Genomic DNA, 115,343 nt, shown 5'->3' with positions numbered 1-115,343 from the left:
ACGTCCAAGCGGAGTCGGCGCTGCTCGATGTTGACGGCGCTGTCGGTGAATGCGTGTTGCCACCCGGGGTCACTCGTTCGGGCCGCCGCGTCCTGCAGAAGCGGTACGGCGTCGAAAGGGAAGCGCGCCTGCACGCTTCGCAGGGTGGAAAAGTGACTGTGACGCGAGTGGATGCCCAAGTCCTCACCCGTCGCAGCATGCTCCATCGCTTCGTTCTCCAAGGCGTTCAACAACTTTTCGGCGACGGCCAGGGGCCATGGGCGGTCGATGCCGTCGAGTAGTGCGCTGCCGTCGACGCCCAGAAGGTACTCGTCCGCGTGGCCGGCAACGATGTACTCGACGCGCTCGCGTGGGTCCGCGATGGCGACGATTCTCCGGTCGGTCGTGCGCCCGTCCCGCTCCAGAAATGCCGACGCCCACGCGGTGTTCTTCTGGAGAACGGTTGCAGCAGTCCATGATTCGATCATCACTGCGCGCCATTGCTTCTCGATGGGGATGGTGAGGGCCTCGCGTGGCGAACCGGCCATAGATTCCCACAGCGTCAGCGGAGTGGCGGTCACGACTTGCCGTAACCACCAGCGCCGGATGCCCTTGTTCTTGTAGTGGACGTCTTCGATGCCGTCACGAAATGCGAGGTCGTCGAGCGAGCCGGGCAATCGGACGGCAAGGCGCGGCCGCAAGGGCTTCGTCTCGAGCCGCACCCAGGACCGAGCCCGAGTGACCATTCGAGAGGCAAACGGAGATCGGGGGAGTTGCCGTAGTAGTTGAATTGCACGCTCACGGACCCGCACGGCTGGATCGTCGAGTGCACACTCGAGGAGCGCGTAGTCGTGTTCACCCAGCCCGACGTCGAGATGGTCGAGGAAGTGCAGCCGGCTTGCCGTGGCCTCGTCGTCCCAAGCGATCTCGAGCTCTTCGCTCGCCAGTTCCGGGTCGACCGTACGTATGTAATCGAACCAGGCCGTACGGTCGTCCGGATCGGGCGAAAGCCACAGCTCGTCCCGGCGTGATCCGATTCGTCGTAGCTGGGCCCAATCCGGGTTCTGCTCCGCCAGGTACTGCCCGCGTCGACCGGCGAGGCGAAGTAGCGCCTCGCGGTGCTCGGGATACTTCAGCGCGGCTTCCATGAAGAGCGGAACGCTGGCAGCGGGCGCGAGGAATCCGCGTTGGTCGGCCATCGCGAACCATTCCGCGAGAGTCCAGGAACGAACCTGCAACAAGGACTGAAGTTGTTCGATCGCGAGGTCGGGAAGCAGCGGTTGAACTGCTGGATCAGTCTTCGATGCGCGCGAGTGACCTGCGTGCGCGTCTGATCGCAGGGAGGTCACCCGCCTACGGTATGGCAGGGGTGCGTCGAGCTGGGTCGCAGGGGTCGGGCGCGTGTCGGCAGATTCTGGAACAGTGGTAACCGGCACCCAGCAGGAGGCGTGAGATGACGGATGGCCGTGAGATGAGAGACGGAACTGACGACGTCTTTGTCGTGGCATCGGTGACCGAACGGCGAACGCTCATCTCCACCCGAGTGAGGGAGTGGTGTGCGGCGGGAACCGTCGAGTCGAACCGGCCGGAGTTGTCCGATGATGTCGCGCTGCTGATTGCCGGGGGGTATGGGGACGAGTCGACGCGATCGATCCTGGCGAACCGGCGCAGTGTCGGACGTTCGTTCCCGGAGATCGGCGGCTTCTCGGAGTTGCGGTATCTCACCGACGAGCTGGCCCGCACCAGACGTCGACTGCTCGCGACTCGCATCGGCCCTGTTCAGGTTGTCCTCGAACGACGGGTGCAGGCGCTCGAGAAGCGCGTTCAGTCGATGCGATCGGCGATCGTGCATTCCAATCGTCACTTCGCGAGCAGTGTCCGTGCCATCCGCAAGGACCGGCGCGACGGCCTGCATCTCGACGTCGAGCAACGCGAGGCTCTCTTTGCCGGGCTCACCCGTACACCGGTTCCAGCCAAGCTGCCGGTGGGGCTCGGTGTCGTGGCCAGCAGTGGAAACGCAGCACTCGACAAACTCGCCGCCCAGTTCGGGAAGGTTCAGGGAACCGGTGTCATCGCCGATGCAGGAAGGCGCATCGCGGAAGTCCTCGACGGACTGGTCGATTCAGAACCCGAGGGACGCGCCGGTGAGTACGACGCCTTGCTTTACCTCGCCGGGAATCTGTTCGACCGGATCGAAAGCTCCAGCGCGTGGCATTCCGACCACTTCGTCATTCAACGCAACCAACTCGACCTGGCCGACGAGATCACCCAGATCGCGGTCGACACCGTCGCGCTGCGTTCGATTCTTGCGGAGTTGGACGACGCGGCTGCACTGGCACGCGACGAGGGAACCCGAGCCGGAATCGCTTCGCGCAGGGAAGCGCTCGGCGCGGTCTGGGACCAGCTGGTCGAGCGCGTGGCGGCCCTCGCGCGGATCGGTGACCTGGTCGCACGGGCCGAGGATCAGTTGAGTTCGCAGCGCGCGGTTGCGCATGCAGCGAGCCTCGACAGCCGGATCGACGACCTACTCGCGCGCTCTGGTTCACGTGAACTTTCGGCTGCAAACACGCACTACGTCGGGGATCAATTCGACGGTGTGGAAGAGCTGATGTTCGCTCACCGGGCGGCGCTTTACGGGGACATTGCACTGCTGACCTCTGGGAACGAGCGTCGGGCGCCGTAGTCAGGCCGTCGCCGGAGCTGTAAGGTCGGGGGTACTGACCGGCCACACGATCGAAGTAAAGGCCGGGATTTCGCTCAATGCTCGACCCCGATGCCGATCCGGTGATGCGGGCGTACCCGCTCGAGACAGGTCGATCATGGAAGACACCGCAAGCCGCGGCATCAATGCGTTCATTTCCGAAGCTACGCAGCGTGGGGGCAAGGCTGTCCGTCTCACGCACTCACGTCGTAATCCCGTCGAGGTGACGGGCGCTGACGGTGTCAGCCGAATCGTCCGCGTGCGGTCCAAGCTCGACGGTGACTGGCAGGCCAGGCGTCAGGACGAGTCGCTCGAGAGTGACGACACCCGCTCCGAGTTCTGGGTGTTCGTCGACCTGGCAGCAGATCCGCACGAGTTCTACATGTTGCCCTCCAACGAGGTCGCCGACGACATCCGCGCCGAGGTCGACCTGTGGATCATGGACAGCCCCGGACGTAATCGCACCGGCCATCACGCGATTCCGCGTGGGCGCGTCGTGCACGGTCACGATCGTTGGGATGCGCTGGGCTTGGCCGCGGTCAAGGATCCGAGCATTTACGTCGAGACCCCGGTTGCGACCAAGCGTAAGACGTCGCCGGTCGCCGCGAAGAAGCGTCGCGCCAGCGGTGTCGAGGAGATCGAAGTCGTCGACAATCGCCTCGAGATGACAGCCGATTGCCACGGATATCGCTGGGTCGGGCGCTTCGACGAAACCACCGAGGTCGTCGAGATCATGCGCGGACCGATGGAAGGCCGCCGATTCCCAGATCCGACCGCGGCCGCAAATGCCGTCACCGGTCACATCTCAGGCGACACCGAGAGCCATGACGGTTGGTCGTTCTGGACGATCAACAACACGGCCCTCGGCGCTCATCTCAAAACTGCCTGATCTCAGGCTCCGACTGCCGCCGACACCCGTTCGAGAGTGTCCAGTTCATTCGACGAGAGCACCAGATTCGGGGCATCCAGTAGCGCCGGGAGCTGCTCGGGGCGGCTGACGCTCGCGATCGGTGCGGTGATGCCCGGTCGAGTCAGCAGCCAGGCCAGCGCGACGGTCGAGATCTCGCTGTCGTGTGCCTGCGCGATTGTCGCCAGTTCCGCGACGACGTCGAGTCCGGCGTCGCTGAAGTATCCGGCGGTCAGTCGTTCGCGGGAGCTGCCTTCGATGTCCGCGCGGGTCTTGTATTTTCCGGTCAGGAAGCCGGAAGCGAGAGCGAAGTACGGGAAGACGCTGATGTTGTTGTCGGTGGCGATCTGGGCAAGTTCGGGTTCGTACGACTTGCGGTGAACCAGGTTGTAGTGCGGTTGCAGGGCGATCGGCGCGGCGTAACCGTTCTCTTCGGTGATTCGCAGCCACTCCCGGACGCGATCGGGGCTGTAATTGGAGATTCCGAGATAGCGAACCTTGCCGGCGACGACCAACGCGTTGAAGGCTTCGAGCGTTTCTTCGAGCGGAGTCTGCGGGTCGTCGAAATGCGCGTAGTACAGATCGATGCAGTCCGTCTGCAGGCGCCGCAGCGACGCCTCTGCTGCGGCCGCGATGTTGTCGGCCTTCAGGCCCTTGAAATCGGGATGGCTACCGACCTTGGTGGCGACGACGATGTCGTTCTGCAGTCCCCGATCGGTGATCCATTTCCCGATGATCGTTTCGGATTCCCCACCGGAATTGCCGGGAGCCGACGCCGTGTACGAGTCGGAGGTGTCGATGAAATTTGCACCGGCTTCGGCGAACGAGTCGAGGATCTCGAAGGACGTCTTCTCGTCCGCGGTCCATCCGAAAGGGTTGCCGCCCAAGCTGATTCGGAAGATGTCGAGATCCGAATTTCCGATGATCGCCACTGTGTGGAACTCCCGTCGATGAAGGTGGTCGCTGCATCCCGCACCGTACCCTCTCACGGCGCTGGCGATGGCGCGCCCTCGCCAGGTTCGCCGAAAAATGTATCGGATCGTGATTGCCGCCGTCAGCGTTGGGTATGGCCTCAAATACTGAATTCTTCGATGGACTGCTGATAGGAGCGTCCGATGATGATTGTGGACGAAGCGACCCGCGTCGTTCGTGGGGTGGCAGACGCAACGACGACGGTGGCCGGAGCCGTCGGTAGTGGAGTGATCGGTGGAGTGACGGGCGGGATACGCGGATCGGCGGAGGGTGTCCGAGACGGAATTCGTGCGGGTAGTTCCTCGACGCCGACGGCGGTTCTCACGATGGCGGCCGTGGGTGCGGCGGGATTGGTGGAATGGCCGGTGATCTTGGCAGTCGGCGGCACGGCCCTGGTACTCCACGAATGGGATCGCAAGAGCGGTCGGACGGATCGCGAGGTCAAGGCGGTTGGCCGCGCGAGCAAGCCGGAACAGGTAAAGCCGGAACAGGTAAAGAAGGAATCGAGCGAAAACTCCCACAAGGCGGCCGGCCGGTCACAGGATCGAACTCACAGTTCTTCGCACACTCGATCCACTCACTGATGTTCTCAGCGATGGCCCGGCGTGCGGTGTCGGTGGCAACTTTGCCGCCGCGCCTGGCGTTGTCGGGACTCGCGTTGGTGGGCGGTTCGACGATTCCGCGAACCGCTGTCAGTGACGTGGCGTTGCGGACCGGCACCCTCGCGTTGGCGGGTATGGGGATGATTCCTGCAGCAGCGGGATCGATATTCGGTGCCCCGCGAATCCCAGGTTCCGCCTATGTCTCGGCGGCCGCGTCGGCGATCAATTATCAACCCCGGGTGCGTCGGCGAATCGAACAGCGCCTTGGCCGTTCGCTCACCGACTTCGCATTGGAGTCGGCGACGTCGTTCGCGGATGTTCTGACCTATGCGCCTGCGTCATTGGGCGTGGATTCCGGGCTGCGGACGATGCTGCTGCGCGAAACTCTGGCGGCGCGAAACTCTCGGCGGGTGTGGTCATTCGAACCTGGCGGTCGCGGTGCTTCCACGAGGCCTGACCCGAGTGGTCCGGGGGAGCGTTATGCCGACAGGATCGCTGGGGTTCAGCTGGCGGCCGGGGCTGCACTGGCTACCGTGTCCGCCGGCGGTGACACCGTCGCGACGAGTATCAAGGTTTCGGCGCCGCGGCCGCTTCGGATGTCGCGCGAATCATTCGCTGCTGGTGTGTCATACGGTCTGTGTCGGACGCACCACACCGCCGTTTCGGACTCTGCGGCTCTACGCATGCTCGATCGTATTGACACCGTCCTCGTCGATCCGAGCGTCCTCTTCGACGACTCGCTCCGGGTTTCCGACATACGAGAGGTGGCCGAGTCGGATCGCGTCGCAGTGTGGGAACAAGCCAGGAAAGCTCTGAACGACGGAACTGTCGGAGTGGGAAGGCACCGCATCGGCGGCGCCGAAGTGGTCGTGCGACCCGTGCGAAAAGGTCTGGCGGAAACACTGATAGGCGAAATACGTGCGGCCGGGGTCGCAGCCGTCACGATCGACGACGACGGGCTCGGATCACTGCGAAGTGGATTCGACGAGCTCTATCCGGCGCAATCGACTGCCGAAGCCGGCCTGCGCGAGGCTCTCTCGGCGTTGGTGGCCGAGGGTCGGACAGTTGCGATCGTGTCGAGTAGGGCGATAGCGGGGCAGGCAGTGCTACGCATCGGGATTTCACCACCGAGTGGCGAGCACGTGAGTGCCGACATCCACACCGACTTGGCCGGGGCGTGGCGGGTTGTCCATGCGCTCCCGGCTGCTCGAACAGCGACGAGGCGCGGTGTCGAACTCTCCTCAGGCTCTTCGGCATTGGGTGCCTTGATCATGCTTCCGGGAGTTCGAGGGGCTGGGCCGGGGCCGATCACAGCTGGTTCGGCCGCGGGACTGTGGACCGGATACACCTTGTCCCGATCTGTGATTCAAGCGCCCGTCCCTGTCGGTACTCCGAGCGATACCTGGCATGAGATGGACGGTGATGCTGTCGTTCGCGAACTATCCGAATCCATCCGACATACACCGCACCGTGCGGAAGCTCGTGTGCGAGCGCCCGCACGGTTCAGGTTGATCCGTGACGGATTGTCGGCGTTGCGAACAGAATTGGCGGATCCACTGACGCCTGTGTTGGCGACCGGCTCCGCTGCCAGTGCAGTCCTCGGTTCACCGGTAGACGCCGTCCTGGTCGGCTCGGTCTTGGTCGGCAATGCCGCGATGTCCGCTGTTCAACGGCTTCATTCGGAGCGGGCGGTGCAGCGGCTCTTGCGGACTCAGGAACCGGTAGCTCGGCGAGTAACCAACGACGGCACGGTCGAGACAGCGGCCGACGCGCTCGAACTCGGTGACGTCGTGGCAATCGAGTCCGGGGACATCGTGCCCGCAGATTGTCGCCTGTTGAGCGTCGAATCACTGGAAGTCGACGAGTCGTCGTTGACGGGAGAGTCCCTGCCCGTCGACAAGCAGACCGACCCGACCCCTGGGATGCCACTGGCCGAGCGACGGTGCATGGCCTACGCAGGGACAACAGTGCTTGCCGGATCCGGTCGTGGCGTGGTCACGGCCATCGGAGCCCGAACGGTGACCAGGCGTGCCGATGTCGGTGTGTCCCGATCCGGACCTGCTGTGGGCCTGACCAACAGACTTCGCGAACTCACCAGGGCGACCCTGCCGGCCAGTATCGGCGGTGGGGCGTTGGTGACAGTCGCGGGTCTGCTTCGTGGTACCGGTCTGCGCCGCGCCGTCACCGGAGGTGTGGCCGTGGCTGTGGCTGCCGTGCCGGAGGGGCTGCCTCTGGTTGCCACTCTGGCTCAGCAGGCCGCAGCGCGAAGGCTCACTGCAGCAGGAGTGTTGGTTCGTGCGCCACGATCGATAGAAGCGCTCGGTCGTGTCGACGTGGTCTGCTTCGACAAGACCGGAACCCTCAGCGAGAACAAGCTACGGGTGGCCGCGGTCGAACGCGTCGACGGCTGGGACGAAAGCGAGATTCTGGAAGTTGCGGCGCGCAGTGCCTTGGGAAGTCGCGACGATCGCGTGTTTCATTCGACGGATGCCGCCGTCGTCGATGCAGCCCAGCAAGCTCTGGACGATGCTTCGGTTTTCGGTGACGTCGAGGCGAACAACCTCGTTCCGTTCAGGTCGGGGCGGCCGTACTCGGCAGCTTTGCTCGGCAGGCGGATCGCACTCAAAGGTTCGCCGGAATTCGTGACCGAAGCAGGACGAGATCCGAATGCTGTGTCGGCGAAGCACGTTCAAAGCATGGCCGGACGCGGACTGCGGGTGGTTGCCGTCGCCCAGCGCGAGTTGTCGGAACACGACGCGCGACGCGCAGGCGAAGACTCGCAATTTCTCGAACAGTGTTGCTCCGAGGGGTTGGAAGCGGTCGGCCTTCTCGGACTCTCGGACACGCTCAGACCCGAAGCAACGCAACTTGTTCGAGAACTTCGAGGCGACGGACGGCAAGTGCGCGTGCTGACCGGGGATCATCCGACAACAGCGGCCGCGGTCGCCACCGAACTGGGGTTGGACGTCGCACGCGAGGATGTTGTCACCGGTCCTGACTGGGAGAACTTCTCTCGCGCCGAAAGACGGGATGCGGTCCGCGGCAGCAGCGTCTTTGCGCGCGTGACACCCGAGCAGAAGGTCGAGATCGTGCAAGCGTTGGAGACCGACGGGCGGGTGTGCGCCATGGTCGGTGACGGCGCGAACGATGCTGCGGCGATCCGAGTTTCCAGCGTGGGAATCGGGGTGTCGTCGACCGACAGTGATCCGGCGCGCGGCGCCGCAGACATCGTGCTCCTCGACGGCCGTGTCGGCGGACTGACCGACGCATTGGACGAGGGCAGTCAATTGTGGCGGCGGGTCAGATCAGCGGTAGGGGTTTTGCTCGGAGGCAACGCGGGTGAAGTCGCATTCGCGCTGATCGGTTCTGCGTTGTCCGGCGAATCACCGCTCAACGCAAGGCAGTTGCTACTGGTCAATCTGATGACGGACGCCTTGCCCGCTGCCGCGCTTGCGGTGAGCACCCCGTCCGAGAACGGATCCGAGAAGTCCGAACAGATGGACGCTCATGCGTTGTGGCAGACGATCGCTGTCCGCGGCGGTGCCACGGCAATCGGTGCGCTGGCAGCGTGGCTTCTGGCCCGGGCGAGCGGTAGGAGGCGGCGAGCGTCGACGGTGGCGTTGGTTGCCCTGGTGGGCACCCAACTGGGGCAGACGCTGCTCGAATCACGCAGTCCGCTGGTGGTCGCAACCGTTGCCGGATCCGCTGCGGCGCTGGCGACGCTCGTCAGCACACCCGTGGTGAGCCAATTTCTCGGTTGCACGCCGCTCGGTCCCATCGCCTGGGGCCAAGCGGTGGGCTGCGCGTCGGCGGCGACGCTGCTCGCGGCGCTGGCCCCGCGGGCGTTGGAGCGGATTGCCGCAACTGAGGAGAACGCGAACGGTCAGTCGACGATTCGCAAGATCCCGACGCGAACGAGCACTGCGTACACCTCCCGAACCGGGGGAGTCAGCGCCCGCGACAGCGTGGAAATCAGCGACGTGGAAATCAAAGAAGCGGAAACCGGTGAATCGGACACGCTTGTGAGCGTCGCTGCTGGAAGTGACACGTCGCCGAACTCCCGGGCGACCCGAGATGAATCCTGAGGAATCGTGACATGTCCCAGAACACCGTCGACCACACGAACCCCGTCGATCACCGCGCGGTAGTCGAATCCGTCCGTTCGGCACGGAGCTTCGAGTTGGAGCTACCGATCGTCGGTGCCATCCCTGTTCCGAGACCCGAGCAGATCGCCTACTTTGCGGTGATGGGACTGATGGTCGCCTTCGAGATCATCGAGTGGCCCGTGGCAGTCACCATTGCAGCGGGGCATCTGCTCGCAACAGAGCAGCACAATCACGTCCTCGAAGAGATCGGAGAGGCGCTCGAGGGCGTCTGACGCAGGCGCTGCCTGGACACAAATCGAGCGGCCCCGCATTTCGCGGGACCGCTCGACGTGCGGAGAAACTTACTGCGCGAGTGCGCGCTTCATGCCGCGTTCGACTGCTGCGATGATCTGCGGACGCAGTTCTGCGGCAGGGACGATCTCATCCACCGAGCCGACCTCTCGGGCCCGCTGGATGTTGTGGATCGCTTCGAATTCGGATGCCACTTCGCCGAGCTTGTCGGAGCGGACGGCGATGCGCTGAGCGTTCAGTTCTACGCGCAGATGTGCTTTCTCCGTGTCATCCTTGGCTGCTGCCAAGTCTGCCTCCAGTTGCTGCACCTTCGGGTCGTTGTTGGTGCGTGTGTTCACCTCACGGGTGAAGACCACTGCGGCGGCGGGGGCGCCGCCGAGTACCGACGCGAACGAGCCTTCGACAGCAAGAACTTCCATGTTGTCGTTGAGCGCACCGGAGAACACGACGAACGCGCCGCCGTGGTAGCGGGAGACGACGCAGAACACGATCGGTCCGTCGAAGTTGACGATGGCGCGGCCGATCTCGGCGCCGTACTCGAGCTGGATGTTGCGCAGCGACTCCGGGGAACCGTCGAAGCCGGACAGGTTGGCCAGCACCACGATCGGACGGTTGCCGCTCGCAGCATTGATCGCGCGAGCAGTCTTCTTCGACGAGTTCGGGAACAGCGTTCCCGACGTCCAAGTGTCGGGACCGTCGGCGGGGAAGTGCCCCTTACGTGGGATCGCGCGGGATTCGATGCCCACCACTGTGACCGGATGTCCGGCGAGGTGCGCGTCCAGGACGACCGAGGTGTCGGCGCCGGCCATGTCGGCCCAACGCTCGAGAACAGAGTGGTCCTGGTCGACCACCGAACGCATCACGGTGCGAATGTCGAAGGGCTTCTTGCGATCCGGGTTCTTCGCCGAGGAGAAGATGTCGCCGACCGTCTCGAAGTCGCTCGACGGGTGGGTGTGCGGGAAGCTACGCACGTCGCGATCGACGGGGTCCGTCGTCGCTGCGCGGCGCGGGAACCGTTCGCCGGGAGCGAGGTACGAGTGTGCGTAGTGACGGAACAGGATCTCGCACGCCGCAGTGAGGTCGGGGGCCCAGTACTGCGCCTGGCCGTTGGGGCCCATGACGCGGTCGTAACCACCGATACCGAAGTTGTCCTCGGCCGACACACCACCGGAGTAGTCGAGAGACTGCTTGCCGGTCAGCACCATCGCGCTGTCCGGGGTCATCACCAGAATGCCCTTGGTGTGCATCAACATGGTGGCTTCGGCGTTCCAGTAGGGCTGAGCGCCGACGTTGATGCCCGTGACGACGATGTTGATCTCGCCGCCGTTCTGGGTGAAGGTGATGATTCGGCGCAGGCCGCGGGAGACCCAGTCCATGTTCTCGGTGCCGCTCTCCATCGAGATGGTGGCACCGGAGGACAGTGCGAACCACTCGACCGGAGCGTTCAACTTCTCGGCCAGGTCGATGGCAGCGACGACGCGTGAGCATTCGGCCTCGGCGACGGTACCGAGCGCCTTGGTGGGGTCACCGAATAGCGCGACACGGGTCATTCCCTCGGGATAGCGCGGCGTCGGCGTGTTCACGAGGCCGACGACGATGCCGGCCTTGTTGAGACCGTACGGACGCTCGACAGGTGACAGGACGCCCGCTTCGTCGAAGTCGTGCTCGACGAAGGTGCCCTTGGTGCCGGTCAGGAGTGGAATCAGCTCGTACGGGTACACAGTTCCGCGTGCCCGCGAACTCTGGACCTTCTGGGCGTACGCGTCGAGGGGGAGCAGCGGTTCGGTGGGAGGTGTGGTCTTGTTGATGACCACACCGGCACCTGCGCGGTAGGAGAATCGCAGCGCAACTTCCTTGGGCGCGCCGCCCTTTCGGTCCTTGAGCCGAGTGATGAGCGTGATCTCTTCGAGCCCGGCGCCGACGGTCAGTCGGGCTGCGTTCTGAGCGATCACCGAGAAGCGCTCGCTGGGAACGTCGGCGACCGGCCACACGTAGAGCACGACGCGGTTGGCTGCGAGTCGACGCTTGTCGCCGCGCTGGGACTGCGCACGACGGATACCGTCGAGGCAGGCAGCGAGCGTGCGCTCGATGGCCGGGAGTGCAACCATCTGACCTTCGTCGTCGAGTTGCGGTGTCACGTCGCGGATTTCGGCCAGAGCGATCAGGCGCTCGTCCTTCGGATTCTCCTTGGCCGAGAGGTGGAACAGGTAGGTGTTCTCCGGAGCCGGGAGGCGCTTTCCGTTGAAGTTCTTCAGGCGCCACATGTCCAGACGCTGACCCGTGAGCGGATGCATGTCGCGGATGATGTGGTCCTCGACCAGTTCGCCGTCGACGGGGCGGAAGGTGACCCACCGGACCGGATCCCCGTTCGGGTTGCAGATGATCACCGTCGCGCGGCGAGACCGTGTGATCGTCTCGTTGCGCGAGAGTTCGGTGCGCAGCGTCTCGACGAGCGCGTCGCCGTCGGCGGGCTGATCAGGCCAGTCGAGGTAGATGTCGACTACGAGCCCGCGACCGGATGGAGCATCCTGCGCGATCGTGGCGACATCGTCGAGAGCCGTACCGAGAGCGTCGAATTCGGCCACCGTCGAGACCAGATGCAGCCCGTCGCCCTTGAGGTCGAAGTTGCCGGTTACGAAACGGCGGTCGACGTGCTCGAAAACTCGGACGTCTTCGAACGAGTGAATCTTGTAGTAGCGACGCGTGATGACCTCGAGCAGAGGGCCGCCATCGCGGTTGCCGAGGCCGATCTTTCGACCCAACAGGTCCAGGAGCGGTTCGGGAGTGGCGACGAGGTTGGCGATTCGCTCGTCGAAATCTGCAGCGTCCGGCTGCTCTTCGAGGTAGGCGAGGTTGCCGCGTACTCCGTCGTAGACGTCTTCGCGAACCTTGCGGATGCGCGGCTCGTCGAAGAACCGGAAGCGAAGGTTGCGGGCGACGTCGCCGATGACGGGGTAGCGGACCTGCGTCGCGACAATGAGTCGATCGAGAACCTCGTTGAGCTCCTGCGCCGAGCAACCGGGAGCCTTGTCGCCGACGAGCCAGCCTTCGAGAAGTGCTGCAATGACCGGGATCTGGGCTTCCATGCGCTGCAGAGCCAGGAAGAGTCGGTACACCGCTTCCTCGACGGCCTGGCGATCTTCCAGATCGGTGACGTCGTAGTGGCGAAGTGCCCGTTCGAGTCTCGTGCGGAACGACGCCGGCAAACCTTCGCGCTCGGAGTCGAGTGAGTGCAGGAAGGTGTGAAAGTGCTCGCGGGGGCTGTGGACGGATTCGTCCTTCGCGGACTCGCCCGAGGTGGGCTTGTTGCGCGAGAGTTCGCAGATGTCGGCGAAGGTGGTCAGCACAGCCAGTTCTGCCTGGACCAGTTCGCGGTCCTCGGATTCGAGTGCGCTGCGAAGTGCGTCGTATTCGGCCAGAACAGCGTTTGCGTGCTTGCCGCTGACGTCGTAGCCACTGATCATCGCGGTCAGTGCTTCCAGCTGTGCCAATGCATCTGCGCGGGTATCGGATCCGGAAGTTGCTGCGGGAAGATCGAATTGGACTCGCGGAGCCTTCTCCGTGACAGCTTCCTCACTGACCTGGTCGACGCGCAGGAGCGGTGCGCCGGCATCGACCTGGGAGTTGACGGTAGCGAGAACCTCACGCACTTTGCCCGCGTACGGAGCGCGAACCGCGGTCTCCATCTTCATGGATTCGAGCACGACCAGAGTGGATCCGGCTTCGACGTCGTCGCCGACCGCGACCGGTACTGCTACCACTACGGCGGGAGCCGGCGCGCGGACTACGCCGGCGTCGTCCTGGCTGATCTGGTGGCTGATGCCGTCGACCTCGACGAGATAGCGAGCCGGGCTCACGACGGAAACGACGTGGAAGCGGCGATCACCGATCACCAGCCGTGACTCGAAGTCACCGAGACGATCGACGTCGACCTCGATGTCTCCGGCGTCTCCGTCGACGCGGTAGCGGTGCGGGCCGATACGCCCGACGGTCAGTTTGTATGCCTGACCTTGGTAGTTGAGCTCGACGGTACGGCCGATCGCGTGATTGGCGCGTGGGCGGCCGCCACGTGCCGAGGCGAGGAAGGCCGCACGCTCGAGGGACTCCTCGGCGTCGTAAGCATCGATGGCGGTGGCGATCAGCGCGACGTCCGCGCGGCGAGTGGTGCCGGTGAGGGCGCCCGTGCGGTCGAGCCAGCCGGTATCCGCGGATGCCGAGATGACCTCGTCGCGATCGAGTAGATCGAGGAGGAACGACTTGGTGGTAGTGCCGCCGTCGAGTACGACAGTGGTTTCACGAAGGGCAGTGCGCAGACGCGCAAGTGCCTCGGAGCGGTTGCGGCCCCACGCGATGACCTTCGCGACCATCGAGTCGTAGTCGGGCGGAATCACGTCCCCGGCAGCGATGCCGGTGTCGACCCGGATGCCGGAGCCGAGCGGGAACTTGAGGAGCTGAACGGTGCCGGGTGCCGGCGCGAAATCGTTGTCGGCGTCTTCGGCGTTGAGGCGGGCTTCGACGGCGTGGCCGAATGCGGGCGGGCAGTCACCGACCAATTCGTCACCACTGGCGACCAGGATCTGCAGTTTGACGAGGTCGATTCCGGTGGTGACCTCGGTGATCGGGTGCTCGACCTGCAGGCGGGTGTTGACCTCGAGGAACGTGAAGAGCTTGTTCTCGGGCTGGTAGAGGTATTCGACCGTGCCTGCGCCCTGGTACCCGGCTGCCTTGACCAGTTCGGCGGAAACCTTCTTGAGGTGGTCCGACTGTTCTTCGGTCAGGACGGGGGAGGCGGATTCTTCGATGACCTTCTGGTTGCGACGCTGAATCGAGCAGTCGCGAACGCCCGGAGCCCAGACATTGCCGTGGTTGTCGGCGATGACCTGTACCTCGACGTGGCGTGCATCGGTGACAAGGCGTTCGAGGAAGACGACGGGGTCGCCGAAGGACCGCTCTGCTTCGCCCTGCGTGCGCTCGAGTGCAACTTCGAGTTCGTCTTCGGCCCAGACCTTGCGGATACCGCGTCCGCCGCCGCCGCTTCGGGCCTTGATGATCAGGGGATATCCGATGGACTGAGCATGACGACGAGCGTCGGCGCGCGTTTCGACCGGTCCGCCGCTCCACGGGGCGACCGGTACGCCGACCTTCTCGGCCAGGATCTTGGCGGCAACCTTGTCGCCGAGCAGGCGCATTGCGTCGGCGCTCGGGCCGATGAACGTGATGCCCAGTTTCGCGACGATCTCCGCGAAGGCGGGATCCTCGGCCACGAAGCCCCAGCCGACCCAGACTGCGTCAGCCTTGGCTGCGAGGAGTGCTCGCTCGAGTTCGGCGTAGTCGAGATACGGGCTACCGGTGCCGGTGCTGCGCAGGGTCACGCCCTCATCGGCCTGGCGGACGAACATGGCGCGGCGCTCGGCCTCGGTGTGCAGTGCAATGACGCGAATGCCGTAGTCGTGTTCGGCGTTCAGTTCGCGTACAGCCCTGATCAGCCGGACCGCGGCCTCACCTCGATTGACCACTGCGATTCGTTTGAACATTGTCACTGCCACCGTCCTTGATGAGATTCTTCGTCACGTACGTTGCGATATGAGCCGACCGTGTCCCACATACCCGGATTCCCCGGTTCGTGAACTACGCCGCGATGCGCTGTGTTTCCCCCGGTTGCGCGTCGGCAAGTGATTGCCCTTCCGGTTCGTCGAGTCCCCTGCGCTGAAGCACTGTGTGCACCGAAGCGCTGTGTGCGCTGAGACACTGTGTGCCTTGTGCGCCACCCTGCAGGCGTGGACTCAGAACCGCTCCAATCACGAATCAGCAACATATTGTGTCTGCTTCCAGGGAATCCCTGGTTTATCTAAGAATGCAGTATGTCGACGCTCATGTCACCTGGGCGAATTGAAGAATATTAGTCAACGTGAACCACGGTTACACATATGGCGTTAAATCATTGCGGTGCAATGGAATTCGGACTTGTGACACGGATCACGATGGTAATGAAATCGGCAAGAAAGTGAATACTCACTGGTAACAAAATCGCATATTCGGAGAATTCTCTGGGTTGCTCGATTATTACTGATCGGTACTACTGGCGAGTATTTTTTATGTCCGGTCGGACCGTATTCGAGAAATCGCCTTCGATGGTTGCGATGTGCTTTGCGATCGCGTCGAGTCCTGAGGGAGGGAGGTGCAATGCGTTGCCGAGAGCAAGTGAAGTCCGCTTGAAGTGCTCCACGAGTGGTTCGTATTTCGTGACCAGTCTCAGTCTGTCGGTCCCGTTCAGGTACTTCACGCTTCCCGCGTTGTCGACGAAGTCGCTGAACTTCACGAGGAACACTGCGGGATCCGCTATCGCGCGGATGACGTGATCCTGATATCCGGCGGTGGTGTTGTCGTGTGGGTAGTCGATTGGATTGGTCACTGCCTCAACAAGTTCGGAGATTCTGTGGCCGAAGCGCGAGGCAATGAGTGTGGACGCACGTTCCTGCGCTTCGGATGCGGACAAGTCGTCTGCAGTCTGGCCACCGAGGAGCGCGATGACGGCGTGTGGTCGGTCCTCGACCGTGTCGTGAAGCGCGGTTGCGCTCAGGATCTCGACATCGGAGCACCCGTACCGAAGCAGCCGCAATACATTTCGTAGGGGATGAACGATGTAGGGATCCTCGTCGGACTTGATCCCGTTCTTTCTGAACTGATCGAGGTGCGCAAGGGTCGCGACCTCCATGGCGAGCCGTAGGGTTTCACCCGAGATCGCCAGCTCGTCGACGGCGCTCTCGATGGCGAAGACCAGCGTTGCAGCGTCCATCTCCTTCAGGGGCAACTGGTCGAATGCAGACCTGATCGGGTCGGAGTTGCTCATGCCAAATAGCCTTCCGGTTGGTGAGGCGTCGCGACGAATGTCCTGGTGCAGATCTGCAATCGAGCCCTGATTGACGCCGGAAATACAGGTCGAGGTCAGAATCATCTTGATTCTATCCGGCGACTACGACAGCAAGTGTTCCTAGCGTTGTCATAGAGGTGGGCGGGGAGGTTCGTTCGCCTCCATCACAGGCAAATAGGGCAGGAAGAGGTTCGATGACCACGGAGGCGACCCTGGCGTCGTTTGTCGAGACAGTTGACACGGATGTCGGCACCCATCCGCTGGACGATCCTGTGCGACAAGGACTTCGCGGACATCATGCGCAATTCGCTCGCTGGGCAGGGAGAGTTGCGCGATACGACCCGACGGTCGCGCCGTTTGTCGGTCATCCGCCCGAGTTGGACGCCGAGGACTGGGAGAACCTACGCACACTCGTAGGTCCTGGCGGCACAGTAGGTTTGCGAGGATTTGATCACCGCCCGCCGGAAGGGTGGCGCGTTGTGGATCAGTTCGGCTCGGTGCAGATGGACGGATCCGCACTCGAAGTCTCCGTTGATCCGTCGGTCGAACTTCTCGGAACGGGCGACGTTCCCGAAATTCTGGCATTGATCGAGCGCACCAAGCCAGGACCGTTTCTTCCTCGTACCGTCGAGATGGGCAGTTACTACGGCATTCGCGTCGACGGAAGACTTGTTGCCATGGCGGGGGAGCGGTTGCACCCTCCGGGATGGACGGAAATCAGTGCGGTGTGCACTGACAGCGACTTTCGGGGTCGAGGCCTGGGTACGACGCTGATCCGTGCCGTCGCTGCCGGGATTCGCGAGCGCGGCGAGCTGCCATTTCTCCATGCAGTGCAATCGAATACGAATGCGATCAGACTCTACGAATCACTGGGGTTCGTTCTCCGGAAGAGATCCAGGTTGACTGCGGTGCAGGCGCCTGCCTGATCGAATTCTCGCCGACGCCTGTGTTTCGGGCGCTCGGCCACTAGTCTGAACAAATGACAGTCGATCAGGCGTTGGACAGTGATTTCCTCACTCTTGCCGATCCGTACCGCCGCGAGTTGCTGGCGCACTGCTATCGCATGATGGGGTCGATTCACGACGCCGAAGACCAGGTCCAGGAGACGTTCATCCGGGCTTGGCGCGGGTTTGACGGTTACAAGGGCCAGTCATCTCTCAGGACCTGGCTCTACCGCATCGCGACGAATACCTGCCTGACCGCGCTGGAGGGGAGATCGAGGCGTCCCCTCCCGACCGGCCTCGGCGCACCTAGTTCGGACCCGGCCGACGATTTGATCGAGCGCAACGAGATTGCCTGGTTGGAACCGATTGCCGATTCTGCGTTGGGCGACGTCAATGATCCGGCCGTCATGGTCGTCAATCGCGATTCGGTCAGGCTCGCCCTTGTCGCCGCTTTGCAGCACTTGTCCGCGCGCCAACGTGCGGTTCTGGTTCTACGTGACGTTCTGCAGTGGAAGGCGTCGGAAGTTGCGGAGGCGCTGGACACCACAACCACTGCGGTAAACAGCCTGCTGCAGCGGGCTCGCGCGCAGATCAATCACATCGGACCCACCGAGGACGATCTCGTGGAACCGACTACCGAGGCTGCCCGGAAGTTGCTTCGCGACTACGTGCACAGCTTCGAGAGCTACGACGTCGAGGCCATCGTCGAACTGTTCACGCGCGAAGCCATCTGGGAGATGCCTCCGTTCGAGGGTTGGTACCAGGGCCCCGAGGCAATCGGGCAACTCATCGGAACCAAATGCCCGGCCGACGGACCAGGAGCGATGCGCCTACTTCCGACCGCTGCGAACGGTCAGCCGGCGTTCGGCCTCTACATGCGCGAGCCCGATGGTGTTCACCGCGCTTTCCAGTTGCACGTTCTCGATGTCACCGAGTCCGGGATCTCGCACGTGACGTGTTTCTTCGATCTGAGTCTGTTCGCACGGTTCGGATTGCCTGCCGAGCTGTAGGGGCCCTGCCGAGTTGTAGGGGCAAGGAGTTGCGCGAGCCCCCCCAGTATGGAGGGACCCGCGCGACTGCTCGTTACTGCTGTTTGCTGTGCGTTACTGCTGGGGAACAGTCGCAGCCGGGTCCATCCACATGACCTCCCAGACGTGATTGTCGAGGTCGCGGAATGCGCGTCCGTACATGAAGCCGTGATCCTGGGGCTCCATCCACTTGCTGCCGCCGGCAGCAATCGCCGCGTCGACGAAGGTGTCGACTTCCTCCCTGCTGTCGGCCGACACACACATCAGTGCTTCACGAGCTTTCGACGTGTCGCAGATGTCGTCGGCGATGAAGTCCCCGAAACGCGGTTCGTTCAGGAACATGACGGTGGCGGAATCGCTGACGATCATCGAGACAGTGTTCTCGTCACTGAACATGTCGTTGAACTCGAAGCCGAGGCCACTGAAGAATGCACGGGTAGCGACGACGTCCTTGACCGGCATGTTGACGAAGAGAAGACGAGACATTGGGTGCTCCTTGAACTCGGTTGACTGATTACTGAACGCTTCGGTTCCTGTTGGTTCCTGCTCATACAGACCGCAGTGGGCGCAGAAAGTCATCGCGAGAAGTAAAAATTCGAGAAAAGTATCGCCTGTTAACCGGCGCCAGTGCTCTGACCTGGCGATTTGGTGTTGTGTTGATCTTCGCGTAACTTTGTCCAGGTCAGAGCGACACGGACACCGACTCCCACCTGCGAGGGTGAGTGACACGAGGTTGTACGAAGTGTCTGGCGAACACAATCCAGTTTTTCTCACGGGGTTTCGGTTTGCGTCGGTGGCCAGGTTGGGATAGGCTGGAAAAGTTGCCCCGGAGCGGCGGCCATAGGGTCGTGGTGATGGTGTGTGCGTGTTCTTTGAGAACTCAACAGTGTGTCGATGAATGTCAGTGCCAAATTTTTTTTGGTACTTCACATCCGCGAATGATCAACCGCCTCTTGGGGTTTGGTTGGTTTGTGTGTGGTGTGAGTATTTTTCGTCGGTGATTGTTCATTCTTCCGTCTGAATGGTTGCCGACACATTTTTTGCTAGTTGAGTTTTTTTGCTAGTGATTTGACTCTTTTTGTCTATGACTGATTAGCCGGCCTTCGGGTTGGTGATATCTAGAGTCTTCAACGGAGAGTTTGATCCTGGCTCAGGACGAACGCTGGCGGCGTGCTTAACACATGCAAGTCGAGCGGTAAGGCCTTTCGGGGTACACGAGCGGCGAACGGGTGAGTAACACGTGGGTGATCTGCCCTGCACTTCGGGATAAGCCTGGGAAACTGGGTCTAATACCGGATATGACCTCCTATCGCATGGTGGGTGGTGGAAAGATTTATCGGTGCAGGATGGGCCCGCGGCCTATCAGCTTGTTGGTGGGGTAATGGCCTACCAAGGCGACGACGGGTAGCCGACCTGAGAGGGTGACCGGCCACACTGGGACTGAGACACGGCCCAGACTCCTACGGGAGGCAGCAGTGGGGAATATTGCACAATGGGCGAAAGCCTGATGCAGCGACGCCGCGTGAGGGATGACGGCCTTCGGGTTGTAAACCTCTTTCAGCAGGGACGAAGCGCAAGTGACGGTACCTGCAGAAGAAGCACCGGCTAACTACGTGCCAGCAGCCGCGGTAATACGTAGGGTGCAAGCGTTGTCCGGAATTACTGGGCGTAAAGAGTTCGTAGGCGGTTTGTCGCGTCGTTTGTGAAAACCAGCAGCTCAACTGCTGGCTTGCAGGCGATACGGGCAGACTTGAGTACTGCAGGGGAGACTGGAATTCCTGGTGTAGCGGTGAAATGCGCAGATATCAGGAGGAACACCGGTGGCGAAGGCGGGTCTCTGGGCAGTAACTGACGCTGAGGAACGAAAGCGTGGGTAGCGAACAGGATTAGATACCCTGGTAGTCCACGCCGTAAACGGTGGGCGCTAGGTGTGGGTTCCTTCCACGGAATCCGTGCCGTAGCTAACGCATTAAGCGCCCCGCCTGGGGAGTACGGCCGCAAGGCTAAAACTCAAAGGAATTGACGGGGGCCCGCACAAGCGGCGGAGCATGTGGATTAATTCGATGCAACGCGAAGAACCTTACCTGGGTTTGACATATACCGGAAAGCTGCAGAGATGTGGCCCCCCTTGTGGTCGGTATACAGGTGGTGCATGGCTGTCGTCAGCTCGTGTCGTGAGATGTTGGGTTAAGTCCCGCAACGAGCGCAACCCCTATCTTATGTTGCCAGCACGTTATGGTGGGGACTCGTAAGAGACTGCCGGGGTCAACTCGGAGGAAGGTGGGGACGACGTCAAGTCATCATGCCCCTTATGTCCAGGGCTTCACACATGCTACAATGGCCAGTACAGAGGGCTGCGAGACCGTGAGGTGGAGCGAATCCCTTAAAGCTGGTCTCAGTTCGGATCGGGGTCTGCAACTCGACCCCGTGAAGTCGGAGTCGCTAGTAATCGCAGATCAGCAACGCTGCGGTGAATACGTTCCCGGGCCTTGTACACACCGCCCGTCACGTCATGAAAGTCGGTAACACCCGAAGCCGGTGGCTTAACCCCTTGTGGGAGGGAGCCGTCGAAGGTGGGATCGGCGATTGGGACGAAGTCGTAACAAGGTAGCCGTACCGGAAGGTGCGGCTGGATCACCTCCTTTCTAAGGAGCTTCTCCAATGTCAGGGTTCACACAGGTGAATTACTGGTTGGCAGAGACCGTTTCGGACACGATGTTGTCCGGCGGTTGCTCATGGGTGGATCGCTGACAAACTTGATTGTCGTACGGTTTCTCCTCTGTGGGAAACCGACGAACAATATATCGACATACTGTTGGGTCCTGAGAGAACACGCGAGTGTTTCCTCGAAGGAAGTAACGACAACACTGGAATGTGGGTCATACCGCGGAGTTGCATTGATTTCGGTCAGTGTTTTCTTCGGCTGGTGCTCACGGGAGTTCTGGGGTTGTGTGTTGTTTGAGAACTGCACAGTGGACGCGAGCATCTTTGTTGTAAGTAATGAAGAGCGTACGGTGGATGCCTTGGCACCAGGAGCCGATGAAGGACGTAGGAGGCTGCGATAAGCCTCGGGGAGCTGTCAACCGAGCTGTGATCCGAGGATGTCCGAATGGGGAAACCCAGCACGAGTGATGTCGTGTTACCCGCGCCTGAATATATAGGGCGTGTGGAGGGAACGTGGGGAAGTGAAACATCTCAGTACCCACAGGAAGAGAAAACAACCGTGATTCCGTGAGTAGTGGCGAGCGAAAGCGGAAGAGGCTAAACCATGGGTGTGTGATAGCCGGCAGGTGTTGCATTCGTGGGGTTGTGGGGTTCATTTTGTCAATACTGCCGTGTTGGCCAACAGTAAGAAATCACAGGGTTAGTGGAAGTGGTCTGGAACGGCCTGTCGTAGAGGGTGAGAATCCCGTACACGAAAACTTTGTGACTGTTGTAATGGAAACCCAAGTAGCACCGGGCCCGTGAAATCTGGTGTGAATCTGTCGGGACCACCCGATAAGCCTGAATACTCCCTGGTGACCGATAGCGGACTAGTACCGTGAGGGAAAGGTGAAAAGTACCCCGGGAGGGGAGTGAAATAGTACCTGAAACCGTGCGCTTACAATCCGTCAGAGCCTTCGAGCAGTTTACTGCTGGGGGTGATGGCGTGCCTTTTGAAGAATGAGCCTGCGAGTTAGTGGCATGTCGCGAGGTTAACCCGTGTGGGGTAGCCGTAGCGAAAGCGAGTCCGAATAGGGCGATCGTAGTGGCATGCTCTAGACCCGAAGCGGAGTGATCTACCCATGGCCAGGTTGAAGCGACGGTAAGACGTCGTGGAGGACCGAACCCACTTAGGTTGAAAACTGAGGGGATGAGTTGTGGGTAGGGGTGAAAGGCCAATCAAACTCCGTGATAGCTGGTTCTCCCCGAAATGCATTTAGGTGCAGCGTCGCGTGTTTCTCACCGGAGGTAGAGCTACTGGATGGTCTAGGGGGCCCACAAGCTTACCGAAATCAGCCAAACTCCGAATGCCGGTGAGTGAGAGCGCGGCAGTGAGACTGCGGGCGATAAGGTTCGTAGTCGAGAGGGAAACAGCCCAGATCGCCAGCTAAGGTCCCTAAGCGTGTACTAAGTGGAAAAGGATGTGGGGTCGCGAAGACAACCAGGAGGTTGGCTTAGAAGCAGCCACCCTTGAAAGAGTGCGTAATAGCTCACTGGTCAAGTGATCCTGCGCCGACAATGTAGCGGGGCTCAAGTACACCACCGAAGCTGCGGCATTCACGCAATAGCCCCCCTTCACTCTGCGGAGTGTTGGGCAGGTGTGTGGATGGGTAGGGGAGCGTCGTGTGGCCATGGAAGCGGCAGGGTGACCTAGCCGTGGAGGCCACACGAGTGAGAATGCAGGCATGAGTAGCGAAAGACGAGTGAGAAACTCGTCCGCCGAATGACCAAGGGTTCCTGGGCCAGGTTAATCCGCCCAGGGTGAGTCGGGACCTAAGACGAGGCCGACAGGCGTAGCCGATGGACAACGGGTTGATATTCCCGTACCCGTGTGAACGCGCCCATGGTGAATCAGTGATACTAACCATCCTGAAGCCACGAGAAGACCTTCGGGTCTCGAGTTGGTGGATGCATGGGACCTGATCTGGTAGTAGCCAAGCGATGGGGTGACGCAGGAAGGTAGCTGAGCCAGTCAGTGGTAATACTGGTGTAAGCGTGTAGGGCGTGACCTAGGCAAATCCGGGTCGCACATAGCCTGAGACGTGATGCGTAGCCGATTGAGGCGAATTCAGTGATCCTATGCTGCCGAGAAAAGCCTCTAGCGAGCTTTCACACGGCCCGTACCCCAAACCGACACAGGTGGTCAGGTAGAGAATACTAAGGCGATCGAGATAACTATGGTTAAGGAACTCGGCAAAATGCCCCCGTAACTTCGGGAGAAGGGGGGCCCTGTCTGGTGACGACATTTACTGTCTGAGCTGGGTGGGGCCGCAGAGACCAGTGAGAAGCGACTGTTTACTAAAAACACAGGTCCGTGCGAAGTCGTAAGACGATGTATACGGACTGACGCCTGCCCGGTGCTGGAAGGTTAAGAGGACCGGTTAGTTCTTCGGAGCGAAGCTGAGAATTTAAGCCCCAGTAAACGGCGGTGGTAACTATAACCATCCTAAGGTAGCGAAATTCCTTGTCGGGTAAGTTCCGACCTGCACGAATGGCGTAACGACTTCTCAGCTGTCTCAACCGTAGACTCGGCGAAATTGCATTACGAGTAAAGATGCTCGTTACGCGCGGCAGGACGAAAAGACCCCGGGACCTTCACTACAGCTTGGTATTGGTGTTCGGTTCGGTTTGTGTAGGATAGGTGGGAGACTGTGAAACGGTGACGCAAGTTATCGTGGAGTCGTTGTTGAAATACCACTCTGATCGAATTGGACCTCTAACCTCGGACCATGATCTGGTTCAGGGACAGTGCCTGGTGGGTAGTTTAACTGGGGCGGTTGCCTCCCAAAATGTAACGGAGGCGCCCAAAGGTTCCCTCAGCCTGGTTGGCAATCAGGTGTCGAGTGCAAGTGCACAAGGGAGCTTGACTGTGAGACTGACAGGTCGAGCAGGGACGAAAGTCGGGACTAGTGATCCGGCACCGGCAAGTGGAAGCGGTGTCGCTCAACGGATAAAAGGTACCCCGGGGATAACAGGCTGATCTTCCCCAAGAGTCCATATCGACGGGATGGTTTGGCACCTCGATGTCGGCTCGTCGCATCCTGGGGCTGGAGTAGGTCCCAAGGGTTGGGCTGTTCGCCCATTAAAGCGGCACGCGAGCTGGGTTTAGAACGTCGTGAGACAGTTCGGTCTCTATCCGCCGCGCGCGTTAGAAACTTGAGGAAGGCTGTCCCTAGTACGAGAGGACCGGGACGGACGAACCTCTGGTGTGCCAGTTGTTCCGCCAGGAGCACCGCTGGTTAGCTACGTTCGGAAGGGATAACCGCTGAAAGCATCTAAGCGGGAAGCCTGTTCCAAGATGAGGTTTCTCACCCCCTCGAGGGGGTAAGGCCCCCGGCAGACCACCGGGTTGATAGGCCAGAACTGGAAGTGCAGTAATGCATGCAGGTGACTGGTACTAATAGGCCGAGGACTTACCACAAAGAAGCTACGCGTCCACTGTGCGGTATCTGAAACAACACACAGATACTGATGAGAAACCCTGTTTTCTCCATCCCCCAACACCAGAAACTGGTGTTGACGGGTGGTGAAACCAGGTGATCAGAAGAAGGTTACTGTGACAGTTTCATAGAGTTACGGCGGTCATAGCGAAGGGGAAACGCCCGGTCCCATTCCGAACCCGGAAGCTAAGCCCTTCAGCGCCGATGGTACTGCACTCGACAGGGTGTGGGAGAGTAGGACACCGCCGAACACAACTTGAGAAGCCCCCCAACCAGTGATGGTTGGGGGGCTTTCTCGTACCCAAAACACCCCGAAACATCCCGTCGCCGGCACCCCCCGACTTCGAGCGAACGGCACTGTCGTCGCCTCAGATCGACCGAACGTACCGTTCGCACCATCAAGGGCGGACACGCCGCCGACTCACCACCCCGTCCGGGATCGAGTGAACGACACGCTCACCCTCTTAGGCGAGGGGAACGGTACGTTCACACCATCAGGGCAGGGATTGGGCGAGGACGATGCCGTCGCCGACGCACATAGCGACTTGTTAGCCAAGGTATAGATTGTGAACCGTCTCATAAGTCCGAAGTACTCTCCGATTTTGTGCCTTCGTCCCTAGCACTTTGGCCTAGGCTGAGTCTCATGGTGGGGTTGAGCAGCTCGAGGGTGTCGCATTTGCGACTCGTTCCGACGGAACCTGAAGAACTGCAAAGGTTTGTACTAGAAGCTGGCGGAGGGCGTGGGGGCATTCAGATTGCGCGATCGTTGCGTTCGAAGAGGCGCGCGGTACCGGCGCAATACGCGATACGTATCAGTGTCGACAATGTTTCCACTCAGATCTGGCGACGAATCCTCGTCGCGTCGGATCTGAATCTGGATGACCTGCATTCGGTGGTTCAACGGGCAATGGGGTGGAGTGACCGTCAATCGCACGCGTGGTCCAAGTCCGGCAGCCGATTTCCCGGCGAGGTCGAAGAGTACGTAGCTTCCGGAAGCAACGCCGAGCAGCGTCGCGCCGGCCGAGCGGCGATCGTAGAGTCCGCGGTACGCCTGGACGAGGTCATGGTCTCGCCTGGCGATGAAATCAGTTATCGCTACGGACGCTTCGGGAACTGGCGCCACACGCTGACACTTGAATCTTCCGAAGTACTGCCCGACGGGTTCCAAGTTGTGTGTGCCGCGGGTCGCGGTGCTTGTCCGCCGGAGGAATGCGTCGGACCTGACGAGTACGAGCAGCTCCTCGGTGTTCTCGCTTCGGAGAAGCTGCGCTCCCATGAATGGACCCTCGAATGGCCACAAACTGATTTCGAGCCGACACGATTCGAGATCGCTGAGGTCAATAATCGACTGCATAGTCCTAGACCGGACGAGATCGCTGCGTCGTACGACATTGCGAAGCTCGTCGAATGCCTGGGACCCTCGCGAGTCCCGGAACTGCACGCGGTCCTCGCCCGAGCAGGCATTGACGATCAGTCGGCAATCGGGGAGTTGGTCCACGTCGAGGCGGGCCAACGCATTCAAGCGGTTCTGGCTCTGATCGGTGTCGAAGGGATCGGTGCCGATGATTTCTTCACGACGGTCGACGCGATGCTCGACGAACCTGAACTGGGACCTGTAAACCTTCCACAAGGGCGATCACTCTTCGCAGTGCTCAAGAAGTTCGGCCTGGTGCGAAAGCACAAAGGGCAGATTGTTCTGACGAAGCGGGGACAGTCGGCAGAGCGGGACGCGTCAATGACGTGGTCGGTGATCGTCGAGGGAGTTCCGGTTGCGCCCGGCGGCTCGCAGAGAGCGGTGGAACTCCTTGTCCTCCTTGCCGTAGCCGCCGGCATGTCGCCGGCGGATCGTCATCGTTTCGTCGCGGGAGCGCTGGAGTCGATTCGGTCGTCGAGCATCCTGATGGCTGGGGCTCAGACTCCCAGACGTGACACGTCAGGGAGCACCGTAGAGGTGCTCGGATTGATCGGCGCTACGGGGTACGAGCTGGGGAAGTTCGGCAGCAAAGCGGACTCGCCCTGGGCTGTTCACCTCGCGAGGGCGATCTTGCGGCGTTAACTCGCGCGTCGACGCAGACAACCGAAACGGGGTTCGATCCGGCAATGCCGAATCGAACCCCGTTTCGTGTACCGATAGAGATCAGATGTTCACGCCGTAGTCGCGGGCGATTCCGGCCAGTCCCGATGCGTATCCCTGTCCGACTGCACGGAACTTCCATTCGCCATTGTGGCGGTAGAGCTCACCGAAAAGCATGGCTGTCTCGGTGGATGCATCTTCGGAGAGGTCGTAGCGTGCCAGTTCGGAGCCGTTCGACAGATCTACGACGCGGATGTAGGCGTTGGTGACCTGTCCGAAGGACTGGAGTCGCGCATCGGCGTCGTGAATCGAGACGGGGAAGAAGATGTTGGTGACGTTGGGCGGTACAGCCGGGAGGTCGACGTTGATGACCTCGTCGTCGCCGTCACCTTCACCGGTGAGGTTGTCGCCGGTGTGCTCGATGGATCCGTCGGGCGAGCGAAGGTTGTTGTAGAAGACGAAGTGAAGGTCGGAAAGGACCTTGCGTTCCGGGCCGGTGACCAACGCGCTGGCGTCGAGGTCGAAGTCGGCACCACTGGTGCTGCGTGCATCCCAGCCGAGACCGACTGCGACCTTGGTCAGATTGGGTGCGGCCTTCGACAGAGATACGTTGCCGCCCTTGGCAAGTGTGACGCCCATTCAGGTTCCTCTCGTTCGAACGAAGTGGATTTCTTCGTTCGGGAGTTCTGTGTTGTCCGTTCGCGACTCACATTACCGTGAGCGGGTAGGTGCGGTTCGACCGAATAGGCACCTCACTCGAACAGCGCGCGAAGATCCTCGGCGTCGAGTCCGGTGCCCAGTGTGCCTTCGGCGTCCATGACATTCGAGAACAATGCCGACTTCTTGGCTTTGAGCGCCATGACCTTCTCTTCGATGGTGTCTTTGGCAATGAGGCGGTAGACCATGACGTTTCGTGTCTGCCCGATGCGGTGAGTACGGTCGACCGCTTGTGCCTCGGCGGCCGGGTTCCACCAGGGGTCGAGAATGAAGCAGTAGTCGGCCTCGGTGAGATTGAGGCCGAAGCCACCAGCCTTGAGGCTGATCAGGAAGACGGGGACTGCACCAGACTTGAACTCCTCCAACACTTCACCGCGATTGCGCGTCGAACCGTCGAGATAGCTGTACGGAATTCTTTCCTCGTCGAGTCGGTTGCGGACAGAACCGAGGAACCCGGTGAATTGGCTGAAGATCAACGCACGGTGTCCGCCGGCAATGACGTCGTCCAATTGCTCGACGAGAGCGTCGACCTTGGCCGATGGGACGGGTCCGCTTTCCTCGTCGACCAGCGAGACGTCGAGACTGAGTTGGCGTAGCAGCGTCAGCGATTGCAGGATCGTGAATCGGTTCTTGTCGACGTCGTCGAGCAGTCCGAGAATCTTCTGCCGTTCGCGTTGCAGGTGGGTGTCGTATATCGCGCGATGGCTCGGATGCAACTCGATCTCGAGTACCTGCTCCTGCTTGGGCGGCAAGTCCGCAGCCACCTGTTCCTTGGTGCGCCGCACCATCAGCGGTTTGACGCGTCGTCGCAGTTGCGCCAATCGTTCTGCATTACCGTCTTTTTCGATGGGAGTGCGGTAGACGTCGGTGAAGGTCGTGGGGCTGGGAAACAGTCCTGGTGCAGTGATTGCGAGGAGCGACCACAACTCCATGAGATTGTTTTCCATGGGTGTACCGGTGATCGCGAGTTTGAACGGTGCGTTCACCGCCCTCGCGCACTGGTGGACCTTGGACTTGTGGTTCTTGGCGAATTGGGCTTCGTCGAGCACCAGTCCGGACCAGCGGCCGGCGGAATACGCATCGGTGTCGAGGCGAAAGAGAGCGTACGACGTCACGACGATATCCGCCCCGTCGACGAGTGTTGCCAGGTCGGTTCTTCTGCGCCGCAGAGTATCCGTGATGACAGCGGTGTGGAGGGTCGGTGCGAACTTCGCCACTTCGGACTTCCAGTTGGAGACCACGCTGGTGGGAGCGACGATCAGAAAGGGAGGCGCGGCCGGATTCGATTGCCTTGCAGCGCAGATCATTGCGAGGGTCTGCAGGGTCTTGCCCAGGCCCATGTCGTCGGCGAGTATGCCGCCCAAGTTGTGCAGTCGGAGGAAATTGAGCCAACGGAATCCGTCGACCTGATAGGGACGTAGCGTTGCCGTCAACGTGTCCGGGACTTCGACGGGATCGATGCCCGAACTGCCGAGCAATCCTGCGATCTGCTTCTTCCAAGCTGCTGCTTGATGTTCGACCCTTCCGAGCGCCGTCAATTCTTCCCACAGTCCGGCCTGAAATTTGCTGATCCCGAGTTTGCCGGTAGGCCGATCGAGTAGCGACCGCGCTTCGGTGATGAGACGGTGCAGGCCGAGTAGTTCAGGTGCGTCGAGCCGAAAGAAGGCGCCGTCCGGTAGCAGTATGTGAGTCTCGCCCTTGCTCAGAGCAGAGAACAGTGTTGTGAACGGAACGCTTTGTCCCGCAACATCGACGGTGACATCGAGGTCGAACCAGTCGGATCCGCTGTCCCCGTCGGGGGCTGATGTGCTGAGGCCGATCACGACAGCGTCGTCTGCAGGCCGGTAGTCGGCGGGGGTTCCTGCAACCGTGAGGTCGATGGCGTCGTGCGCTTCGAGTTGGGGCAGGAGGTCGAGTGTGAACTGCATGGAATCGAGGCCGGTCAAAGTTCCCGCGAGAGTGGCCTTCGCCGCGGCCGCACCGAGGCTCTTGGCAATGGCATCTTCGGCAACGTGGTTGCGGATCTCGGACTCGTCGGTGGTTGTGTCTGCGGTAGAAATGATCAGTTCGTCGGCATCGACGGTGTACTTCCATGCCGATTCGATGTCGATGCGGTGGTTGTCCGCGTAAGTGGCCATCAGTTGTAGCCGAGGACCGGACACAGTCGGTGGGTTGTAAGCACCGTCGGAAGATATGACGGGAGCGAGGTTTCCGAGTTTGAACACGAACCGCGACGTGAATGCATCCCGATGCTCGGCGGGTATGTCGACCGATTTTCCGGAGTCGATCAACTGCCTCAATTGGTGAGTTATCGGCGTGTGCAGTGGTGCGAGAGTGATCGCGTTGGCGGCGTCGAGCGCGAAGACACCATGTGCCGGTGTACCGACAAGTCCCCAGTCGGAATGGGTGATGATGTGCCCATCGGTCTGAATTCGGGGAGTGAGACGGAGGTTGTTGTCTTCCGCTCCGTGGACGTCGAGGCAGATGTTGGCGTCGTCGAGTAGGGAGATGTTGCCGAGGCCGGCCTTCGAGTGAACGAGTGAAACGCCGACGCTGATCGCCTCATCAAGAAGCGACCAGAGTTGCGGGCTCGGAAACCCGGCAAGATCGATCTCCGCTGCATTCTGATTTCGGTAATGGTTGCCGGCGCTGTGGAGGAGATGAATGTCGCGTAGAACCCGGATGTGGTCGGCAGGGAACTGAAAAGTGCTTCCGAGTTTGTTCCAGGCGAGTCCGCCGGAGATCCACCCTCTCGCTCCTGGTTGCACTGGTTTGACGAGGAGCCGTGTCGATGCGCCTTTGGTTCGCGCGATGAATTGAATGCCGAGTCCGGGAGTTGTGCGGCCGTCGGGGTCTGGTCGGAGCAACTCCTCGAGCGCGCTGTCCCATCCGAGGTGTTGTGGAGTCTTGTTCGCCTCGGCCACCGCTGCGAGCACCAACGCGACTACGTGCTTGCAGTTCATCCGCACGGGACACGTGCAGAGGCCACGCGTGAACGTTGCTTTACCGGCCGCGCTGCGACTTACCGAAATCGTGCAGGTGTACGGCTCTCGCGCAGTTCCCGATACAGCGCCGGTCAAGGTGTCAGCGGTGTCGTTCCATGCGATGGATTCGACTGCATTCTGCCGCAGGTAGGTAAGTCCGCGTTCGTAGGTGGTTGTGCCCACGACAGCGCGAATTCGGTCGAGGTCGAGGGCCCTGACTGAATCCGGTTGCACGGGGCCAGCCTAGTAGCGGTGACCGACAGATCTTGTCGTGGTCGTTTGTCCAAGAAAGTCCGAACTGCACGGTATGTTCACGGAAACATCTTTGACTGGTTTGGGAGTTTCATGAGGACTGAGCGGCGTGCGTGGATCCGATCTGCGCGCACAGGTGCGGTGTGTTTGGCCGTCTGTGCACTTTCTTTGCAGTTGGGCGGACTGTCGACGGCAGCGCCGAGTTCCGGGAGCTCGGGAAGCTCGGGAAGTCTGGGCAGCGTCGAGGGCAGCGTGAGTTCGGGGTCGACGATCCCAGGACCGCTTCAGGAGGATCCGGGCCCCAAGCCGGAGCTGCGCGACGACATCGTCGTCCCGGCCATCGTCGGCGAGAAGGTGACCGCACCGCAGGCTGTCAGGCTGACGGTGGCGTCGCCTGCACTTCGACGCGAGGTCGGCGTCGAGATCTTGCTACCCGCTGACAATTCGGTTCCGCGCCCAGCGCTGTACATGCTCGAGGGTGTCGACGCCGGAGAGAAAAGCAGCGGATGGATGACGATCGGCGGCGCCCCGGCGTTCTTCGCCGACAAGAACGTCAACGTCGTGATGCTCAATGGCGGAATCGCGAGCCTGTACTCGGACTGGGAGAATCCGGATCCGCGGCTGGGACTGCACAAGTGGGAAACCTTCATCACCGAGGAGTTGCCACCGCTGATCGACGCGCGACTCGAGACCAACGGAATCAACGCGATTGCCGGCAATTCCATGGGCGCGATGGGCGCAATGATGCTCGCCCAACGCTTTCCGGACATGTACCGCGGCGTTGCCGTATTCAGCGGCTGCTATTCCACGATGGATCCGCTCGGCCGAACTGCCGTCCAGGCCACGATATCGTCTCGAAGCGGAGATCCGGCCAACATCTGGGGTGTGCCAGGGGGACCGGAGTGGGAGGCACACGATTCGTTGATCAACGCAGAGAAGTTGCGTGGCAAGGAAATCTACGTGTCGACTGCAAACGGTCGTCCCGGATCTGACGAGACGCTGCAGACTCCTGAACTGCTCGAGCGTCTGGTGATCGGCGGCGGCATCGAGGTTGCCGCCCACGCCTGCACCAAGATGTTCGACGCTCGGTTGCAGGAGCTGAAGATTCCGGCGCAGGTGGATTACGAGCCGAACGGCACGCACGCGTGGGCGTATTGGCGTGAACGACTGCCGAAGGCGTGGCCGACTCTGTCCCGGGCATTGGGCGTCTGACGGTTCGACAACAGTGCTCGGGTTGTGGATGCACCACAACCCGAGCGTTGGATCACTCGCAGGCGATGCCGTCGTTGTCCCGGTCGAGATGCGGGGCGTATCCGTTCTGGCCCCGGTACAACGGAGCTGCGCCGGCATTACGAACGGCTGTGCAGTTCTGGTAGTACCGCGCTGGTGCGGGAGTGTTCTGCGGCGCCGGCTGGTTCTGGGGCGCTTGCGGAGCGGGCGGCGCCGGCGGTGCGAAGACCGGGGGAAGGAACGGCTGGACTGCGTCGGCAGAGCCAGTCGGAATCATGCGTGCGATCTCGATCGGTAGGAAATCGAAAACCGTGGATGCCTGAGCGGCGGGTGCGGCAACCAGAGTGATTGCGGCGCAACCTGCGACGCTGAATGCCAGACGGCGGAGCTTCATGTGACCTCGTGTTCAACTGGGCAGCCCTTCCACTTCTGAGGGCTGTGCCGGCTGAGCATACTGGTCATAACGACCAAATGGTTTATTTCGGTAAGGGTGAAATCTGGGGTGAAAGGCAGCGTCCCGCACCGTATTGCTCAGGTGCGGGGACGCTGCTGTAGTCATCGAGGGTTACGCGTCGACAAGTTCCTCGGCGAAGGGATCACCGTTGCGGGGAGCGTCGAAGCGCTCCTTGTCGAGGATTCCCTCACGCTTTGCGACGATGACCGGGACCAGTGCCTGGCCGGTGACGTTGACTGCGGTACGGCCCATGTCGACGATCGGTTCGACTGCGAGGAGCAGTCCGACGCCGGCAAGGGGAAGACCCAGGGTGGAGAGTGTGAGTGTGAGCATGACTGTCGCACCCGTAGTTCCGGCCGTTGCTGCCGAGCCGATGACCGAAACGACGACGATCAGCAGGTAATCGGTGAAGGTCAGCGGAACGTCGTAGAAGCCGGCGACGAAGATTGCCGCGATCGCGGGATAGATTGCGGCGCAACCGTCCATCTTCGTGGTGGCACCGAGCGGAACGGCGAACGAGGCGTACTCACGCGGAACACCGAGGTTGCGTTCGGTGACGCGTTCGGTCAGCGGCAGGGTGCCGATCGACGAGCGCGAGACGAACCCGAGCTGAGTTGCGGGCCAGACACCGGAGAAGAAGCTTCGAACCGAGAGACCGTGTGCGGCAATCAGGATGGGGTAGACCACGAAGAAGACAATGGCCAGACCGATGTAGATGGCGGCGGTGAAGACGCCCAGCGAGCCGATTGCATCCCAGCCGTAGGTGGCGACAGCGTTGGCGATCAGCGCGGCGGTGCCGATCGGGGCGAGGCGGATGATCCACCACAGGACCTTCTGTACGATCGCGAGCAGCGAAGCGTTGAACTCGAGGAACGGCGCAGCCTTGGGACCGATCTTGAGTGCAGCAATACCGATTGCACCGGCGATGACGAGCAGCTGCAGGACGTTGAAGCTCAGCGATGTAGTCGCCACGCCTTCGGCGACGGAAGTCTTTGCACCCAACCCCAGGAAGTTGTTCGGAACCAGTCCGGTGATGAACGCCCACCACGAGCCGGAACTCTTGGGTTCCTTCGCTGCTTCGGCGGCGACGTCGGTCCGTGAACCGGGATCGGTGATCAGGCCGACGATGATGCCGATGATCACAGCGATGAAAGCGGTGATCGCGAACCAGAGCAAGGTCTGTACGGCCAGGCGAGCTGCATTGGCGACCTGGCGCAGGTTGGCGATGGAGCTGACAATGGCGGTGAACACCAGCGGGATCACCGCAACGGTGAGCAGCTTGACGTAACTCGAACCGATGGTCTGCACGGTGCCGACCAACCAGTTGACGTTGCCGTCGGCTGCATCAGGCATTGCCCGGGCGACGAGACCGATGATGACACCGAGTACGAGACCGGCGACGATCTGCGGTCCGAATGCCGTCGCCCAGGACGGAAAACGGGACGTGGACTTTTCCGGCACGCCGGTGGAGGTGGAGCTGGGCATGACTATGCCTTTCGAAAATCAAGGGAGCGAAACGCAGCGCGGCACCAGAGGCCGGGCAGATTCGAAGAAATGTTTCCTGGTACGCGTCAGGTCAGAGCGAGCGCGTACACATTGCGCTCGCCTGCAGGCGAAGGTCGACGTAACGCCGACTGGTCAGGAACAACACTGTCCACACACTACGCGCAGCTTCAACGATCAATCCCTCAGGGTCCGCTCCGCGAGTTCGCCTCGTAAATGTGGGGTGCTCCGCTGTGGGCATGTGACCGGAGCGTCGTCCGATCCGTGGTCAGGTGTTGTTTTGGTAAGATTGAGTACGGAGGTTTGTTGAGAAAAAGAAAATTGTCCGATATTTTGATCGATAAGTCCTATTAAGAATTTGTCTCTTTCTATGCAAACGTGATTGCAGTATTCTCGTCGAGATGAAGTTGATACGCGGAATGGGAAAAGCTCGTTTAGTGTCGCGCATGTTCGCTATTGCGGTGGCCGTTGCGATTGTGATTGGATTCTTCACTCCGTCAGCGATCGCGACGCCACCATCCCCTCCCTCAGGAAAGCATTGGGTCCCCGCACTTGCGGAGGAGTTCAACGGCTCTAGCCTAGATTCTTCCAGTTGGTCGACGTGTTACCACTGGTTCAACGCCCAGTATCAAGGGTGCACAAATGCTGGAAACAATGAGTTGGAATGGTACAAGTCGAGCCAGGTTTCCGTTGGAAATGGCCACGCCACGCTTACTGCAATGAATACCAGCACTACCGGCGTGGTTGAAGATTCACAAGGAAATGACGTGGTTAAGAATTTTCCCTACCGATCCGGGATGATATCGACGGGGGGATCTCAATGGATGGATACCGCAAAGCGTACGATGCTGTACGGATATATCGAGGCTCGAATTCGTGTACCCGAAGGACGGGGTCTTTGGCCTGCATTCTGGATGCTGTCGGCTGACTATGGTTGGCCTCCTGAGATCGATATCATGGAAATTCTTGGGCACGACACATCTACTACACACATGAATCTGCACTGGAACGATGCTGGGAATCACCAGCAAGCCGGTAGTTCGTTTTCAAACGGAATGCCGTTGAGCGGTGGATGGCATACCTTCGCGGTAGATTGGCAGCCAGGGAAGCTTATTTGGTATGTCGATGGCGTCCCCAGAAAAGCCTTGTCTTCCGCAGGTGTTCCCAATCGGCCGATGTACGTTTTGTTCAATCTCGCGGTTGGAGGCGACTGGCCAGGGTCACCCGATACGTCTACTGTCTTCCCTGCCAAAATGGATATTGATTACGTACGCACCTATGACTTGGTCGACGGAGCGTGACCGATCGCCGATGCGACCAACGCAGCGACCTGACGGCGTCTCTGAGCAGACTCGTTTTCGTGGGCAGGACGCCCTTCTAACACGAGTTCGCTTCGTGTTCGTCGGGCGTGCCCCGATCAGTCACTGTTGGTCGGTTGACTAGTCTCGACGATCAGTAGGTGCCGCACCGGCGCCTACGCGTCGGCAAGCGGAAGCGAGAGACCGATGAGCGTTCGGAATGCCGAGTACCCGCGTCCGAAGCATTTCCTGGTGCACCTCAGTGACACGCATCTGGTGGCTCAGGGGGAGTTGTACGACGCCGTGGATGCGTCGACGAGATTGCGGGAAGTGCTCAGCGGGATCGTGGCCTCGGGCGCACGCCCGGATGCACTGATATTCACCGGCGACCTGACCGACCAGGGACACCCCGACGCATACGCGGAATTGAAAGCCATCGTGGAACCCGTGGCGGCCGAGATCGATGCGCAGGTCATCTGGGCGATGGGCAACCACGACGACCGCTCTACTTTCAGATCTCTGCTGTTGGGCGAGGACGCCACCGATCATCCCGTCGACAACGTCTACGACCTTGACGGACTGCGGGTGATCACCCTGGATTCGTCGGTTCCCGGTCATCACTACGGTGAGATCTCGGATCGTCAATTGGATTGGCTACGCGCAGAATTGGCGGTGCCCGCGCCCGACGGAACAATTCTGGCGCTGCATCATCCGCCGGTTCCGTGCATTCAGGATCTCGCGGTTCTGGTGGAGTTGCGCGATCAGTCCCGGTTGGCAGACGTCTTGCGTGGCAGCGACGTCCGGGCGATTCTTGCTGGGCATCTGCACTATTCGACGACGGCGACGTTCGCCGGCATTCCGGTTTCCGTGGCGTCGTCGACGTGTTACACCCAGGACTTGAACGTGGAAGTCGGTGGGCAGCGTGGTCGCGACGGGGCTCAGGGGTGCAACCTGGTGCACGTGTACGACGAGACAATTGTTCATTCGGTCGTTCCACTCGGCGCGCACGTGACGGTCGGTGAGCCTGTCGACGCGGCCGAGGGAGCCCGGAGGCTCAGCGCTGCCGGTATTCGAATCCTCGAGAGCGAAAAGGCGGCACGCTCGATCATCTGAGGTGGCGGGCGGTTTCCGGCACTCCGGCGCAGTTCTGGGCGATTGCCGGGCTGTCGCGTACTCACTACCGTCGAGGTAGGTGCAGAGCTCCAGCAACAAGGACCGGCTAGCTGGACGGCAACCCTTCATGCCGATGGGGTGCCCCGGAATCACACCTGGCGATACGCGTGGTGCGTGTCGCAAGCGGCAGTCGCCACGAGAACCGTCAGTCGGGTGCTGACGGTTTCTGCGGTCGGCACTGTGCGCTCCCGAGTAGTTCTCGAACAGGAGTATGCGCCGATGACCTCCACCCCCTCCTCTCATCTTGCTCCGTTGCATCTCGCCGTAGCGCTGGACGGTGCCGGTTGGCACCATGCAGCCTGGCGAGAGCCACACTCGCGCCCGAGTGAGCTGTTCAGCGCGTCGTATTGGACTGACGTGGTGACGACCGCCGAGCGTGGTCTGCTCGATTTCGTCACCATCGAGGACAGTCTCTCGGTGCCGGCCAACCCACTCGAGCCCGTCGACGACGCGGTTGATCGGGTGCGCGCTCGGCTCGACGCGCATCTCGTGGCCGCCCGACTGGCACCGATCACGAGCAACATCGGCTTGATCCCGACGATCACCACCATTCACACCGAGCCGTTTCACGTGTCCAAAGCCGTTGCCACGCTGGATTACACCTCACGCGGTCGCGCCGGATGGCAGGTGAAGGTTTCGGCGTCGGAATCCGAGGCAGCACAGTTCGGGCGTCGCGACATCCCAGCGCTCACCGATGCCGACCGTCAGTCGATCGTTTCAGGCGTCCTCCCGGACTTCGTGCGCGACCTGTTCGACGAAGCTGCGGAGGCGGCTGACGTAATCCGGCGACTCTGGGACAGTTGGGAGGACGACGCCGAGATCCGTGATGTCGAACTGCGTCGATTCATCGACCGGGACAAGTTGCACTACATCGACTTCGAGGGAAAGTACCTCTCGGTCCGTGGACCGTCGGTGACCCCGCGCCCGCCGCAGGGGCATCCCGTCGTTACCGCGTTGGCACATCAGCGGGTCGCGTACGAACTGGCGGCGCGGACGGCCGATCTGGTGTTCGTGACGCCGTTCGACGAGGAGCAGGTCACGGCAATCCTGGGTGAAGTGCGAGCAGCCGAAGAACACGTGCAGCGCACCGGCGAACCTCTTCGGGTCTTCACCGACATCGTCGTCTTCTTCGATACGCCGGAAGAAACCGGAAAGGAACGGCTCGCTCGCCTCGACGCGCAGGCCGGCGCCGAATACCGTTCGGACGCGCTGACCTTCACCGGCACCGCGGCTGAGTTGGCAGATCTTCTGCTCCGGTGGCAGCAGTTGGGAATCGACGGCTTCCGGTTGCGGCCGGGCGTCGTCGTGGACGACCTCGACGCGATCGCAGGTGAGCTGGTACCTGAATTGCAGCGACGCAGCGTATTCCGCACCGAGTATCCGCAGACGAATCTTCGCGGACTGCTTGGCCTACCCATCGACGTTCCCAACCGCTACGCCGCCGGTACTCCGGCCGCCTGACAGACGAGGAATACATTTTCATGAGTTCTCAGAAGCGTAAGCAGGTCATCCTGGGTGCCTACCTCGGCGGCGTCAACCATCACACTGCATGGTGGGATCCGCAGGCGGGCAGCCAGATCGAGTTCGATTCCTTTGAACACACCGCTCGAACCGCCGAGCATGGGAAGTTCGACTTCTTCTTCCTCGCCGAAGGCCTTGCCCTTCGTGAGCGTGCAGGACAGATTTTCGATCAGGACATCATCGGTAGGCCGGACACCTTCACGGTCCTTGCATCGTTGGCGGCGGTAACCGAACACCTCGGATTGGCCGGCACTATCAATGCCACGTTCAACGAGCCGTACGAACTGGCCCGCCAATTCGCGACGCTCGATCAGTTGTCCGGAGGACGTGCCGCCTGGAACGTCGTCACCTCGTTCGACGCATTCACCGGCCAGAACTTTCGCCGCGGCGGATACCTCGACCGCGCGCAACGATACGAGCGTGCGGAGGAGACCGTAGCGCTGGTGCGTGAACTGTGGGATTCGTGGCGAAGCGACGACATCGTGGCCGACAAGGCATCAGGGCGCTTTCTCGCGCGACCGGATGCCGGTGAATTCGCTTTTCATGGATCGCATTTCGACGTGAACGGCCGATTCACAGTGCCGCGTAGCCCGCAAGGGCGCCCGGTTATTCTGCAGGCCGGGGTGTCGCCGCAGGGGCGCGATTTTGCTGCCGGCAATGCCGACGCGATCTTCTCACCGTACGGTCAGTTGCCCGAGGCGGCCGATTTCTATCGCGATATCAAAGCACGTGCCGTTGCGGCCGGACGTGACCCGGGTGACATCAAGATCCTGCCGTCGGCGAGTTTTGTTCTCGGCACCTCGGAGGCAGATGCGATCGAGAAGTACCGAGAGATTCGCGACCAGCAGGTCACCGGCCAGACCGCTTTGGTTCTGCTCGAACAGATCTGGAATCTCGATCTGTCGAAGTACGACCCCGAAGGGCCCCTACCCGATATCGCACCAGACCCCGAGGCTCCGCCGATCATCCAGGGGCGCGCCTTCATTCACCAGGATCGTTTCGCGACCGTGGCAAAATTGCGCGCGGTCGCCGAGAGCAAGAAGTTGAATCTGCGCGAAGTGGTGATCGATCAGTTCGAGCGTGGACCGATCGTGGGTACACCGCAGCAGGTTGCCGAGAAAATAGATTCGTTTGTCAGCAACGACGGTTCGGACGGATTCATCCTCGGGTCGCACCTCGTGCCGACCGGCCTCGACGAGTTCGTCGACGACGTGGTGCCGCTGCTGCAGGATCGAGGTGTTCTCCGCAGTGACTACGAAGGAACGACGTTGCGTGACAATCTCGGTCTGCCCATTCCGGTGCAACGGGAGCATGTGACAGCACGCTGATCGACCGAAGTAGCAAGGGCCCAGCCGAAATCGGCTGGGCCCTTGTTTCGTCTAGGCTTCCCAGGGCGCCGGGATGGGGTAGTAGCTCTCCAGGAACTCCGTGATCTTGCGTGTCCGAAGTTCCAGATCGATCTCCGGAGCGCTGCCGTCGTTGAGGCAGAAGAAGTCCATGGAGCGCTTGGCGAGCAGTGAGTCCATGTCGCGCAAACCGGCCTTGACCGTCGTGTCGACGTATTTGACGGCGGCGGACTTCTGCACCACCGACCGTCCACTCATGAGCGTGTAGTAGTGGTACAGCGAATTGGTCACCGAGATATTGGAACTCGCGCGGAAGGTGCTTGCTGCAGTGGCCGCGAAGTCTTCGGCGAACTCGCGTTCCATCTCGGCCATCACGCTCTTGCGTAGTGGCGTCGCTGCGTGCTCCAGATGTCTGGTGGTCATCAGACCGAAGCGGTCCTGCAGCAGACGGCGGTTGACGCGGGCCGCATTCTCGAACCCGCTGCGGTCGTTGTCGTTGTGTCCCAATCCGATTCTGGTGTCGGCCTCGATGAACATGCTGATCCCACCGGGGGAGAAGAACATGTCAGGGCCGACGGGGCGACCGAAGAACATGTCGTCATTGGAGTAGAGGAAATGCTCTGCCAGACCCGGAATATGGTGCAGCTGGCACTCGACAGCTTGAGAATTGTGGGTGGGCAACACACTTGGATCGGCGAAGAACTTTTCGCTGGGCATGAACGTGACTCGCGGATCGTCGGCAAGCCAGTCCGGACGATCGGAATCGGTTGCGACGAAGATCCGCCGGATCCACGGCGCGTACATGTGGATAGATCTAAGTGCGTATTTGAGCTCGTCGATCTGACGGAAGCGCGCTTCTGATTCGTCGCCCTCGCCGACGATGTAGTTCTGCATGCGCTTGGCGCGTTGAGCCTGAAACTCTTTGGAAGAACCGTCGACCCAGGAAAAGACAAGATCGATATCGAAGCTGATATCGGAGGCATGATCGGCGAACATGTTCTCGATGGTCGGCCAGATCCGGCCGAATCGCTCGACGGTTCCTCGGACAGCTTCTTCGGGGAGGACGGTTCGTCGTGTCAGTGAGTTCTCGACGGGTAGGACGATTTCTTCGTCGGAAATCGACCACAATTCGATCTGAACGCCGATGTTCGCGCCGTAGTTCATACCGCTTGCGACGTGAACCCTCGGACGGAACAAGCGGAAGATCCGTGACTTGTTGGTTTTCGACAGGGCACCGTCCGCGACAAGGAGCGCTGGACTCTTCTTCGCGTCGACGGTTTTGGAATAGAAGGGTGCGTTTGCGCATCCCTCGACAAGTGCCTGCCGCAGGTTCTTGCGTTCCGTCCAGCTGACCGCGATGACCGGGCGCTCGTCGTTTCCGCGGACGAGTAGATACTCGATTCCTGCGGCGTCGAGGATGTCGCGGATGAAGAGGAGATCTTCGACCATCGCTTCGAGCGGCGTGGTGGTCGTGATCGCGAGGGCAAAACGATTCTTGAATCGGACGGTCTCGGGTAGCTCGCCCATCCGTGCGCGTGACGCGGCCGACGCCGGCTCCACAGGATTGGGGCTGTCCTGCTCCGGAGGTACGAAGTAGATGTCGTGCGGAGCGGGAGATTCTGTAATGGGATGCCTTCCGATTCTGATCCAGCTGTGTATCTGTCGCCCCCGACGCTGCGAGAGCGTGGTGGCGACGAGCTCAGTCTATGCCGTCGGCGCCGAAAGTCGGACATGAGTGACGGGGATGGGTAGCGCGGGGCGAGTCGGGTACCCCGAGGACCGAAGCGAGAGTGAAGGAGGAGAACCGATGCGTGTGAAAGCGATGGTCGGAACAGGCGCGATGGCGGTTGCGCTGGCCGCCGGCCCAGTTGCGACAGCGTCTGCGGAGCGAACCGAGGCAGCGGGGTCGGAGGGTTCACCGGAGATGCTGACCTGCGAGGTTGTCTTCGATGCACTCGAAGACATGAGCCCGGAATGGACGGAAGAGGGGATCGATCAGGTCGAAGACTGGTGTGAGGCGATCACCGGCGAAGAAGACTGACACCAACTCGTCGGGGCGAGAATCGCATGAAAATAGGTGAAAGGAATCGGCGGATGAGTGTTGTGCTTATCCTCTACTGTTACTGAATCGATCGAGAATCATACTTTAGTACTACTTGTTGCGATGATTGTCGACGCGAACTTCCTCTCTTTTGCGGGTCGGCGCGAAATATGTCCGACACATGTGGTGATATGTCCTCGTGCAACTGCCATCGGTCGTCCAGCGGTGATCACTTTCTGACGCACGTAGTGAGACTATGTGGGAGACCGAGTGCCGTAGGCGGTCTGGACGACCTGTTGTTTCGAAAGCCCTCCAGTTTTGGAAGACCCGTTTCAATCATTCATTGCAAGGAGTGCTTCGTTGGCGAGTTCACCCGACCCGTTCGACTTCAGTGACTATTCGCGCCCGGAAACAGATTCGGGGACTCGGCGAGAGCCTGATTCGGCCGATTTCACCAGATTTTCGGGGGCGTTCGATCAAGATCCGGGCAATCACCGAGGCTTCGCGCCCTCGGAGTTGGCGCCCTCGGAGTTTGCGCAGTCAGGCTTGAGTCCACAATATTCGAGTAGTGGTCCGGGACCTTTCGGTTCTGACGTCGGACCGGCAACCGTTCGTGCCGTGACCCCGCCGGTCGTTTGGTTGAGCGCTGCGGGCTTTGTGGCGGTGGTCGGCGTTGTCATTGCGCTCTGCTCCTTCGCATCGGGGACTTTGGCCGTCGTTGCCTGGACTCTCAGCGGCATTGTCGCGATAGGCGTTCTCGCAGCATTCACAGTGCGTGATACCCGTGCACGAGCGAGTGCGTTCTACTCACAACCGGTGTGGATCCCATGGGTGGTCCGCGCTGTACTCGTCATTTCCTGTGCCGGCGTTTTGATCAGTGCATGGAATATCGCAGATTGGATTGGACGGCTGTGAGTAAAGTGCGCACCGGTGCGCTGTTGGTTTTCGGGTTACTCGCCCTCAATTTCGTGACCGGGACTGGTGCTGCATCGGCGCTGCCGTCCGACGGTTCAGATTCGGCGGTGGGGGACTTCGGTTCCTGCCTTGCATCCCAGCAAACCGGCGACCTGCTCCTCCTGATCGACGAATCGTCGAGTTTGCAGGCTTCCGATCCCGAAGCTGCGCGAGTAAGCGCCGCTAACTTTCTCCTGGATCGGCTGACCGCATTCGGTTCCACCGCAGCAGTCGATCTCAATGTCGCAATCGCAGGATTTTCCAGTGAGTACAACCTCCAATCGTCATGGACGCCACTGAACGCCGGTTCGCTCCCTGAATTGCAAAAGTCCGTGGATTCGTTTCGGAATCGAAACCAGGGCATCGACACGGACTACTGGAACGCCTTGGAGGGCGCGCGAGGAACGCTCGCCGACCGCCCGCGTACCTCGGATGGTTCCAACCGTTGCCAAGCCGTGGCGTGGTTCTCTGACGGAAAGCTCGATTTTTCGGAGCGCGACGAGAGCAAGCCGTATGCACCGGGGGCGTCTCTGAATTCGGGTATCGGAGTGAACCAAGTGATCGCGGCGGCGACTGAGTCGATTTGTCGCCCCGCTGGTATAGCCGACCAGCTTCGTAGTGTTGGTGTCAAGGTATTCGGAATCGGCCTTGCCGCGGGAACTTCCGTAGCCCAGGATTTCGACCTCATGCGATCGATCACCGCAGGTTTGGCTCCGGATAGCGCAACGTGCGGCAGGGTTCAGGCTCCATCGCCTGGAGAGTTCTTTCTCGCGGAGAACATCGACGATCTTCTTTTTGCCTTCGACACCTTGAGTACACCGGGCCAAGCACCGCTTTCACAGGAAAGCGGTGTCTGTTCGCGTGAAGTTTGCGAGGAAGGCAAGCACAGGTTTGTTCTCGACCGATCGATCAGCGCGGTTAACGTTCTAGGTTTCACTGACGCGGTTGGACTGGTTCCGACCCTGGTAGCGCCGAATAGTGAGAAGTTGCCGCTGCCTCTGACGGCCATTGGGGAGGACGGCCGTGGTCGTCTCGGCGGGGTCGAGGTCGAATACCGATGGGAATCTCCTAACTCGATCTCCTTTGCGATGTCTGACGCCGATTCGGTTCAGTGGCAGGGAGTGTGGGCTCTGGCATTCGTGGATCCGACCGGAGAAGCGTTGCAAGCTCGTTCGAAGTCGAACATCCACATCTCCGGAAACCTGTATCCCGCTTGGCTCGGGCAAAAAACGACGGCAGTTCATTCAGGGGAGAAGACGAGTGCTGTCGAACTTGGTGTCGTGGGGGCCGATCGCAAGCCGATTGACCCCGCGACTCTCCTCGGCAAAGCGCTCTTGTCTGTCGCGATTATTGATTCAGCAGGTCAGACGCATGAAGTCGCTGAGCCGCTCCTCAAAGATCGAATTGGAGACTCGGTAGAGCTGGACCTTTCAGAGGTGCCTGCCGGTAGTTCGATCTTGCGGCTCACATTGAATGTGACTACGGCAGACGCGACGCGGGCTGACGGCGGTGTCGAGCCCGGCACTGAGCTGACGCCTCAGTCAGTCGACATTCCGCTTCAGATCGCTCCACCTATAGGATATCCGTCGGTGCCAGCGCGTATCGATTTCGGCACGCTGGAGGGTGCCGGGAGCTTCGATCGCACGATCAGTGTGACAGGGCCAGGCTGCGTTCGTTTCGATCCAGGTACCCCTGTGGCGCTCACCGGCGTGCCAGACGGTATCGGAACATTCACTGTGGTTGGTGCGAACGGTGATGTGCGATCGGATTGCGCCGAATCCGACGCGGGACTGCCGGTCTCCCTGTCGATCGAGAACGCGGTTAACGGCACTGTCAGTGGAACACTTTCGCTGATGGTTTCACCTGAGGGCGAGAGCGACCGCGAGATCACGGTTCCGGTTCAATTCAGCGCGGACGTACAGAAGCCTGTCGATTCCGCACGCTTCTGGGTGACTCTTGTTTTAGCGTTGCTGCTCGGGCCGGGTATCCCGTTGGTGTTTTTGTACGGGGCGAAGTGGATGACCGCAAAGATTCCGGCAGTGGGACTCAAGGCCCGTCAGATTCCGATCGAAGTCCGCGAAGGGGCCATCCTTCGCGCGGGGCGTCCTTTCGAGTTGGATGAACGCGATTTGGTGGAATCGGTGCGTGGAATGCACAAGTCCGCACGGGTTCTGGACGCCGACGGGGTTCAGTTGCGGACGCGGATTGGATGGTCGCCAATAGGTGCCGGGTACGTGAGTGCGTCCGTGCCGGGAATGCGTGGCGCGTCGAGCGTTCTGCCCGCCACCGATCGACAAGGAGACGGACGACTTCCCTTGGCGGTTCACAACACTTGGGTTGTCTTCCACGATCCTTCAGGTCCCGCTGAGGCGGCGGTGCTCCTCTTGCTTGTAGGCACTGATTCCGATTCGGCTCGTGTGGACGCCTTGATCGAGGACGCCAGGCGGAGTGTTCCAGCGGCGGTCACACACTTGCGGACTCAGTTCGGTGAAGGATCGGGCTCCGACGGAGAATCGCCGGGTGCTGCATCCGAGCAGCAATATTCCCGACGGGGCGACCCATTCGGTGGGCCTTCCGGAGCACAAGGCGGTGGAACAGGCGGCGATACGGCCACGAGGATCACGGATGCTCCCGATCCTTTCGCGCCACCGAGCGGGTTCGACCCTTTCGCGCCACCGGATGGGCGTGTCAGGTAATGACGTTCAGCATCATCATTTCGAGAGGATCGGTATGAGGCGTTTCCTGGTAGTAGGTTGCGGTGGTTCGGGAGCAGTCACGCTGTCCTACATGATGGATCAGCTGCGCTCTGATCTCGCCGCCGCTGGTATCGAAAAGATCCCTGCCGGCTGGCAATTCGTGAGCCTCGATGTGCCGACTGCTCCAGAGACTGGGCCCGACGGTCTCAACAACGTGCGCGATCAGGGCGGCACATATTTCGGAAGCGGGCCGCAAGGAGATTCATATGCGGTCCTGGACAACGCACTCTCGAACCAGCTGGTCGCGCGTCAACAGTTGAGCTCGATCGCCACGTGGGCGCCCCGCGATCCGCGGAATGTGCCTGTGCCGATCGGTTCTGGCGCAGGTCAGTTCCGGGCTCTCGGCCGCATGATCACGTTGAGTAAGACAACCGGGATCAGCGAAGTGTTGCAGCGAGCTTGGGACACACTGTTCACGGTGGCGACCGAGACCGAAATGCGCGCGCTCGATGTCCCTGGTGGTGGTTCGTTCGACCCGGGCGAGTCCCCGATCGTACTTGTGGTCTCTTCAATGGCCGGCGGTGCGGGAGCGTCGATGGCTTTGGACGTCTGCCGACTTCTCACCCTCGTACCCCGTCTGGATCCTCGGATGATGGGTGTGTTCATGGTTGCCCCCGACATTTTCGACGGGTTGGGCAAAAGCGCCACTACCGGGGTGAGCGCCAACGCCCTCGCAATGCTCGGGGAAATCGTCGCGAGCCAAATGGGTTCCGCGCGTGAGCACGACGTTGCGATCCTGAAAGCTTTGGGCCAGCAGAACGGTGACGGAGCCGAAGTGCCCTTCGCTCGGGTTTTCCCAGTCGGCCGCCGAGTCGGAACCGAAGGCGCACCGTTCGGTGACGGTTCGCAGAACGCGATCTATCGCGGTCTGGGGCGAGGTCTCTCGGGTCTGATGATGAGTGGTGCCGCTACTCGGCAGTTTATCCAGTACGACTTGACCAACGGTGGTGGGTTGGCGGGGTTGCGCGAGCACATCGGATGGGGCGCCGGGGCATGGGACAGCCTGCCGTGGGGCACTTTCGGGTTCTCGAGTTTGAGTATGGGCCGCGACCGGTACGCCGAGTACGCCGCCCAGCGGCTCGCTCGCAGTAGTGTCGATCGACTGCTGGACGGTCACCTTCAGCGGGGTAACCCGGCGTCCGATGAAGAGCAGGTCAACTCCATCCTCGACAGTCAGTGGCCGTCGATCCTGGCACGTGTCGGACTGTCCGATCGGAATGCAGGAGGTGGTGCTTCACCTGCGAATGTCGGTGGATGGATTACCGGGACTGTGTTGCCTTGGGATGAGGTTGGTCGGATGTCTCGCCAGATCGTCGAAACGCAACTTCGCCCGTTCATTCCGTCCGGGGACGGCATGAACGCCAAGCAGTGGGTTCCCGATGTCCACCATGCTGTTCGTGGGCGTTCTACGGCCTTGCGGACAGCGTCTGACAACGCCGCACTTCTGTACGCTTTCGGGTGGCAAGATCGTATCGTCCACAACATTGAGTCTACGGTCGCCGAAGCCGTGGCCACTCTCGGATTGCCATACGCCACAGCCATTGTCAATCGTATTGCGGTCTATCTGCGCGACGTTATCCGTCCAGCCGCCGAAGATCTGTCGAAGTTGTCACCTGCAGACATCGCAGCTCCGACGCCCGGCGTAACGGGAACCCTCGCAAGCCTCAACGGTACGATCCCGATGAGCCGAGCAGTCATCGATTCTGTGGTCGTCGAATATCAACAGAATGTCAATCGGCAGATATATTCGACCCTCTCAGGCAAGGTCCGCGACGTTGCGGCAGCGCTGGTCCCCGAGATCATGACGCCGCTGTTGACTGCGCTCAACGAGTCTCAGACCGTGTTGCGAATCGCGAGTAAGTCGCCGGCTATCGATGTCGGGCTGGCACGATTGGAGACAGATCAGTACGCAGCGTGGCCGTCCGATGCCGCGGAACGTGTTCCGCAGCGATTTGCCGAGGCCAACAACGAGGTCATGCTGACGCCGTCATCGGAGTTCTTGTCGCAGTACCGAAGTGACCTTCCGATGGCGGTTGCGGACGACTCAGCCGTGCCACCTCCATTCGAATCTGCCGTCCAGATCGCAGCGAGGCGCGTCGTCACGGGACTCTGGCCCACGACTGACGGCTCGCGAGCGCCGGGCCAGGTCGTGCCGTTGATCGAACGGACCGCGACCTGGCGATCCAAAGCGTTTCCAGTCAATCCGTCAACCAACGAAGCGCTCATTCCCTCGGCTGCTCGCTACGACATTCACTTGCGTAGCGGTGAGTTGCTAGGACGTGCCAGGTCATATGTTTCACGGACAGGCGAATCTTTCGACCGGTTCTGCAAAGTCACATTGCGGGACTACATCGTGGCGGCCGGCGTGCCAGAATACGAACTGTCGCAACGAACTTCGCTTCTGATTTCGAAGTTCGGTGAAGCGCTTTCACTGGCTCGTCCTTTGGCCAGCGTCAACCAGCAGGCAATGGAAGCGCTCCATCCGGGTCAGCAGATCGCCTACCGATACAAGTTCTCCGCTGTGCCGTTTCTCAACTTGCCCGTCTCGGACTTGCTGGAGCAGGTGATCAGTCATAATCCGAAGATCGACCGTGAGACCGCGGACGGCTTCGGTCGTGTTCTGACTGACGAGGGCGGGCTCAAAAGGCTCGACATTTTTGGTTCGTACCCGAACTACTCACCGCTTGCTTACGACTCGGTACTCAAGCCGGCCGCGAAACAATGGGCTGACTCGACGCCCTCGCAGCAGGAGGCGTTCTGGTCTATGCGCCGGTCCAGGCCATTGGCAGCCTCGTTGCCGATGCACGAGAACGAGCGCCGTGCGATGACGGCAGGCTGGTTCCTCGGCTTGGTGCTCGGTCGGATCCGAATTCCAGCGCCGCCTTTTATTGAACCTGTCCGCGTGTGGTCAGCGTCCGACAGTGCATGGCTGGACTTCCCCAATCCGTTGCTTACACCTCCATCTCGTTTCGGCGCTAACAACGACTGGTTGCCGGCCGTCCTCGAGTCGGTGCTGCTGGCGATGGCTCAGTCGCATCAGCAGCCGGTGATGTCCTCGCTGTATCCGTATCGGGCGCTGAGATCGATTTATGATGCGACGCTGGAGGATCCGGCGCGCGGGATCAACGAAATCTCAGCAAAGGCCGCGATGACGGACTGGCTGCGCACAGGCGACACACAAACAGGGTGGCCATCAGCGGTACCTGAGTCCGGCCACGCTTCCACGATTGAGGAACGCAGCGCGAAGACTATCGAGTGGCTCGATCGCCTGAACGCATTTGCCGGCCATCACTACATGGCTCCAGGAGAAGGCGGAGCGGCCGGGGGTGGCACCTTTTCCCTGATTACATCTAGGGGTCAAGCTGCCAAGACCCCGATTTTTCGAGACCTCGCACCAGACGTCTTCTGGGCCACGGCCGAGTTGTCGTCGATGGTCAAGGAATGCGAAGAGGCAGCGCTCCGGCCGGTTCAAACCGGCATTCCCGCAATGCCTTCGGCCGGTTACGGAGACAACGACATCGTGATTCCCGACTTAGGACAGTTCTGACATGAGTGTGTTGACGGTTTTTCTCGCGTCGAACGGGCCGTCCGACGGCGTACGTGACGTCCTCACGGACCTGTCGGCAGCGGGGCTGCTCGACCCCTTCTTGTGGATCGACGAAGATGAAGGACTCTCCGGTGTCCCGGGTGTGCGTGCCCTGTCGGTCGAAGGCGGTGAGACAGCCAAGGTCGCATTACAGGACGTATTGGCGTCGACGAGGGTTGCGCGGGTCAGGCTCTGTGTCCTGGTGCCCTTCATCGAGGGTGCTCGGACGGTTCGAGTCGATTCCGAACGTGCGGTGGCGGATATGCTGGTGTCCAACTCGGGTAGCGCGCAGCTGGTTCGAATGAGGATGATACTTACTCGCGGTGGTTTACGGGTGCCGGACTCGGCGGCTCCGGCCCTCGCGGGTTGGCACAATCTGTTGATTGCTCCCGAGGATTCGAATGGTCCAGGCATGGGTCACGTATCCCTTTTCCCGACTACGGACCCGATCGAGATCGGACGAAGCGCGGCTCCGGTTGTCGCCGGAATCGCCGGTTTGTGGGCTCACGTTCATCATGCCCCGTTTGACGACATCCATATCGTTCCGGGCGATGCGATTCGCCTGGTGCGTTCGTTCTATCGGAGGTTGGAGACGTCGGGTGCCGAGCACGATCTGCGGGAGCGAGTACTCGATATAGGTGGGCCACTGCCGCTGCCTTTGGATGCGGGCGGCAGCGTGGTCTATGTCGAGGACGTTCCCTTGGCTACCGGGACGATGGCCCAGAACCTGTGGACAAAGCATCGCGGCATGCTCGTCGGGGTTCGTGTGCCGAAACCAACAGACGTGGGGTCGCAGGCGATCGGGCTGTGGCGAGCGTTGGTCATGTTCTTCAGTTTCATGGGTTCAGCTCTGCGCAACGCTCCGATGGCTTTCTACAACCGAGTGTCGAAGGGCATTTCGGGAGCTGTCGCGTCAACGGTCAACTCAGCGGTATTCGGTTCCGATTCATCTGCGTACACGATTGTCGTCAACGGTGTGGGACCCGATGGGCGTTCGGTGAAGTGGAACGATTTCAGTGAAGCGTCCCATCAGATGATGACGGCATTGGATCCAGGAACCGAGAGTCGTCACCACTCCGCAGCCACAGACCTCTCGAGGCTGTGGAACGACTATTGCGCTGGCGCCTTGACTTTGGCGGATGCGGGTGAGCGGTCACAGGGGTTGACACCCATTCAAGTCGGTGCAAATCGCGCCGTCATTCGCACTGCCAGCGATATTGTTCCGGGCAGGGCTCAACGATTCACCGAGGTACCAGGAATCATCGCGGCTAGTACCGGCGTCTCGAGCTTGGACGCTCACGACGTGCTGGCTATCTCCGAATTCCGTTCGCAGTTGCGTGAACTCGAGCAAGATCAAGTTCTGGGCTTGGAAGCTCGTCGAACAGCCAGCGCAGTCGATGCTTGGGGGCAGACCATTCGACGTTCGTACGGATTCGCTTTCGGCCAGATTCTGGCAGGCGGAATACACGCGGCACGTACAGAAGTCAGTGGCTTACTTTCGAGGTTGCGGGCGCACACCGGATTCGAGGACCAGTCCGAGGGCATAAGGATGCGTCAGCGCAGTCTCGCTCGATGGGCACAGGTCATCACCTTCGTCACCGTGCTCATTCTCGGCACTGCAGGGTACGCGACCTACCGTGAAGCGTTGCTTTGGTGGCATCTAACGCTGATCGTGTTGGTGACTGTGCTCGTTTGGTTTTCCAGCTTGTTCATTCTGTTCAACCGAAGCCAGCAAGAACTGTTCCAGATGATCAACAGACAACGAAGAGCTGCGGGTGAATTGGAAGCGGATCAGGTGAACCTTCGCACCGCACTGCGCGACTTGGATCGACTCTCCGCTGCCTATCGCCAGCACGTGTCCTGGAGTGCAGCACTCGGCTCCTTCTTGTCCGAGCCTCTCGGACGGGCGCCGGCAAGGTCGGGGTCGACGCGTCAAATCGACTGGGGGCTGCCACGTTCTGCTGGGATCGGATCAGCGCGACCGGCGCCGGGTCGAATTGCCGAGGTCGCCGAACGACTACGAAGTGAACTATTCACAGTTGGGTGGATGACGTCACCGTGGGACGGATTGACTCGCTCCGCCGGCGATCATGTGGGGGCGCTGGGTCTGGATGTTCGACAGAATCCGGAACTGCTTTATACCAAGCAGGGCACCGGTTCTGGTTCAGCTCTTGACGTGTGGTCTGACAAGTTGGCGGCCGGTGACGTTGTGCTGGACGGTGCGGATGTTGTCTGGGAACGAGCATTAGAAGAACTCGCCGGACCCAAGGCGTCTTTGATTCGCGACCTGGTGGCGTCGGTCGAGGTGCATGACGAGGGGCAGTCGACGATGCAGTCGATCGACGGTTTCATGGCCGGTGTTGGAGTTTCGGGTGAATTCGCGGAAGGCGGATACTTCGATCGGACGATGCTCACGGATCTCGCCTCGACAAGTGGACGCGCGGCGGTATGTGGTGGGCGAGCGAATCAGGTGCGCCTCGGACTGGGATTGATCGCGGTCACCACTCAGTTCAGTGAGGGTCTGTCGCGCGAGGAACTCGAATTCGGTGAGCCGTCCACAACCGTAGACGATGACTATTCGTACGAGATTCCCGTGTCTCCTGATTCTGAAGCACTCGGCGGATTCGGACGTTCGTCCATTGAATCACCTGTTTCCGATCCCTTCCGGGCGCCGTCAATTGACGGCATGAACTTCTGAGGAGTCGAGCGATGAGCGGTCAGGTGCTTGAAGCGCTCCTCCAGTGGAGGACGGGTGCAATTGCCGAAGATCAACTTCAAATCGGGGTGATCAAGGATGCGCATCTCACTCAGATTGCGCGCTCCAACAGGCGAACCACCTCGGAGATCGAATCGATGCTCCCACGCACGGCCAAACCAATGGCCGGCCACATCGCGAACGTAATCGCGGGGGTTCAAGAGAGCGGTTCGGACCGCGACTCAGCGAACCCGGCGCAGGTTTCGCAACCTGCGGAGGCAGTTTCGGCGCCGGCGTCGCCGATCATCGGCAACACGTTGGATCTGACGTCCGACGATTTTTGCGAATTCGACTACTCGACCGACGGGACAAGCGATGCCAAGTTACAGGCGAAGAGGTCCCGGGGTGGGTACCGCATCGCGTGGGAACCGTTTCAGGTCGCCGGAGATCAAGTAGTCGTCTATCGCGTCGTCTCCAGCGAAGAGCACGCCGCATACAAGCCAGAAGTTGGGGAATTACTCGGGTCGACCACGGAAACTTCGCTGACTGATTTGCGGCCACCGAGTTCTGCGGTGCGCTTTGTTCAGGTCTGGTGTCACGTCGGGCGAACTGTCGCCGATGCCGCCTCCGAGCAGCCGACGTTGTTGGGCACCGCTCAGATCATCAGTCCAGTAGTGGATTTGGCGATCTCAGAGGACGAAGGCACCATCATTGGTCGCTGGGACACTTGGCCGGGCGTGACAGTCGTTCGCGTGATGAGGACTTCTCTTTCGGGCGCCCTCGGGTCTGCCGGTCAGGTTCGACTTCACCCCGACGACGACAATCTCGGCGGGTTCGTGGACTCTACCGCCGAGCGTGGTCAGCGCTATCTATATCGGGCGATCTGTGAAGTCCCGGTTGGGAGCGGTACCGAGCTGTCTCCGCCAGTCGAGGAGGTTGTGCAGGTCTCGGTGATTCTGTCACCGGTACTCGATCTTTCGGTCGATACCTACGGCGACGCCGACGAACCACGCTTCGATCTGCAATGGAGCAGCCCTCCAGTTGGCAAGGTTGTCATCTACCGAACCGAAACAGGCCCGAAGCCGGGTGTCGAGGAATCGGTTTTGGCGGAGGGGGCGTTGGAGGCGTCCGGCGGGTTGCCGAGTGATGCTCGCCTGATTCATCCGATCAAGGGTGCACAAACCGGAAACTGCGTGATGGCCGAGGTGTCGTGGCCGCGTGGATGGACGCGCGCTTACTTCACACCAGTCACGACGCTCGACAACGCGGTCCAGGTTGGTAAGACAGTAACTGCCACAAGACCGTTGGGCGCCGTCCGGCATTTGCGTCTCGTAGAACGCTGTGCCGAGCAACTGCTGACCTTTGCCTGGCCGGAGGGTGCAGCAGCCATCGAGGTTCACGTCAGCAGTCGCGGCATGGATTCGGCAAGTGCGCTGGCACAGCCGGCCGGCCATGAAATCTCAAGGAGCAGATACGAGCGGGACGGGGGTTTGCATTTCCCATCTCAATTGCCCGCCAACGGTTGCTCGGTGCACGTAGTGCCCGTCTCGTACACGGCGGGTAACAAGGTGTTGGGTGCCCCGAGCGTAGTCGACTATCCAGGACTCCTTCGCGTGCAATACGACATCATCGCGCGCAGCGCAGGTTTGGTGCTCGACATTGCATTGGCTCCGGAGCGCGACACGCATGGTTCGCCACCATTCATCCTGGTCTACAACGCAAATCGACTGCCGCTGAGTTCGATGGACGGAACCGCGGTCGATGTGTGGGCAGCGGGTACGGACGGAGGTGGGCGTGCGAAGCAGTTCCAGCCGGTACAGCTCAATCGAGCGGACCGGGGAGTGACGTGGAGTGCCGACGTTCGAGGACTCTACGGTTACGTCCGTCTCTTTGCCGATCTACTGCCGACGCATCGAAGCACTTTTGCACTGATCGACCCAGCTGTCGAGAAGCTCTGGGTTGACGGACGCGAAATAGCGGGCGGGCAAACAGGATGACCACTGGCGGCTTCTCGGAAACCGACTTCACGACCGGAGCCCTGGCGGGCGATCAGCGAGCAGTCCCTCGTTTCGGTCAGTTGACATATACGTCGTTCGATCGACCGACGGCTGGACGGGGTCAGGTACTCGGCGGCTGGCAGGTCAAGGCTGTTGCAGGCGGGCTCGACGAGTTCGAGCAAGATGCGGTGCGCGTCGGTATCAACACCCGGTTCGAGACTGTGGTTGCGCTACCGACGTTTCCGACGCAAGAAGAAATCGAAGGTCGGCCACGGCGTTTGCACTACGGCCCACTGATCGGCGACAGCGTCGCATATTGGCATTCTGTGCAGGCGGGTTCCGACGCATCGGGTCGACCAGGCAACGTCTTTGTGCACGTGCTCGTCGATCGAGCCCCACTGCTTTCAGCGCTTCGCAGGCCGATTTCGCTGTGGCGCTCGTCGGGGTGGTTGACACCGTTCGGAGCAGAGCTCGTGGCTCGATCCGAACTCGTCGAGACAGAGCCTTTTCCGGAGGGGGAGGTCCTCGAGCTGTCGAGGATCGTGAACTTCGTGCTTGATCCGGGTGTGTGGCGGATCGGCGTGCTCTCTGTGTTGCTCGATGCCGTTCACGAAGCGATCGTCAAGCGGGGCACTGTCATTCTCGGCGTCGAGGATCCGGATCGTGGCGCGTTGTGGGTTGGCGCGGTGAGTGCCTTGATGGCGTCGTCAGCTGCTGCGCGATTCTACTTCTCGACCTACGAACGTCACCCAAGTCGGGAAGACCTCGAAGCATTGAACGCGCATCTGGTGTGTGTGCCGATTGAAGATCTTGCGGAGCTCGAGCTCCCGGGAAGTGTTGTCGTACTGAGCGAGCTCGAGACACCCTCGTTGGGCGAGTTGGATAGCTCGGACGGAGCCAACCACGAATCTCACCGCACCGAACGTGATGCAGAAGTCGAGGTGACGGAATGGTCGGTCTTAGCGCAGACGGTATTTCTGGACCCGGATACCGCAGTCGAGGCGTTGACGCAGTTGGATGACATCGCTGAAGCCGGCCCTGTTTCCATCGCTGAAACCGCGTGGCCATTGGCCGAGCTCGTCATGCGCAACGACATCTTCAGTGACGCTCAGAGCGAGGCACGCCGTGTGATCGATCGCGTTCAGGCACCAGTTCGCCGTATCGGATCCGAGCAACCGGTGGCTCTGTCGATTGCGCAAACCGGAACCGCATATCACGGATCTCGGCAGGACCCATTCGACGGTAGCGGCGGAGATGCTCCGTCAGTCGTGCCATCCGGCGCGATTCAACAGGAACAACGCGTTTCGGAGGGGTATCTTGGCATCCTCGCGATGCCGAATCTCACGCCGGAGCAATCCGAAGCGCGATGGTTTCGATTTCTCGGAATCGTTCGCGAAACCCCGGGATGGTCGACGAGAGGCTTCGATTTCCGGAACATCTTTGGAAGGCTGGACGCTCGGCCGACTCCCGAGCTGCTACGAACGGTGCAATCGGTCGCCCATGGTTTCCTCGATCAGCTGAGTATCAAGGCAATGCCTGCGCGGTCGGCTAATTCGCAGTCGGTGGAGATCGAAATCGTTCGTTTCGCTGACTTGATCATGAACGCGGGGTTGTTCGACGAAGGGATCGAAGCTCCCGTCCGGGCACTGATTGTCCGTGCGGTCGTTCCTTTGCTTCTCGATGAGTCGACAGTGCAGACATTCACCGCTTCAGTTGGTGCGATCAGCGTTCCGCTACGACAGCTGATCCGTGGGTGCGTTGTCGACGAGCGAGTGAATGGGTCATTTACTGTTCGGCCACTGGGCTTTCGGGTACCTCGTGCAGCGATCGTATGGATGCTGCCTACCGAAGATGTGCAAATTGACGGTGGGATTCGCGGTAACGCGACGGCGGTTGAGGAGCCGACAGTCGCGTTGGTGGCGGACCTGGTACTTCGTACGGTCGCGGATTCACCTCGCTGTCACCTAGGCGAGTGGTCTCCGTTTGTGCCTCTAGCGCTGTGGCGGGTGCTGTGGGAGAGCCGAACGAAGAATGACGCTGAAGCGGCCCAGTCGTACTTTGTAGGTGATGCGACGAGTTTGTTCTTGCCGGAGTACCTGCTGCACGAAGATTTGTTGACTCTTGCTCAACGATTCCCCGATGTTGTTCCTCCACGATACCTACAGTCGACGATTATCTCATCGCGGCAACCGCCTGAAATCGGTTTCGTCTGTGCGAATTTGGTGCGAGAAGCGGAGGTCGGACGATTGGCGTTGACGATTGGTCTGCGTGATGTCCACGGCGACGCGACGGCGCTGTCCTGGGCGCACGTACGACTGGTTGATCGATGGGCATCCTCGGGATTCGCGGAGTTGGAGCGGGTGGTGGACCTCATGCGCCCGGCGCTGATCAGCTTCTGCCGGATGAACGCCGCGGAGATCGCTGAATTGTCGAGAGACGTTCTGGATCGGTTGGTGGTGTTGCTTTTCGCTTCACGCTGGGCGCGCGATCGATGTGCTGCGCCACATGTTCCATTTGTGGGTGACGCACAGATCAGCGGCTTGAGACACTCGATTCTGGGGCCGAGCGACTACGCGAGATCGAACATCGCCGAGCTGATCAGGTCAGGAATTATCGATCGTGAGTGGCTCCTGGTGACCGTGATGTTTCTGACGGACGGCGCCCCAGGGCAGGCACGCCGTCGTCCCGACCTATTGACCAGTCTGGGGTTGGGTAGCGAGAACGGGGCCGGGTTGTTGGAATCCTTGGCGCGGGAATCGCTCTCGGATCTACGGGGGTTCGGCGATGAAGTGTTGTCCCCGATCGCAGATATGTTTCGTGAAGAAGTGCGCCGCAGGCCGAATGTGGATTCGCAAGCCGCAATCGCAAAGTACCGACCTTTTGTCTGGCAATGGTTCGAGCACTTGGTTATGCCCACATCTGAATGGGAACATTCGCAAGGCCCACTGGGTCGTCTCGGAAAGGACAAAACCTGATGCCTGCATATGTGCTTGATGGGGCTGGGAGAGTAGATCTCCCACGCCGGCCGTTGGCTGTCACTGCCGACGCAGGAGCAGTTAGTATAGAGCTTTCGGCGACGGCGCAATCCGGCGGATCGGCGGGTGCCGTGCATCCGCGGGCGGGGCTGATGATTCTTCCCCGTATTGCCGACGTGACAACCGTGTCCGCTCGACCAGGAAATGGACTCATCGCGTTTCCTCAGGGAACGATTCTGCGTGTGGCGATAAGCGTCGACAGTCAGAACGACCCGGATCCCGATCGTGCGGAACTTCGTCCAATGGATGTTTCGGGTCTGCATCGTGCCGATCTGGCAATTATCTCGGTGGGAGTATCCTCGCTTGAAATCGCCTCGAGGCGAACGGAAATCGATGTGGCCTTGGGTGAGTTGGCGGCAGTCGCGCGATCGAGTGCCCGTGGCGTACTGCGCACCGATCGACTTCGTGATGCCGATGGATACGCGGTGAGCATTGATATTGACAGTTCTATGTCGATGCTACCGAGATTCGATGATTTCAGTGCGGCGGCGATCGTCGATCTTCTGGCAGGTGTGTCCACCGTGCTGGGTGACACCGCGCCGATGGTTTCGATTCTGGGCGTGCGGTTGAATACAGTTCCCGAATGTGACCTGCGTGAGCTTCGTTCGGTCGTACAGGAGGTTTTGGATTCCGTACCCCTGGGAGTTGGATTCCGATCCGTACTTTCTGCGCAGGCAGCAACGGTGAGGCGCATGGTCTACACGATTACCGACGGTGTGCCTGCGGATCTCGGTATCGCCGAGGCTGATCCGCTGATCACCCGTGTCCTGGTGCTCCTTACGGAAGCAGTTCCGGAGGTTGTTCCTACTGGCGCTTCTATGGTTGTAATCTCTCCGCGGGTCGTATCGACACTCGCCTCGGACCCGAGTGAATTATCCCGGGTTGTAACACAATTACTGTCACCAGTCATGACTGGTTCGAATCCGGGTGGTTTCTCGTGAGTAAATGCCCACGCTGCTTCGTCAGCCTGACGCCTGATCACTTTGCCTGGACGCTGGTGTCTGGTACAGCTACCGAGGCGGACCCGATTGCCGGGGCTTTTCATGGTGGTCAAGTTCTTTCACGCAAGATCGTCAAACTGCGTCGACCGGCCGACGCCCACGCGGGCTGGGCGCCCCCGCCGCAATATGCCGAACTCGAACTCGGTGGACCCGCCCGCGAAGTATGTCCAACATGTCACTATGTCCTCGTCGACGGGTGGCGAAATGCACAAGTCACGTGTATCGCGATGGCCGGTGCGCGAGCGACGGGCAAGACGGTCTACATTGCAGTACTGATCAAGCAATTGCAGTTGCTGGGAGAATCTTTCAACGCCGTAGTCGAACCATTCGACAGCACAACGGAAGCCACGTATCGAGATCATTACGAAGCGCCGCTGTATGAGGCTCGTGGAATCCTGGAAGCCACCCCAGCCGCCCACACCGGAAATCCCTACCAGCGTGACCCGTTGATCTTCAGCCTCGGGCATTGGAACAACGTGTCCCAGATCCTGGTAATCCGTGACGTTGCGGGAGAGGATCTCGAGAACCCTGAGAATGCGCGGGCCCCATGGCTCCAGTTCTTCACACATGCCGACGGCGTACTTTTCATGTTCGATCCACTCAAGGTGGAGGCGGTCACCAACCAACTCCACGATCTCTTGCCTTCACAAGAGCGTGTCGGCGGAGATCCCAGGACGGTACTTCGCACTGTCCTCGGGATTGTTGGGCTGGGCACTCCCAATTTGGCTATTATCTTGTCGAAATTTGATGCACTGCAAGCCCTTCAGTACGTAGAAGGCAGCGAGTGGAGTCGAATCATGTCGAATCCGGGTGCCGCGTTCTCACGTGATTTCAGTCTCCGTCCGGCCCCCTACCACGACGGTGACGGCCAGCTTCTCAACCAGGAGGTTCGCAGTCTGCTCAAGAAGCTCGACGCAACGCCAATGGTGATGTCGGTGGACCAACCTCACACAGGTCGTCCATTGGCCAATCGATATTTCGCGGTCTCTGCATTGGGGGAGTCTCCGGTCGGTGACCGTTTGCATGCCAGCGGAATTACGCCTTTCAGATGTCTCGATCCGGTTCGCTGGGTGCTCGCAACCCGCGGCGTGTGGCACTGGCAGTGACCTCATGACTCAATCGGTTCCTGGGGCGAGTGCACCTACGAGCTCCCAGATTCTCGATTTCCTCCTCGAAGCGGGTACTTGGCGAACAGGCCTACTAAGTCTGCTGCTCGACGCCGTCGGCGCGGCAATGGACGGTGGTTCCGTTGTCGTTCTCGGTGTACGTGACGACACCGTAGCCGGGCTGTGGCGTGGAGCGGTGTCGATGTTTCTCGCTCCGAGTTCGGCCGAACAGTTCCGATGGCAGCACGCGGAGGGCCGTGGATCAGTGGGCGAGGAAGTGCACCTCGTTACGGTCGCGCTCACAGAGCTCACTGGATGGGCAGAAGCGAGCACCGGGGTGGTGATCGGCGAGGAGGACAATTGCAGTCTCGGGGAGTTGTCGGTCGACGGCCACCAGACTGAACGCGGGATGTCCGTGACCGTCACCCAGTGGTCCCTGCTGGCCGAGGCTCTGATCGTCGACCATGAAACTGCGCTTGCAGCGCTCGCTCTTCAGGAGAAGATCGATAAGAAGTTCGCAGACGAAAGTGTTTATCGATTGTGGCCATTGGCGATGACGGTGGCATCCACACCGGAGATGCACGATTCCATGTCCAGTGCGGCGAATGTCATACGCGCGCATTCGCCAAAGTCACTGTGTGGCGAGTCCGAATTGTTCAACATCGCAGTCGGAGCTGTGGCAAATGTGTACGGCCGCGAAAGTGCAGCCATGTGGCGCGACCAAATGGTCGCCCCGGCCATTCCTGAGCCGGTAGTGGCGAGTACGGCGGTCACTTCCTCCGGCGGCGTAAGCGGCAGTGAGGCTACGGATTCTGTTGCCAGCCAATCGAAACTCCGCAGTCTGGTGATGGGTGAGGTCATGGACCTTTCGCCGGACGCCCTTCGATGGGGTTGTTCGGTGTCGTGGACGCAGCCGGCGGTGAACTCGCTCGAGGTCGACGTCGTCGTGTTCCTCCTGGACGAGAACCGCAAGGTCAGCAATGACGAGGATTTTATCTTCTACAACGCTCCGGTAGGTGGGAACGGGGCCGTGAAACTTTCGGTGCTGCGCCCTGACATGCAGCGTGTGGATCTCGATCTCGGCGTGTTGGCCTCGCGGTATCACCGAGTGGCGCTGGGAATCGTCATCACCGGTGAAGGGTCGTTCAGTTCCTTGAACCCTTTGCGAATGATTCTGACGGACAACGAGGTCCCGATTGCAGACTCGTTCTGTGCGCACGGTACCACTGAGCAAGCGATGATCGTCGGCGAGTTCTACACCCGAGCCGGCCGCTGGCGTGTGCGTTCGGTATGGCAGGGCTTCGACGGAGGACTTGCCGAATTGGCAACATCATACGGCGTCGTCGTGGACGGCCACGGGTGATCGAGGCAGCTGTCCGCCGTCTGACCGCGATAGGTGGATACCTGGCCAACCCCTATTCGGCGTCTGTCTTGGTGGTCACGATGATGCCAGTGTTGTCGGTGATCGCACTCGGATCCCTCGTTTGGCGTCCTCTTGGATACATATTTGCTTTGTTCACACCCATCTACGTGCGAAACCTGCACCGCTGGATCAAATCCGGGCTGCAGAGGCTCGGTTCGAGAACAGGCGGCGGCACGACTCGTCGGGTGCTCACCTATGCAGTCCTTGTGGTTCTGGCCGGAGCACTGTCCATTCCTGTGGTGCAAGTGTTCTTCCGTGGCGATCTCGGAGCGATGTCTGCTCCATCGGTCGTGGCAGAGATGACCGACAAATGGAGAGATGATCAGACGCCACACGCAGTCTACGGCGCCACGCCGACGTGGCCGTCGTACGCACCTTGCCAGTTCATCCAGTCCTGGACTGGCCCGACCGCGGCCAGTTCCTGCTACTCGACTGTAGGGTATTTGCGATTGTGGCAGATGCCTACCGCGGTGCCGATGTTGTTCTCTCTCAGCATGATCTACGTTCTTTTCCCTCTCGCTCTGGCCAGATTCGGTCATCGCAACAAGTAGCCCGAGGATTTACTCGCAGGCATTGACCCGAGGATTTACTCGCAGGCATTGAAATGGATCGGTATGACTAAGAAGTATTATCTTGCGCGCCTAGCGGGCTCACGTGTCGATGTCTTGGCGAAGCTTCCAGGATCGGTTGCCAAGCAGACCGCGATGGGGTCGGTGTTGTTGACGACCGCGGGTTTTGCGGCGATCTCGGCTGCGTACGCGTTGTCTATCACCGGTATCGCAACTGGATGGGCGGCCATCGCGGGTGGTGTGGTGTGGGGACTTGCGATTCTCAATCTCGACCGACTCTTGGTGATCGGGTTATCGCACGAGAAGCGAATCGGCCGTAGTTTGATGCTCGCAATTCCTCGGGTCGTGTTGGCGATCGTCATCGGTTTCGTCATCTCAACTCCGTTGATGCTCAAGGTATTCGAGAGTGAGATCGAGACGCAGCTCAACCGCAATATACTCGCCTCGCAGGAAGAATTGCGGACGGATCTCAAGGATTCGACGTTGAGTTCCGACCTCGCGGACGCGGAGGCGCAACTGGCTCGAATGCGCGCACTAATCAATGCGGGGCCTACCGCCGATCCGGCGGCAAACACGGAGGTCGGATTGGTGCAGGCGGAGATAGACAAGCTCGGGGCGACCGCCTCAAAGCAGAAGGCAGATGCCGACAGTGCGCGCACACGAGCGCTCGCGGAAGAAGAAGGTTCAGCGGGTACCGGGGTGCCAGGATGTGCGGCGTTGTGTCTCGAGAAGAAACGACTCGCCGAAGACGCCGAGCGATTGTGGCAAGATACTCTCGAACAAATGAAGGTCAAGGAGGGCGAGAAAGCCAGCATCATCGAGCGGCTGAAAACGACTCTGTTGGAGGAAAGTACGAAGGCCGTAGCCGACGCGGAGAAGGATTTGCCGACTGCGGAGCAGAGTGTCGAGACGTTACGTTCTCAGGTCGACAGCGCACAGAACGGTTCCTACGTACTTGAACAGGCGAACAAGGGAATTATCGCCCGACTCAAGGCACTCAACGACCTGTCTGGTAGCGACGGAACGGCGAGCATGGCGCACTTGGCAGTGTCTATCCTCTTCATGCTTGTCGAACTTCTTCCGGTTTTATTCAAGGTGATGTCGAATGCGGGAACCCGCACGCCCTACGACGAATTGGTAGAAGCCTTCGAAGAGGAGGAAAAGCGTGATGCGACCGAGGACATCGATACCCGCAAGCGAGTGGCAGAGTTCCGCAGGGACGCCGAATTCGAGGCTGAACAAGATCGCATAAACAAGCAGCAAGAGACTGTTCTGAAAGTCAACGAGACCGTAGTCGCGCATCAAACGGAAGTTGTCGACGACGCTCTTGAGCAGTGGAGCCGTCACGCGAAGCGGGTATCTGCCGAGCGACTGAGGGAATGGGAGAGAGAGCTGGTGGGTGGACCACCAGTCCGGCCTGATGGCCACTCCGGCGCCGAAAGTGACCAGTCGAATTCTCGGATTGAAACGTCCCAGCCTGCCGCCGAGCAGACTGCCACGATGTGGCCGTTGGCTGCGACAGGACCAGTAGTGCTCGACAAGCCGCATGCTTCTTCATCCATCGGCACTGCCAGTCGAGTGGGCGGAAGCTACCCGCAAAGTCCCGCGCCAGGCGGTGTGTCCGCCGGTCCGTTGCCGCACTGGATGTCCGACACGACGTGGGCTAATGGCCCAGCAGCGCATCTGCAGCCACCGGAGTCGATGCAACAATGATCGAAGATTTCGAGATCGAGACGATGATCCGATCCCACATCGACGTTCGGTCCCTTGCGGATGATGGCATGTCACAGACTTTCGAATACATTGCACAACTGACTGACTGGTTCAGTGACGAGTGCGCCCGTCGGCCAATTTTGTCGGACCTGCTTGTGCTCAGCGTTTCTCGCTCCGGTGGAGGTGCGTCCTTCGACAGTCTCGTGGACTGTGTTTACGGCCATCCAGGGCCAAGGCGCCGAGATAAGGACTTCAGAACCGTGCTGTCAGTCGTTGTCGGTCCGGCTGACTCGATTCTTGCTCGCGCAGGCGATAGTGGGATCGACACGTTGACACCTTTGCTGGTTTGGGTTGTCGGGGACGGCTCGACGGATGCGTTGCTCACGGTGCATGAACGGTTTGATGCCATGACCCGTCGAACTGTGGCGGACGAGTCAACATCCCCACTCATGTTCATGAGTACCTGTCAAACATTGGTTCATCAGTTGGTTCGAGGGCTGATACGCGGTGTTCCCTCCCATCACGATTCTTCGTGTGGCTCGTTGGTAGAAAGCGCTTCGCTGAGTGCTCAGATGCGGGGTGTCGGTTATGCAGTGTCGTGATTGGAGAGATCTGTGGAGAGTCAGGGGATGAAGGTCGATATCGCTGAACTGAGCGTTCTCCGTAGTTTTGTTGCGCCGGACGGGAATCCGTCCAGTGAGGTTAAGGCCCCGAAAGGGGTTGGACGAGGATTTCGCTGTCTTTTCCGCGAATTCGACAATGCACACGGTGGTGCCGTCGCCAATGTTCAATCTCTGATCGATTTTCGACAGAAGTTGCCGCAAGCCGCGCGAGCGACGCTCGATGCGCTATTTCTGTGGCCGCTGGCGTTGGTCGAATCAGAAGGTCACTCCGTCGGATACCTCACCGCGGTCGTCAAACCACGTTTCGAAGAGCGCGTACGCACTCCGCATTCGGGAGAGGTCACAGTTCCCCGGACACTGGACTGGCTGAACAATCCTGATCATGCACGCGCTGTGGGTGCCTCAGTTGTGGTCGAATCACACGACATTATTCTGCGAGTGGCCTATTGCGCACAGATAGCGCGAGCGATTCATTTCGTGCATTCTCGCGGGGTGGTGTTCGGCGACCTCGGTCCCTTACAGGTGGTTACAAGTGATTCACCCATCGACGTGATGCTGGTCGGAACAGAGTTCATGCGTGTCGGGGGATTCTCTGGAGAGCAACAGAGGGTGCATTCAGTGGGCATGTGCCCGACTGAATGTGCCCGCGGGCAGACTGTGCACGACGTTGGCACTGATCGATTCAAACTTGCCGCGTTGTTCCGCCGCATTCTCGGTGAGGCCGAAGAGAGTCCGGCGCCTTTGTTCTCGCTGGGCGCCCGGATCGACAATGAGGGAATCGGTATGTTCGACCGAGGACTCGGGACAGACCCTCACGCTCGACCGTCGGCTTTCGAATGGTACTCGTATCTGTATTCCCAAACTGTCTCACATTCTGCCCCTCCGGTGATCGAGATGTTCGAGGTGCTTCCCGAACACGGGTTGCGCTATCAGTCCATCGAAGTCACTTGGCGCGTTAGGGGGCATCGACGGCTGAGTCTCGAATCGCCTTGGGGTGAAGTGCATGCGCTCGGAATTGGTGCGTCGCGGCACCGGCTGACGTTGAAGCAATCCGGTCAGTTTCGTCTCGTAGCTTCGAATGGTCACGGTACGACTGAGCAGTCGACCGATATCGTGTACGCCTTCGATCCGCCGGCAGTTAGATTTGTCGAAGTTCCGGAATTGGGCGACATTGCGACGGCGATGACGGGGCTCGATTCGACGTTCCTCGCGGAACAGGTTGTGCAAGGCCCCGAGTTCAACTGGCTCGACGGAAATTTTGGTGCAGTGGCCCTCCCAGAGCTACCGCGACTACCAGAACTTCCACAGTTCGATTCGGTGGAAGTTCCACTGCGCCAGATCGATTGGGAAGGACTGACCTCCGTCGTCGATCACGCAATGCGTACCGCCGAGAAGGAAGCCCGCTACGGCAACGCTGGTTTGTTGCTTCTTCGGCGGCGGGCCGGTGTGTTCTTCAGCCGCGCGAGATCACTCGTCGCGACAGTCGCCACCGCCCATCTTCGAGTTCGAACTCGTCGGCGTAGCTCCCGACGCCACTGAGCTTGGGAGTTGTGGTCGTGTCGACGTAGAACGTCCACACCGCATCCGCGCGGGCTGTAGTTTCCGAGGTCACGTCCACGGCGATCGCCGTGGTGACGTGACGCGTGAACGTGCCAGGCCCTTGAATTCCGGCCGCCCTGCGCTCGACTACTCCAGCAGCAATTTCTTCACGGCCACGTCGTACCTGTGCGGGGATACCGCGATCGGGATTGGCCGGCATGTTCCATTCGGCCCCGCGGGTGAACTGCTCCACGTAATCCTCGACCGAGCCGGTATCGGCAAGATGTGCGATGCGAGCGAGCGTTGAACGAATCTGTTCGGCAGGGCCCTCGGGTTGCATGCTGTTCTCCGTACGTGTGGGTGCTGTGGTGGATCGCAGGATATTGCCCGTGGACCGACCGAACACCGAGGCGTCCCAGTCAGTGGCAGCAGTTAAGAGAAATTCAGATCACCGTGAGTCCAACTATTTCCCCGATATCAGGGGAAATGGTTGAGTATCCCCTGAAGGCAAAAGCCTTAATTCCGACCGGGAGGTTTCACACCGTGTCCGTCGCTCCTCGATGTCGGCTCTGACTTCTTCAGCGCCACAACGACTGTCGTAGCAGCTCGCCTTTCTGAATTCCCGGGAGTGAGCATGTCGGAACGACACTCTTTCCCATTCTCGCAAGCGTGTGCCCTGAGAGTGCACAGCTGCGCACCTATTACGAAGGACAACACCTCCGTGAACTCGTCTCTTTCGACGGCCGGTCTCGACCGCCGTGCCTTCTTCCGTGGCAGTGCGATCGCCGCATTCGCCGTCTTCGGTAGCGGCTCACTGGCCGCGTGCTCCTCTGCAGTCGGCGAACAACGCTCGGACGCAGTTGAATCAGTCGAGCCGGTTCGAGGTGGGACGCTCACACTGGCGATACCGGACGACGTCAGCCCTGCGGCACTTTTGACCAGCACCACCGTTGCCGGTGTCACGATATCCGGGCTCGTGTACGAGACCCTGACCCGCTATCCACTCGATTCGGTAGTGCCACAGCCAGTTCTGGCCAAGGCCTGGAAGCTGTCCGACGACGGGTTGACGCTCACGCTCGATCTGCGCGATGACGTCACCTTCCACTCCGGCCGGCGCTTCACCTCCGCTGATGCGGAGTTCTCGCTACGCACCTATGCGGACCCGAAATTCTCGGCCCAGCTCAGGAGTACTGCGGCCGCCATCACCGGCTTCGACTCTTCGAATCCCAATACGCTGGTTCTCACCCTTGCACACCGAACCGGGAACATCTTCGATCTTCTCGATCTAGCGCCGATTTTCGACCCCGAAACGTTCGACAAGGCGGTGACCGGTGAATCCTTCGTTGGTACGGGCCCTTTCGTATTCACCTCACGCACCCCGAACAGTTCCATCTCCTTCGATCGGAACCCGGACTACTGGGTCGCCGAGCGGCCGTACCTCGATCACGTGGAAGCGCGGATCGTTCCGGACGCCCAAGCGCGCCTGACATCGCTGAAGTCCGGACAGGTCTCTCTTGTTGCTCCGGCGTCGTTGCCCTTCCGTGACTCACAGAACTTGGCCAAGACCAGCGGGTTCGCGACAACCTCGATCGAGGGTGCGGAATTACAGATATACCTGGGCGCAAACGTCACCGCCGACGGTCTGACCGATGTGCGGGCACGAAAGGCGTTGGCCTACGCGATCGATCGTGATCGCATCATGAGTGAGGTGTATCGCGATACCGGGTATGCGGCCAATCTGCCGTGGCCGAAGTCGTCGCCCGCCTACGACGCTGCCAAGAACGCGACCTACACCCGCGATGTCGGCAAGGCGCGCGCCCTGGTCGGCGATCTGGGCGCACTGCCGACCATTCCGTTGACCTACACAGGAGCGAGCCCGGATTTCGAAGCCGCCGCGCAGATCGTGCAGGCCAATCTCGCCGAGGCAGGGATCCGCGTCGAGTTGGACCCTGTCGAGGCATCCATCTTCGTCAAGCAGTTGATCGGCGCTGAGTTCAAAGGACTTTGGCTGACCAATCACACTTTTGCGCAATATGTTCCGTCAACCCTGACGGTCAGCGCCTACCCGTTCAACGCTGCACACAATGCCTCGAAGTTCAGTTCGCCGGCGTATTCCGCCGCAGCGGAGGGTGCGTGGCAGGTTCCCGACGGTTCGAGCGATGAGGCAAAGAAACTGTATGCCGAATTGGGCACGCAACTGTTGAACGAGTTGTTCTTGATCGAGGTCGGTGTTGTCGTGCCGCAGGTATCGGCGGCCGAGACCGTTCGTGGTCTGGCCTGGACAAAGGGTCGCCAGCCACAATTCGCCAACACATTCCTGGCGTAGGGGATTCGATGATTCGTTACATTGCGGGGCGACTACCGTCGGCGGTGGTGGTTCTCTTCCTCGCGTCGATATTGATCTTCTCGGTGATGCGTCTGGTGCCTGGCGACCCCGCGTTGGCTCTCGCCGGCCCCGATGCAACTCCGGAAGCGATTGCAGCCATTCGTCATTCGCTCGGTCTCGACAAGTCGATTCCCGCGCAGTACCTGACCTGGATCGGCGACGTACTGATATTGGATCTCGGGCGTTCGTTCGTTCTCGGCGGCCAGATTTCCGATCTGGTGCTGGCGGGGTTGGGGAACACCGCAGTTCTGGCGGGAAGTGCGTTGCTGCTGGCCGTCGTGTTGAGTCTGGTGCTCAGTGTTGCGGTGGTGGTGTGGCCGAAGAAATGGCTGACCTCGGTGGTGAACCTTCTGAACACTCTCTCGATTGCTCTGCCCAACTTCGTGACCGGTGTCCTTCTGGTTCTCGTCTTCGCGGTGCTGATTCCGGTTCTGCCATCCGGTGGTGTTCCACCAGGTGGGTATCTCGCTCGTCCCGACATCACGTTCCAGTACCTGTTGCTGCCGTCACTGTGCCTCGCACTTCCTGTCGCGGCCGCTCTCACCAGGTTCCTGTCCGAAGCGCTGCGCACCGAGATGGCGCAGCAGTACGTGATCACCGCTCGCGCAGCCGGTGTGCCACGGTGGAACTTGGTTACACGCAGTGCATTACGCAATGCACTGCCAACCATGCTCACCGTGCTCGGAATTCAGACCGGGCACCTTCTCGGCGGAGCCGTACTGGTTGAGGCGATCTTTGCCTGGCCTGGCATCGGCCAATTGATCGAGCAGGGAATCGGTCGGCGGGATTACCCGGTGGTGCAGGTGCTGCTCCTGCTGTCGGTCACGATCTTCGTTCTGATCCAACTTCTGACCGACATCGTGCATGCCTACCTCGACCCACGCATCCGAATCGGAGGGCAGCAATGACGGTGGCCGATCAGTCTGTTGACGAAAGGGTTTGGCGATCTCGTCCTGTGGGCGCTGCTCTGACGCACGGTCAGGGGCTGGCGGGTGTGTTGATCCTGTTGGTCATCGCAGTAGCGGGAATTGCTGCTCCACTGTTGACCCACTACGGGCCCAACGAGCAGATCGAGGGTGCAAATCTGCTGGGGGCCAGTGCACAGCACTGGTTCGGAACAGATCAGGTCAACCGCGACGTCTTCGCTCGTTCGCTCCACGGAATCCGGATCAACCTCGTAATCGTGCTCGTCGCGGTGCCAGTGGGTGCGATCATCGGTTCACTCGCAGGCCTGGTGTCGAGTATCAATTCGGTGGCAGATGTCATCGCACAGCGGATCTTCGATGTGATTCTTGCCTTCCCGCTGCTGATTCTGGCGATTACGTTGGTCGCGATCACGGGGCCAGGAGTAGCGCCGGTGATCGCGGTGATCGTGGCTGCTGAAATACCCTTGTTCGGGCGCCTGGTGCGAACGACGGTGTTGAAGGTGCGCGAACTCCCGTTCGTGGAGTCGGCCGAGGTAATCGGTGCGGGGCGGTGGTGGGTACTGCGTAAGCATGTGCTGCCCAACGCCGTAGAACCGCTGGGTGTGCAGATTGCGCTCTCCATGTCGGTTGCGGTGTTCGCCGAAAGTGCGATGAGCTTTCTCGGAATCGGCGTGCGCCCGCCGGATCCGTCTCTCGGTTCGATCATCGCGGGCGCCATTCCGAACCTCGATGCCAATCCGGCCTACGCGATCGGACCGTTGGTGATCGTCTCGGCGCTGGTCCTGAGCTTCCTGCTGATCGCCCAGGGACTGGGCAAGGCCCACCGAATCTGAAATCGCCACCGCCACCACCACTTCAAGGACGTAGTCATGAATGCAACACCCGCACAGGCAGTTCTCGCCATCCGGGATCTGGTGATCGAGTTCGATGCCGACGGTTCCGTTGGCTCGTCGACAACTGTGGTCGACCACGTCAACCTCGAATTGGGTTTCGGTGAGATATTGGCGTTGGTCGGCGAGTCCGGATCCGGTAAGTCGTTGACCGCACGCGCTGTTCTCGGGTTGTTACCGGACGGCGCGCAGGCCCGCGGGTTGATCCAACTCGGTGGCAAGCAGGTGCTCGGTGCCGACGAGGCGACGCTCAATCAATTGCGGGGGACTCGGGCCGCGATGGTTTTCCAGGAGCCTCAGACTGCACTGAATCCAGTGCAGAAGGTGGGTTGGCAGATCGCGCAGGCGCTGCGGGCACACGGTAAGGTCTCGCGTGCCGACGCTAGAGTTCGCGCAATCGATCTTCTACGGATGGTGGAGATTCCGGAACCGGAGCGTCGGGTCGACTGGTATCCGCATCAACTCTCGGGTGGACAGAAGCAGCGGGTTGTCATCGCGCTGGCGTTGTCGGGTTCTCCTGATTTACTCATCGCCGACGAACCGACTACTGCGCTCGACGTCACCGTGCAGGCCGAGATTCTGCAACTCCTGCGTAATCTGCGTGATCGTTCGGGCACTGCAATACTGCTCATCACACACAACATGGGTGTCGTTGCGGACATCGCAGATCGCGTGCTGGTGATGCGATCGGGCAGGGTCGTCGAGCAGCAGTCCGTCTTCGATCTCTTTGCGACGCCGCGTGAGTCGTACACAAAGGCTTTGCTTGCGGCCGTGCCACGTCTGCCGGAGGCCGACCAGCCGAAGCCTGTGGTTGCTCTGATCGATAGCGAAGGCGACGCGCTAGTCCCGCCGATCCTGCGGTTCGACGCGGCCTCCATTGTGTACCCGGCGAGGCTGGGCAACAGAGAGTTTCGTGCGGTCGATCAGGTGAGCCTGACGGTTCAGGCCGGCGAGGTTGTCGGACTGGTCGGTGAATCGGGATCAGGGAAGACAACTCTCGGCCGGGCCGCGCTCGGTGTTATCAGGGCCAGTAGTGGCATCGTTGCTTTCGACGGAACCGATCTCGGAAAGATCTCCGCCGCGAATCTTCGGGGCCTCCGCAAGGGAATGGCCTTGATTCATCAGGACCCTGCGGCATCTCTCGATCCGCGTCGGACGGTCGGACAAAGCGTCGGCGAGCCACTCGAAGTCCATCGCTTTGCCACCGGAGCACTGCTGCGAAACCGGGTGGGGGAGTTACTCGAATCAGTTCGCCTACCGAAGTCTTTTGCTCACCGGGCACCAGGAGAACTTTCCGGTGGTCAACGCCAGCGTGTTGCGCTGGCCCGAGCACTTGCCCTCGGACCGAGACTGCTGGTGGCCGATGAGCCGACCAGCGCTCTGGATGTTTCCGTCCAAGCCGATGTTCTTTCACTCTTTGCCGATCTCAGGGAGGAATACAACTTCGCATGTCTGTTCATCAGCCACGATCTTGCAGTCGTCAATCAGGTAGCCGACCGGGTAGCGGTACTTCGCAGCGGGGAGTTGGTCGAAGAGGGCCCCGCTGCAGAGGTATTCAGCTCGCCACGGCAGGACTACACACAACAGTTGGTTGCCGCGGTGCCTGTTCCAGATCCGCGTCGTCAGCGCGCCGGGCGGGAACGGGAATCACTGGTTCCCGACCTGACTGTTGCCGTTTGACCCGTCTCGACATCGAACAGCATTACCACCACTCAACCTTTTGCAGACTCATAGGAGCTTGACATGTCCATCACCGAACTCGAACGCGTCACTCAGACCCCGGAGCAGATCTACGCTGCCGGCGGAATCACTGTCCACAAGGTCGGTGAGCTGATCGGCGCCCGCATCGACGGCGTACACCTCTCTGGGGATCTGTCCGAAGAGACCGCCTACGCGATCAACTATGCGCTGGCAGCGCACAAGGTTGTGTTCTTCCGTGGGCAGCAGCATCTCGACGACACGTCGCAGTACGAATTCGCCGGAACCCTCGGCAGCCAGACCACCACGCATCCCACTCTCAAGTCCAAGGACAACAAGCTGTTGGTGCTCGACGGCGCTGCCAGCAGCTGGCACACCGACGTCACTTTCATCGATCGCATCCCGAAGGCATCGATCCTGCGCGCGACCACAATTCCCGAGTACGGCGGAGCCACCACGTGGGCGTCTACCACGGCTGCGTACAACCAACTGCCGCATTCGCTCAAGGTATTGGTCGAGAATCTGCGCGCTGTCCACACCAATGCATACGACTACGCCGAGATTATCGACAAGGTGAAGCAAGGCGACGCTCAGCGCGTGACGAACTACTCCGAATTCACCCGCGAAATCTACGAGACGGAGCATCCGGTGGTTCGGGTCCATCCTGCGACAGGGGAGAAGACTCTGCTTCTCGGTCACTTCGTCAAGGAGTTCGTCGGACTGAAGCCGTCGGAGTCGGTTGCTCTCTACCAGCTTCTGCAGGCACGAATCATCAAGTTGGAAAACACCGTTCGGTGGTCATGGGCTCCCGGTGATCTGGCGATCTGGGACAACCAGGCAACCCAGCACTACGGGATTTCCGATTACGGGACACAGGCGCGCAGCGTGCATCGCGTGACGTTGGCCGGCGACGTTCCCGTCGACGTCCACGGTGAGCAGAGCCGCATCATCAAGGGCGATGCATCCGAGTTCTCGATCATTGCAGACATCGACCGGCTTCCCGGCTTTGCCGCGAATTGATCAGTCGAGGTGCGGGTGATCCGGCGGGAACATCTGTCCCCATGAGTGACTGCACGCTCGGCACGTCCATTCCGGGGTGTCCGGTCCCACGACGCAGCCAGTTACGGCGAGCCACGGTAGGTGATCGAACGGATGGACCGGCATCCCCGGGGCACACTGAGCGGTTCTGTGTGCACCGCAGTGTGGGCACGGTGGATTTTTCGCCAGCATGTAGTCGATGAAGTTGGTGTGCCCAGACGTGGCCATCCTTCCGGTGCACTTGCGGCACAGGACGGCTGGGTAGTCGTCACCAGGTTCAGCCTGCCTGAAGATCCGTGATGCGGAATGAAAGTGAAGGCGATCGCTGCTGTTGAACTTTCGCAACGGCATCGGTGAGCCGCAACCGGTGCAGTTTCCCCGCTCGTTCATCAACGTTCGGGCGTGGGCAGCTGTGGACGTCAGATCCAGCGTGTCGATGTCGCCGAAGTAGTGCGCATAGTGTGACTGGCCGGCCGTGAGAATCCGGTCGGCCAGTGCGTCGTCGACCGGCCCAGGATCCGTGGGAAACGTGATGGACCATCGTTGTTCGAGTTCTGGAACGGTGGGCAAACCGTGGAGTTCGTACGGGCGTTCATCGACTTCCATCCGCGACGTGCCGTCGAAGGGCGCAGCCACGGTCTCGATGCAGAGCACCGCGCGAGGAGTGGTGTCGAGAACCGTGACCAGCAGGTCACCGATGGCCATCTTTCCGCGCATGATCCAGGGATCGACACGGGCCCGGGGTTCGAGAAACGCGACCACAGCATCGATCCATGGCGTGCCGAGTGCGATGAATACGTGCTGACCGGGGCTCCGCATGATCATCGAACGATTCTCGCAAGGGCTGCCGACAACGTCAGGCTTTGACCACCTTGCGCCCGAGCAGCGATGCAACCAGTCCGTCGACGAAGGTCGCCTGACGGCCGAGAGGATCGGAATCCGCTGCCGCGACGCTGCCGATCGAAATCGATCTCGTCAGGCCGGTCTCGCTGATGAATTCGGCGGCGAGGTGAGCCTCTCGGAACGTGAGGCCGCCCAGATGTGTCGTGTCGTCGACTCCGAGAACACGTCCGTCGATGATGTCCATGTCGAAGTGGACGTGGACGCCGTTCACACCCTGTCCCGCCGCGGCGAGAACGCGAGGCATCAAGGCCGCCATGCCATGGCGATCGATCTCGTCGATCGTCACCAGCAATACCCCGTACTCGTCGAGTGCGCGCTTGTGATCGACCGTGGCGTCCTTGACGCCCACCAAGACGGTGTTCTCCAAACTGGGGCCGTGCAGATCCGCCGCCGACGACAGCAATTGTTCGATATCGCCGTGGGAGGCGAAAATGATTGCACCCAAATCGGTTCCAGGTTCGGTGGCGATCGGAATTCTGGTGTTCTGCCAGGCTTCGGCAGTGAGCCACAGCGGCAGCGTTGTGAGATCCGCAGCGGCATTCTCGGCTTGAATGCAGTCGAAACCGATTCCGGACATGTCCTCACGTAGGCCGTGATCGAGGAGATGGCTTGCCAGCCCGGTAGTTTCGAGGTCGATCAATTCGACGGTCGCATTGGCATCGATCGGTTCGGTGCCCAGGACGTAGCGCTTTTCGACGTAGGGCGATGTCATCGCCATCAAGAGCGCGCCGTAATCGATCGTGAAGTCGACGGTGCCACCCAGTCGGTATTCGTCGCCTGTTTCTCCGGCGTCGACGAGGAGGTGATCGCTACTGGCGCTGATCACCTTCAGACGCGGATCGATCGGGGTCAAGCCTTCCGGCGAGATGTCCTCGCGGCCGATGGACAAGATCAGGCGTCGGCTCGGCTTGTCCTCGTTGTCGAAGACGGGGCGTCGGCCGAATGCGTCTTCGCCTGAGACGCCGTACGGCCGCGACGGCTTGACCTTGGCCTCGATGATGTCCGCGGTGAGAGTGAAGGCATCGTTGTTCAGCAGTTCGTACAGTCCGGGGGGAGTGGGTGATTCGGCCAGTACGATGCTGGCGCCCAAACGCAGATGGTTGATCCCCTCGGGCATCGTGCCCGTCTCGAGTAGTGGCAGCGAGAACGTATTGCCGCCGGAAACGATCGGCAGTTCGATCGAGAACCGCTTCGTGATTTCGTCGGCTAGGTAGACCAGATTCGACAGGTTGTCGACGGTCGGTTGGATGCCACCGACGCACGCGAGGTTCGCGCCGATTCCGATCAGTCTGATGCCCTCGATAGGAAGGATTTCAGCGACTACGTCCAGCGCCTCCGCCGGCAGGATTCCTTCGCGGAGATCTCCGAGGTCGATCATCAGCACGATGTCGTGGACTACGCCTCGCGTTTGTGCTGCTCTGCCCAGAGCAGCAATCGTCGTCAACTCGGAGTTGAGGCTGATGTCCGCGTAGCGGATCGTGTCGTCGATCTCGTTCAGCGACGGTGCGCGGATCAGCATCAGGGGAACGGTGATGCCGTCGCGGCGAATGCGGGCCAGGTTGTCCAGGCGGGAGTCGGCGATCTGCGTGACGCCGCCGCGGACCATTGCTCGTGCCACTTTGGGGGATCCGCACGTAGATTTGCTGACACCGGCCACCGATATACCGTGAGCGCTGGACGCCTCGACGAGGACGCGCGCATTCTGTTCGATACGACGCAGGTCGACGGTGATGGTCGGTCCGGTCATGATCTCCCCGTTTTCTCCGAAGGCGATTCACGATCCGGGCATTCCAGACCGGACGGTTGGCGTGAGCTGGGCAACTTTGCTCCAACTGTTGTGTCGCAGGACACTTACGTGCAGTATGAGGATACAACAGTTTCCTACCAGGCACTCTAGAGGAGCGTCGATGGCTACTCTCGTCAAACACGTACTTCGGCGCAAGCCGGCTTTGCAGATAGACCAGGAGACCGGCGCAGATACCAACGGCGGTGAGCTGACCCGCAGTATCGGTTTGGCGCAGTTGTCCATGTTCGGCATCGGCGCCACGATCGGCACCGGTATTTTCTTCGTCCTCTCGCAGGCGGTCCCGGTCGCCGGTCCGGCAGTGATCATCTCCTTCGTTGTTGCCGGTATCGTCGCGGGACTCACGGCGATCTGTTACGCGGAGTTGGCCGGAGCTGTCCCAGCGTCGGGCTCGTCGTATTCCTACGCTTACGCGACGCTCGGAGAGCTTCCGGCCATGGCCGTCGGCGCGTGTCTGCTTCTCGAGTACGGAGTCTCGGCCGCGGCGGTGTCCGTCGGATGGTCGCAATACTTGAACCAGCTGCTTGGCAACCTCTTCGGGTTCCAGATCCCCGACGCGTTGTCACAAGCGCCGGAGCAGGGCGGCATCATCAATCTGCCCGCAGTGATCCTGGTGTGCCTGTGCGGTGTTCTGCTCATCCGCGGCGCCAGTGAATCGGCCAAGGCCAACGCCATCATGGTCTCGATCAAACTCGCGATTCTGCTGCTCTTCATCGTGGTCGGCATCGCCGGATGGAACAGCAATCACTTCGCCGACTTCGCACCGTTCGGATTCAGCGGCGTCATGTCCGCCGCCGGAATCATCTTCTTCTCCTATATCGGCCTCGACGCAGTGTCCACCGCCGGTGAAGAAGTGAAGAACCCTCGTCGCAATCTCCCACTCGCGATCCTCATTGCACTTGTGTCCGTCACCGCGATCTACATCGCCGTTGTCGCCGTCGCGATCGGTGCACAGGATTCCGCATCGTTCGAAGGTCAGGAAGCCGGACTGTCCGCCATCCTCGAACAGGTGACCGGATCTACCTGGCCGGGAACACTTCTGGCCGCCGGTGCGGTGATCTCGATCTGCAGCGTCACGCTCGTGGTCATCTACGGTCAGACCCGCATCCTGTTCGCGATGTCACGCGACGGCATGATTCCGTCGATCTTCCACAAGGTGAACCCGCGGACTCTGACGCCGGTGCCCAACACCATCATCGTCTGCGTCGTCATCAGCATTCTGGCCGGTTTCATTCCGATCAACTTCCTCGCCGAAATGACCAGCATCGGAACTCTGGTGGCCTTCCTCGTGGTCTCGGTCGGGGTCATCATCCTGCGGCGCAGTGACCCGGACCTGCCGCGCAGCTTCAAAGTTCCCGGCTATCCGGTGACACCGATCCTCTCGATCCTGGGCTGCCTGTGGATCATCAAGGACCTCCGAACCGTCACGATCTACGTGTTCCTCGTTTGGGTGACCGTCGCGATCATCTGGTACTTCGCCTACGGTATGAAGCACTCGCGCCTCGGTGCGAAGAACCGCGCCGAGTTGGGATCGGAGTCCGAGTCATGACGCTGCTCGCGGGATACGCACCCGACGGGGACAGTTCCGGAACCGTCCATCTGGCAACGCTGTTGGCGCGCTCGTCCGGTGAACCGTTGGTGATCTGCGCGGTGATTCCCTCGCCGCCACCGCCCGGAATGGCGCGGGTCGACGCCGAATATCACCAGCAGTTGCGAGCCGAAGCCGAAGCGGCACTGGCCAAAGCGCGGGCAGACATGCCGTCCGACGTCGACGTGACCTACGTCGTGCATGAGGCTCAGTCGACGTCGAGTGGCCTGCTCGATCTCGTTCACGAGCACGAAGCCAAGATGATCGTCCTGGATTCGTCTACGGCCGGGGTGTTCGGTCACGTGGCTCTCGGCAGTGTCACCTCACGCTTGCTGCACAGCTCCGACGTTCCGGTCGCCCTGGCGCCGAGGGGATTTCGAACCAAGCCCGGTGAGGTGGTTCGCCGCGTCACCGCCGCATACTCGGGCACACCCGATCAAGACGATCTGGTGCTCGCCGCCGCGACCGTGGCTGCGCGTGTCGATGCCGGACTCAGACTGGCGGCGTTTGCAGTTCGCGCAAACGCGCAGTACACGACCACACTCGGGACCGAGGGGGATTCACCGATCATCTCTGAGTGGGCCGAGGTGGTCGAGCGCGAAACCAACGCTGCCTTCGAGCGCGTGCGTGCACTGCCCGAAATACCCGACGTCATGGAATCGGTTATCAGCCATGGTCGTAACTGGGCCGAGGCGCTCGAGGGCGTCGAGTGGGACCGAGGTGACGTTCTGACTGTCGGCTCGAGCAAGGCAGGTCCACTGGCGCGGGTGTTCCTCGGCAGTCGGGCAGCGAAGATCGTGCGGTACTCACCGGTTCCGGTGGTGGTGGTCCCGCGATCGGCGTCGACCCGAATAGTCGATCAGGCCGAAGCGGAATAGAGATCAGGGCCGACGAGCGGAGTGCTTGTCGGCCCTGATCTTTCAGATCGAGCGGGCGAAGAGCGCGGGCTCGGAGCCGGGGACCTGAGAGACCTGCTCTCGGGCAACCAGATGGCGAAGGTGAGCTGCGCCCTCGGAGAGCGCCATCGTCTTTCCCATCGGGGAGATCTCGGCCCACGGCTTGTACCACTTCATCTTTGCCGCGACGTCCCACACGGTGAGCTTGTCGTCGGCGAACTCCTGGAGCAGGTGATCGAGTCGTTCCTGGTGGTGCTCGATCAGCTCGCCGGCGCGACCTCCGACGTCGTCGATCGGAATGCCGTGAGCGCCGAGACCGCGGGTGATGTTCATGTTCTGCACTCGTGCGAGCGAGTCGAGGAAGTCGGCGAGGGCGTCACGCTCGTCGAGGGGGTACACGAAGTTGCCGACGTGCGGTGTCGTCTTCTGCAGGACGTGGTCGCCGGTGAACATGACGTCGGCGTCGTCGAGGTAGAAGCAGACGTGACCAGGCGTGTGGCCGGGGGTGTAGACAACGCGGAGGCCACGGCCGGTGAGTGCAATGATCTCGTCGTCCGCGAGAAGGCGGTCGGGGGCCGACTCGGGGCCCACGGGAGACTCGCCCGCGGCAGCAAGCCGGAATGCATCGCGGTCGGCTGCGGGTGCTCCAGCGCGTTCCATGTTCTCGAGCTGATATGCCATCCACTCGTCGTTACGCGCAGTCGACATCTGATCGAACAGGTAGTGGTCGTCCTCATGCATGGCGATCCAGGCGCCGGACGCCTCGCGGACCCGGCCGCACAGTCCAGTGTGGTCCGGATGGAAGTGCGTGACCACGACGCCCTCGATGTCGGTCACCGAATGCCCGATCTCGGCGAGCCCTGCGTTTAGGCCCTGCCAGCCGTTGTCGTCACCCCATCCGGCGTCGACCAAGATCAGTCCGCCGGGGGATTCCATGGCGTAGACGAGCGTGTGGCCGAGCGGGTTGTCCGTGATCGGGACAGGAATCTGAAATATGCCATCACCGATGGCTGCCGCACCGTTCATAACAAGTACCTCTTAACGATAAGGGAACGCACTCTTAGTACTTCATGTTTACCGTGCGCTCGATTGGTCGGTGACACAGGTCCTGCCTGGCGGGAGTTCGGCATGTTTTCGGTCGACTTCGGATCGGTGAGAGTTTTATCGACTGAATGGTCTCATTGAGGCGAAAAATGTTGCTGAATAGAGTGTTTCGCGAGTTCGTTGCGTTGGGCGCGTCCTCGGATGGCAGATCCGTCGTGCCGCCGCGCACTAGCCTCCGAGGGACAGGCGCGCTGTGCGGTTATCGAGAAAGACGGGTCATGCGTTTTCAGGTTCTGGACATCATTTTCAACCCACCCCATCCAGTGACCGGCGAGGAAGTTGCCCCATCCGATCGGCTCAACCGCGTCGTCGAACTGGCGGTTCTCGCCGAAGAACTAGGTATCGATTCGTTCTCGGTGGGTGAGCGCCACGCCGGGCCGGTTCTTTCGTCGGCGCCAACCGTCGTTTTGGGGGCAATTGCGCAGGCCACAGACAGAATCCTGCTCTCGACGGGTGTCACCGTTCTGTCGCTACTCGACCCGATTCGAGTCGCCGAAGATTTCGGAACCATCGATCAGCTGAGCCGGGGACGTCTCGAGATTGTGATCGGCAAGGGCAACGAGGTCCTTCAATATCCACTGCTCGGTCTGGACATCGCCAAGCAGTACGAATACCTCACCGAGAACTACGAACTCCTCAAACTGCTGATCAGCGAGGAGAACGTCAAGTGGGTGGGAACTCACCGACCATCGCTCGAGGACGCGACGACGCTACCGCGTCCTTACGACGGACCGTTCCGTATCTGGCACGGATCGGCTACCTCGTTCGAGGCCGTCGAACTCGCGGCGAAGTGGGGCGACCCCATCGTCACCGCCAACGCCTTCCAGCCTCGTGAGAACTACAAAGTGCTGATCGACCACTACCGCGAGCAGTACCTGGCGTACGGGCACGACCCGTCCAAGGCGTACGTCGGATCGGGTTCGGGCGGATTGTTCCTCGCCGACACGACCGAGCAGGCCATCGAAGAGTTCCGTCCGATCTACGAGGGCGCCGTTGCACAAGCTGACAAACGCAAGCACGACCCCAAAGCGGTCGGAAAGTCGACGAGCTTCCGGACGATCGAGGAAGCCGTCGACCGCGGGCCGGCGTTGGTCGGGTCTTCGGAGCGAGTCGCCGAGAAGATCCTCGATTACCACCAGAGCTACGGCCACGATTTCCAATCGGTGTCGGTCAATCACGTGCTCGACTTCGAGCAGCAGAAGGACACTCTGCGCCGCTTTGCCGAGGAGGTCATCCCGCTGGTGAAGGCCGAACTGTCGACGACGCTGTGGACGTCGGTCGACAAAGATCGGGCGAAGGGTTTCACCGCCGTCGACTGAGCGGAGAAAGTCTGACTGTCGGGTAAGCAGGTCCGGCGCTGCGACCGCTCACAAGCTGCAGTAACTTGTTACCGACATCGCGGTCGGTTTTGACCGCAATGAAGGTATCCGTGAGTGGGAGTAGTGCGTTGACGTTGGGTGTGAACTCGCTTCCCGCGAACGAGCTGAGTCAGACGCTGTGGGTCGATCTGTTTCCTTGGCTGGACGACTACGTATCCGATCGTGCTGCGCTGCTCGAGCCGCTGGCACCGTCACCTGATTGGTGGTTCAGCGAAGCGCCGTCGTTCACTGTTCTCGAGGTCGATCTCGAGAAGGTTCTCTCCGAGCTGGCGTCCCTCTACATCGCTCACCACGCGGCAGCGGTATTACAAGAGAGCTTTCCGCTCCTTGGTGAAGATCTCCCGCTGGAGGTGTTGAGTCTCGATACTCGCGCAGTGACGGCGTTGTCACGGCTCACCACCGACAAAGCAATCGGCGGTCTACTGACGCATACGACCGCTGAGATCTTCGGCGTGCGCGGAACGAGCGAACAGACGGTGCACGACATAGTGCTCAACCTGTTGGTCTGTGCGGTCATGACGACTCCGCTCGCCCGCGTCGAGACCGCTGAGGAATCAGTTGCCCCACCCGCGATCACAGCGCTGCTCGACGATCTCGCTCAGCTGGCAATGTGGCGACGGGTCCGAGGCCAGGACAGCAGACCACTCGTCACCGTCGAGATCGACGATGAATCTCCGGCCTCGATTCAGGAAGTTGCCGCCCGGATCTCGGCTCTGACGCCGAACGACTTGCCCGACACGGACCGTACTGACGCGATGGACGAGATCGACAATCTCTTCTCGCAGCTGGATGAGCGGGAGTCGTTGGTGTTGCGTGAGCGGATCGTGGCGCGAGTTCCGCAGCGCAGGGGAGCGATCGGAGCCAAGCTCGGTGTGGGCTCGGGGCGAGTCGGGCAGATCGAGGCCGACGTGAAAGCCAAACTCAACGCGGCGTGCGGATTCGGGACGGCGGTGGGGAACCTGCTTGCCAGCCTGCGCGTCGAGATTCAGCCGGTAGCTTCGCTTGATCGCCTCCTCGACGTGCATCCGAGCATCGCGGCGGAGGTGCCTGGTTACGGAGTTCCGCTGTGGTTGGTTCTGGACCGTCTCGACGACTACTTCGAGGTGACTGACGGTTGGGCTGCCGCTCCGGGCGTCGCAGAGGCCAAGAAACGGACTCAGACCTTGCTCGAGGACTTTGAGTCCCCGAACGGTGTGGTTGCACTCGACGACGTCGCCGAAGTGGTGTCGATGTCACGCGGCGAACTGGAGAAGTGGCTTGCGTGGTGCGGCGTTGTCGTTGTGGCGGAGTCTGCGCTGACGCGTGCGCGTCGGATCTCCGATCTGGCAGTCGGCGCGCTCGAAGCCGTCGGATCGCCGAAGTCCGTCGTCGAGCTAGTGGACTTACTGAAGTCCGATCGCAGTGAGCGGTCGATCGAGCGCGCGCTCGAGGCCGACGATCGCGTGGCGCTCGACGGCGCAGTGTGGCGGCTGCACGCCTGGGGAAGCGCGGATTCCGTTGGGGAGGAACCGGTTTCTTCGGGAGAGGCTGAAGAAGCCAGTGAGTTCAACATTGGTGGTGACGGGATAGTCCGGCGCAAGCGGACACGCAACACTGCGAAGACGCCAGAGTTGACTCGCCGCCTGTACCGGTCAGGTAGTACGTGGCGGTATCGACTGACCGTGACCTCCGATCATCTGCGGGGCTCCGGATTTGCTGTACCCGCCGGTGTTGCAGTCGCTGCCGGCTGTGTGCGCGGTGAGACCATCGAGTTGGAGAGCCACCTCGGCGTTCAAGCAGTTCGGTGGACCGGAGCGCAGCCGACGTTCGGCACTATCCGCCGATTCCTGCGTGAACTCTCCGCTGTGGAGGGCGAAGACGTGTTGCTCGAGCTGTGGCAAGACGGAACCTTCCGCGTGGTCCGACCGGCGATCGTTCACTCTGACATCGACCCACTACGTCAGGCACTTGCAGAGGTTGGCAATCGCGAGCCATTGCGAACTGCCGAGAGACATGTGGTGCGGATTCTCGCCGAAGCCGTGTGTCTGGACGGCGAAGACCGTCCACGAAAGATACTGCGCGCGTACGAAGATCGTGGTGAAGACGTGGTTTTGGACTTCCTGGAGGCGGCATGGAGGCGCGGCGAAGCATCCGAAATCGACGAGGTAGAGGGCAAGGATGCATCCCATGACTGACGTCGCGGACACCCGCATAGTGGGCACCAAGATCCTTGCTGCGGACGAGTCCCTCGCCGGCGCCATCGGCTTGCACCACACCATCGCGACAGCGCTCGCCGATCTGATCGACAACAGCCTCGACGCCGAGGCCTCCCACGTGCTGATCAGGTTCGTTCAGGACGGCACACGGATCGTGTCGATGATGGTGATCGACAACGGCTCCGGCATGGACAGTGACACCATTGATTCCGCGATGACCTACGGCCGCCGACGCGACTATGCCGCCGGGGACCTGGGTCATTTCGGTGTAGGGATGAAGGCGGCGTCGTTGAGTCAGGCTCGGTTGCTCCGAGTGTGGTCTCGAAAGTCCGGGCACCCGACGCAGGGCCGCGAGATCGACTCGGCCTCAGTGCAGGGGCGTCAGTCAGTTTCGGTGATCGAGGACCGGCAAGCCGAAGAATTCTTCGACGCAGTCACGCCCCGCTTTCCCTTCGACACCGGAAGTGTTGTCGAATGGCGCGGCATCACAACATTTCTCATGTCCGCGCACGCGGACGAGCAGACCAGCTGGCTCGAACAGACCATCAACGACGTGCGCAGTCACCTCGGCGTCGTATTTCACCGTCTCATCGAATCCGGCCGGATCGCTCTGACTGTGGATGTCTTCGACGTCGAAGCGGGACGCGCCGGCGCGCTGCGCACAGTCAGTGCCATCGACCCGTTCCGGTATCCGCGCACCGGCGACCCCAACTACCCTCGGACACTTACCGTGTCGATCGCCGGTGCCACAGTAACCGCCGAAGCTCACCTGTGGCCCGCCCGGAGCAATGCACCGGAATTTCGCATCCACGGCGCCCCCGGCCGCGACCAGCAGGGGCTCTACTTCTATCGGCACGATCGACTCCTGCAGATCGGCGGCTGGAACGCGATAGTGCGGGGCCGACCGGACTACGGATTGGCACGAATTGCTGTCGATCTGAACGATTCTCTGCTGCAGCACATCACCATCAATCCCGAGAAATCGGGGGTGACGCTCGACGCCACTGCGTCGGCTGCCGTCGACGGGGCCGTCTTCACGGATTGCAACGGTGGATTCCGTTCGTATCTGACCGATGCCGAGCGCGTCGTGCGGGCAGCCCGAAGTTCTGCACCTCGGCCGATTAGCGTCATCGAGCCGGCATCCGGCTTTCCGGAAGACGTGCTCGATTCCTTCAGCGACGCCTTCGAATTCAGCGTCGGTGATGATCCTGTTGCTGTGGGTTGGCGAGCCTTGGCGCGTGATCAGTTCTTCGAAGTCGACCTCAAGACTCGGACTTTGTGGATCAATGCGCGTTTTCGGCGTGATCTGCTCGGACGTCGCAGTCTCGACCCGGCTGATGCTCCGGTGCTCAAGACGCTTGTCTTCCTGTTGGTGAGTGAGATGTTCGAAGGAACGAGAATCGGCGCTCGTCAGAGGGAAAAGATGCAGGCGTGGCAGGAAGTGTTGATTTCCGCAGTGGCAGCGCACCGGGAGCAGGTAGTGCAGTGAGTGATGAAGTATTCCGTGCGGTTGCGCGTGAACTCGGTGACGGGTTTCCGCCCGAGAACGTGCTCTACCCGGTCAACGCGCGCCTGCGAGCGAGCTATCCGGATGGCCTGACCATCGCGGACATCATCGATGTGTTCCTCGATGAGAGTGCTGTCGGTGTACGAACGGCGCTCACCTCGCGTCTACGGCAGTGGGATGCGGAAAGTGTCGAGACGTGGGTAGGCTCGACTGTTCCGCAAAGTCCGGAACGGCGGGCTCGGATCTACGACTTGTTGGGATTGCCGGTCGACGCCCACGCCGAGATGGATGCGCACTTCCTTCGCGAAGGTGGGCCCGTTGTCATTGCGGCTCAGCAGCCGTGGGACCCCTGGTACACCTCCGAACGCCGCCGCGAGCACGACTTCTATTGGCGCGCTTACAAGCGAGTTCTAGCCGACAAGAACTGGGACGAGGCGACAATCGGAAAGCTGGACATTGCAACCACTGAGGTTGTGCACCGGCTTGCGGATCCGACGCGGCCCGAGCCGTATCAGTCCAAAGGTTTGGTGGTCGGCTACGTCCAGAGCGGGAAGACGGCGAATTTCAGCGGCGTGGTGGCCAAGGCGATCGACGCTGGGTACCGCTTGGTCATCGTGTTGACCGGCACGATCGAGATTCTCCGGAGCCAGACTCAGCGACGCCTCGACATGGAATTGGTCGGTCGTCAAAACATCAGTGCCGGTGTGGACGACGACTACGCCAACGACGAGGACTGGCGGGACGGGAACTTTCTCGAACACGAAATCGATCCGAACAAGACCAATGAAATCCCGGCTATCCGTCGACTCACCACCTCGACCTTTGACTACAAGAGCCTGCTCGCGGGCCTGAGCGCACTGCACTTCGAAACCGTGGATCACTCCCTTCCGCTGAATGATCCGAAGAATCTGTACCCCAGCAATATTCGCATCGCGGTCGTGAAGAAGAACGTCTCCAGCCTCAAGAAGCTGGTGGCCGATCTGAAGAAAGTGCCGACCGAACTCGATCAGATTCCTGCCCTGATCATCGACGACGAAGCCGATCAGGCATCGGTGAACACGATCGATCCGAAGAAGATGAAAACCGAGCAGGTCGAGCGGACGGCGATCAACGGTCAGATTGCTGAGATCCTCGGTCTACTCGAGCGTGCCCAGTACATCGGTTACACCGCAACACCTTTTGCCAATGTGTTTGTCGATCCGGAAGACAGCGTCAACGTCTTTCCTTCGGACTTCATCGTCAGTCTCGAGCGGCCCGGCCCGTACATGGGTGGTGCGGACTTCCACGATCTAGACGATCTCGAAGACGACGACAAGACTCCGGCCAATTCGAACCAGAAAGCGTACGTACGGGATCTCCGGGCCGAGTGCGACGAGGATCGCTCAGCCGAGCAGTTGCGAGCGCTCGACTCGTTTGTCCTGACCGGGGCGATCAAGCTATTCCGGGAATCGAAGGGCGCCAAGCCGTATCGGCACCACACGATGCTGGTGCACGAATCGGTGAAGCAGGCCGAGCATGACGCCGTAGCCGACGACTTCAAGGCCTTGTGGAAATCGGCCGGATACAGCCAGGCCAAGAGTCTTTCCCGGCTGGACAAGCTCTGGGCCGAAGACTTTGCGGTGGTGAGTGCGGCTCGGGGCAGTGAACTGGAGAATCCTGGTTCGTTTGCCGAGTTGGAGGAATTCATCGGCGCTGCCTACGACAAGATTTCCGAGGGAACCAGCCCCGTTATCGTGGTCAACGGTGCGGCCGAGAAGGACTACAAACAGGATTCCCTCGATTTCCAGGAACGCGGCGTGTGGAAGATTCTGGTCGGCGGCACGAAGCTGAGTCGCGGCTTCACGGTCGAGGGCCTGACCATCACTTATTACACGCGTCGAACGGGCCAAGCTGACACATTGATGCAGATGGGACGATGGTTCGGATTCCGCCCCGGGTACCGAGACTTGGTGCGCCTGTTCATCGGCCGCACGGTTGGCGGACCCGCCGGCGCGGACTACGACATGTACAAGGCGTTCGAGGCGATCGTTCGGGACGAGCAGGAGTTCCGGAACGAGCTCACTCGGTTCAGCGGCGTGAACGAGAAGGGCGAACCGTGGGTCACTCCACGCGATGTGCCGCCGATGGTGTTTCAGCAGCTGCCGTGGCTGAGGCCAACGGCTCGAAACAAGATGTTCAACGCCGATCTGGTTTATCGAGGCATGGGCGGTGAAAGTTTCAGCTTCACGATGCAGCCCCCGCGAGGTGACGGTTCGATCAACGCTCGGCACTTCGACGCGGTTGCACCATTATTGAAGTCGTTGGGCGAAACAGGGTCCTTCAATTTCGTTGACAAGGATGATGTTTCGCGATCGTTCACTGCGCGATACGGCATTGTCCCTGCCCATGTGGTGTTAGAGGCCGTCGACCAGTTCGAGTGGGCGAACGGGTGGGATTTCGGTCCCCACCGCGAAGCGCTCTCGACCGCAATCGAATCCGGATTGCTCGAAGACTTCGCAGTTCTGCTGCCGTACCCCAAGACCCGGGAGCCGATCGAGATCAAGGGTTGGCACGAGAAACTTCCGATCGTCAATCGCAAGCGTCAGGAACGCGAGTACCGAACAGGTTTCACCGGTACGGCCGTCCGTGAGCGCGATGCGATCGAGCACATTGCGGGCAGCCCGAAGAAGAACGGTGGACCGCTTGCGGGTGCACTTCATCGGAAGACTCGCGGTGCATTGATTCTGGTATTGGCGAACGATCCGGCTCCTCGTCAGTTGAAACGGGCACAGGCTGGTCCCGTGGACTCGCGCGATTTTGCGACGTTGTTCTCGTACGCGCTTCCGCACGCGGCGGAGCCGTTGGGGCGAATCGGTTTTCGGGTGAAGCAGTCAGGGACAGGGGCGATCGTCGATGCGAACTAGGTGTGTTGTGGTGGGAGACAGGAATGGGTTCTGATGGCTAAGACGATTGCGACGATCAACCTCAAGGGCGGCGTCGGTAAGACGACGATCACCGCGGGGTTGGCCGAGTTCATGTCGCTCGAATTCGGTCAGCGCGTGCTGTTGATCGACCTCGATGCGCAGATCAATCTCACGACGATGATGATCAGTGAGGATCACTGGCTCGAACTCAACAAGCAAGGGCTGACCAGCGCAACCATTTTCCGTGACGCTGTCGATGGCACGTCGAACTTCGATCTCGAAGCTTCGATTCAGCGCGGAGTCTCGCCGGTCAAGCGAGTGACGGGTGTGGATCTGCTTCCCTCATCTCTCGATTTGATCGAGCTGCAGGAGGAGATCAGTGCCCTTCGGGTTGCTGATCGGAACTCCACCAAGCCGGTTGAATTGTTGAGGGATGCCGTCGCCCCGGTGATGCCGTACTACGACTATGTTCTGATCGATTGCCCGCCGAATCTCGGGCCGATCACACTCAACGGATTGGCCATGGCTGACGGCTACGTGATCCCCACGATCCCGGATGTACTCTCCACGTACGGCATTCCGCAGATACAGACGCACATCGCGAAGTTCGGCAAAGAACTCGGCCGTGAACTCTTCGAACTCGGGTTGGTGATCACCAAGTACAAGTCCAACTCGGCGGTGCACCGCACGACTGTGCGAAATCTTCGGCGCGATCCCAACGTCCCACACGTATTGCCGGAATATCTCGCGGAGTCGAATCAGATTGCCGCGTCGGCGGAGTTTCACCCGTACAGCACTTTGAAGGTGAAGTACGGCAATGCAGGTCAGTTCGATCAGATGCGTGCAATTACGCAGAACATTCTCACGGAAGCGCAGGCGAAGCTATGAGTGCGGGTATCGATGAGGCGCGTCGTCGCGTGCAGGTGCAGGAGACCGGTGCCGCGCTCTTGAAGTTGGGTGCAACTAATGCCTCGGCCTCGGTGTTGCTGGCCAAGCTGGTTCAGGTCGTCGCGGAGGAAGCTGCCCGTACCCCGCGGTTCGCGAAGGCAATCGAAAGCGCTTTCGCAGTTCCGTCGGATGGATCCGCCGTTGTGGTACCTGCTTCTGCGCCGGCGCCGCGTCGTCGTGCTGCTGTACCGAAGGTGAAGCGGGAGCCGGGGGCTTTCGACCCGTTCGAGGTCTTCAAGCTTGATGGGGAAGAGGCTCTCTTGGAGCGTCTTTCGGCCCTCGATGCCGACGGGATCAAGGACATCATCGCGGAGCAGGAAATGGATACGCACAAGGAGACGGGTCGCAAGCGCAAAGTGGATGTGCTTGCGATCTGGACTGTCGAGCGGGTGAAGACTCTTACCTCGAAGGGGAGTGCGTTCAGGTAGGGGCCTGCGGCCCCTGTGCGCCTTTATGGTAGTGGGCGCCACCAGAAAGGCGCACGGGTTCGCGGGCCTGGTTTGCAATTGAGCATCAACTGTTTTCACTGCTACCTGCCAGAGGCATAGCTATGACAAGCACGCTTCGGCAAGCAGAGAGTCACCGACTGCCGGATCATCATCGCTGGTTGGTGGTCGATGTTGACACGTCAGGCGAACGGGCGTCACATCGCGTGCTCAGCATCGGTCCGTGGGCTGTGAACTAACTCTGTTCACACGTCGAATCCGGCGTGGACGAGCTGGACCGCTCATGCAATCGACACGCGCCCGCGAGTGATTCTTCGAGTATTGCCGAATAGGGGGTTATGCCGGCTGCCTCGGCTTTGGATGCGTGGTGGCGTCCGGAGGCGCATGATGCCACGGATTTGGGAGAGATCGTTACGGCAAGGTGCGGGTGTGTCATTTCGGGCGCCGGCTACTGTGTGAATGTTGCAGTCAACCTCGATGAGGGAAGTGGATCTTGGCGCCGTTGGCGATTTCTGAGTTTCTCGACCCGACACCAGCGGCTTTGTCAGAGCAGTGGACGTCGGTATTGGCACGCCAAATTCCTCCGCCAAAAACGAACCAAGTGAACTTTGTGCCATCCGAAGTGGTGCTGTCGCTATGCGCTTCCTTGTTGGTCGACCACAGCAGGTTCGGTAGCGGGTCCGCTCATCGTGCAGGCATGCCTGTGCAACACCTAGCGCGATTATTCAAGCGTCCACCGACCAGCTTCATCGCGAAGATGGCAAACCTCGACGGGAGTCGCAGCAACGGGGGTCGGCACGAAGTTGAAGTTGCGGCGCGGATGCTCTCAGACAGCGAGCTTCTTCAAGACGTCTACCTGCGAATCCTGCGGTCGGCCAGGCAACACGGAATCGACGAAGTTACTTTGCCGGACTTCCTGGGCCTCGAGCACGGCGAAATACTGTGGCTCGCGGGTCAAGAAGAGCTGGTGGAGAGCGAGATCGAAAAGTCATTGGAACTGACTCTCGAAAAGTGGTCTAAAGTGCGTGACGATATTCCGATAGAAACCACGCAGCGGTTGCTAACTTCCACCGTGCGTGTGGGGCAGCACCGTTTCGCAGAAGGCGTGCTTCGTAATCACCAGCACCGATGCGTGTTTTGCGGACTCAGCGCGAATATCGGCGGACGCCGCCGTCCACGACTTCTCACCGCGAGTCACATAAAACCTTGGCGTGACAGCACCGGTAGGGAACGCCTCGACCACCGGAATGGTTTCACCGCCTGCCCGACCCACGACGTCGCCTTTGACACAGGACTGATCACCGTCGACAAGGAACTCAACCTTCACTACGCACCTGGTGTCGAGAACGAGATGCTGACCGAAGGCCCGCTGCGCGCGGCGCTCGGAAAGCCACCCCTCACAGACCGTTTGATACTGCCCGATGCTGCCGACCGGCCAGACATCGCCTACCTGGACTGGCATCGTACGCAGATTTACGTCGCATCCTGAAGTTTAGGTTGTGGCCGATGAATTGGGCATCCAGGAGCAGCTTTCGCGGTGCCGGTGGAGAGCACCCCGATCTGGGTGGTGAGCTAGGTTGGCGGGCAACCGAAGTGGCATGCCATCGAGAGACTCGTACTCCGTGCCCGTCAGCTTGGGATCGACTCGGATAAGGAAATTCTCGTCCACCGTGATGCGTCGGAGATCGAACAACGTGTGGAGATCGGCACGCAGCAGAAGCCCGTTGGTTACGTGATGCGTGTTCTCACCAAAGTAGCGGTCGATATGAGCGGCTTCGAGCACTGATGGCACTGAGGTTGCGGTCATAGCGCAGGCACCGTGGTAGTTGTCCATGAGAGATTTCCGAAACGCACCCTGGCCTTGGCGAATCACGATCAAGCGCTCGGCTCGCTTGCGCATGTCCTCGCCTTGGACGTACGGGTCGTCGATTCGTGAGGGAACAACAGACGAGTCGACGGTGATAGTCGTCGCATACGGCCCGATGGTGCGGTCAGTTTGGGAGGCGAATAGTGATCGCAAGTAATCGACTTGCTGTGTGGTTTGGAATTCGCGGGGAGCTTGCGCCGTGAATGCGGTCCCGAGCAGCTTCTGCGCCTCGCCCCAGCGGGGGTCGACGGTTCTCTGTGTGTTGACCAGCTGGAAGTGGAACCTGTACTTGTAGCCGTAGTTCGGATCGGTCCAAGGAAGCGTGCTTGGATCCACGACTTCCACTCCCGAGGACACAATTCCCCAGCCGGCCATGCCTGCATGCGCGACCTTGGGCTTCTCGCCGGAAAGCCAGAAGAAAACGTCGTCGCCTTGTTGGATATTGAAACGCTTGGGCATGTCCCAGAAGCTATTGGCTTGGGCGATCTCCCAGTTCTCAAGCTTATCGCCGTCTATCGGAACTATCCAAGCGGACATTTAGTCATGCACCTATCCGGTATCGCACCGGGTGGAGGCATGTCCTGTGGCGGAAGCCTGTCGGGCCGAGCTCGTTTTCTGCTAGAAGTGTGTTTCGAACGGAAGGTCAGAGGTGTTCGCTCACCAACGAACGCAAAGCTTTTCGAGTTTCTTCGTCTGTCGAGTAGATGACAGTTCCAACCATGCCTCGGGTGAGCAGAACTTTGTAGATGTTGCGGATCAAGCGGTTGAACCGGACGTCGCCGATCTTCTTGGTGTTTTTGAGATCCGGGTCGCGGTTGGCGGTGCGTACCGTGGTGAATGCGCCGTTGCGCCAGACAATGTCAGGTCCAAGAATGACACCGTTCCAGTCGTATTCGAAACCCTGTGCGGTGTAGACGCATCCAACTTGCCCGAAACCGCCGTCTTCCGTAGCCCAAAGCGGGGCCGGAGGTGCGTCTCCGATTCGTCTGTCACTCTTGCTGTTCCAGGGACGGGACCAGTTGTCGATCTCTACGTCCGGCACGAGAGTGCCATCTTTCTCGGCGTTGCTCCATGGCCAGCAGTACCCGGCCGTCATGCGAGCCGAATATCCACGTTCGATCTGTTGTGACAGCAGATGTTCCATCTCCTGCGGTGTGTCGGCGATACGAACTGAGAACTGCGGATCGCCAGCCCAGGCTACGGGCTCACCTTCTGCCAGTCCGAGAAGCTGTTTGACCCAGAGAACGTACTCTTCGCTACCACCGCAACGGAATTGCTCACCGAGGTGAACGTGTTGCGTTTCCAATCCGAGAGACTTTGCATGTCGCTCGATCTGCTCCAGTGATCCCATCTCGCCGGGTCGCACCACCTGGTACTCGTCGAGCAGGAAAACGGGGACGCGTGCTGCTGCCATCAATTCGTCGAGCTGAGGACGCTCCGTTCGAAGCTCTGCCTTGGTGTAGCGGTCGACTGAGGTCTCACGGATACGGTGAGCTTCGTCGAGAACTAGTACGTCGAGTCCGTTGCGGTCAGCGGTCATGAATTGGTTGAAATACTTGAACATCTTCTGCACCCGTGGAGCGCGGGCGCCGGCGACCTTGCGAAGTGTCTGAGTGAAGGATCGGGAACCTGTGGCGTGCAATACCGTTCGACCGCGCCGCGCGAGTTCACCGACTAAGGACAGTGCGACGACACTTTTTCCACTGCCAGGCCCTCCGGTGACGATGATGATTCGCTTGTGATCGAGTTGGTGAGCTTGATCCACTGCGTGGAGTACGAGGTCGACAGCTAGTTGCTGCTCACCAAGGAGATGGAACTGCGGTCGATCGCGGACCTCGGCGGCAGCTACCTTGAGCAATTGTTGAGAGGGTGCCACTGCGGAACGGATCAAAGTATCACCGGCAGTGTGTCCGGAGGACTCAGTCGAGAGCCGAGATTTGAGGAAGGTTTGCATATCTCCGCGGTCGGCTCCGGTAAACAACCGGCCGCTGAGGGAGACGGGATACGACCGTAGTTCTGCGACGGCTGCGGGATCCGTGGCGTTGTGGAGGTAGGCCACGCCGGCAACCGCATCGGGCTGATCTGCAAGAGCCTTCGCGAAATCTGACAGATACTCGCAATAGCCCTTGACTTGTGCGACAGGGTGCAGTTTGGGGCCACCGGGCATCCCCGGCACATCGACGAGGTCAATGCTGCCTTCATATCGTTGGGCGGCCGACCATTGCTTGAGTTCCACCACGACATATGACGGTCGGCCGGTAGTCGGATGTAGTCCGGCCAGTACGACATCAGCGCGCTGAGACGTGAGAGGTAAGTGGTACTCGACCAACATCTCGACGCCGCCCAAACCGGCTTCGATCAAATCATTGGCTAGAACGGGAAGGCTGCGGCTCCACGACTTCTGCTCCGATTCACTTGCGCGCCGGCCGGTACGAAACAGCATTTGTTCCAACAGCTGTTCCACCAAGGAATCAGGATTCGCCATCGCGCCAATCCTGTTGGCAGAAGTACGAAGCAAGGTCACAGTGAGGTCCCCCAGGCAGCACGAATCGAGTCGTGCGGGTGGGGGCATGTCCGTGGCTGTGAATCACAGCGGAAGTCCGTCGGGCCGCGCTCAGTACATTAGCGGAAGCGCGGCCTGACGGATTGAGCGACTCGTGCCGCGCTACGATCCTGCGCGGTAGTGCTCATCGATCTTGATCAGCTGACCGGATTGAAGCCCGAGGTGAATGCAAGCGTCGAGTCGTTCCCGGGTTGGAGTGGTCAGTCGCTTCTGATTGAAGACTGCCAAAGTTCGACGATGCAGGGAGTCTACATCCGACTTGCTACCACAGACCGCCATCATGGCATTCACGATCTCCTCGGGCGCAATGTCCATCAAACTTCGCGTGATCTCGGCCGGGGTGGTGCGGTAGCCACGCCAGCCAATCGGGTTGAGTTCCTTCGGCCAGACAAAGTCGCCGAGTCCTGATTTTTTGATCAACTCGGCCGGAATGCAACGAACGATCGTCTCCCGTTTCCCGGCCGAGACACGGTCGAGACCGAAGCGCCGGCCGACGTCACGGGCCAAACGGTCCATCGAGATCGGGCCTTCGATGTTTACTGTTTCCCGCACTGCACTCAGGATCGTTTGCTGAACCGAGGGTGAATCCACGCGATCGAGATCACCGCGTGGTCCGAGCGTTGTTGTGGGCGCCTCCAGATACGTGGTTCCGCGTCCATCCCAATCCCGGGCAACAGGACTGGCAGGGGGCGTATCAGCTGCAGCCATCCGACCGATCAGGACGGGTTCGTCGGACACTTCAGCGGGGTGGTCGGGCTCATCCGATTTCAGCCAGCGGGTGTTGTCGGCTGAGAAGTCGACCGATATCGACACTTCGAGTTCAGCCAGCGCAGCGGCAGCGATAGCTTCGGCCTGAGCCAGTGCTGCGGCGTCGATCTGGGCTTGCCGTTCGGCCATGCGGAGCTTCGATCTGGTCAGCGCTTCCTTGACTTGTTGGACAACGGATTCGGGGTTGTCGATCCAATTGGGAAGCCACACGCGAACTGAAGCTCCCCAATGCATCATCGACTCGAGAAGCTGTGGTGTCAGATCGCGGTCAGCGACCGTCGGACGCTCAGCCCACGCCGGCCCGTCGAGCAGGATTGCGACCTGCCAACATTCGGATTCTGGTTCACGAAGAACAATGTCCAGAACAAAGTCTGACAGACCGTAATTTGCTTCGACTTCGTATCCCTGTTGGCGCAAGGCTTCACAGATCGACTCCTGGATCTGATCGGACGTGTTCTGGGGGCGTGGTTGGGACGAGGCGTTGCCGGAGCGATCAGGTTGTGCAGCGAGTTCCAGATATCCGCGAAGATGCGCCATTCCAACCGACTTGGTGCGTGAAAGATCGATGTCCGAAGGCTCGAACGAGGTGAAGATGACAACCTTTCGGCGGGCACGGGTAATGGCGACGTTCAATCGTTTCTCGCCACCAGTACGAGTCAGCGGACCGAAGTTGAGTGGCATCTTCGAATCGTCCTGCTTCTTCGAGAATGCCGTTGTGAAGAGAATGACATCTCGCTCGTCGCCCTGCACGTTCTCGAGATTCTTGACGAAGATTCCGTCTTCCTTGTCGGTGCGCAGTTGGTCGAGGACCAATGGGTCTCCGGTCTTCTCGAGCAAATCGAGCACCAGGGTCTGTTGCTGTGCGTTGAACGTGACGACGCCGATGCTTTGAGACGCCAGATTGGCATTCGACAGGCGCTGGCGAATCTCGGCCACAATCGCTTCCGCCTCGACAATGTTGGTTCGGTGCAGTTGTTTAGTCTCGCGATTGAAATGTCCCGGCACTCTTCGCCATTCGACGCCAGCTGTGGCATCGCCGCCAGGTGAAGGCAAACTCGCGAGGCGTCCCTCGTAGTACTTGCGGTTGGAGAAGGCGATCAGAGATTCGTCTTGACTCCGGTAATGCCAGGATAGCCACAGCCGTGGAACCCCAGATTCAACGGACTCCGTCAGAATGCTCTCGAGATCCTCCGGTATGACCTCGTCATCTTCAGTGACATCGTCGCCATCGCTTGCGGTCACCTGGCCGATTGCAGTCGGCGGCATTTGCTGCGAATCGCCGACGATCACGGCCGAGCGGGCGCGGCCCAGCGCGCCGATGGCTTGAGGGACAGTGACCTGCGAGGCCTCATCGAATACAACGACGTCGAATGTGGCTGATCCCGGCGGCACGAACTGAGCCAAGGACGTGGGGCTGACGAAGAAGCACGGCGTTGCTGCCAAAATGTGGTCTGAGTAGCGAGTCATCAACTGACGGAAGGTGGTTCCACCGCGCTTGGCATCGAGTTGGCGTCGAAGCTGCCCGATTTCGCCAGACAGCGCACCGGCCTTGAATAGGCGTCGGTCGAGCAATGCAGCGGGCAGGGCTGCGATCTGTTCCTCGCGTTGAGCCGCCGAGGCTCGGGCGTAGTCGAGAGTCTCGCCATCCTTGAGGGCCTTGTTGAAATTGGTGAGTCCCTGCGTTCTTCTGTGTTCGTTCAGCGAAGCAACTGCCAGGCCACGGATGAAAGCGACTTCAGCGTCCGAAGAGTTGATAGCGCCCGTGAGAAGTTCATGGGCAAAGACATTCAGCTCGGCAGTTTGCAGTGGCTCGAGGAATGTCGACATTGTCGACCACTTGCGAACGGACGCTCCCGCGTCTGCATCGATCGAAAATCTCCAGGCTTCTGAGTCGCGACCCCACGCGGACAGCCAATGGGACTCATCACACCAACGGTCGAACTCGGCGTCGCTGAACCCGAGGAGTTTCTTCCAGGTGAGCCACGCTTGTGACACCGCTGCGAGCGCATCGATGTTCTGTTGGGACACAAGACCGGACTCGACCAGGATCCGCCACATGCCCGGGTGTGCGCGGATGTAGTCACCTGACATATCGATGAAGTCGAACGCCGGCTGAAGTTGCTGTGCTGCGTCAGCGTTGAAAGGGTTCCAGACCGGGGGAGCAAATGGCCCGAGCAGGGTGCGCATGTGTTCGACAGTTTGTCGAGTCAATTCGCGTGCGCTGGAAATCGATCGCAACAACGGCAATGCGGTGTCCGGATCGATCGCCACGCCAGGCAATAGTGCCGGTGCAACATCGCGGATGAATTGCTCGGTTCGCTTCTTTTTGCCGAATATGCCCTTGCTGACCTCCTCGGCCGCTACGATTAATGGTTCGACGGAACCAGATCCGATGAAGTTCGGCATGAAAACTGCAGTGAGTGGCGCACATTGCTGTTGGAGCAGGGTCAGCTCACTGAGTAGTGAAGTGCGGGACGTTGTCCATTGGGTGCCCTGCATGCGCTCGACTACGGTCGGGTCGGCGATCATCCAGTTCGACTGCCGGCGGGCCTGCGGCAACAAGACCTCGATCTCGGCGGGAGTGCGCATCCGCTCGATGATCCGCAAAGCAGGCGGGGTCTGCTGTACGAGCGCAAGTGCGGAGTTCATCTGCGCCGAAGCGGAGCGGAACGAGTCTTCCGATGCTGCCGGATCGATCGCTCCGACGATGGTCCACGGATTGACGCGATTTATCGTGACCGACCGGGCAGCACGTTCGAATTGCTGCAATGCGTTGGTGACTGCTCGAACGCTGACCTTAGGGGACGCAACATAAGGCGCAGGAATTGTGGCCGTCGGGCCGTCGCCAAGGCTGAGGACTGTGTCGTAGGCAGTCCACAGTGTGTGCTCGACGCCGTTCTCGGTGTGAATCTTGGACGGATAGTCGTCGAGCGGGACGTGCTTGGCCCGCAACTCAGCGAGCTTTGCTGACCAGGCGCGCTGATTGTAGTGAACAGAATGATCGATCGCGGTCTTCAGCTGAGCGCGAATAGCGTTAGCGCTCTGACTCTTTCCATGTAGGTCCAGCGTGAATTCGGCCAGGCCGACCTTTGTCAGCCGCTTTTTCACCACCTCGAGGGCGGCTTGCTTCTCGGCTACGAACAACACGGTCTTGCCCTGAGCCAGAGTGTGCGCAATGAGGTTGGTGATGGTTTGTGACTTGCCGGTACCGGGAGGGCCCTCCAGGACGAAGGAGTGACCATCCGCTGCCAATGCCACTGCACGGAGCTGTGAGCCATCGGCAGGGATTGGGACGGGCACGTCGAGTTCTTTGACCGGTACAGCTTCAATCTCGGTACCGTCCGGGCGACGTGAATCTCGGAACGACTCACCAGCATGATGAGTCAGATGACGAACGATGGGGCTCTGCTCGAGAAGGTCCCAGTGATCGTCGAGGTCTTTCCACATGCCGAAAGTTCCGAACTGGCAAATGGCCAGTGACGCAGTTTCATCGATGCGGAAATCCAAGTTGTGCTCGATCATCGCCGAGCGAATGCCCTTGAGAGCTGCGTCGATGTCTATGCCGCTCTCATCGAGAGGTGGCGTCTCCAAAGAAGGAATCGAGACACTGTGCTTGAGCCGTAGCCACTCGACGAGGCAGTAGTTTGGTGTTGATGTGCCGGACGTGTCGACCACAATCCTGAAGGGGCTGCGCCCAGAGCCGCCAGTAACCTTGACGGGCAACAAAAATAGGGGAGCTCGCGCTGGCCGTCCGGTGCTGGTGGCATGCATCAATCCGCCGAATGTCAGATAGAGATTGGCGTTGCCGGTCTCCTCGAACATGGTGTGCGCGGTGCGTTGCAGGTGCTTGAGTCGGGCTGTATATACGTCGTGCTTGACGACTGCATAGATTCGCTTTCGGTCGCGTAAATAGTCGAGAACCGTTGCATCATCGATGTCTTGGGCTTGGCGTGCGCCTTGGAGTTCGTGGATCGAACTCAGTTCGTCGTGGGGAGTGAGCTCAATGGGAACGTCTGCATGCACCAAATCATCGAGTAATGCGAGTCCGCCGATGGGGACATGGAGATCGATAACTTCCCGCGACTCTTTCAAATTGAGCAGACGGTTCCGTGTACTGAGGTCAAGCAGGGATCGCTTCCATTTCTGAACTCGTGGGGGAGAAGCGTCAGTTGCATCGAAGACCGTGTCAACCGAATTCTGTTTAGTGAGAAGGTTATCGGGCAGGCTGAGGTCCGGCTGAATTTTGCCGGCGGCGGTGCGCTCGGATATTGGCGATGCGAATTCGTCGAAGGTTGGAAGCGGCCGCACACCGTCCTTGCGGGCGGATGCGATCGCGACAAGTCCATGGAGGTCGTCCGGCTGAGAGAAGTGGCGTCTAGCATGTGCCACAGCATTTTTGAAGGATCCTTCGGGGCTGCTGTCGTAGTATGCAGCTTCGACGGCTACGACTTTTCCGGAATCGAAGAGATTGGCTATCGCGTTCGACTCGAGAATGACGCTGTGTGAGAGGTGAGCTTCTTCTTGCATGAATCCAGCGAATGCATGTCCCTTGACAAGCCAGATGACCGGTCGCAGTCCGGCCGCTTCCAAACATGCTGCATAGGTGACTGCTAGATCGATGCACGTTCCGAAACGTTCATCGAGTACCTGTGCCGTCGTTCGGATCTTCTGGCCCGTTCCTTCGAACGAGGCAGGCGGATCGATATAGCGAATCTGACGGAGGCGTAGGGCTTCGTAGGTTGCTGCCGCGATCTCTGCAGCACGTTGTGGTCCGCGCTGATACCCCTCGAGTGAGGTGGAACCGGTGAGGTTGCCAAGAAGCTCGGACGCGGCGTCGAGAACATTGCTCACAGCTCGGGTGTTTGGCTGAACAAAGGCTGCCAGTGAATCGAAGAACTCGGGGGCATTGAACCACTCGTTGTGGGCTAGAACTCTAATCGGCACATTCAACGCGATGTCATCGCCCCAAAGGCGTGAGACGGTGACCGCGATGGTGGCAGGGTAGCTCTCGTTCAGTTCTCGAAGGTGCGGAACAGTTGGCACGACGGCCGCGTAGTCGTCCCAGAACGCCTCGTGACCGGGAGCGAGAGAACCGTCGACGATGTCAGTTCGAGCCGGTGAGAGTTCCTGGCCGGCGCCGTGCAGTTGTACGGTTGCTTTCATATCGACGACGGGCGAATCGGAGTTGTTAGTGATCGAGAGCCCCCGTACCAGCGGTACTCCGTTGTGGACCAGAGCCAGGTTCACGGCGGGGTGTGTATGAAGTTCGATGGAGATGCCATCAACTTCCGTACGGCATCGGTCCCGTGCTGATTCACGCTCGTTCACTTTTCCTCCGAATCGTATTCCACAATTTACCCGGACGAAGATTCCAACTCCGTACGATCAAATTAATTACGTTAGGGCATGGCACTGACTGGTCTGCAGTGTCTAGGCGTTTTGCGGCACATTCCCACTATCGTTTCGCATACTTTTCATGTGAGATCTCTTATTGTCTGTGACTGATGAACGAGGGATTGCGAATTTCAGAACAGGCTGGGCGTTGCGCATTCGCCCTGTCTGCGCCTCTTGAGAAATAGGGTCTAGACCCTGAAATATTCGATCCACAAGGCACAGCTACCTGACTCCGATACCTCGGCTAGCCAGATGAATGCTGCGAGGAGCGAAACTGCAACGCCGGGTGTCACGGTCGAGGATGCGCAGATCGTAGGTTCGCGCCTGGTACCAGCGAACGCGGCCGGCTGGCGGACCGTAACGAGATAGCCGCGCTTGCATTTCACGGTATCGACCGGAATAGCGTTCGCCGCCGAAGGCTGGATGTTGTCGCTTCCGGCGGTACTGGAAAGTGGCAACAAACGTCAGCGCGCGTGCATCTCTGCAATCGCAGAGATGCACGCGCGCAATACTAGCTGTACGAGGCACGGACGTTGGTTACGCGATGCTGGCGATAAGCAGCGGGCGGTCGTCCTCCGCGTGTTGAATGCGGTCGGTGATAATTGTAGTGAACGTTCCACACCTCAACGGCAGTACGTCGTTGCTCCTCGCTGGTGTACTCACGGGAGTACAGCAGCTCTTCGGCGAGGATGCGGTTGTAGCGTTCCACTTTCCCGTTGTGTTTCGGTGTGTACGGCTTGATGCGGTAGTGCCGCGCCTCTCGCAATGAAGCAGTGAAATCGGCTGCCCGATAGCATGATCCGTTGTCGGTGATCACGCGCTCGATCCGGTTGATGCCATGCGCCGCGAAGAAGACGCGGGCGTTGTTCATGAAATCGACGGCTGTTGCTGCGGTTTCGTTGTCGCGGGCCTCGGTGTACGCCAGGCGCGTATTGCCGTCGATCGCGGAATGCAGATAGGTGTAGCCGATGCGGGCCTGTTTGTTCCTCGTTTTCCGGCGCTGCGATCGCTTGGTCTGCTCGGAGCCTCGCCCGTGGGCACGCCACCCGCCACCGTCCGGAATTTTTCCGACTTTCTTGATGTCTACATGCACCATTTGACCAGGTCGTTTCGCGACGATGACCTGCGGTTTTCGGTTGGTTTCGCCGTTCGGGTCGATGAACCGGCGGCGGTGCAATCCCAGGTTCCGCAGGATTTTCGTGACAGACCGGCGAGCAATGGTGATGCCGTCGGTGCGCAGTTCGAACGTGATCCGCGAGGCCGACCACTTCCGGGCCCGTCGCATGGATTCGATCTCGGTCACGATCTCTGCTGCTGTGGCGGTCGGGTGGTGTTTCGGTGTGCTGGATCGGTCCTGTAATCCCAGGTCACCGTACTGACGATGTCTATTGACCCACTTGGAAGCGCATTGTCGGGAGATGCCCATTTCGGCGGCGACGTGGGCAATCGGACGACTCTGGCAGCGCTCGATCAAGCGTCGTCTTCCCTCCACAGTCAGCGGAGCATTACGGTGTGTCACAGGGCTGGTCCCTTTGCTGTTGATGGTCAGTTTCGCAACTTCCATCCTGCCGCGAAGGACCAGCCCGTCCACTTCAATCCCGCGTCAGCAACGTCCATACCCGCAACAACTAGCCGTGGGTTATTGCTTACTCGCTGGGCGTCGAGGTGACCGCCCTGATGCTGAGCTCGCCGTCTGCATCATCGCCGCACGCACAGTCACAGTCTCCGCCGCAGCCACCGGTGGTGCATTCGCCGGCGTAGCTGTCGTCATCCGCGTCGCAGTCGAGGGACCCTCCGAAGGATTCAGCAAAATCGTCGTCGAGTTCGTGAGTGAAGTCGTGAACCTCGTCGATCAGGTTCAGCAGATGCTGCGGAGCGAAGGGATCGGCGTCGAGCATCGTGGAGACCAGTAGGTGGTCGCCGCTGAAGGCGAAGCGCAGGCGTGGCCATTCCTGCGCGAGTTCGATCAGTCGAGTCGCAGCGTGCGAGGGATTGCCGAGGCCCGTCAGGACCGAGGACCAGACGTTGATCTGAGGGCCGTCATCCGCAACAGTTACGTAGACGACAAACCCGTGAACCGGCACGACAATGTCGCCGTCGTCATCGGTGGCAGGCTCACTGCCCAGTAGTTCGGCGAGAGTTTGAACGCACAGGCGAACCAATTCGTCGCGCTCGTCCGTCACCAAGGCAATTGCGCCGTTGATGTGGAGGGGCTGGTCGGCGGTCGTGTCTTGGTCGCTCATGGATCCTCATGTTCTGTGCCAGTCCGAGCAGGCGCTGGGCACTGTTTTCGTGCGGTAGCTGTCAGGTCTACGGTAATCGGCGCACACTATTGTCCGCGCAGTGGATGATTGAAAATGCCTGGGCAGGTCCGCGCGATCAGGACTTTAACAGCCGACCAGCGACGTGATGCGAGCCCCGACAAATCGGACAGCCTTGTGGCAGTGAGTATCTCGGCTGTCGGTAGGTAGATCTAGCCTCCATGCATGACGGGTCAGAGAGTTCGGCGAGCTTCACATCTGCGTTTGGTAGCTGCATATCAAGCGGCGCAAAGCCAGATGAAGGTCCTTACGCCGAGGCAGATGCGGAATCAGCGTCGACGGCCGGAGGCGGCGAACTTTGTCATGCGGATCGAACTCGATTGCATCACGCCGCCTATTTGGAGACGGTTTTCGGTTCCGTCGAATATCGAACTGGACCAACTTCATTCGATTGTGCAGGCGGTGATGGGGTGGGGAGATCAACACGCTCATCAGTGGGTGAGTGTCCATCATTCAACGGACAATGGCCCAGATCGGTATATCGCGCCAGATGTGATCGAGCGCGACGGATACCAGGAAGACGAGTTTGGTGAGGACGAAGTCCGGATCGACGAGGCAGTTACCGCGGTAGGGGAGTACGTCCGTTATGAGTACAACGCCCGCGCAAGGTGGAGTCACACGTTGGTTCTCGAGCAGATTGTCGAAGACCAGCCGATTCCTGAGCCATCCTGTCTCGACGGCGAGAGAGCGTGCCCGCCGGAGGATTCTGGCGGTCCGATCGGGTATCGCGAGTTCCTGAATGTGCAGGCGAGTACCGGACTGTTCGATCCCGAACGTTTTGTTCCCGCAGAGTCCGATGCAGCAGTCACCATTGCAGTGGCACTGCATAAGTCACCACCTGTGGGAAGCTCGTTGTTCGAGAAGTTCTTGCGCCGCCTGTCGGTTCATTCCGCACCGAAACTGTTTGCCGCAGTTGCCAAATCGGAGCTTCGTGGCGGATACGACAACTACTTCGAGGTGATGCGTGAAGGAGCAACCCGTCAACTGCTATGGCTGCTGAACTCCGCGCGAGGTGGTGGGATTGTTTTGACGGCGTTCGGGTCACTGCCTCCCGACCTTGTTGCGTCTGCCCGAGACGAACTCGATTGGGACAGTGAGTGGATCGGTGTCACGGCAGGGAGCGGCTCGCAATTAGCAGTACTCGTTGAAGTCGCAAAGACACTGAGATTTGTCCGGAAACTCCGAGGCACATTGCTTCTGACTCGTCTCGGCGCGTCAGTGCTTGCATATGAAGGCGAGCTGTGGCGTCACATCGTGACGGCCATGCCGTTGGGAAAGGGTGAGTTGGCGCAGGAAGCCGGCCGAATTCTGTTCCTTACGTTGGCTGCCGGCTTGTCGGAGTCCGAACGTAGTGAAGTCATGATCGAAGGCCTCACGGCATTGGGTTGGTCGACAACAGACGGAACACGACTCGGAGATGACGATTGGACGTGGATGGTGCGAGACACTCTCGTGTACCTGCGAATGATCGGGGCGATTGTCTCCAATCCGCTGGACGAGCATGTTTCCGCCGATCCCGAGTGGGGCCGACGGTTTGCCAGGATGGTGCTGTCGAAGTAGCTGAGCGCTCGAATCGAGCATCGATTTCAATCGATGCGGAGTTGTTATATGCGCTGGAAGCGCACGATTTTTTTGCTGCGGAATCATGAATATTTTCGGGTGGGAAAATATTGGAGTTTTTGTTCGAAATTGCCATCATGCTATGGTCGATTCTCAGTTGTTGAATTGCGTGGTCGAGCCAAAAGCTTGCGCAGAAGATTTATTTTGTGGAGGTTTGGTTTCCGAAAAGACGAAGTGCGTGTTGCTAGTCAATTGAATATGTGACCGGTGTTGGTATGGCGGTCGCTCCTAGGGCGTGCAGAAACGAAGCGCAAAGCTCCTGAACAGGGGTTTTGTGTTTCGTTCTGCCGATTATGTGCGAAGGATGTGGCATGTGACGGGGTCCGACATGGTCCAGTTCAGTACCTTGGTAATTGTTTCACTGCTTGTTGCTTTTTATGGTGGAACTTTTCTGATTTCTCTTCGTATTGGTAAGAAGCAGGAAAATGCCGACGGTTTTATGACCGCCGGAAACAAGTTAGGATTTGGTGTTTCGGCCGCGAGTATGACGGCCACCTGGATTTGGGCGTCGTCGATGTACGCATCTGCCACTTCTGGCTACACCTACGGAATCTCCGGCCCCATTCACTACGGTTTGTGGGGCGCGTTGATGATTCTCTTCATTTATCCGTTTGGCCAGCGAATTCGCAAAGTAGCGCCGAAAGCCCACACGCTGGCCGAGGTCATGTACGCGCGGCACGGACGCTCGAGTCAGCTGATGCTCGCGGGTTCCAATATCGTCGGTAGTCTCATCAGTTTGATGTCGAACTTCCTCGCTGGTGGTCTGCTGATCGCGTTGCTTTCGCCGTTCAACTTCATTCAGGGTGTGTTCATCGTCGCGTTGGGCGTTTTGCTGTACACGCTGTGGTCGGGCTTCCGCGCTTCGGTGTTGACCGACTTCGTTCAGCTGATCGGAATGCTCGGTGCGGTAGCGGTTTTGGTGCCGTTTATCTTCTTTGCGGCGGGGTTCCCGGCAGCCTTCGAATCCGGCGCAGGCAACCTCACCGCTGAGCAGGGCAACTTCTTCTCGAGCGTTGCCTTCTTCGAACAGGGGGCGCCGTACATCGCGGCAGTTCTTGCCTACGCAATCGGCAACCAGACCATTGCCCAACGTCTGTTCGCGGTCCGCGAAGACCTGATCAAGCCCACCTTCATCACCGCAACCGTGGGATACGGCGCAACGGTCATCGGCGTCGGAATGCTGGGTGTTCTCGCTCTATACCTCGGAATCGAGCCGATGGATGGTGACGTCAACAACCTGATTCCGCAGATGGCCGCGTCGTACCTGCCCGGAATTTTGCTGGCTGTCTTCTTTGTCATGATCATCGGCGCGCTGTCATCGACGGCGGACTCGGACCTTGCTGCGCTCTCGTCCATCGTGATGACCGACGTTTACGGCCAAGCCGTCGCAGGCAAGGCTAATGCGAACCCTCGACGGATGCTGCTTATCGGCCGAGTAACGATGATTGTTGCCACGGCGGCGGCTATCTCCTTGGCAAGTCTGCAATTGAGCATTCTGGATCTGTTGGTGTTCGTCGGCGCGCTGTGGGGCGCTTTGGTGTTCCCGGTTATTGCGAGCTTCTACTGGGGCAAGGTCACCAACAAAGCCTTCACTGTGTCGGTGCTGGTGGCTCTTGCTGCCTTCTTGCCCGTCCGATTCAGTTGGGTGCCGATGGATGGGATGTTCGGGATACTCTCCGACATCGTTGCCGTTGTCGGTATCGGAGTGGTGCTGGGGCTCATGACATTTGGATTCTTCGGTCTGAAGATTGCGCAGATCGTCGGTGGCCTGGCGATCGTGCTGTCCGCGCCGTTCGCGATCGGCTTCCTGCACGACTACCCAACGCTCAGCGGATCTTTGGTGGCCTATGCCGTCAGTACCGTCGTGTGCTTTGCGATGTCCGTCAATCAGCGTGAGACGTTCGATTTCGAACTCATCAAGCAGCGGACGGGAGACTTCGACGAGGAGGAGTTTCCTGCTGTCGGAGCGTCCGGAAAGTAACCGTCGAGACAAGTGGAAGGAATACGAATGAGTACAGCTCTACTGACCATTTATGTTCTGATCTGGCCGGCGTTGGTCTTGGTCGTGCTGGGAGTCATCAGCAAGGGATTCTTCAAGGATTGGGCAACTGCTCGCCGAAACGGTGAGGATCTGGTCTAACTTTTCACGCCGCCACCGACGGACTTCTTGTCGGTGGCGGCGGTCATATTGCAATCGGGACTAGGGGCAGCGTTATAGTTGCCCAGTGCAACACGACGGAGCAATGGCGCTCACCGGTCCACCAGCCGTTCATGACGAGCTGGTGCACCTGACGCGGCAGCTGATGACGGGGGATCGGCATTCCGATGATCACCCGTCGATCGCGCAGCATTCCTTCCTCTCCTTCATCGGCCGAAACGACGGCTGCAAGGCCACGGAGATCTCCGAAGTCTTCGGCGTCAACCGCTCGACCATCTCGCGCCAAGTTCGCGGCTGCATCGAGGCAGGCTGGGTGTATGCCGATCCGGGATCCGTTCGTCAGGGCAATCCATTGCACCTCACGGAGGCTGGCCGCAAATACCTCGACGCCGCCGACGCGCGTCGGCTCGACCAAGTCGCCGGCAGGCTGCACGATTGGACCGAGTCCGAGGTCGCAGACTTCGCCCGCGCACTCCACCGCTTCAGAATCAGCATCGAATCGCAGACCAACGGAGATGACACCCTGTGAGTGAGTACAGCGCCAAAGCCCAGTTCACCATCTCCGACAACGAGTCCGTGGTGCACACCGTCTTCACGCACGCCGAGCGCACACCAGATTTGACGGTGTTCTCCTGCCCCAAGGGCGAGGGTTGGGTAGATGTGACGGCAAAAGAGTTCGCCGAGCAGGTCACCGGCGTCGCAAACGGTCTCATCGCCGCTGGCGTGCAGGCAGGCGACCGCGTCGCACTCCTCTCCGCGACCCGATACGAGTGGACGCTCTTCGACTTCGCCATCTGGGCTGCCGGCGCGGCTACCGTCCCGATCTACGATTCGTCGTCTCAGGGCCAGGTCAGCTGGATCCTCGAAGACTCCGAGGCCGTCATCGCGATCGTCGAAACCGGCGCGCACGAGCAGCTGTTCCAGGACGCGCCAAGCTCTCTCAAGGCCGTCATGCAGATCAACGACGGAGCAGTCGAAAAGCTGACCGCACAGGGTGCCGACGTTGACGACACCGAGCTGAAGAAGCGACTCGCGGGCATCAAGGCCGACGATCTTGCGTCACTCGTCTACACCTCCGGCACGACAGGCCGTCCCAAGGGATGCATCCTCACGCACCGCAACTTCCTGTCCGAGGTGCGCGGGATTCTCACGGCATCGATCGGCAAGGTGGCGGTTCCGGGAAACCGAGTCCTGACCTTCCTGCCGCTGGCTCACGTGCTGGCTCGCGCGGTGTCCCTCGCGACGTTCGAAGCTGGCGCTTCGCAGGCACACTGGTCCGACTTCGCCACCATTACAACTCAATTCGAGCGCTACAAGCCCAACACCATCCTCGGTGTTCCGCGTGTCTTCGAAAAAGTTCGTGACGGCGCAGCACGCAAGGCGGAGTCCGGTGGAAAGATTCCGGGCGCGATCTTCGCTTTCGCAGAAGTCACTGCAAAGGAATATAGCCAAGCCCTCGACAAGGGCGGTCCCTCGCTGATCTTGAAGGCGAAGCACGCAGTGGCGGACAAGCTCGTGTACTCGAAGCTTCGTGAGGCTCTCGGGGGCGAGTGCTGGTTCGCGATCTCCGGCGGCGGCGCCCTCACTCCTGAACTGGGGCACTTCTTCCGTGGGCTCGGAGTTCCGATCTACGAAGGCTATGGCCTCACCGAAACCACAGCAGCGCACTGCGTCAACGTCCCGGGTGCTCAGAAGATCGGAACCGTCGGACAGCCGATGGGCGGCAACGGGGTACGCATCGCCGAGGATGGCGAGATCGAACTCAACGGCGGGGTTGTCTTCAAGGGCTACTGGAAGAACGACAAGGCCACCGAAGAGACATTCGTCAACGGCTGGATGCGAACCGGTGATCTCGGTGAACTCGACAGCGACGGTTACCTTTCCATCACCGGACGCAAGAAGGATCTTCTGGTGACGGCGGGCGGCAAGAACGTCTCGCCGGGCCCGATGGAAGACCGTATCCGTTCGCATTCCATCGTCTCGCAGGCAGTTGTCGTCGGCGACGGTAAGACCTACATCACGGCGCTGCTGACCGTCGACCCCGAGGTGTTCGAGAAGTGGAAGGCGGAGAACGGCAAGCCTTCTGGCGCGACCGTCGCCGAACTACGTGACGACAAGGACCTTCGAGCGGAGCTGCAGAAGGCTGTCGACGACGCCAATGCTGCCGTCTCGCATGCGGAGTCGATCAAGAAGTTCGTCATTCTCGATCGCGATCTGACCGAGGAAGACGGTGAGATGACAGCGACGCTCAAGATCAAGCGCAATGTCGTCGTCGATCGGTTCTCGAAGGAGATCGAAGGAATGTACGCGAAGAGCTAGGCGCGTTTGGGGAACTGCTCGCGGTAAGCCATCACGTCGTCGAGGCGGAACCTGCGGTGGGTGCCGCGTAGTTCGATCGGGAGTTTCCCGGCGTCGGCGAGTTTGCGCACATACGTGTCCGAAACGCCGAGGATCTCTGCTGCCTGCGAGGTGGTGAGGAGTTCTGCGACTGGCCCGAGGGCGACGCTGTCCCCGGCAGCGAGGTAGGTCAGGAGCTGCACGACGGCGTCGCCGACCGACGGTGGAATCTCGATCCGGACGCCGTCGAACACCAGCGTGGTCGTGTCCGTCGAGGTTGCGGCTCTCTGGGTCAGGGCCGTTTTGATTCGCTCGGCAGCATCGCCGTCGACTGCGGAAACGATGTGGTCGATGCTCACGCGGTATATCTCCGATCGAAGGCAGTGTTTCGCAAGCATAGACAGCGACAGTGTCCGTCGGCACGCTGGCTAGCGCCGTGTGCGTTGCATTACATGAGTGCCGTGAGTGGAAAACTATAAACCCACGTAGATCGGAATTCGAAGGTTTTGGCGCCCAAAGATATTCGACTCGACGCATATGTAACTCACCAAATTTGGTGTACCCGCAAGTAACATCCTGAGCGTGGCTAGACGATCGGTAACGGTGAGATTCGACGTAGAGGAACTGAGGGCCCTAGAGACCCTCCAAGAGCTCACGGGCGCGGACATTTCCAGCGTCATTCGTGAAGCTGTGATCGAGCATGCTCGTCGATGTGTTGCACAGGGAAAGCCCCGCGACATCGCCGAGCGACGCAAATCGCTGACCTTGCAGGAAGCCTTCGCCAAGTACTCCGCGTTGTGCACCGACGAGGAGCGGGAAGCGTCGTAGCGCTCTGTCGATGCAACGGTGAGCGGTTGAGTTCACAGTGATTCTGACTGTGGCGCTGGGTAGTTCGTCCGAGGAATATTACGGCAACAGAAGTGTTGCGTAGACCTCTGACAGGAGCTGGCCAGTGACGGACGTCCTCGAACTCTCCACCGATGTATTGGTGATCGGTGGTGGCCCCGCCGGCGCGTGGGCAGCGTTGCGCGCGGCCAAAGCCGGTGCAGACGTCGTCCTGGTCGACAAGGGCTACTGCGGAACGAGCGGCGCAACGGCCCCCTCCGGAACGGGTGTTTGGTACGTCGAACCGGATACGACTGCCCGTGAGCGGGCAAAGGCCGGTCGTGAGGCGCTCGGCGGATATCTTGCCGACCACCATTGGATGGACCGCGTCCTCGAGCAGACCTACTCCAACATGGATCTCCTCGCGGTGGAGGGCAGATATCCGTTCCCCGTCGACTCCAGCACGGGCAAGCAGATCCGCACCGGCTTGCAGGGGCCTGAGTACATGCGACGGATGCGCACCTGGATTCGTCGAACCGGTGTGCGGATCCTCGATCATTCGCCGGCGCTGGAGTTGTTGGTGGACGACGCCGGGCGAGTTCGCGGAGCGGCGGGCTACCAACGCCACGAGCAACAGGATTACCGAGTCTCGGCAGGCGCGGTAGTGGTCGCCAGCGGAGGTTGTGCGTTTCTGTCCGGTGCGTTGGGTACCAACGTCGATACCGGTGACGGTGCATTGATGGCAGCCGAAGTCGGAGCGGAGTTCTCTGGGATGGAGTTCTCCAACGCGTACGGAATCGCAGCGGCCGGATCGACGATCACCAAGACGGCTTACTACGCGTACGCGACGTTCTTTCACGCAGACGGAAGCGTGCTCGAAGGTGCCGGTTCGGCGAAGGGGAGGTCCGTCATCGCCAGCACGTTGCGGAACGAGCCGGTCTTCGCGCAGATCGATCGGGCCGACGCTGATGTACAGCGTCGAATGAGGCTGGGGCAACCCAACTTCTTCCTGCAATTCGATCGCCGCGGAATCGATCCCTTCACCGACAAATTCGAGGTCGGCATGCTCGCTGAAGGCACGGTGCGCGGCACTGGGGGAATCAACGTCGTCGATGACGATTGCGCGTCATCCGTTCCAGGACTGTTTGCCGCCGGGGACGCTGCGACCCGCGAGCGAATCTGCGGAGGGTTTACCGGCGGGGGAAGTCACAACGCCGCGTGGGCGATGTCTTCTGGTTCGTGGGCGGGAAGCGGTGCTGCGCGCTATGCGCTGTCGGTCGGACGTGGGTCTACCAGTGGTCTTCGCGGAGCCGGAACCGTCGGATTGCGTAATCCGGTACGAACCGGGTTTGCTGCCGACGATGTGGTGAAAGCTGCTCAGGCGCAGCTGATTCCCTTCGACAAGAACTACCTCCGCAGCGGTGATCGAGTATCCGCAGCGCTCGGTGAGCTCGAATCGCTGTGGGGTGGAGTGAGTGCGGATCTGGGCGCGGATCCAGCAGGTCGGATGGCGGCGCGGCAGGCTGCCGCGATCACGGCCGTCGGTCGCTGGATGTACCACTCGACGTTGGCGCGGACCGAGACTCGGGGAATGAGCAAGCGTGACGATTATCCCGAACTCGATGGAACGCAGCATCATCACGTTCTCACCGGAGGTTTGGATTCGGTGTGGACCCGAACGTCGGAACCTGTCGGGTCTGCATTGGTGGCGTCATGATCGAGCTGGTGTCCGCGCCTGACTGCATCGGTTGCGACAAGTGCGTAGACGTTTGTCCTACAGATGTTTTCGACCGGACGCCCTCGGGCGTCCCGGTGATTGCGCGCCAATCGGATTGCCAGACCTGCTTCATGTGTGAGGCATATTGCCCGACGGATGCGCTGTATGTGCATCCGCAATCCACACCATTGGAAACGGCCGATGTGATCGAGGACGATCACATCGGCCGCTACCGAGAGAAGATCGGATGGGGCAAAGGGCGGGCACCTGGGTCCCTGACTGCGGTGGGCCCGGAGGTGCCCCGTCCGGTTACGACCTGACGAGAATCTTGACTGCAGTGTCGTTGTGCTCGATCAGAGTGGTGAATCCTTCGGAGATCAATTCTTCGAGCTGAATACGACCGGTGATGAATGGCGCCAGATCGACGACACCGTCCTGGACCATCTTGATGACCGCTTCATGGTCGCGTACGTACGCGATGGTTCCGCGTAGGTCGATTTCCTTGAGGACCAGCTTCTGCATGTCAATGGTCGCGGGCTTGCCCCAAATCGACACGTTGACAACAACTCCAGCAGGCCTGACCGTGTCGAGCATGGTGTCGAGTACTGCGTTGACGCCTGCGCACTCGAAACCGATGTCTGCGCCGATGCCTCCGCTGAGTTCGAGGACGCGCGCTTTGACGTCTTCGGTGGTGGGATCGATGACGTAGTCGGCGACTCCACTGGAGAGGGCCTTGGCTTTGCGGGCCTCGCTGAGTTCGGTGACGATCGTCGTGACACCCAGACCCTTGAGGACTGCCGCAACGAGGAGTCCGATCGGTCCGGCTCCGCCCACGATGGCGACGGTGCCGCTTTCGGCTCCACTGCGTACGACGGCGTGATGGGCGACGCTCAACGGTTCGATGAGAGCTGCCTCGTCGAGCGGGATGTTGCCGATCTTGTGGATCCAGCGACGGTCGACGACGACCTTCTCGCTGAGTCCGCCACCGCCGCCGGCCAAGCCGATGAACCCCATCTTCGTACACAGGTGGTAGTTGCCCGCCTTGCACGGGGCGCACTCGTTGCAGACGAAGTACGGCTCGACGACAACATTTTCACCGACCTCGACGTCCGTGACACCTTCGCCGACCTCTTCGACGGTGCCGGAGAACTCGTGGCCCATCGTGACCGGCGCATTCTCGTGTGAGAGTGGATGCGGGTGGCCCGGTGCGGAGATGAAGATCGGTCCCTCGAGGTACTCGTGGAGATCGGTGCCGCAGATTCCGCACCATGCGACCTTCAGCTTGACTGTTCCTGGCCGCAATTCGGGCTCAGGGATCTCTTCGATCCGGATGTCTTTCTGCCCGTGGAACCGTGCTGCCTTCATTGATCCGCACCTCACTTCGTTGTGAATCCCCTGGTAGATCGACGCTAGGCCGATTATCGGCGTGGGTGAAGGGTTGCAACGGAATGCAATGGGGTGGAACCGATCGGTGCTGGCGAGCGTCCAATACTGTGAGCGGGCCGCGAACGAGGGGGAGTGCTGTGGGAGTGAGGGGTGCAGTGGTCCTGGTCGCGGCCGCGCTGTTAGTTGGGGGTTGTTCCTCGACCGTCGAGGGCGAGGCTTTCCCTGTCGATGTGATTGGGATGTTTGATCCGTGTGAGGTTCTCAGCAATGAGGAATTGGAGAGAGTCGGAGTTGACCCGGCAACAAAAGAGGTTGACATAGTCAACACCCATATCGATGGGTTCAATATATGCAAGTGGGAAGGATCTTGGTTCTTCCTCCGTCTGACTTCCACAACACACTCGCTTGCGGAAGTCGAAGCAAATCCGGTGATGCGCGATCTACATCGAATTCAACTCGCCGGCCGACAGGTCCTGATGTTCCAGGAACACAATGACAAGGCGGACACCGCGTGCAATATCGCCTTCGCGACTGCTCAGTCCACGGCGATGATTCGAGTGGGTGCGAAAGTCGGTGACCAGCGCCCCGAAACTCCGTGTGAACTGGTTGAGCGGGTCGGTCTGACCGTGTTACCGCTGCTTCCCGAATAACGCTCGGAAGAGATTCGACTCGTAGTGAATTGGAGTATGTGATGTCCGGTTTGTATCTGGAGAAGAGGGTCGCAGAGGATCTGGCGAAGGCGTGTGATGATCTAATTTCGCTGTTCAGGTCACTGTCGGACGATGCGAACTATCTCGGGCAAGTGGGAGGCTTCGGCACTCTCGGATCCGCCCGGGCACTGCAGGTTAAGTTCGAGGAAAAGGCGGTTGGCGGCCCGGATGCGCTCGTCGATGTGTTGGCGAGTCATATCGCGGTCGTGGAGGCGATGCAGGCTCAGTTTCAAGCCTGCATCGACAACGCATTGGATCAGGAGTCGTCGAACGCCTCGACTTTGAGGTCGATCGACCAACCGAACTGAGTCAGTGGATGTGTTGCTGCCAATCGGCTGGGACACGACCCTTAGGCCCCGGCGTCGGCTGATCTACGGGATGTGAAGTGGGCGCCGCCAATTCAGGTCCGTCGTACGCCTCGTTGGTTTCGAAGCTCCAGAACCAATCCTCACCGGGTTCGTAGCTCTGCATGAACGGATGCTTCGTCGAGGCCGCATGCTTGCTCGCGTGCTGTGACGGTGAGGAGTCGCAACACCCCACGTGACCGCATTGCGCGCATCGACGCAGGTGCACCCACCAACCGCCGCTCGCATCGCATTCGACGCATCCCGCGCCACTGGGCGGCACGCTCGGATCGATCCCCGCTGGAAGTCCGTCGGTCATGGTCCACCCTCTCGCTGACTGAAGTCGGTCATTTCATCGTGCGCTTTGCCTACCGGCCGTGCAAGGGCGACTAGTCGTCGCGCGTATCCCGCGGTGGGCCCGCAATGGGCAGCAAAACTCTGAACCGGGTGTTACCGGGCTCCGACGTGACCCGCAGCTCACCACGATGCTTGCCGACCACAATTCGCCATGAAATATCAAGGCCGAGACCGGTTCCCTCACCGACAGGCTTAGTCGTGAAGAAGGGTTCGAAGATCCTGTCGATGACGTCATCGGGAATCCCGGCGCCGGTGTCGCAGATCTCGATGCACACGCGGTCGCTATCGCGGCTTGTCCGAACGGTGAGTGTTCCCGATCCGTCCATGGCAGACACCGCATTGTCGATCAGGTTGGTCCACACCTGATTGAGTTCGGCGGCGTAGGCGTCGATCGGAGGCAACGCAAGGTCGTACTCCTTGACGACTTCGATTCCGCTTCCGATCTTTTGCCCCAACATGATCAACGTGCTGTCAAGCAATTCGTGGACATCGATGGTCTGGAAGGGTGCGCGGTCCATCTGAGAATACTGTTTGGCCGCACCGACGAGAGTCGAAATCCTCGTTGTGGAGTCGGCGATCTCGTTCATCAGGAGTTCGGATTCGATGGTGTAATTCAGCCAGCGAATTGCGCCTTCGAGTACGGACTCGTCAACGGCTGCAGCAACATTCTCGAGCCAAGCGGTGTCGAGACCAGCCTGCACGAAGGTCGGAGCCAGATCCCAACCTTCTCGAATCGAATGATCCTCGAACCATTCACCCAACGAATCCTCTCGATCCGAGGCTTCGAGGGGAGTGAGCGTCGGCGCCTTGGCGACAACCTCTGCAACTTCCTCTTGAAGTCGCATGAGAGTGACGAGGGCATCGCGGTCGTAGGTGCCCGATGCAACCATCCCCAGTTTGTGACGCATGCCTGCAACACGCTCGCGCAAAGAGGCTGTCGCTCGAACCGCTGCGGCTGCAGGGTTATTGAGCTCGTGAGTCAACCCGGCCGACAGTGATCCGAGTGCAAGGAGTCGCTCTCGTTGATCGATGATCTGCTGAGTGTTCTTATTGCCGAAGAAAACACCTTCGAGCAGATGAACCGCCATCGGAAACCACTCGCGCATCGCGTTGCCGAATTTGTCGGCGTCCAGGACGAAAAACGTCGAAGGAGTCGTCACTCGCATCGACCCCGCGTAGACCTGCGGTACACGATCGCCGAGATACGCCGTCCAGCCTCCCGAGTAGACGCCGCGCTGGGTGGTCCTGTTGATCTCGATGTCTTCGCCGCCCGACAGCTTGGACAGCACCACCTCGCCCTCGATGAGGACGTAGAAGCAGGTGGCAGGCTCACCTTCGAGGTAGACCTGACCTCGATCGATCTCGGTGATATGGCCTGCCTGGCACAGTGATTCGAGCTGATCGTCGGTGAGCTTCTCGAACAGGAACAGGGTGCGAAGCAAGTCTGGGCTGCATTCAGGAATGGACATCGAATCTCCCTATTGTTGAGCGAGATAGCGGTGGACGAACATCACGGCCATCGCGCCCTCTCCGACGGCCGACGCGACGCGCTTGGCCGATTCGGCGTGTACGTCCCCGGCGACAAACACTCCGGGGACACTGGTTTCGAGATGATGTGGTGCGCGATCAAGCGGCCACCCGTCCGGGGTGACACCTTCGGACGGAAGGTCCGGGCCGGCAAGAACGAAGCCATTCCCATCGCGGACCACCACGTCGCCGAGCCAGTCGGTGAGGGGAGCGGCTCCGATGAAGATGAACAACCACTGAGCATCGACAGTGTCTTCTTCTCCGGTGGCTCTGTTACGCAGCGTGATTCGTTCGAGGTGATCGTCACCCTCAGCGCCGACTACCTCCGTGCACGTGCGCACGGTGATCTTCGGATTCTTTTCGATCTGCTGAATCAGATAGTAGGACATCGAGGCTTCGAGCGAGTTGCCGCGAATGAGAATGGTGACGGACCTAGCTCCGCGGGAGAGATAGACCGCAGCTTGGCCGGCTGAATTGGCGCCGCCGACTATGTACACATCCTGCTCGCTGCACCGTGCAGCTTCGGTGACGGCCGATCCGTAGTAAACCCCTCGGCCGGTGTAGGTATCGAGCCCCGGCGCCGACAGTTGGCGATAGGAAACACCGGTCGCCAAGATGACCGAATGGGCGTCGACCGACGAACCGTCGTCGAAACGTACTGTGCGGGCCGAGCCGTTGATTTCCAAACCGGTGACGTCGCGAGCGGTGATGACCTCGGCGCCGAACTTGGTCGCCTGGCGCCTCGCCCGATCGGCCAACTGTGCGCCGGAAACTCCGTCGGGGAAGCCGAGGTAGTTCTCGATTCGTGAACTCTGGCCGGCCTGACCGCCGGTCGCTCGCCGTTCGATGAGGACCGTCCGAAGTCCCTCCGAAGCGCCGTACAGGGCAGCTCCCAGACCCGCAGGGCCGCCGCCGATGACAACGAGATCGTAAAAGTCTTCGGAGAGAGTAGTACTCAACCCGAGTTTGTCGGCAAGTTCGGCGTCAGTGGGCTCGACGAGGACATCCCCATTGGATGCGATGACGACGGGAAGCCGCAGTTCGTCGGTACCGGCAGCCGAGAGCAGTCGTTGGCCTTCCGGCTCGTCCGACATGTACCAGCGATAGGCAAGTTGGTTGCGTGCCAAGAACTCTCGAACGTCGGAGGATCGCTCGGACCAACGATGGCCGATCACCTTTGTTTCCTCGGCGGGGTGATGACTCGAGCTTGCCCAGGCATCGAGCAGCGCATCGATGACGGGGTACAGCTTCTCTTCCGGGGGATCCCAAGGCTTGAGGAGGTAGTGGTCGAGGTCAACGACGTTGATGGCGTCGATCGCAGCATCAGTATCGGCGTACGCGGTCAGTAGAACGCGCCGAGCTACGGGATACAGGTCCATTGCCTGTTCGAGGAACTCGATTCCACTCAAACCAGGCATGCGGTAATCGGCGACGATCACAGCGACTGCATCGCCGCGAAGTTTCATTTCACGCAAGGTTTCGAGAGCCTGGTCGCCGGACTCCGCGCGAATGATTCGGTACTTCTCGCCGTACCGTTTGCGAAGGTCTCGAACGACGGCACGCGAAACACCAGGATCGTCGTCGACGCTGAGGATCGCTGGTTTGGCCGGGGCTTTCGGTGCGCTCACTCGGTGCCTTCCCGAAGTTGTAGTCAACCTCTCCAGTATGCGACTGCTGAGCTGAGCGTCAATCGCTGACGATGCGCTCTGAGTGAACCGGCGAACCTGAACTGGGAATTTCAAGATTGCGGGAACCGATCGAGCCTCCGGTGCATCCAATACAGTGGGTCCACATCAACAGGGGGTGTCATGCGGGGGTCGGTGGGGGTTGGGCGACTGCTCATGGCTGGGGTGTTGGTGTGGGCTGCGGCAGGATGCAGCTCAGTCGTGGAGGGGGCGGCTGAGCCTGCATCCGGCCAAGAGGGTCTGTTCGATCCGTGCAAGGACATCCCGGACTCGGTGTTGGAAGAAGTGGGGCTTGATCCGGCTACCGAGGAAGTTGATATCGCGGGCGTTGAGCAGCCAGGATGGAAGATCTGTGGGTGGAGCGGGTCCTGGTACTTCTTAACCGTGTATTCAACAGCGCGCGCCGTCGACGATGTGCGACGGAATGCTGACTACCGAGGTGTCGAGGAACTGCGCGCCGGTTCACGGCACGGTATCCAATTCCAACGCGTTGACGATGTGGACGGTAATGGTTGTTATATTGCGTTCCCAGTCGAGCAAGGCTCAATCTGGGTCAATATCGAAAGAATGCTGTCCGAAGCTCAGGAAGAGCCCAGTTGTGTTGTAGCGCAGCGAGTATCGGTCGATATTGAACATGTCCTACCAAAGTGAGGTCTCTGTGACTAGATCAGGTTGGAACAATGTGACGGCGGGTTCTCAGTTGGACCTTGCTCCAGACGTTGCGCGGGATGTCGTGTTGGCGTGTGCTGAGTTTCTCGGCGTACTAAACGAGGCGCATAGGAATCTGTTGGGGATTGAGAATGTCTCAGGTATGGGGACACTCCAGTCTGGAATCAACCTCGCCGCGAAATTCTCCAAGAAGGCGGTAGGCGGTGAGGATTCGTTGGAGAAGTCGTTGAGCAGCCACATCCAGGTGATCACCGAGATGCGGGACTTCTTCCAGCAATGCGTCGACCGCTACGGCGAAGTCGACGACTCGAATGCCTCCGCACTGGCAAGCGTCGAGACCCCTCGATAGA

General features: G+C 60.2%; 76 protein-coding genes, 3 rRNA genes and 1 riboswitch (1 of these 80 cut by a window edge). Of the genes, 55 read left to right on the top strand and 24 right to left on the bottom strand.

Annotated elements, in window-relative coordinates; translation table 11 throughout:
• Positions 1-1,328: the 5' portion of a DUF5691 domain-containing protein gene (locus tag RA302_RS19815; protein WP_070161773.1), read on the bottom strand. The gene continues 19 nt to the left of window position 1, outside the view; the window shows 1,328 of its 1,347 coding nt (coding positions 1-1,328); it begins with the start codon at positions 1,326-1,328; its stop codon lies beyond the left edge, outside the window.
• A gap of 104 nt (positions 1,329-1,432) precedes the next feature.
• On the opposite strand from RA302_RS19815, the gene RA302_RS19810 reads away from it, so the two are divergent.
• The gene (locus RA302_RS19810) at positions 1,433-2,662 is read left to right on the top strand and encodes a hypothetical protein (protein ID WP_050656661.1); all 1,230 of its coding nucleotides are present in this window, start codon (positions 1,433-1,435) and stop codon (positions 2,660-2,662) included.
• Positions 2,663-2,798: 136 nt separating this feature from the next.
• On the top strand, positions 2,799-3,569 hold the full coding sequence (locus tag RA302_RS19805) for a hypothetical protein (protein ID WP_003945109.1): 771 nt from the start codon (positions 2,799-2,801) through the stop codon (positions 3,567-3,569).
• A gap of 2 nt (positions 3,570-3,571) precedes the next feature.
• Here the strand turns inward: RA302_RS19805 and RA302_RS19800 are convergent, their stop codons facing one another.
• A complete protein-coding gene (locus RA302_RS19800) occupies positions 3,572-4,519 on the bottom strand; it encodes an aldo/keto reductase (RefSeq protein WP_070161776.1) in 948 nt (315 codons plus the stop codon).
• A 183-nt stretch (positions 4,520-4,702) separates the two neighbouring features.
• Between RA302_RS19800 and RA302_RS19795 the strand changes: the two genes are divergently transcribed.
• From RA302_RS19795 to RA302_RS19785, 3 genes are read left to right on the top strand one after another with little or no spacing between them, the layout of a single operon-like run.
• Positions 4,703-5,143, top strand: a complete 441-nt coding sequence (locus tag RA302_RS19795; protein ID WP_338477667.1) for a hypothetical protein — start codon at positions 4,703-4,705, stop codon at positions 5,141-5,143.
• A complete protein-coding gene (locus RA302_RS19790; RefSeq protein ID WP_338477665.1) occupies positions 5,143-9,246 on the top strand; it encodes a cation-translocating P-type ATPase in 4,104 nt (1,367 codons plus the stop codon). The genes RA302_RS19795 and RA302_RS19790 overlap by 1 nt, the downstream gene beginning before the upstream one ends.
• 11 nt (positions 9,247-9,257) lie before the next feature.
• Positions 9,258-9,539, top strand: coding sequence for a hypothetical protein (locus tag RA302_RS19785; protein WP_030536904.1), 282 nt, complete (start codon positions 9,258-9,260; stop codon positions 9,537-9,539).
• Between the two features lie 69 nt (positions 9,540-9,608).
• On the opposite strand, the gene RA302_RS19780 is transcribed toward RA302_RS19785, so the two are convergent.
• Together RA302_RS19780 and RA302_RS19775 are read right to left on the bottom strand one after the other, a co-directional pair.
• A complete protein-coding gene (locus RA302_RS19780) occupies positions 9,609-15,092 on the bottom strand; it encodes a carboxyl transferase domain-containing protein (protein ID WP_030536903.1) in 5,484 nt (1,827 codons plus the stop codon).
• A 542-nt stretch (positions 15,093-15,634) separates the two neighbouring features.
• A complete protein-coding gene (locus tag RA302_RS19775; protein WP_338477661.1) occupies positions 15,635-16,408 on the bottom strand; it encodes a hypothetical protein in 774 nt (257 codons plus the stop codon).
• Positions 16,409-16,623: 215 nt separating this feature from the next.
• On the opposite strand from RA302_RS19775, the gene RA302_RS19770 reads away from it, so the two are divergent.
• Both RA302_RS19770 and RA302_RS19765 read left to right on the top strand, forming a co-directional pair.
• Entirely contained in the window at positions 16,624-17,355 is a 732-nt protein-coding gene (locus RA302_RS19770) for a GNAT family N-acetyltransferase (RefSeq protein ID WP_070161784.1), read from the top strand.
• Positions 17,356-17,408: 53 nt separating this feature from the next.
• Positions 17,409-18,383 carry a sigma-70 family RNA polymerase sigma factor gene (locus RA302_RS19765; RefSeq protein ID WP_003945115.1) on the top strand — a complete coding sequence of 325 codons (975 nt, stop codon included), beginning with the start codon at positions 17,409-17,411 and terminating at the stop codon, positions 18,381-18,383.
• 93 nt (positions 18,384-18,476) lie between these two features.
• Here RA302_RS19765 and RA302_RS19760 read toward each other — a convergent pair whose 3' ends face one another.
• The gene (locus RA302_RS19760; RefSeq protein WP_042923411.1) at positions 18,477-18,887 is read right to left on the bottom strand and encodes a VOC family protein; all 411 of its coding nucleotides are present in this window, start codon (positions 18,885-18,887) and stop codon (positions 18,477-18,479) included.
• 641 nt (positions 18,888-19,528) lie between these two features.
• Here RA302_RS19760 and RA302_RS19755 point away from each other — a divergent pair.
• From RA302_RS19755 to RA302_RS19740, 4 genes are all read left to right on the top strand, one after another.
• A 16S ribosomal RNA gene (locus RA302_RS19755) occupies positions 19,529-21,046 on the top strand.
• A 346-nt stretch (positions 21,047-21,392) separates the two neighbouring features.
• Positions 21,393-24,525: ribosomal RNA gene (locus tag RA302_RS19750) — 23S ribosomal RNA — on the top strand.
• A 153-nt stretch (positions 24,526-24,678) separates the two neighbouring features.
• Positions 24,679-24,795: ribosomal RNA gene (gene rrf / locus RA302_RS19745) — 5S ribosomal RNA — on the top strand.
• The 16S, 23S and 5S rRNA genes sit together here, the layout of an rRNA operon.
• Positions 24,796-25,310: 515 nt before the next feature.
• Positions 25,311-26,600 (top strand): plasmid pRiA4b ORF-3 family protein, encoded by a 1,290-nt coding sequence (locus RA302_RS19740; RefSeq protein ID WP_235808487.1) that lies wholly within the window; start codon positions 25,311-25,313, stop codon positions 26,598-26,600.
• Positions 26,601-26,681: 81 nt separating this feature from the next.
• On the opposite strand, the gene RA302_RS19735 is transcribed toward RA302_RS19740, so the two are convergent.
• Together RA302_RS19735 and RA302_RS19730 are read right to left on the bottom strand one after the other, a co-directional pair.
• Positions 26,682-27,257 (bottom strand): TerD family protein, encoded by a 576-nt coding sequence (locus RA302_RS19735; protein ID WP_003940660.1) that lies wholly within the window; start codon positions 27,255-27,257, stop codon positions 26,682-26,684.
• Between the two features lie 113 nt (positions 27,258-27,370).
• Entirely contained in the window at positions 27,371-30,553 is a 3,183-nt protein-coding gene (locus RA302_RS19730; protein WP_338477648.1) for a DEAD/DEAH box helicase, read from the bottom strand.
• 111 nt (positions 30,554-30,664) lie between these two features.
• Here RA302_RS19730 and RA302_RS19725 point away from each other — a divergent pair, with 111 nt between their 5' ends.
• Positions 30,665-31,783, top strand: a complete 1,119-nt coding sequence (locus RA302_RS19725; RefSeq protein ID WP_125051585.1) for an alpha/beta hydrolase family protein — start codon at positions 30,665-30,667, stop codon at positions 31,781-31,783.
• Positions 31,784-31,835: 52 nt separating this feature from the next.
• Here the strand turns inward: RA302_RS19725 and RA302_RS19720 are convergent, their stop codons facing one another.
• Together RA302_RS19720 and RA302_RS19715 are read right to left on the bottom strand one after the other, a co-directional pair.
• Entirely contained in the window at positions 31,836-32,195 is a 360-nt protein-coding gene (locus tag RA302_RS19720; RefSeq protein WP_003940648.1) for an excalibur calcium-binding domain-containing protein, read from the bottom strand.
• 171 nt (positions 32,196-32,366) lie between these two features.
• Positions 32,367-33,740, bottom strand: coding sequence for a dicarboxylate/amino acid:cation symporter (locus RA302_RS19715; protein ID WP_003940669.1), 1,374 nt, complete (start codon positions 33,738-33,740; stop codon positions 32,367-32,369).
• Between the two features lie 419 nt (positions 33,741-34,159).
• Between RA302_RS19715 and RA302_RS19710 the strand changes: the two genes are divergently transcribed.
• The 4 genes from RA302_RS19710 (at position 34,160) to RA302_RS19695 (ending at position 39,078) form a co-directional block, all read left to right on the top strand.
• Positions 34,160-35,059, top strand: coding sequence for a glycoside hydrolase family 16 protein (locus RA302_RS19710; protein WP_322002015.1), 900 nt, complete (start codon positions 34,160-34,162; stop codon positions 35,057-35,059).
• Between the two features lie 204 nt (positions 35,060-35,263).
• Positions 35,264-36,169, top strand: a complete 906-nt coding sequence (locus tag RA302_RS19705) for a phosphodiesterase (RefSeq protein ID WP_081558138.1) — start codon at positions 35,264-35,266, stop codon at positions 36,167-36,169.
• A gap of 78 nt (positions 36,170-36,247) precedes the next feature.
• A riboswitch (SAM riboswitch) is annotated at positions 36,248-36,361 on the top strand.
• A complete protein-coding gene (locus tag RA302_RS19700) occupies positions 36,344-37,690 on the top strand; it encodes an LLM class flavin-dependent oxidoreductase (protein WP_338477642.1) in 1,347 nt (448 codons plus the stop codon). (Overlaps the previous riboswitch by 18 nt.)
• Before the next feature lie 20 nt (positions 37,691-37,710).
• Positions 37,711-39,078: an NtaA/DmoA family FMN-dependent monooxygenase gene (locus RA302_RS19695; protein ID WP_261254504.1), complete on the top strand. Its 1,368-nt coding sequence runs from the start codon at positions 37,711-37,713 to the stop codon at positions 39,076-39,078.
• Positions 39,079-39,129: 51 nt separating this feature from the next.
• Here RA302_RS19695 and RA302_RS19690 read toward each other — a convergent pair whose 3' ends face one another.
• On the bottom strand, positions 39,130-40,623 hold the full coding sequence (locus RA302_RS19690) for a stealth family protein (RefSeq protein ID WP_020970156.1): 1,494 nt from the start codon (positions 40,621-40,623) through the stop codon (positions 39,130-39,132).
• Positions 40,624-40,903: 280 nt separating this feature from the next.
• On the opposite strand from RA302_RS19690, the gene RA302_RS19685 reads away from it, so the two are divergent.
• The 13 genes from RA302_RS19685 (at position 40,904) to RA302_RS19625 (ending at position 64,134) form a co-directional block, all read left to right on the top strand.
• A complete protein-coding gene (locus RA302_RS19685) occupies positions 40,904-41,137 on the top strand; it encodes a hypothetical protein (RefSeq protein WP_007729258.1) in 234 nt (77 codons plus the stop codon).
• Positions 41,138-41,497: 360 nt separating this feature from the next.
• Positions 41,498-42,052 carry a hypothetical protein gene (locus RA302_RS19680; RefSeq protein WP_156888934.1) on the top strand — a complete coding sequence of 185 codons (555 nt, stop codon included), beginning with the start codon at positions 41,498-41,500 and terminating at the stop codon, positions 42,050-42,052.
• Complete coding sequence (locus RA302_RS19675) at positions 42,049-44,787, top strand: vWA domain-containing protein (RefSeq protein ID WP_338477636.1); 2,739 nt, start codon at positions 42,049-42,051, stop codon at positions 44,785-44,787. The genes RA302_RS19680 and RA302_RS19675 overlap by 4 nt, the downstream gene beginning before the upstream one ends.
• Positions 44,788-44,821: 34 nt before the next feature.
• On the top strand, positions 44,822-48,394 hold the full coding sequence (locus RA302_RS19670; RefSeq protein ID WP_162114793.1) for a tubulin-like doman-containing protein: 3,573 nt from the start codon (positions 44,822-44,824) through the stop codon (positions 48,392-48,394).
• A gap of 1 nt (position 48,395) precedes the next feature.
• On the top strand, positions 48,396-51,131 hold the full coding sequence (locus RA302_RS19665) for a hypothetical protein (protein WP_081558134.1): 2,736 nt from the start codon (positions 48,396-48,398) through the stop codon (positions 51,129-51,131).
• Positions 51,132-51,142: 11 nt separating this feature from the next.
• A complete protein-coding gene (locus tag RA302_RS19660; RefSeq protein ID WP_333837289.1) occupies positions 51,143-53,125 on the top strand; it encodes a hypothetical protein in 1,983 nt (660 codons plus the stop codon).
• The gene (locus tag RA302_RS19655; protein WP_162114795.1) at positions 53,122-56,100 is read left to right on the top strand and encodes a hypothetical protein; all 2,979 of its coding nucleotides are present in this window, start codon (positions 53,122-53,124) and stop codon (positions 56,098-56,100) included. The genes RA302_RS19660 and RA302_RS19655 overlap by 4 nt, the downstream gene beginning before the upstream one ends.
• Positions 56,100-57,101 (top strand): hypothetical protein, encoded by a 1,002-nt coding sequence (locus RA302_RS19650; RefSeq protein WP_156888932.1) that lies wholly within the window; start codon positions 56,100-56,102, stop codon positions 57,099-57,101. The genes RA302_RS19655 and RA302_RS19650 overlap by 1 nt, the downstream gene beginning before the upstream one ends.
• Positions 57,098-58,267 carry a hypothetical protein gene (locus tag RA302_RS19645; RefSeq protein WP_081558131.1) on the top strand — a complete coding sequence of 390 codons (1,170 nt, stop codon included), beginning with the start codon at positions 57,098-57,100 and terminating at the stop codon, positions 58,265-58,267. Before RA302_RS19650 ends, RA302_RS19645 begins: the two co-directional genes overlap by 4 nt.
• A 4-nt stretch (positions 58,268-58,271) precedes the next feature.
• Complete coding sequence (locus RA302_RS19640; RefSeq protein ID WP_198035662.1) at positions 58,272-59,630, top strand: TerD family protein; 1,359 nt, start codon at positions 58,272-58,274, stop codon at positions 59,628-59,630.
• Positions 59,627-60,241 carry a hypothetical protein gene (locus RA302_RS19635; RefSeq protein ID WP_338477626.1) on the top strand — a complete coding sequence of 205 codons (615 nt, stop codon included), beginning with the start codon at positions 59,627-59,629 and terminating at the stop codon, positions 60,239-60,241. The genes RA302_RS19640 and RA302_RS19635 overlap by 4 nt, the downstream gene beginning before the upstream one ends.
• Positions 60,242-60,304: 63 nt before the next feature.
• Entirely contained in the window at positions 60,305-61,972 is a 1,668-nt protein-coding gene (locus RA302_RS19630; protein ID WP_338477624.1) for a DUF4407 domain-containing protein, read from the top strand.
• Positions 61,973-62,601: 629 nt separating this feature from the next.
• Positions 62,602-64,134, top strand: a complete 1,533-nt coding sequence (locus RA302_RS19625; RefSeq protein WP_338477622.1) for a hypothetical protein — start codon at positions 62,602-62,604, stop codon at positions 64,132-64,134.
• On the opposite strand, the gene RA302_RS19620 is transcribed toward RA302_RS19625, so the two are convergent.
• Complete coding sequence (locus tag RA302_RS19620) at positions 64,049-64,474, bottom strand: nuclear transport factor 2 family protein (RefSeq protein ID WP_162114799.1); 426 nt, start codon at positions 64,472-64,474, stop codon at positions 64,049-64,051. The two genes, RA302_RS19625 and RA302_RS19620, sit on opposite strands and share 86 nt — an antisense overlap.
• Before the next feature lie 381 nt (positions 64,475-64,855).
• Here RA302_RS19620 and RA302_RS19615 point away from each other — a divergent pair, with 381 nt between their 5' ends.
• From RA302_RS19615 to RA302_RS19595, 5 genes are all read left to right on the top strand, one after another.
• On the top strand, positions 64,856-66,460 hold the full coding sequence (locus RA302_RS19615) for an ABC transporter substrate-binding protein (RefSeq protein WP_070160156.1): 1,605 nt from the start codon (positions 64,856-64,858) through the stop codon (positions 66,458-66,460).
• A gap of 8 nt (positions 66,461-66,468) precedes the next feature.
• Positions 66,469-67,428, top strand: coding sequence for an ABC transporter permease (locus RA302_RS19610; protein ID WP_070160158.1), 960 nt, complete (start codon positions 66,469-66,471; stop codon positions 67,426-67,428).
• A 47-nt stretch (positions 67,429-67,475) separates the two neighbouring features.
• Complete coding sequence (locus RA302_RS19605; RefSeq protein ID WP_256261659.1) at positions 67,476-68,279, top strand: ABC transporter permease; 804 nt, start codon at positions 67,476-67,478, stop codon at positions 68,277-68,279.
• A 36-nt stretch (positions 68,280-68,315) separates the two neighbouring features.
• Complete coding sequence (locus tag RA302_RS19600) at positions 68,316-70,016, top strand: ABC transporter ATP-binding protein (RefSeq protein WP_070160162.1); 1,701 nt, start codon at positions 68,316-68,318, stop codon at positions 70,014-70,016.
• Between the two features lie 63 nt (positions 70,017-70,079).
• Positions 70,080-71,054, top strand: a complete 975-nt coding sequence (locus tag RA302_RS19595) for a TauD/TfdA family dioxygenase (RefSeq protein ID WP_070160164.1) — start codon at positions 70,080-70,082, stop codon at positions 71,052-71,054.
• Here RA302_RS19595 and RA302_RS19590 read toward each other — a convergent pair whose 3' ends face one another.
• Both RA302_RS19590 and RA302_RS19585 read right to left on the bottom strand, forming a co-directional pair.
• Positions 71,055-71,897 carry a hypothetical protein gene (locus RA302_RS19590; protein WP_070160166.1) on the bottom strand — a complete coding sequence of 281 codons (843 nt, stop codon included), beginning with the start codon at positions 71,895-71,897 and terminating at the stop codon, positions 71,055-71,057.
• A 31-nt stretch (positions 71,898-71,928) separates the two neighbouring features.
• Positions 71,929-73,722 carry an alanine racemase gene (locus tag RA302_RS19585; RefSeq protein WP_064444051.1) on the bottom strand — a complete coding sequence of 598 codons (1,794 nt, stop codon included), beginning with the start codon at positions 73,720-73,722 and terminating at the stop codon, positions 71,929-71,931.
• Positions 73,723-73,882: 160 nt separating this feature from the next.
• Between RA302_RS19585 and RA302_RS19580 the strand changes: the two genes are divergently transcribed.
• Entirely contained in the window at positions 73,883-75,328 is a 1,446-nt protein-coding gene (locus RA302_RS19580) for an amino acid permease (protein WP_070160170.1), read from the top strand.
• A complete protein-coding gene (locus tag RA302_RS19575; RefSeq protein WP_003940649.1) occupies positions 75,325-76,245 on the top strand; it encodes a universal stress protein in 921 nt (306 codons plus the stop codon). Before RA302_RS19580 ends, RA302_RS19575 begins: the two co-directional genes overlap by 4 nt.
• A gap of 42 nt (positions 76,246-76,287) precedes the next feature.
• Here RA302_RS19575 and RA302_RS19570 read toward each other — a convergent pair whose 3' ends face one another.
• Positions 76,288-77,289 carry an MBL fold metallo-hydrolase gene (locus RA302_RS19570; protein ID WP_070160171.1) on the bottom strand — a complete coding sequence of 334 codons (1,002 nt, stop codon included), beginning with the start codon at positions 77,287-77,289 and terminating at the stop codon, positions 76,288-76,290.
• A gap of 296 nt (positions 77,290-77,585) precedes the next feature.
• Between RA302_RS19570 and RA302_RS19565 the strand changes: the two genes are divergently transcribed.
• The 7 genes from RA302_RS19565 (at position 77,586) to RA302_RS19535 (ending at position 88,234) form a co-directional block, all read left to right on the top strand.
• Entirely contained in the window at positions 77,586-78,686 is a 1,101-nt protein-coding gene (locus RA302_RS19565) for an LLM class flavin-dependent oxidoreductase (protein WP_070160174.1), read from the top strand.
• A gap of 110 nt (positions 78,687-78,796) precedes the next feature.
• Entirely contained in the window at positions 78,797-80,920 is a 2,124-nt protein-coding gene (locus RA302_RS19560; RefSeq protein ID WP_256261660.1) for a hypothetical protein, read from the top strand.
• Positions 80,913-82,430, top strand: coding sequence for an ATP-binding protein (locus tag RA302_RS19555; RefSeq protein WP_070160175.1), 1,518 nt, complete (start codon positions 80,913-80,915; stop codon positions 82,428-82,430). Before RA302_RS19560 ends, RA302_RS19555 begins: the two co-directional genes overlap by 8 nt.
• Positions 82,427-85,351 carry a Z1 domain-containing protein gene (locus RA302_RS19550; RefSeq protein WP_070160177.1) on the top strand — a complete coding sequence of 975 codons (2,925 nt, stop codon included), beginning with the start codon at positions 82,427-82,429 and terminating at the stop codon, positions 85,349-85,351. The genes RA302_RS19555 and RA302_RS19550 overlap by 4 nt, the downstream gene beginning before the upstream one ends.
• A gap of 33 nt (positions 85,352-85,384) precedes the next feature.
• Positions 85,385-86,239: a ParA family protein gene (locus tag RA302_RS19545; RefSeq protein WP_003940667.1), complete on the top strand. Its 855-nt coding sequence runs from the start codon at positions 85,385-85,387 to the stop codon at positions 86,237-86,239.
• Positions 86,236-86,727, top strand: coding sequence for a hypothetical protein (locus RA302_RS19540; protein ID WP_070160179.1), 492 nt, complete (start codon positions 86,236-86,238; stop codon positions 86,725-86,727). The genes RA302_RS19545 and RA302_RS19540 overlap by 4 nt, the downstream gene beginning before the upstream one ends.
• A 511-nt stretch (positions 86,728-87,238) precedes the next feature.
• Positions 87,239-88,234: an HNH endonuclease gene (locus tag RA302_RS19535; protein WP_039972632.1), complete on the top strand. Its 996-nt coding sequence runs from the start codon at positions 87,239-87,241 to the stop codon at positions 88,232-88,234.
• Between the two features lie 3 nt (positions 88,235-88,237).
• Here the strand turns inward: RA302_RS19535 and RA302_RS19530 are convergent, their stop codons facing one another.
• From RA302_RS19530 to RA302_RS19510, 5 genes are all read right to left on the bottom strand, one after another.
• Positions 88,238-89,071, bottom strand: coding sequence for an HNH endonuclease (locus tag RA302_RS19530; RefSeq protein ID WP_165639738.1), 834 nt, complete (start codon positions 89,069-89,071; stop codon positions 88,238-88,240).
• Positions 89,072-89,255: 184 nt separating this feature from the next.
• Positions 89,256-91,136 carry a DUF2075 domain-containing protein gene (locus RA302_RS19525; protein WP_328512021.1) on the bottom strand — a complete coding sequence of 627 codons (1,881 nt, stop codon included), beginning with the start codon at positions 91,134-91,136 and terminating at the stop codon, positions 89,256-89,258.
• A 141-nt stretch (positions 91,137-91,277) separates the two neighbouring features.
• Complete coding sequence (locus tag RA302_RS19520) at positions 91,278-97,190, bottom strand: DUF4011 domain-containing protein (RefSeq protein WP_256083146.1); 5,913 nt, start codon at positions 97,188-97,190, stop codon at positions 91,278-91,280.
• 658 nt (positions 97,191-97,848) lie between these two features.
• Positions 97,849-98,856, bottom strand: coding sequence for an IS481 family transposase (locus tag RA302_RS19515; RefSeq protein ID WP_338477603.1), 1,008 nt, complete (start codon positions 98,854-98,856; stop codon positions 97,849-97,851).
• Between the two features lie 127 nt (positions 98,857-98,983).
• The gene (locus RA302_RS19510) at positions 98,984-99,580 is read right to left on the bottom strand and encodes a hypothetical protein (protein ID WP_007726024.1); all 597 of its coding nucleotides are present in this window, start codon (positions 99,578-99,580) and stop codon (positions 98,984-98,986) included.
• Between the two features lie 339 nt (positions 99,581-99,919).
• Here RA302_RS19510 and RA302_RS19505 point away from each other — a divergent pair, with 339 nt between their 5' ends.
• The 5 genes from RA302_RS19505 (at position 99,920) to RA302_RS19485 (ending at position 105,755) form a co-directional block, all read left to right on the top strand.
• Complete coding sequence (locus RA302_RS19505) at positions 99,920-101,218, top strand: plasmid pRiA4b ORF-3 family protein (RefSeq protein WP_338481176.1); 1,299 nt, start codon at positions 99,920-99,922, stop codon at positions 101,216-101,218.
• 388 nt (positions 101,219-101,606) lie between these two features.
• Positions 101,607-103,259: a sodium:solute symporter family protein gene (locus RA302_RS19500; RefSeq protein WP_176741959.1), complete on the top strand. Its 1,653-nt coding sequence runs from the start codon at positions 101,607-101,609 to the stop codon at positions 103,257-103,259.
• Between the two features lie 27 nt (positions 103,260-103,286).
• Complete coding sequence (locus tag RA302_RS19495) at positions 103,287-103,418, top strand: putative transporter small subunit (protein WP_003941363.1); 132 nt, start codon at positions 103,287-103,289, stop codon at positions 103,416-103,418.
• A gap of 85 nt (positions 103,419-103,503) precedes the next feature.
• Positions 103,504-103,965, top strand: a complete 462-nt coding sequence (locus RA302_RS19490) for a MarR family winged helix-turn-helix transcriptional regulator (RefSeq protein WP_003941330.1) — start codon at positions 103,504-103,506, stop codon at positions 103,963-103,965.
• A complete protein-coding gene (locus RA302_RS19485) occupies positions 103,962-105,755 on the top strand; it encodes a long-chain fatty acid--CoA ligase (RefSeq protein ID WP_338477599.1) in 1,794 nt (597 codons plus the stop codon). Before RA302_RS19490 ends, RA302_RS19485 begins: the two co-directional genes overlap by 4 nt.
• On the opposite strand, the gene RA302_RS19480 is transcribed toward RA302_RS19485, so the two are convergent.
• The gene (locus RA302_RS19480; RefSeq protein ID WP_007726046.1) at positions 105,752-106,132 is read right to left on the bottom strand and encodes a helix-turn-helix domain-containing protein; all 381 of its coding nucleotides are present in this window, start codon (positions 106,130-106,132) and stop codon (positions 105,752-105,754) included. The two genes, RA302_RS19485 and RA302_RS19480, sit on opposite strands and share 4 nt — an antisense overlap.
• Before the next feature lie 223 nt (positions 106,133-106,355).
• On the opposite strand from RA302_RS19480, the gene RA302_RS19475 reads away from it, so the two are divergent.
• From RA302_RS19475 to RA302_RS19465, 3 genes are all read left to right on the top strand, one after another.
• Positions 106,356-106,601 (top strand): hypothetical protein, encoded by a 246-nt coding sequence (locus tag RA302_RS19475; RefSeq protein WP_020908376.1) that lies wholly within the window; start codon positions 106,356-106,358, stop codon positions 106,599-106,601.
• A gap of 124 nt (positions 106,602-106,725) precedes the next feature.
• A complete protein-coding gene (locus RA302_RS19470; protein WP_070159829.1) occupies positions 106,726-108,315 on the top strand; it encodes an FAD-binding protein in 1,590 nt (529 codons plus the stop codon).
• Entirely contained in the window at positions 108,312-108,635 is a 324-nt protein-coding gene (locus RA302_RS19465) for a ferredoxin family protein (protein ID WP_007726052.1), read from the top strand. Before RA302_RS19470 ends, RA302_RS19465 begins: the two co-directional genes overlap by 4 nt.
• Here the strand turns inward: RA302_RS19465 and RA302_RS19460 are convergent.
• Complete coding sequence (locus RA302_RS19460; RefSeq protein WP_070159827.1) at positions 108,625-109,680, bottom strand: 2,3-butanediol dehydrogenase; 1,056 nt, start codon at positions 109,678-109,680, stop codon at positions 108,625-108,627. The two genes, RA302_RS19465 and RA302_RS19460, sit on opposite strands and share 11 nt — an antisense overlap.
• A 176-nt stretch (positions 109,681-109,856) precedes the next feature.
• Here RA302_RS19460 and RA302_RS19455 point away from each other — a divergent pair, with 176 nt between their 5' ends.
• Together RA302_RS19455 and RA302_RS19450 are read left to right on the top strand one after the other, a co-directional pair.
• Positions 109,857-110,351: a DUF3558 family protein gene (locus tag RA302_RS19455; RefSeq protein WP_003941299.1), complete on the top strand. Its 495-nt coding sequence runs from the start codon at positions 109,857-109,859 to the stop codon at positions 110,349-110,351.
• A 41-nt stretch (positions 110,352-110,392) separates the two neighbouring features.
• Positions 110,393-110,719 carry a hypothetical protein gene (locus tag RA302_RS19450; protein WP_030536816.1) on the top strand — a complete coding sequence of 109 codons (327 nt, stop codon included), beginning with the start codon at positions 110,393-110,395 and terminating at the stop codon, positions 110,717-110,719.
• Position 110,720: 1 nt separating this feature from the next.
• Here RA302_RS19450 and RA302_RS19445 read toward each other — a convergent pair whose 3' ends face one another.
• The 3 genes from RA302_RS19445 to RA302_RS19435 all read right to left on the bottom strand — a co-directional run bounded on the left by RA302_RS19445 (position 110,721) and on the right by RA302_RS19435 (position 114,267).
• Positions 110,721-111,074, bottom strand: a complete 354-nt coding sequence (locus RA302_RS19445) for a UBP-type zinc finger domain-containing protein (RefSeq protein WP_003941317.1) — start codon at positions 111,072-111,074, stop codon at positions 110,721-110,723.
• A 70-nt stretch (positions 111,075-111,144) separates the two neighbouring features.
• Positions 111,145-112,581, bottom strand: a complete 1,437-nt coding sequence (locus RA302_RS19440; RefSeq protein WP_070159822.1) for an ATP-binding protein — start codon at positions 112,579-112,581, stop codon at positions 111,145-111,147.
• 9 nt (positions 112,582-112,590) lie between these two features.
• Complete coding sequence (locus RA302_RS19435; protein ID WP_019749255.1) at positions 112,591-114,267, bottom strand: FAD-dependent oxidoreductase; 1,677 nt, start codon at positions 114,265-114,267, stop codon at positions 112,591-112,593.
• 180 nt (positions 114,268-114,447) lie between these two features.
• Between RA302_RS19435 and RA302_RS19430 the strand changes: the two genes are divergently transcribed.
• On the top strand, positions 114,448-114,975 hold the full coding sequence (locus RA302_RS19430; protein WP_311093706.1) for a DUF3558 domain-containing protein: 528 nt from the start codon (positions 114,448-114,450) through the stop codon (positions 114,973-114,975).
• Between the two features lie 160 nt (positions 114,976-115,135).
• The gene (locus RA302_RS19425; RefSeq protein WP_230358883.1) at positions 115,136-115,342 is read left to right on the top strand and encodes a hypothetical protein; all 207 of its coding nucleotides are present in this window, start codon (positions 115,136-115,138) and stop codon (positions 115,340-115,342) included.
• Position 115,343 lies beyond the last annotated feature (1 nt).

The organism is Rhodococcus sp. DN22, from assembly GCF_036669995.1.
Classification (GTDB): domain Bacteria; phylum Actinomycetota; class Actinomycetes; order Mycobacteriales; family Mycobacteriaceae; genus Rhodococcus_F; species Rhodococcus_F erythropolis.
This window is presented reverse-complemented; position numbering and strand designations above follow the sequence as displayed.

Bases quoted from the DNA above. Each gene is read 5' to 3' on its own strand.
- RA302_RS19810 (WP_050656661.1), top strand. From the start codon at position 1,433: ATGACGGATGGCCGTGAGATGAGAGACGGAACTGACGACGTCTTTGTC.
- RA302_RS19805 (WP_003945109.1), top strand. From the start codon at position 2,799: ATGGAAGACACCGCAAGCCGCGGCATCAATGCGTTCATTTCCGAAGCT.
- RA302_RS19795 (WP_338477667.1), top strand. From the start codon at position 4,703: ATGATGATTGTGGACGAAGCGACCCGCGTCGTTCGTGGGGTGGCAGAC.
- RA302_RS19790 (WP_338477665.1), top strand. From the start codon at position 5,143: ATGTTCTCAGCGATGGCCCGGCGTGCGGTGTCGGTGGCAACTTTGCCG.
- RA302_RS19785 (WP_030536904.1), top strand. From the start codon at position 9,258: ATGTCCCAGAACACCGTCGACCACACGAACCCCGTCGATCACCGCGCG.
- RA302_RS19780 (WP_030536903.1), bottom strand. From the start codon at position 15,092: ATGTTCAAACGAATCGCAGTGGTCAATCGAGGTGAGGCCGCGGTCCGG.
- RA302_RS19775 (WP_338477661.1), bottom strand. From the start codon at position 16,408: ATGAGCAACTCCGACCCGATCAGGTCTGCATTCGACCAGTTGCCCCTG.
- RA302_RS19770 (WP_070161784.1), top strand. From the start codon at position 16,624: ATGACCACGGAGGCGACCCTGGCGTCGTTTGTCGAGACAGTTGACACG.
- RA302_RS19765 (WP_003945115.1), top strand. From the start codon at position 17,409: ATGACAGTCGATCAGGCGTTGGACAGTGATTTCCTCACTCTTGCCGAT.
- RA302_RS19760 (WP_042923411.1), bottom strand. From the start codon at position 18,887: ATGTCTCGTCTTCTCTTCGTCAACATGCCGGTCAAGGACGTCGTCGCT.
- RA302_RS19735 (WP_003940660.1), bottom strand. From the start codon at position 27,257: ATGGGCGTCACACTTGCCAAGGGCGGCAACGTATCTCTGTCGAAGGCC.
- RA302_RS19725 (WP_125051585.1), top strand. From the start codon at position 30,665: ATGAGGACTGAGCGGCGTGCGTGGATCCGATCTGCGCGCACAGGTGCG.
- RA302_RS19720 (WP_003940648.1), bottom strand. From the start codon at position 32,195: ATGAAGCTCCGCCGTCTGGCATTCAGCGTCGCAGGTTGCGCCGCAATC.
- RA302_RS19715 (WP_003940669.1), bottom strand. From the start codon at position 33,740: ATGCCCAGCTCCACCTCCACCGGCGTGCCGGAAAAGTCCACGTCCCGT.
- RA302_RS19710 (WP_322002015.1), top strand. From the start codon at position 34,160: ATGAAGTTGATACGCGGAATGGGAAAAGCTCGTTTAGTGTCGCGCATG.
- RA302_RS19705 (WP_081558138.1), top strand. From the start codon at position 35,264: ATGAGCGTTCGGAATGCCGAGTACCCGCGTCCGAAGCATTTCCTGGTG.
- RA302_RS19695 (WP_261254504.1), top strand. From the start codon at position 37,711: ATGAGTTCTCAGAAGCGTAAGCAGGTCATCCTGGGTGCCTACCTCGGC.
- RA302_RS19690 (WP_020970156.1), bottom strand. From the start codon at position 40,623: ATGGGCGAGCTACCCGAGACCGTCCGATTCAAGAATCGTTTTGCCCTC.
- RA302_RS19685 (WP_007729258.1), top strand. From the start codon at position 40,904: ATGCGTGTGAAAGCGATGGTCGGAACAGGCGCGATGGCGGTTGCGCTG.
- RA302_RS19670 (WP_162114793.1), top strand. From the start codon at position 44,822: ATGAGGCGTTTCCTGGTAGTAGGTTGCGGTGGTTCGGGAGCAGTCACG.
- RA302_RS19665 (WP_081558134.1), top strand. From the start codon at position 48,396: ATGAGTGTGTTGACGGTTTTTCTCGCGTCGAACGGGCCGTCCGACGGC.
- RA302_RS19660 (WP_333837289.1), top strand. From the start codon at position 51,143: ATGAGCGGTCAGGTGCTTGAAGCGCTCCTCCAGTGGAGGACGGGTGCA.
- RA302_RS19655 (WP_162114795.1), top strand. From the start codon at position 53,122: ATGACCACTGGCGGCTTCTCGGAAACCGACTTCACGACCGGAGCCCTG.
- RA302_RS19650 (WP_156888932.1), top strand. From the start codon at position 56,100: ATGCCTGCATATGTGCTTGATGGGGCTGGGAGAGTAGATCTCCCACGC.
- RA302_RS19640 (WP_198035662.1), top strand. From the start codon at position 58,272: ATGACTCAATCGGTTCCTGGGGCGAGTGCACCTACGAGCTCCCAGATT.
- RA302_RS19630 (WP_338477624.1), top strand. From the start codon at position 60,305: ATGACTAAGAAGTATTATCTTGCGCGCCTAGCGGGCTCACGTGTCGAT.
- RA302_RS19625 (WP_338477622.1), top strand. From the start codon at position 62,602: ATGAAGGTCGATATCGCTGAACTGAGCGTTCTCCGTAGTTTTGTTGCG.
- RA302_RS19620 (WP_162114799.1), bottom strand. From the start codon at position 64,474: ATGCAACCCGAGGGCCCTGCCGAACAGATTCGTTCAACGCTCGCTCGC.
- RA302_RS19610 (WP_070160158.1), top strand. From the start codon at position 66,469: ATGATTCGTTACATTGCGGGGCGACTACCGTCGGCGGTGGTGGTTCTC.
- RA302_RS19600 (WP_070160162.1), top strand. From the start codon at position 68,316: ATGAATGCAACACCCGCACAGGCAGTTCTCGCCATCCGGGATCTGGTG.
- RA302_RS19595 (WP_070160164.1), top strand. From the start codon at position 70,080: ATGTCCATCACCGAACTCGAACGCGTCACTCAGACCCCGGAGCAGATC.
- RA302_RS19590 (WP_070160166.1), bottom strand. From the start codon at position 71,897: ATGATCATGCGGAGCCCCGGTCAGCACGTATTCATCGCACTCGGCACG.
- RA302_RS19585 (WP_064444051.1), bottom strand. From the start codon at position 73,722: ATGACCGGACCGACCATCACCGTCGACCTGCGTCGTATCGAACAGAAT.
- RA302_RS19580 (WP_070160170.1), top strand. From the start codon at position 73,883: ATGGCTACTCTCGTCAAACACGTACTTCGGCGCAAGCCGGCTTTGCAG.
- RA302_RS19575 (WP_003940649.1), top strand. From the start codon at position 75,325: ATGACGCTGCTCGCGGGATACGCACCCGACGGGGACAGTTCCGGAACC.
- RA302_RS19570 (WP_070160171.1), bottom strand. From the start codon at position 77,289: ATGAACGGTGCGGCAGCCATCGGTGATGGCATATTTCAGATTCCTGTC.
- RA302_RS19565 (WP_070160174.1), top strand. From the start codon at position 77,586: ATGCGTTTTCAGGTTCTGGACATCATTTTCAACCCACCCCATCCAGTG.
- RA302_RS19555 (WP_070160175.1), top strand. From the start codon at position 80,913: ATGACTGACGTCGCGGACACCCGCATAGTGGGCACCAAGATCCTTGCT.
- RA302_RS19545 (WP_003940667.1), top strand. From the start codon at position 85,385: ATGGCTAAGACGATTGCGACGATCAACCTCAAGGGCGGCGTCGGTAAG.
- RA302_RS19540 (WP_070160179.1), top strand. From the start codon at position 86,236: ATGAGTGCGGGTATCGATGAGGCGCGTCGTCGCGTGCAGGTGCAGGAG.
- RA302_RS19530 (WP_165639738.1), bottom strand. From the start codon at position 89,071: ATGCCCAAGCGTTTCAATATCCAACAAGGCGACGACGTTTTCTTCTGG.
- RA302_RS19510 (WP_007726024.1), bottom strand. From the start codon at position 99,580: ATGAGCGACCAAGACACGACCGCCGACCAGCCCCTCCACATCAACGGC.
- RA302_RS19505 (WP_338481176.1), top strand. From the start codon at position 99,920: ATGCGGAATCAGCGTCGACGGCCGGAGGCGGCGAACTTTGTCATGCGG.
- RA302_RS19500 (WP_176741959.1), top strand. From the start codon at position 101,607: ATGGTCCAGTTCAGTACCTTGGTAATTGTTTCACTGCTTGTTGCTTTT.
- RA302_RS19495 (WP_003941363.1), top strand. From the start codon at position 103,287: ATGAGTACAGCTCTACTGACCATTTATGTTCTGATCTGGCCGGCGTTG.
- RA302_RS19465 (WP_007726052.1), top strand. From the start codon at position 108,312: ATGATCGAGCTGGTGTCCGCGCCTGACTGCATCGGTTGCGACAAGTGC.
- RA302_RS19460 (WP_070159827.1), bottom strand. From the start codon at position 109,680: ATGAAGGCAGCACGGTTCCACGGGCAGAAAGACATCCGGATCGAAGAG.
- RA302_RS19450 (WP_030536816.1), top strand. From the start codon at position 110,393: ATGTCCGGTTTGTATCTGGAGAAGAGGGTCGCAGAGGATCTGGCGAAG.
- RA302_RS19445 (WP_003941317.1), bottom strand. From the start codon at position 111,074: ATGACCGACGGACTTCCAGCGGGGATCGATCCGAGCGTGCCGCCCAGT.
- RA302_RS19440 (WP_070159822.1), bottom strand. From the start codon at position 112,581: ATGTCCATTCCTGAATGCAGCCCAGACTTGCTTCGCACCCTGTTCCTG.
- RA302_RS19430 (WP_311093706.1), top strand. From the start codon at position 114,448: ATGCGGGGGTCGGTGGGGGTTGGGCGACTGCTCATGGCTGGGGTGTTG.
- RA302_RS19425 (WP_230358883.1), top strand. From the start codon at position 115,136: ATGGGGACACTCCAGTCTGGAATCAACCTCGCCGCGAAATTCTCCAAG.